We start from the raw sequence: 113,929 nt of genomic DNA on the forward strand, positions 1-113,929 counted from the left end.
ACTCCCCCCTAGCACCGCCCCCGCCCTTTCCCTACAATAAGGGATCTGTTGAGGCATAACGCAAGGAAAGACGGTGTCGAAAGCCAATCCCAATGCCACTATCGTGGATATCGCCCGCCGCGCCAGGGTGACCAATATCACCGTTTCCCGCGCCTTCAATAAGCCCGAGCTGGTCAAGCCGGAAACCCGCGAGCGCATTCACGCCATCGCCAAAGAGCTGAACTATGTGCCCAACGCGTTCGCGCAGGGGCTGAAAAGCAGCAGCAGCCAGATTATCGGCATCGTCACCAGCAGCATGTACAACCCGTTCTATTCCGGCCTGATCAAGACCGTGTCGCGCATTGCGCGTCAGCAGGGCTACCAGATCATGCTGTTCGACACCGACGGCAGCGAAGAGGCGGAAATGCGCGCCATTCAGGCGCTGTTCGGCTACAAGGCGCGCGGCATCCTGCTGTCGGCGGTGCGCGACGACAAGCGCTACCGCCCCGCCTATCTCGAGCTGGCCGAGGTGTACGGCGTGCCGCTGATCCTGATCGACCGCGATCTTTACGATCAGCAGCTGAGCGGCGTGTTCCTCGATAACCGCGAGATTGGCGTGCTGGCCGGGCGCTATCTGGCGGAGCAGCCGGAGAAGAAACTTTTGATCATCGGCGGCCCGGCGGATTCGGAAATTACCTTAACGCGCACCGCCGGCATCGTCGCGGCACTGCAGGGCAGCGGGCGTAAGATTCATATCATCAACGGCGACTACGATTTCACCTCACAGGAAAGCGAGGTGCGCGCCTATCTGGCGCAGCCGGAGAACCGCCCGGATTACATCATCGGCCTGAACGGCATCATCACGCTGGGCGCCATCGCCATCTGCCACGAGATGGGGCTTTATGAGCAGGTGAAGTTCTTCTCGATAGACGAACCGCCGCGCGCCGGCGCTTACGGCCTGCACATTCCGGGGGTGTATCACGATACGCAAAAGCTGGGGGAGATCGCCGCGGAGCTGCTGTTCAGCGCCATTAACAGCCCGCGCGGCGAGTTGCCGGTGCGCAGAGAGTTCTTCACCGGCTCGCTGTTGAATCGCTGACGGGCGCTATTGCCCGTAGTAGGCGTGTTTGCCGTGCTTGCGCAGGAAATGTTTGTCCAATAGCTCCGGCTGCATCGGGGCGATGGCCGGCGCCAGCTGGCGCGTCGCCATCGCCATGATCGCCACCTCTTCCAGCACCACCGCGTTGTGCACCGCATCCGCCGCGTCCTTGCCCCAGGCAAACGGGCCGTGGGAATAGACCAGCACTCCCGGCACCTGCTGCGGATCGCGCCCCGCCTGATTGAAGGTCTCGATAATCACCTTGCCGGTTTCCCCCTCGTAATCGCCGGCGATCTCCGCCTCGCTCATCGGCCGGGTACAGGGAATGTCGCCGTAAAAGTAGTCGGCGTGGGTGGTGCCCAGCGCCGGGATTGGCTGCCCGGCCTGCGCCCAGATGGTGGCGTTGCGGCTGTGGGTGTGCACCACGCCGCCGATATCGGCGAAGGCGCGGTACAGCGCCAGGTGAGTGGCGGTGTCGGATGAGGGTTTGCGGTGCCCTTCGCGCACCTTGCCCTCCAGATCCACCACCACCAAATCCTCCAGCGTCATCGCCTCGTAGGCGATGCCCGAAGGCTTGATCACCACCAGCCCGCTCTGGCGGTCGATCGCCGAGACGTTGCCCCAGGTAAAGGTCACCAGCCCGTATGCCGGCAGGCTGAGGTTGGCGGCCAGCACCTGCCTTTTGAGTTCGTTCAGCATGCGATGCCTCCCTCAATCATCTGTTGTTCGATCCAGGCCTTGGCCTGGGCGATGCGTTGCTTATCCTGCCCGTCTTCGCGCGCCCACATCTCCAGCAGGTAGGGGCCGCGATAGCCGAGCGAGTTGAGCACGGAAAAGGCGTGGGCGAAATCCACGCAGCCCTCGCCGAACGGCACGTCGCGGAACTGCCCGGCGCTGCCCGGCCCCACCGCGACGGTGTCTTTGAGGTGCACGGCGGTGATGCTGCCGATGCCCAGCGCCAGCTCGGCGTCGACGTCATTGCCCCAGGCGCTGAGGTTGCCGAGATCGGGATACACCGTGAACCACGGGCTGTTGACGTGGCGGGCGATGTCGCGCCATTTGCTGATGCTGTTGATGAACGGCGTGTCCATCACCTCCACCGACAGCATCACCTGCGCCCTGGCGGCCTGCGCCGCCGCCCACTGCATGCCCTCGATAAAGCGCTCGCGGCTGTGGCGATCGGCCGGTTCGTAATAGACGTCGTAGCCCGCCAGCTGGATGTTGCGGATGCCGAGATCCGTCGCCAGTTCCAGCGCCTTGCTCATCAGCACCCGCGCCCTTTCGCGGGTGGCGGCGTCGGCGCTGCCGAACGGATCGCGCCGGTGCGCCGACAGGCACAGGCTCGGCACCGTCACCCCGCTGTCGAGCCGCGCCTGGATAAACGCCAGCCGCTGGCGGCGATCCCAGTCCAGCCGCTGCTGGCGCGCCGGCTGTTCGTCGATCGACATCTCCACAAATTCAAAGCCCAGCTCGGCGGCGGTGGCCAGCCGCTGCGGCCAGCTCAGTTCAGCGGGCAGCGCCTTTTCATACAGCCCCAGACAGGCGGCGTTAGTCGTTTGCATCAGTCACCTCACTCAAAGCCTGGGCGACCGCCAGATAGCGTGCCTGCTGGGCGCGCAGGCGCCGGTGGGTGGCGGTCGCGGGATAATAACAACGCAGCTTGGGCGGCGCGGCGGCGATCGCTTCGGCGAACCCGGCGTACTCCCCGGCGCCGACGGCGGCGCACAGGGCGGCGGCGCGGCAGCCGCTCTGGCGCGTTTCCACCACCTCGAGCGGCAGGTTGCCGGCGTCGGCGTACATCTGCATCCACACCTCGGACTGCGTCGGCCCGCCGGTCATGCGCACCCGCTCGATGCGCGGGTTCAGCTGCACCATGCGCTCCTGATGGATCAGGTGCGAGAACACGATGCCCTGGTAGATCGCCTGCACCACGTCCGCCATCTCGTGGTGGGCGCTCAGGCCGATCAGCCCGCCCGGCGTGTTGCCGCCGAGGTTGGAGCCGTACAGATAAGGCAGGAACAGCAGCCCGCTGGGCTGCTCGCGGCGCTCGGCCACCCAGGCGTTGAACTGGGCGTAGCGCTGCCGATCGTCGGCGCAGAACTGGCGCAGGAACCAGGCCAGGTTACCGGCCGAGGTCGGGCTGCCTTCGTGCACGAAATAGCGGCCGTCGATGCAGTAGCGCCCCCAGGCGTAGGGGTAGTCGGCGGGAATGATGCGCTCGGTCACGCAGGTGGCGATCGACCAGGTGCCCGCCACCGCGCTGAGCGTGCGATCGTCGGCCACGCCGGAGCTGAGCGCCGCGCCCACCACGTCGAACAGGCCGCCGTACACCGCGGTGCCAACGCGCAGGCCGCATTGCGCCGCCGCCGCCGCCGTCACCCGCCCGGCCAGCTGCGCGGAGCCGATCACCGGCGCGGTCTTCTCCTGCGCCTCTTCGATGCCGAAGGCCGCCAGCAGCGCCGGATCGTAAGCGCCGCTGTGCTGGTTAAACAGGTTGCTGCCGGAGATGTTGGTCACTTCGGCCACCGCCTCGCCGGTGAGGCGAAAGCGCAGGTAGTCGTGCGCCATCAGGATGCGATCGACGGCGGCGTACTGCGCCGGTTGCTGCTGCTTCAGCCAGCGCAGCAGCAGCGCCGGGTGGCTGGGCCACAGCGGCTGCAGGCTGCGCGGGTAGGTCTGCGCATCCATGCCGGCGCGGCGCAGCTCAGCCGCCGTGGCCGCCGCCCGGTTGTCCGAAGAGAGAATGCCGTTGCCGACCGGTTTGCCGTGGCGATCGATGGCGTACAGCCCTTTGCCGTGCGCCGAAAAGCTGACGCCGCGCACCTGCCCGGCCTCCAACCCCGCCGCGTGCAGCGTCTGGCGGATCGCCGCGCAAACGTCATCCCACAGCGCGTCCATATTGCGTTCGCTGAAGCCCGGCTGGGCGGCAATTGCCGCGCCGTCGCGCTCGGCGATCGCCAGCTCTTCGCCGCTTGCCCGATACAGCCCGGCCTTGATCACCGTGCCGCCGACGTCTATGCCAAGAAAGACTGACATCGCGCCTCCTATTTGCGCCGCACAGAGCTGAGGTAGATGGCGGCCAGAATGATGCCGCCCTTCACCACGTTCTGGATATATGGCGACACGTTCATCAGATTGAGGCCGTTGTTGAGTACCCCGAGCATCATCGCCCCCACCAGCGTGCCAATGATGGCGCCGCGCCCGCCGGAGATCGCCGCCCCGCCCAGCACTACGGCGGCGATGGCGTCCAGCTCGAAGCCTTCGCCGGCGTTGGGCTGCCCGCTCATCAGGCGCGAGGTCAGCACCAGCCCGGCCAGCGCGGCGGTCAAGCCGCTGATCACGTACACCAGCATCTTGTAGCGCGGCACGCGGATGCCGCTCAGGCGCGCCGCCTCTTCGTTGCCACCCATCGCGTAGACGTAGCGGCCGAACGGCAGCTGGTTGAGCATCAGCCAGGCCAGCAGGTACACGCCGAGCATGATCAGGATCGGCACCTGAATGCCCAGCACCGTGCCGCGGCCAAAGAACGCGAAGACGTCGGGCAGGCCGGAGATTGGGTAGCCGCCGGTATAGAGCAGCGCCAGGCCGCGGGCGATGCCCATCGACGCCAGGGTGACGATGATCGGCGGCATGCGCAGGTAGGCGATGCAGGCGCCGTTGGCCAGGCCGAACAGCGCGCCGACCGCCAGCGCCGCCACCATCGCCAGCGGGATCGGCACCGCCGCCAGCATCAGCCCGGCGGCGACCGAGCCGGCCAGCGCCATCACCGGCCCCACCGAGAGATCGATACCGCCGGTCAGGATGGCGCAGGTCATGCCCACCGCGATGATGGCATTGATCGACACCTGGCGCGCCACGTTGGTCAGGTTGTTGACGCTGAGGAAGCTGTCGTTCAACAGGCTCATCAGCACGAACAGGACAGCGAAGCCGATAAACGGCAAGACCGCCGGGTGATGCAGCAGTTTTTCCCAGCGCTTGCCGAGGCTGGGGCCGGCGGCGCGGCGCGCCACGGCGGGTTGGTCAATTCCGATCATAAGGCACTCCCGGTCGCGTGAAGCATGATGTAGTTGGATTCGATGTCGTCGCCGGTCAGCTCGGCAACGATGTGGCCGCCGCGAAACACCAGCACGCGGTCGCACACGCCGATGATCTCCGGCAGTTCGGAGGAAATCATGATGATGGAGATGCCCTGCTGGGTCAGTTGCTGCATCAGCTGGTAGATCTCGGCCTTGGCGCCCACGTCGATGCCGCGCGTCGGTTCGTCGAAGATCAGGATGTTGCAGTCGTTGTTGAGCCAGCGGGCGATCACCACCTTCTGCTGGTTGCCGCCGCTCAGGGTGCTGACGGCGGTCTCGGCGTCCGGGGTTTTCACCCCCACGGCGCGGATCAGCCGCTGCACCACGTCGCGATCCTTGCGGGCGCTGACGAAGATCTTGCCGCGCCGGTGGTGCCGGTTGAGGGTGATGTTCTGCGCCACCGAGAACGGCAGCACCAGGCCCTCGGTTTTGCGGCTCTCCGGCAGCAGGCCGATGCCCTGCGCCAGCGCCTGCGCCGGGGAGCGCAGCGCCGCCGGTTGGCCGCCGAGGCTGACGCGTTTGCGGTGGCAGCGGCTGGCGCCGATCAGCGCCGAGACGGTCTCGGTGCGCCCGGAGCCCACCAGCCCGGCGAAGCCGAGGATCTCGCCCTTGTGCAGGTGGAAGCGGTCGGTCGCGCCGTGCTTCTCGCGCTGGATCTCCGCCTCCAGCAGCACCGTGGCGGTATCGACCGGGTGCTGTTTCACCGGGAAGGCGTTCTCGATTTTGCGCCCGACCATCAGCCGCACCAGCTCTTCCACGTTGGTGTCGCCGGTGGCCAGCGTTTCGATGTAGGCGCCGTCGCGCAGCACGGTGATGCGATCGCAGATGGTGAAGATCTCGTCCAGGTGGTGCGAGATAAACACCATGCCGACGCCCAGCAGCCGCAGATCGTTCATCACGCTGAACAGGTGCTCGGCCTCGCCCGGCGTCAGCGTGGCGGTCGGTTCGTCCAGCACCAGCACCCGCGCCTCCAGCGACAGCGCCTTGGCGATCTCAACGAACTGCTGCTGCGCCACGCTCAGCTGCTCCACCGGGCAATCGAGATCGATAGCCACCGTCAGCCGCTTGAAAATGGCCTCGGCCTTGCGCCGCATCGCCCGCCGATCCAGCAGGCCCCAGCGGTTCTTGATCTCCCGGTTGAGGAAGATGTTGTCAATGGCGCTCATGTAGGGAATCAACGAGAATTCCTGAAAAATAATGCCGACGCCGGCCTCGATCGCCTGGCGATAGTTGTTAAAGCGGCGCTGCTCGCCGTCGATAAAAATATCGCCCTCGTCCGGCTGATAGATGCCGCACATGATTTTCACCAGCGTCGATTTGCCGGCGCCGTTTTCGCCCAGCAGGGCGTGCACTTCGCCGCGTTGAATGGCCAGATCGATGCCGTCCAGCGCCTTCACGCCGGGAAAACTCTTCTTTATTCGCTTCAGTTCCAGTAAAGGTGTCACCGCATTACCCTCCGCGCCGAACGCCCCGCCGCAGCGGGGCGAACCTGGCCGCTGTTACCAGCTAAAGCCGGCCGCATTGCTGCGGTCGATCAGCTTCACTTTGACCGGCACGGTTTTCGGCACCGTGGCGCCCCAGTAGCGGGCCAGCGCAATGCCGAGCGCGATGCGCAGCTGGTCGCGCGGGAACTGCGCCGAGGTGGCGATAAACGGCGAGTTCGGCTTGAGGATCTCTTTGATGGCTTCCGGCTGGCCGTCGACGCTCACCAGCTTGACCTTGGCGCCGTTGCTTTCGATCGCCGCCAGGGCGCCGAGCGCGCCGACGTCGTTGACGCTGAAGATGCCCGCCAGATCCGGCGCCGACTGCAGCATGTTTTCGGTCACGGTCAGCGCGGTGTCACGCTCCTGCTTGCCGTTTTGCTTGGTGACGATCTTGATGTCGGGGTATTTCTTCATCGCTGCTTCAAAGCCGCGCACGCGCTCCAGGATCGGCACCACCGGGATGCCGTCGAGGATCGCCACCTTGCCTTTGCCGCCCAGCGCTTTCGCCAGGTACTCGCCCGCCTGGAAGCCGGCGTCGTAGTTTTCCGAGCCGACGAACGAATCCAGCGGCCCTTCCGCCTGCGCGTCGATCGCCACCACCACCGCGCCAGCCTTATGGGCGGAGATCACCGCCGACTGTACCCCCACCGAATCGGTCGGGTTGATCAGCAGGATGTCCACCTTCTTCTGCAGCATGTCTTCCACGTCGCCGATCTGTTTGGCGACGTCATGGCGCGCATCGGCCACGTACACCTTGGCGCCGATATCCGCCGCCGCCTGATCCAGCGCCTGCTTCATGGTGACGAAGTAGTCGTTGTTCATTTCCTGGAACGACATACCGATAGTGATTTGCTTGGCCAGCGCCCCATGGCTGGCCGCCAACATTCCACCGGCGACGATAAAAGGCAGGGTCTTTTTGAATAATGAAAACATAGCCAATTCTCCTGTAGGGAAGCTTCTTGTTGTGGTTATCAGAGCAACAGCATGTCTTTACGTTTGGCCGACCGGCCGGCCCCCCATTGCGAGCGGGCCGGCGGTCGTGACGGCAACAGCGGTACAGCGGTACAGCGGGAGGGTCAGGGAACCAGGATCACCTTGATGGAGTCGGTCGAGTCCGCCAGGGCGAAGGCTTCGTCCCAGTCGTTCAATGAATAGCTGTGGGTCACCACGCCATTGGAGGTCACCAGCCCGCGCTCGAACAGATCGATGGCGATTTCGTAGCTGTAGGGCGCCAGGTGCGCGCCGCGAATGTCCAGCTCTTTGCGATCGCCGATGATCGACCAATCGACGGTGGTTTCCTTGCCGAACACGCTGAACTCCACGAAGCGGCCCAGCTTGCGGATCATCTGCAGCCCCTGGGTGACGCCGATCGGCGCGCCGGTGGCCTCGATGTAGACGTCGCAGCCGTAGCCGCCGGTCAGCGATTTGACGATCTGGTCGGCGTCTTCCTTCAGCGGGTTGATCACCACGTCGGCGCCGAACTCTTTCGCCAGCGCCAGCCGCTCGTCGATGGCGTCGATCACGATCAGTTTCTTCGGCGTCTTCAGGCGCGCCACCTGCACCATACACAGCCCGAGCGGCCCGGCGCCGGCCAGCACCACCACGTCGTCCAGCTGGATGTCGCCGCGCGCCACGGTGTGGATGGCGCAGGCCATCGGTTCAATCAATACCGCGTCTTCATGGCTCAGGCTTTCCGGGATCTTGTGCACGATGGCGTTCTCGGAAAAGCGCATGTACTCCGCCATGCCGCCCTCCGCCACGTCTTTTTGGAAACCGTAAATGTTATGCGTCTCACACATCCAGTAACTGCCGGATTTGCAGTAGCGGCACTCCCAGCACGGCACGATCTGCTCGGCGATCACCCGCTCGCCGAGCTGGTATTTGCCTTCCGCGCCCTCGCCCAGCGCGGCGATGCGGCCGTAGAACTCGTGCCCCGGCACCACCGGCGGTTTGACCCACGGGTTTTCCCCCCAAAACATCTGCGCGCCGTTCTTGCACTTGCAGTCGCCGGCGCAGATGCCGCAGCCTTCCACCTTGATCACCAGCTCGCGCGCCTTCGGCAACGGCGTGGGTACCTGTTCGAAACGATAGTCCTGCGGGCCGTGGCAAACGACCGCACGCATTTTTTCCGGCAACTGGCTCATTTCTTCCTCCAATACACTCATTAAACGCTTGAATTTTCTTAATGTTGACGTTGTCATTTTTATCCAGCAAAAAACAACAAACGCTATAAAGTGATAAATTTCAATAAATTAATCATCAAACATCCAGGAAAACCAAAAATGACAACGTGAACATAGAGCAACATATAACCAAAGCTGCAAAAATAATTATTTGAGCGAAATCACATATCGTTAACATTGCGGCTAAAAATGCTACAAATGCGGATCGCGATCCCATTTACTGGATCGGCGATCCGGGGTGATCCGCTAAATCAGCAGGCGCACGCGATCGTAGATCTGGCGATCTTCCGGCCGCGACGATCGCGCCTGCTGGCGCAGGGTGCGCACCAGCGTGTCGATAAACGCATGGGCGGCGGCGCTTAGAATGCTGTTGCGCCGAGTGACGATATTCAGCTGCACCGGCCGGCAGCTCTCCCGCAGCGCCAGCGGCTGCAGGCGAGAGGCGAACTGCGGCAGCGCGGCAATCGGCTGCGGACAGCAGGTACACATTTCGGCGAACTCCACCAGCGCCTGCAGCATGCCGAACGAATGCGCCTGGATAATGCGCTGGCGCGGCAGGCGCACGCCGTGGCGGAGAAACACCTCGTCGAACAGCGCATCGAAACTTTCCGGGGTATAGCTCATCACCCAATCCTGTTCCAGCAGCTGATGCAGCGAGGTGCTGTGCGCCAGCGGGTGGCCGAGCCGCACCATGTACGCCGTTTCATACTCCAGCAGCGGCTCGCAGTGGAACTCCTGCGGCGCCGACGACGCCGGCAGCGGCGTGATGGCGAAATCCATCGTGCCCTCGCGCAGCTGCGACTGGGCGTTGGCCATCAGGCTTTCCGACAGCTCCAGCCGCACCGCCGGCATCTTGCTGCGAAACGCCATCACCGCCGACGGCAGCACCGTCAGCATCAGCCAGGGGGTGAACGCCGCCTTGACCAGATCCGCCGTGCGCCCGCGCAGCGCCGCCATTTCGCCCTGCGCCTGCTCCAGCTGGTTCAGCACCAGCCGGGCGTGCGCCAGCAAGGTTTTGCCGTAGGGGGTAAAGCCCAGCCCGGTCGGGGTGCGGATCAGCAGCGGCAGCGCCTGTTCCTGCTCCAGTTCGCGCAGCGCGCGGGTCACCGCCGCCTGCGACAGCCCCAGATGCCGCGCCGCCGCGCGAATGCTGCCGCTGTCGGCGCTGGCCACCAGCGCCTGCAGTTGGTGCAGTTTCATGTTCACCTCCTGACAATCATCGGTTGTCAGCATAACCGAACGGCGGCTACCCGGCAAAAACGGAGTTTGCTAGTCTCGATGCCTACCCCTCTGCCCCATTCCCCGCCCGTTGGCCGGGACCCTTTGCCGGAGACCGTGATGAGCCCTTCACTCGTACTGCCTGAGATCGCCGCCGTTCATGATGAGATGGTCGCGCTTCGCCGCCACATACACGCCCACCCGGAGCTGGGATTTAAGGAGTTCGCGACGTCGGATCTGGTGGCGCAGCGTCTGGAGGAGTGGGGTTACCGCGTCACGCGCGGCGTAGGACAAACCGGTGTTGTCGCCACATTGCAGCGCGGGCCGGGAAAATCGCTCGGCATCCGCGCCGACATGGACGCCCTGCCGATCGCCGAAACGACCGGCTTGCCGCATGCCAGCACCCATGCCGGGGTGATGCACGCCTGCGGCCACGACGGGCACACCGCCATGCTGCTGGCGGCGGCGCGCTGTCTGGCGCGGCAGCCGAACTTCAGCGGCACGCTGCACCTGATCTTTCAGCCGGCGGAAGAAGGCGGCGGCGGCGCCAGAGTGATGATTGAAGACGGCCTGTTTGAGCGCTTCCCCTGCGACGCGGTGTTCGCCATGCACAACGTGCCCGGCTTCCCCACCGGCCACCTGGGCTTCGCCAGCGGCCCCTTGATGTGCTCGGCCGATACGGTGCACATCACCCTGCACGGCCACGGCGGCCACGGCGCAGTGCCGCAGAGCACCGTCGATCCGGTGGTGGCCTGCGCGGCCATCGTCATGAGCCTGCAAACCATCGTGGCGCGCAATATCGATCCGCAGGAAACGGCGATCGTCACCGTGGGAGCGATGCAGGCCGGCCAGGCCGCCAACGTAATCCCGGCGACCGCCACCCTGACGCTCAGCGTGCGCGCGCTGACGGCGGTGGTGCGCGCGCGGCTGGAACAGCGCATCACCGAGCTGGTCACGGCGCAGGCCGCCAGCTTCGGCGCCCGCGCGGAGATCGACTACCGGCACGGCTACCCGGTGCTGGTGAACCACCCGGCAGAAACCGAGCTGGCGCGCGCGGTGGCGCTGGACTGGGCCGGAGAGAGCCAGGTTATCCCCACGCTGCGGCCGTTTACCGCCAGCGAAGATTTCGCCTTTATGCTGGAGAAGTGCCCAGGCAGCTACATCTCGATCGGCAACGGCCCCGCAACGCCGGGCAATTCCCTGCACAACCCCGGCTACGACTTCAATGACGACAACCTGTCGGTAGGCGCCACCTACTGGGTCAAATTGGTCGAGCGCTTTTTGGCTCGCCCCACTGTTTAATCGCCAACGCTGAGGAAATGACATGAAAACCATCAAAGGGCTGTTGTTGTTGCTGCCGCTGGCCGTGAGCTTTCCCGCGCTGAGCGGCGAATTCAGCGGCAAGGTGATCAAGCTGGGCATCGATCCCACCTTTCCGCCGCTGGAATATAAAAACCCGCAGGGCAAGCTGACCGGCTTCGGCGTCGACATCGCCCAGGCGCTGTGCGATCAGATGCAGGCCAAATGCGTGTGGGTGGAAAGCAGCTGGGACGGCATGATCCCCGGCCTGCAGGCGAAGAAATTCGACGCCATCGCCTCGTCGATGACCATCACGCCGCAGCGCCAGCAGCAGATCGCCTTCTCCAGCAAAGTCTCCAACGCCCCGGCGCGGCTGGTGGCGCATAAGGGCAGCAACCTGCAGCCTACCGCCGCCTCGCTGAAGGGCAAATCGGTCGGCGTGCAGCAAGGCTCCAGCCAGGAAGCCTATGCCAACGCGCTGTGGCGCCCGGCCGGCGTTAACGTGGTCGCCTACCAAAGCCAGCAGGAGGTGAACGAAGATCTGGCCAACGGTCGTCTGGATGCGTCGCTGCTGGCCAGCGTCAGCGCCAGCGAGTTCTTCAAAACGCCCGGCGGCAAAGATTTCGCCTTTATCGGGGCCGAGCTGAGCGACAGCAAATACTTCGGCGTCGGCGACGGCATTGGGGTGCGCAAAGAGGATACCGCGCTGCTGAACGCCTTCAACACCGCGCTGCAGGCGATCCGCGCCAACGGCACTTACAAGAAAATCAACGACAAGTATTTCGACTTCGACATGTACGGATCGGAGCAGTAACCAGCGTTCCCCGGCGGTCACCTGCAGATCCTGCAGGATGGGGAGGCGCCTTCGGCCGCCGGGGAACGCCCCAACGGAAACGGCAGCGTCGGCAAGAACGGAAAATCAGGCGGGATAAGGATGCGGGCCAGGCAGGACGCCCGGCCCGCTAAAGCGGGTTACTTCACTTCACCCATCGCTTTCAGCTTTTTGGACAGCTCGCGGCGTTCTTTGGACAGATCGGCATTTTTGATGATGTAGTCATCAACGCGATCTTCGTAGTCGCTGCGCATGTTGGCGATGATGCCCTGAATGTCTTCAATGCTCATGCCGGGCTTGATGTACTCACTCAGGTTGTCGAGCAGCAGCACGCGCTTCTGGTTATCACGAATTTTCTTTTCGTTGTCGACGATCTCGCGTTGCAATTTGTTTTTGCGGCGGAACATACGCACAAACTCCAGCACGTCCTGGAAACTCGGCTTATTTGCATTATCCATCTTTATACCCTTGCTTTAGTAATACACAGATTCATTTGCTTACGGCCACATGGCACCAAGATACAGGTTTGTGGCGGTCCGGCACAACAGTGATTGCCTTATCTTACCCACTTTGCCCCGGCGGCCAAAACCCAAAGCGCCGCCTTCATGATCTGACCCCTTATTCGCGCCCGGCGGCGGTGCAGACCAGGAGCAGATCCCCCAGCTCTTCCAACTGCTGCGCCAGCTCCATGCTGAGCCAGACATAGCCGTAAATCGGCGCTTCGCCGTGCTGGCCGAGGCTGACCTCCTGCATCAGCGTTTTCAGCTCGCCGGCGATCTCCGCCAGCTGCCCCGCCGCCGCCTGCCGCTGTTCCTGCGGCCCTTCGCGCATCAGCACCGCCAGCGATTCCAGCGAACTCAGCGTCAGCAGCTGGGTGCTGCGCAGCGTGCGGGCGTTCAACATGATGAAGTGCGTTTCACGCGAGGCCCAGTAGGCGTCGGCCATCAGCTCCAGCGTGCATACCAGATTGCGGCTGAGGGTTTGCACCGCCTCGAACACCGCTTTGGGGATGCGGGTTTCCTTACTGGCGGGCACGATCAGGCTGCGCAGCTTCACCACCTGATTCAACAGATCCTTGAGCTGCGGCTCCAGCCGCGGCCGCTCAATGACGTTCGGCGAAAAATAGGCGCCATAGAGGCGGGCGGCGGTTTGCAGGCAGTCCGCCATTTGCATGCGCCACAGAATATAGGCGCGCTGTGGGTAGATGCTGGTGAACAGCAGCGCCAGCAGCGAGCCGAAGATCACGTCGCCGCTGCGCCACAGCGCGGTGTGCATGTCGCCGGCGCCCGCGCCGCACACCACCGCCAGCGTGATCCCCACCAGCAGCGCCATATACGGCCGCTTGCCGAGCGTCAGGTAACCGCAGACGAACATCACCACGCCGCACCAGGCCAGCATCAGCGGCAGCGAATAGAGTTCCAGATACAGGGCAATCAGGCCGGAAGCGGCGCCGAACACCGTGCCGGCAATGCGTTGCAGCGCCCGCTGCAGCACGTTGCCCCAAAACGAGATCGGCCCCATCACCACCACCAGGGTGATCAGCGGCCAGGTGCCTTCAGGCACCGCCAGCAAGCGGATCAGCAGAAAGGTCAGGATAAACGCCAACCCAATGCGCACGCCGTGAACGATGCGATAGTGTCGATAGGTCAGCAATTCAAGGGAAGAGATTTTTCGATCGAGGCGCACGATGCCTCCGATAAAGACCAGCCAGGCCGCTATTTTAGCGGAGGAAACCCGGCAAGGAAAAGGCGAATGAGGCGTCCCCCATTCGCGGTCAGGCTCAGGCGGCGTACTTGTCGACCAGCGCGCGCAGAACGGCGGCGGTTTCGACATCCATCACGCCGTCATACTTCTGCTGGCGGAAGTGCAGCTGGAACGCGCGCACCAGCTGACGATAGCCTTCTGCGGTGTTCGCCGCCGAGGTATCGTAGCCGTATTGGGCGAACAGTTTCAGCAGCTCGGCCTGCGCCGGCAGGCCCTGGCGGCAGTATTCCTGCTGGCGCTGCTGCTTGGTCGCCTCGTCATACCAGGCGCCGACGCCGGCCTGATACAGCTGCTGCCACGGGAACTGCGGGCCCGGATCGCTCTTGCGGCCCGGCGCGATGTCGGAGTGCGCCACCACGTTCACCGGCGAGATGTCCGGGTAACGCTGCAGGATGTTCTGCGCCAGCTGGGTGACCGCCTCGATCTGCTGCGGGTTGAACGGCGGGAAGGTGATGTTTCCACCGTCGCCGCTCGCCAGGTTGACGATCTCGATGCCGATCGAGGTGTCGTTGATATTGCTGCGGGTGCCCCACTGGCTGGCGCCGGCATGCCAGGCGCGCTCGTTTTCGTCCACCAGGTTGAAAATGCGCACGCCGCTGAAGCCGGCGGCCTGATAGGTGGCTTCGGTCGGATCCGGCACCAGATAGTGTGCGCTGACCGATTTTCCGGTCAACGACTTCACCGAGTCGGCGAAGTTTTGCGCCGTGTAGTGCAGCACCAGAAAACGCACGCGGTGGCCGAAGCTGGCGACCGATCGGTAGCTATTGTAATCAATCTTGTACATCGTAAAGTCCCTCTCTCGCTTGATTTCACTGAGCGGCCCCTCATCATGACAGGCCACCCCGCACAGGTGAACCTTTGGCTCACCCTTTTTGTTTTAGCTAATTGCTAAATTATGCGCAAGCGTTTTTTAGCAAAACCGTTATTTACCTTTTTGCTAAAGAGTGCGATCATGGCACGATGGAAACTAAAGAAATCAGGCGCAACAATCTGCGCGAATTGATGGCCCGCTACGCCCGGCAAGGCGTCAACCAGAATGAATTCGCCACGCTGGTTGAGTCTTCCGCGCCGACGCTGAGCCAAATCATCGGGGAAAAATCCTCCCGCAATCTTGGCGACAATCTGGCCAGGCGGATCGAGGCCCGGCTGAATTTGCCCAAGGGCTGGTTCGACGTGTTTCACGAAAAGCAGCTGGTACGCCCGTTTGACAACGTGGCAGCGGAGTCGGACTTCCAGCCCGCCCGTTTGAAACCGGTGGTATGGGAAGATACCGAACAAGACAAGGAAGAGTTTGTGGAGATCCCGCTGCTGGATATCGATTTTTCCGCCGGCGACGGCTGCTACGAAATCGTCGATCGCGAGGAGTTTTCGCTGATCTTCCGCCGTTACTATCTGCACAAGATGGGGGTGGCGGTCAACGCCGCGCGCATTATCCGCATCTCCGGCTCCAGCATGGAACCGCGTCTGCAGGACGGCGACGTGGTCGGCATCAACACCGACGACACGCGCATCCGCGAAGGCAAGACCTACGCCATCCGCCACGGCAATTTGCTGCGGGTGAAGGTGCTGATCGAGCAGCCGGACGGCGGCGTCGTCATCCGCTCCCTCAACCGGGAAGAGTACCAGGACGAGCATCTCAGCTATCAGCAGCGCAAGGAGCAACTGGTGGTGCTCGGCCGCGTCTTCTGGTCCTCTTCGTCCTGGTAGCGGAGCAACCTCGGGCGCCCGGTGCGCCCGGCGGTTATTTGAAGTCCACCACCATCTGCTGCTGGATAGACAGCCCGCGGGTCGACTGCACGCAGCCGGCGATATAGTCGGTAAAGCGCGGCGGCTTCGGCATGCCCAGCTTGAGGATCTTTTCGTTGCTGAAACGCACGTTGAGCATGGCGAACGATCCGTACAGGCGCATCGCCTTGAGCATCAGCCGCTCGTTGCACGGGCCGAAAATGTCTTTCAGCTGGCGGCGCATTTTCACCAGCGCGTCATAGGTCACCTGCGCATACTCATCGCCCACCGGCGCCTTTTCCAGCGCCGCCGCCATGGCGCGGTCGATTTCGGCAAAGCTGACGCTGCTCTCCTCACCGGCGGAGATGTGATAAACGTCGTTCTCCAGCGTTTCGCTGTTCATCAGCATCACCAGCGCATCCGCGCAGTAGTCCGCCGGGATCACATCGATATTGTCCTGCAGCGAGCACATGAATTTGCGCAGCATCAGCGCCATGCCGAACACCCAGAAAATGCTGCTGGAAGGCTGGCAGCCCAGGCGGGTGTGGCCCACCACGATCGACGGACGAGCGATGGTCAGCGGCAGTTGCGGGCAACGCTGGCGCATCAGCTGTTCGATGGTGGATTTGGAACGGGTGTATTCCACCAGATGCTCGGCATCTTCCTCAAACTCGCCGCTCTCCGCCACCAGCGAACCCGGCTCCGGCGAACAGGACATGGCGGTACCGACGTGCAGGAAACGTTTTAATCCCGGCACCTGCGCCATTCTTTCGGCAAAGGCCAGAGTGCCTTCTACGTTTACCTTCCAAATGAGCGGGTTATTACCAAATGAAGCAACGGCCGCGCAGTTAATAACGTGCGTGACTTTGTTAATACGTGCGTCAGTTAAAAAGTCGGCCGGCTCGGAAAGGTCGCCCAACAATATATTTTCTATCGTAATTTTAGACAGCAGGTTCGCGTCGATATTAAACTTTTCCATATTCGCGCGAATACGGGCCAGCCCTTGTTGTGCATCGTCGGCGCGCACCAGCAAAAGATAATTAACAGACTGATTTTCAATCAATAATTTCTCGAGAACCGCACCACCCAAAAAGCCGGTAGCGCCGGTCAACAGTAGCGTTTTCATAATTGTCATCCACATTGGTATTGAATGTGGGAGATTGTATCTGCGGGTATTTAAACAAATATTAAATAGAATTACGGCGCCAGAAATCACTTCTCTTAATATTATCTTAAGGAATCTTTTGATACATCCAACGTGGATTTAGTAACAAAAGAATCTCATCTATTTTATGATTAATCTCTGCCGTTTAAATACCATTGATGTAGCACCTGATTTAATTTATCGGTCAATGTTATTTCTCTTATCGTCCGTGGAGGACTTATGACCTATAACCAAAAAATCTGGTTGGGGGTTTTGCTGCTGTGCGCCCTGTTTTGGGGGGCGGTGATAAGCGGCGCCTGTTCGCTGTATAACCGGGCGGATCGCTTCCAGGCTCACCACCCGGAGAGCGAGCTCGCCGCTCGCCACAGCCAGCCCCCTTGCACGCAACCCAGCTCACAGGCATCAAGCGCCCCCCGGAATGGGTAGGGACAAGACCCGCTAACGATCCTATTATGCCCTAAGGTTAACAGGGAGATAACGATGGCTCGAAAGCTGGATAGCTTACCGCAGGCACAACGCGAGAAAATAGAAACCGATTTGCTGGCCATCAGCGTGATCTACAATGAGCGCTACGGCATCGCCTCGACCCAGGCGGAAACGGAACGACAGATCCCCGACCACCTGCTCCCCTACTTTCATCAACGGCTGGATTACTATCGCCGTGCGTAATTGCGCGCATTTCGCTAACCGTCACTTGGCATCGCTCCCTACGCCGTTACAATAGGAGCATATTGTATCCGCCACTGAAGAGACGCGATTTTGAGCAGCAAGGCAACGGCCACATTTTATATTCACGATTACGAAACCTTCGGCAAAAGCCCGTCGCTGGACCGCCCGGCGCAGTTTGCCGGCGTGCGCACCGATATGGATTTCAACATTATCGAAGAGCCGCTGGTCATCTACTGCGCCCCGGCCGACGACTACCTGCCGGAACCCGAGGCGGTGATGATCACCGGCATCACGCCGCAGGTGGCGCGCGCCAAAGGCGTTAACGAAGCCGAATTCACCCGCCAAATCCACCAGGCCTTCAGCGTGGCCGGCACCTGCATTCTCGGTTACAACAACATCCGTTTCGATGACGAAGTGAGCCGCAATATCTTCTATCGCAACTTCTACGATCCCTATGCCTACAGTTGGCAAAACGGCAACTCGCGCTGGGATCTGCTGGATGTGATGCGCGCCTGCTACGCCCTGCGCCCGGACGGCATCGTCTGGCCGGAAAACGAAGACGGCTTCCCCAGCTTCCGCCTGGAGCATCTCACGCGCGCCAACGGCGTCGAGCACACGCAGGCTCACGACGCAATGTCGGACGTTTACGCCACCATCGCCATGGCCAAGCTGGTCAAGCAGGCGCAGCCGCGGCTGTTCGATTTCCTGTTGCAGCACCGCAACAAGCACAAGCTGAACGCCCTGATCGACGTCGCCGAAATGACGCCGCTGGTGCACGTCTCCGGCATGTTTGGCGCGGCGCGCGGCAACACCAGCTGGGTGTCGCCGTTGGCCTGGCACCCGGACAACAAAAACGCGGTGATCATGTGCGATCTCGCCGGCGATATGACGCCGCTGCTGACGCTGAGCGCTGAGCAGCTGCGGGAACGGCTGTACACCCGCCGCGACGACCTGGCGCCGGATCAGGCGCCGGTGCCGATCAAGCTGGTGCACATCAACAAATGCCCGGTGCTGGCGCCGGCCAAAACCCTGCTGCCGGAGAACGCCGAGCGGCTGGGCATCGATCGCCAGGCCTGCCTGCAAAACCTGCAGCTGCTGAAACAGCACCCGGAAGTGCGTGAGAAAGTGGTGGCGCTGTTCGCCGAAGCCGAGCCGTTCAAAGGCTCCGACGACGTCGACGCCCGGCTGTATGACGGCTTCTTCAGCGACGCCGACAAGGCGGCGATGAGGATTATCCAGCAGACCAAGCCGCAGAACCTGCCGGCGCTGGATCTGGCCTTCAGCGACGGCCGCATGAAAGAGCTGCTGTTCCGCTTCCGCGCGCGCAACTACCCGAATACGCTGGACGATGCCGAACAGCGCCGCTGGCTGCAGCACCGCCAGGAAGCGCTGAGCGCGGAGCGCGTGCAGAGTTACCTGCTGCAGCTCGAATCGCTGTATAACCTGCACGAAGGCGACAAAGAGAAAACCGCCCTGTTGAAAGCGCTGTTCGATTACGGCAAAGAGTTGGTGGGGTAAACCCGCAGCAAGCAGAAAAGGAAAAGGCCGCGAATGCGGCCTTTTTTGTGGCTGAGGAGACGGCTCGCGCTTAGGCGGCGTCTTCGCTCGCTTGCGGCACCGGCAGACGGAAGCTGCGGGTGACGAAGGTCAGGTAGATCAGACCGATGGCCGCCCAGACCAGGCCCAGCGTCATCGAGCTGGCTTCCAGGTTGATCCACAGCGCGCCGACGGTCAATGCGCCCAGCACCGGCAGGATCAGGTAGTTGAACGTGTCTTTCACGGTGCGGTTCATCTTGTCGCGAATATAGAACTGCGAAATCACCGACAGGTTAACGAAGGTGAAGGCCACCAGCGCACCAAAGTTGATCAGCGCGGTCGCGGTCACCAGGTCAAACGACACGGCGGACAGCGCGATGGCGCCAACCAGCAGCACGTTCAGCGCCGGGGTACGCCACTTCGGATGTACATAGCCGAAGAAACGAGTCGGGAACACACCGTCGCGGCCCATCACGTACATCAGACGCGAAACGCCCGCGTGCGCCGCCATGCCTGACGCCAATACCGTCACGCAGGAGAACACCAGGATCACCGACTGGAAGAATTTGCCCGCCACGTACAGCATGATTTCAGGCTGCGACGCGTCAGGATCCTTGAAGCGCGAGATGTCCGGGAAGTACAGCTGCACGAAGTAAGACACCACGATAAAGATGATGCCGCCGATCAGCGCCGTCAGGAAGATGGCTTTCGGGATCACTTTTTCCGCGTCTTTGGTCTCTTCAGACAGCGAGCTGATGCCGTCGAAGCCCAGGAACGAGAAGCACAGGATGGTCGCGCCGGTAATCATCGGCACCACGTGAGCGTTATCGGACCAGAATGGGCGGCTGCTGACCAGCGTACCGGCGCCTTCGCCGTGGTAAACGCCGTTGATCACCAGGCCGAGGAACACGATCATGATCGCCACCTGCACCACCACGATGATGGAGTTCAGGTTAGCCACCAGCTTGATGCCGCGCAGGTTGAAAATCGTCATCAAGCCGACCAGCACCGCCACGAAAATCCAGGACGGAACGCCCGGGAAGATCGCTTCCAGGTAAATCTTGGCCAGCAAAATGTTGATCATCGGCATGAACAGGTAGTCCAGCAGCGATGACCAGCCCACCATAAAGCCGACGTGCGGGCTGATGGCTTTCTGGGCGTAAGTGTAGGCGGAACCGGCGGAAGGGAACTTCTTCACCAGTTTGCCGTAGCTCAGGGCGGTAAACAGGATCGCCAGCAGAGCGAAGGCGTACGCGGTCGCGACGTGACCATCGGTCAGGCCGGATACGATGCCGAAGGTATCGAAGATGGTCATTGGCTGCAGATAAGCCAGGCCCATCATCACTACCGGAACCAAAGTCAGGGTTTTACGCAGCTGAGTGCGCTGAGCCGGAGCGGCGTTGAGGGTGTTATCGGACATTGTTCAGCCCCCCCTTACCTTGAGCCTTGCGGATGGCGGACACGCCAAGACTTAAGGTTGCGGGGAAACTTCGCAACGAGCGACTTAATTCTAAAAGAAGGGGATTGTAAGCTGGATAACGGGTCGAGGTAACCTCGGCTGCTCCATAGTCGCTGCGGCCACAGCGGAAACCGGCGGGCACCGGTGCTAAAGTGAAAAATTGCCCCATCTTTCTAATCCTCATGAGTCACGACCATAAAGTTTTGTTTGATCGTGCACGAAACTATTTATCTATCCGGATCGGTGTCCGGCCTCGCTTGGTGTATGAAACGCTACGTTGGTAAAACTTAATGCAAAAAAAATAACCGACGCGTTAAAACGTCGGCTATCTGCATTTGAGATATTTTGCACCAGAATGCCTCCGGATGACAAGATCCGGAAGCCCTCAAATACAAATTCTTTTTGTCGATCGAGCGGAAAACCGGCCCGGCAGGCGAATTAATCCACTACCGGCAGGCCGGTCGGCCGCACATACCTCTTACTTTATACGCCCATTCAGGCATTTTTCAACATCCAGTCAATCTCGGTTTCCGTCACTCGCCGCTCGAACTGCAGCAGTTCGTCGGTCTTGCAGGCGTGATAAACCTGGGTGAAACGCTCGCCCAGATAGTGGGTCAGCGCGTGCTGATGCTCAAACTCGTACAGCGCGTCGCTCTGGCGGATCGGCAGCGGCAGCCCCTCCTGCTCCAGCCCGTTGCCGGTCACCGGCTCAGGCAGCGGCAGCGCGTTGTCCAGCCCGTACAGCATGCCGGCCAGGATCGCCGCCATCACCAGATATGGATTGGCGTCGGCGCCGGCCACGCGATACTCCACCCGATGGTTCTCCGGTTCGCCGCAGGGAATGCGCAGCGCCACGGTGCGGTTGTTGTGGCCCCAGGCGGCCTGGATCGGCACATACATCCCAGGCTGGAAACGCCGGTAGGCGTTGACGTTCGGCGCCAGCAGCGCCATCGACGCCGGCATCAGGGTGATCATCCCGGCCAGCGCCTGTTTCAGCAGTGGCGAATCCTCGCCTTCGTCGTCGGCGAACAGGTTGTTGCCCGCGCCGTCCTGCATGCTGACATGCACGTGCATGCCGCTGCCGGCATGATCCTCGTAGGGCTTGGCCATAAAGGTGGCGTGCATGTCGTGGTTCTCGGCCACCAGCCGCACCAGCCGTTTCAGCGCCAGCGCGTGGTCGCAGGCCAGCAAGATATCGTCGGTATGACGCAGGTTGACCTCGAACTGCCCCGGCGACGCCTCCGCCACCGCGCCGTCCGCCGGCAGCCCCTGCAGCTTCGCCAGCGCGTCGATGTCGTTCAGCACCTCGGCGAAATGGTTCAGGTTATCGACGGAGTACACCTGGCTTTGGGTGTTGCGCTCCTGGGTGCCGGGCGCGCACGGCGGCTGCAGATCGCCCTCCGCGTCGCGCTGCCGATCGATGAGATAAAACTCCAGCTCTACCGCTGCCACCGGGAACAAGCCGCGCTGTCGCAGCGCCTGCCACACGCGGTTCAACACATTGCGGGGTTCAACGTCAAAGGGAGTGCCATCTTCATCCAGCATGGTCAGCAGCACCTGGCCGATATGCTGCGGATCGGCGGCCGACGGCGTCAGCGAGCCGGGTACCGGCAGGCAAATGCGGTCCGGCTCGCCGAGCTCTTGCCCAAGGCCGGTCTCCTCCACCACGTTGCCGAGGATGTCCATGGCGAACACCGACGCGGGGAAGTAGCTGCCTTTTTCCAGTTTTTTCAACCCTGAGACGGGTATGCGTTTGCCGCGGAAGGAACCATTGAGATCGGTGAGAAGGATATCGACATACTGCGTGGCGGGATGGCGTTCCAAATAATGAGCAACCTCATTTTGGAACGCGCTACTTCGCCTCTCTTCATGATGCTGTGCAAAATGTTCAACTGCTGCGCTATTGGTTTGCATACGTCACCCGCCATTATGCTCTTAAGGCGCGTTGGCGCCCGTCCGCCGTTCGATTCAACACATGATTGGATTTCTCGCCAGGCTGCGCCGCTGCCGGGCGCTCAAAATAACATCCACACCATGAAACATAGTCTTAACAGAATAGGTTTGCAAATGTTACAATCCTGTTTGATTATTCGCCGCCGGCTGCTAAATTGATAAAATATTGACCGAAAAGGCCTTGCCGCCATTTTTACGTCAACTATTTCGTCCAACGCACCGAGAGTGAACATGGGCAATATATTTTCCAAACCTGCCCTAACTACCGATATCATGCAACATCGTTATCGCCCAGACAGGCGCCCGATAGCGATATTCATGTCTGCCTGTCGCCCCTACCAGAAGGAAGTACCGCTATGAGCGAAGCCAGCTTGGCACCGGGCAAACGCCTGTCGCAGATCCGTCAGCAATTGGGTTTGTCGCAGCGCCGGGTCGCCGAACTGTCCGGGTTAACCCACAGTGCGATCAGCACCATCGAACAGGACAAGGTCAGCCCGGCCATCAGCACGCTGCAAAAGCTGCTGAAGGTGTATGGCCTGTCGCTGTCTGAATTCTTTGCCGAACCGGAAGCCGTCGACGAGCCGCGCGTAGTGATCGACGCCGAGGATCTAATTGAGATCGGCAGCCAGGGGGTGTCGATGAAGCTGGTGCACAACGGCAGCCCGACGCGTAACCTGGCGATGATGCTGGAAACCTACCAGCCCGGCACCACCACCGGTGAAAAGATCAAGCACCAGGGCGAAGAGATCGGCACCCTGCTGGAGGGCGAGATCGTGCTGACCATCAACGGCCAGAGCTACTGCCTGACCGCCGGACAAAGTTACGCCATCAACACCGGCATTCCGCACAGCTTCAGCAATACCTCGGCGCGCATCTGCCGCATCGTCAGCGCACACACCCCCACCACCTTCTGACCGCTTATCGCTCCGGCGTAGCCTGACGCAGGCTGCGCCCCTACCCGCCAACGCGTTTTCCACCGCCGTTATGCCATTTTGTTGGTTGCCAACGGCGTAATCTGTGTTACAACAGAGCATAACAGCCATCTAAACATCTAAACGGCCTTAATACCCTATGTCAACCGCACCGCCTTCGCGCCTCGAGATGCGCAATATCTCGATCGCCTTCGCCGGCTTCAATGCACTGCAGGACGTGGACTTCACGCTGCAGGGCGGCTCAATCCACGCGCTGGTCGGCGCCAACGGCGCGGGCAAGTCGACGCTGATGGCGATCCTTTCCGGCGCCCACGATCATTATCGCGGCGAGATCCTGATCGACGGCCAGGCGGTGACGATCCACTCCCCGCTGCAGGCGCGCCGCCACGGTATTCACGTGGTGCAGCAAGAGGTCGACGTCGCGCTGATCCCCACGCTGTCGGTGGCGGAAAACATCATGCTGGACTGGCTGAACGAACCGGGCCACTGGCTGAACTGGACGGAGCTGCACCGCCGCGCCGCGCAGCTGCTGCAGCAATGGGCGCTGCCGCTCAACCCGCGCAGGCGGCTGGCGGACTGCACGCTGGCGGAAAAACAGCAGGTGCTGCTGGCGCGCGCGCTGTCGCACCGCTGCCGTTTTCTGGTGCTCGACGAACCGACCGCGCCGCTCGATCGCACCGAGAGCGAGCGCCTGTTTAACGTGGTGCGCCGCCTGCAATCCGAAGGCATCGGCATCGTATTTATTTCCCACCGCATCCACGAACTGAGCGACATTTGCGATCGGCTGACGGTGCTGCGCGACGGCCGGCGCGTCAGCGAGGACGCCATGCGCGGGCTGAGCGGCGAACAGATCGTCGAGAAGATGCTCGGCCATCGGCTGGACGATATTTTCCCGCCGCCGCGCCCGCCGCACGCCGAGCGAACGCTGCTGCAGGTGCAAGGCTTGCGCGATCGCCACAAGCTGCGCGACGTTTCGCTGCGGCTGCATGAGGGCGAAATTCTCGGCATCGCCGGGCTGGCGGGAGCCGGCAAAACCGAGCTGTGCAAAGCGCTGTTCGGCGCCAGCACCGTGCAGCTCGAGCGCGGCGAACTGCGCGGGCAGCCCTGGGCGCCGCGCGCGCCGCACCTCTCGGTCGAACAAGGATTGGCGCTGGTACCGGAGGAACGCCGCAAAGAAGGCATTTTCATCGATGAGGCGATCCCGATGAACCTGAGCGTCAGCGCCGACGACAGCTTCTCGCGCTGGAGCCTGTTCAGCCGGCGACAAGAGCTGCGCTGGGCGCGCGAGATCATGCAACGCCTGAACATTCGCGCCTCGGGCCCGCAACAGCGGCTGGCGCGCCTGTCCGGCGGCAATCAACAAAAAGTGGCGATCGGCAAATGGCTGCGCGGCGACGCCGAGGTGCTGATCTTCGATGAACCGACCAAGGGCGTGGACATCAAGGCCAAGCAAGAGCTGTTTGGCCTGATCGACGGCCTGGCGCGCGCCGGCAAGGGCGTGGTTTACGCCTCCGGCGAGTTCGCCGAACTGGTTGGCCTGTGCGATCGCATCTGCGTGCTGTGGGACGGCCGCATCGTGGCGGAGTTGAACGCCGCCGACATCGACGAAGAAACCTTATTGCTCTATTCCACCGGAGGAACCCCTGCGTGAGTAAAGAATTAGCCCTGCGGCCTGCGCTGCCCTGGCGCCAACAGCTGTTCGATTTCCTCTACAAATGGGGCATGCTGCTGACCGTGGCGGCGCTGATCGCCCTGTTCGGCCTGGCGTCGGACAACTTCCTCGATGCCAACAACATCATCAATATCCTGCGTTCGATCGCCATCGTGACGGTGATCGCCATCGGCGTCTCTATCTCGCTGTCGGTCGGCGGTTTCGATCTGTCGGTCGGCTCGACCGCCTCGCTGGCCAACGCGCTGGTAATTTCGCTGTTCGTCTGGCACGGGTTCGGCACCACCGGCGCCATCGTGGTGACGCTGCTGCTGTGCACGCTGGTCGGCCTGTTCAACGCCCTACTGATCGTGGTGTTCAGAATTCCCGATATGCTGGCGACGCTGGCCAGCCTGTTCGTGATCCAGGGCGTGGCGATGACCTACAGCTACGGCGGATCCATCACCCAAAACATGGTGCTGCCGAATGGCGACATGGCGGAAGGCCTGATCCCGGAGGTATTTTCCGCCCTCGGCCAGGTGCCGGTGATCGTGCTAATCATGCTGGCGGTCACCGTCGCGGTGCAGCTGTTCCTGTCGTTGACCAAGCATGGCCGCCGCATGTATGCCATCGGCGGCAACCCCGAGGCGGCGCGCCTTTCGGGCATCCGCACCGTGCGTTACAGGGTTGCCGCTTATGTCATTTCCTCTTGGCTGGCGGCGCTTGGCGGCATCTTGCTGGCGTCACGTATCGGCTCTTCGCAGGTCAACGCCGGCGGCGGCTATCTGATGGACGCGGTGGCGGCGGCCTATATCGGCTTCTCGCTGGCCGGGGCCGGCAAACCCAATGCGCTCGGCACTCTGATCGGCGCGGTGATCCTCGGCGTGCTGCAAAACGGGCTGGTGATGCTGTCGGTGCCCTACTACGCCATGGACATTATCAAAGGCCTGGTGCTGGCGCTGGCGCTGGCCATCACCTACATCCAAAAACGCTGATCCTCCCCGGCGCACGCCCGCTGCGCCGCTTTTCCCTTTAATTCATCCGGTTACCCTTTCCCGTCAGCAGAACAAGCATACAAATGATATGAATTATCATTAGCGTTTACATTCAGTAAAAAATCCTTACAATACCCTCACGCAACGCTGACGAAGCGAAGTATTTCTCAGCGAACGATGAATAATTTCATTAGAAATTCAATTGGTTAATTACTTTCACTTCAATCCAGGAAAGGTTTACCTCATGGAAACGCCACGTTACAGCAAGCTCGCCGCTCTGGTGATCGCCTCACTCAGCGCCACCGCCGCGCTGGCCGCGCCGCAGGACGACACCCAGGACACCATGGTCGTCACCGCCTCCGGCTTCCAGCAAAAAATTCAGGACTCCGCCGCTTCCATCTCGGTGATCCCGCGCCAGCAAATTGAAGACAAGGCCTATCGCGACGTGACCGACGCGCTGAAAGACGTGCCGGGCGTGGTGATCACCGGCGGCGCCAGCAGCAGTGACATCAGCATCCGCGGCATGTCCTCCAAGTACACCCTGATCCTGGTGGACGGCAAGCGCGTCGACACCCGCGGCACCCGTCCGAACAGCGACAACGCCGGCATCGAACAGGGCTGGCTGCCGCCGATGGAAGCCATCGAGCGCATCGAAGTGGTGCGCGGGCCGATGTCTTCGCTGTACGGCTCCGACGCCATGGGCGGCGTGATCAACGTCATCACTCGCAAGACCTCCCGCACCGAGTGGAAAGGCTCGCTGCACGGCGACGCCACCCTTCAGGAAAACCGCGATTCCGGCGATCTGTTCCAGACCAACGCCTACGCCTCCGGCCCGCTGGTTGAAGGGCTGCTCGGCCTGCGGGTCAACGGCCTGCTGTCGCGCCGCGCGGAAGATAAAATCGCCAACGGTTACAACGAACAGCGCATGCGCAGCGGCACCGCGGTGTTCACCCTGACGCCGGACGAGAAAAACGAATTCGACTTCGAAATCGGCCGTTCGCTGCAAGATCGCAACAGCACGCCGGGCAAATCGGTGGTGGCGGAGCGCTGCAGCAAAGGTAAATGCTCGCCGACGTCCCGCAGCGAAAGCCTGTATACGCGCACCAACTACGCGCTGACCCACAACGGCTATTATGACTTCGGCAACTCCACCAGCTACGTGCAGCGGGAAGAGACCAATAACCCAGGCCGTAACATGAAGATGTACAACACCATCTTCAACACCCAGAACCAGTTCGAACTGGGTTCCCACATGCTGAACCTCGGCGGCCAATACCGCTATGAAAAACTGGGCGACGGCGGTAACCAGCTTGAATCGGCTCAAGGTCTCAGCAAGCTGACGCGCTGGAGCTGGGCATTGTTCGCTGAAGACGAATGGGCGCTGACCAACGACTTCAGTCTGACAACCGGCATCCGCATGGATCAGGACGAAAACTTCGGCAGCCACTGGACGCCGCGCATGTATGGCGTCTGGCACCTGACCGAACAGTGGACGCTGAAAGGCGGCGTCTCCGCCGGTTACAAATCGCCTGACCTGCGCCAATCCTCTCCTAACTGGGGCCAGGTCACCGGCGGCGGCGTGCGTAAAGGCATCATCGTCGGCAACCCGGATCTGCAGCCGGAGAAGAGCCTGAGCGAAGAGATCGGCCTGATGTGGGATAGCCTGAAAGGCATCAACGCCGGCGTGACCGTCTTCAACACCGACTTCAAGAACAAGATCACCGAAGTACGCCGCTGCGAAGACACGCCGGATTGCACCATCGGCGGCACGTCCTACGACTTTATCAGCGATCGCGTCAACGTCGACAAAGCCAACATGCGCGGCGTGGAAGCCACCTTCGGCTGGCAGATCAACAAAGACTGGAAGTGGAACACCAACTACACCTATACCTCTTCCGAACAGAAGAGCGGCGAGTTCCAGGGCAAGGCGCTCAACCAGATGCCGAAGCACATGGTTAACACCGTGCTGGATTGGCGCGCCACGCAGGACCTCAGCCTGTGGTCGCGCGTCAATTTCCGCAGCAAAACGTCTGAGTATCTGAGCCGTACCTCAATGGCCAAGAGCACGCCGTCCTACACCTTCGTCGATGCGGGCCTGAGCTACCAGGCGGCGAAAAACCTGCAGCTGACCGGCGGGGTCTACAACATCCTCGACAAAACAGTGGATTACGACCACTACAACACCACGCTGGACGGCCGCCGTTACACCGTCGGCATGACCTACAACTTCTGATGCCCCTGGGCGCGCGCTGCGCGCCCTTTTCATTCCATCACCGTGAGGAAGCTCCATGAGATTACGCCGCTCCCCCCTGATGATCGCCGTGCTGGCCGCGATGGCGCTGGCGGGTTGCCACAGCAAAACTGCTACGCCGGTAGCCGCAACCCCGGCCACCGTCAACGTCCAGCACCTGAACGGCAGCACCGAGGTAAACAAGCACCCGCAGCGCATCGTGGTGCTGGATTACGCCTCGCTGGAAACGCTGCAGCTGCTGGGCGTCGAGCCGCTGGCGCTGCCCGGCAACCGCAAAAACTTGCCGGATAGCCTGAAGCGCTTTCAGGACGACAAATACCTCAATGCCGGCACCCTGTTCGAGCCGGATATGGCCGTGCTGCGCGCCGCCAAGCCGGATCTGATCCTGATTGCCGGCCGGGCGTCCAAAGCCTATGACGAGCTGAACACGCTGGCGCCGACACTGAACATGTCCGTCGATTCGCAGGATCAGCTGGGCAGCCTGAAACAGCGCACGCTGCAGCTGGGCGAGCTGTTCGATAAGCAGCAACAGGCACAGGCGGCGGTCGATAAGCTGGATGCGCAGATCGCGGCGGTCAAACCGCAGGCCGCTCAGGCCGGGCGCGGGCTGGTGGTGCTGTTCTCCGGCGGCAAGATCAGCGCCTACGCCCCCAAGAGCCGTTTCAGCTTCGTCTATGACGCCCTCGGCTTCGCGTCTGCGCTGCAGTCCGACGAAAAAGACGTGCGCGGCAACAAGCTGACGCCTGAGCAGGTGGCCAAACTGAATCCGGACTGGCTGTTCGTCATCGACAGAGACGCCGCGACCGGGCGGCCGAACGCGGTGGCGCCGCAGAAGATCCTCACCGGCACCGCGCTGAAGAAAACCACGGCGGTGAAAAAAGGCCAGGTGGTTTACCTGCCGGCGGCCGAGGTGTATCTGTCCGGCGGCATCGTCACCGCCCAGCACGTCGTCGAACGCGTGAGCGAGGCGCTGAACCACGCAGCACGATAAAGAAAGCCCGGCGATGCCGGGCTTTTTCTTGGATTAAATCGTCGGCTGGTTCACCAGACCGTCTATCAGCACCTGCGGCGTGCCCTGCGAGCAGCGCTCGATGCGCCCGCGCACGCCGTAGACCCGCGCCAGGCTCTGCGGCGTAATCACCTGCTCCGGCGCGCCGTCGGCGATCAGATCGCCATCCTGCAGCATCAGCACGTGGTCGCCGTGGCGCAGCGCGATGTTGATGTCGTGCACCACCACCACCGTCACGATGTTGCGCTTGCGGGTTTCGCGGCGCACCAAATCCATCACGTGGAATTGATAGTTGAGATCGAGCGCGCTCAGCGGCTCATCCAGCAGCAGCAGCGAGGGCTGACGGATCAGCGACTGCGCCAACCCCACCAGCTGTTTCTGGCCGCCGGACAGCTGATCAAGATAGCTCAGCGCCAGGTGGGCGATGCCCAGTTGTTCCAGCAAAGCCATCACCTCCGCTTCGCTGCCGGCGTTGCTGCGGCCGCCCGAGGCGCGCTGCGCCACGATGATCGACTCCAGCACGTGCAGATGCACCCCGGCGGGCAGCGACTGCGGCAAATACACCACTTTCTCCGCCCGACGGGCGAACGGCATCTGCATCAGATCGCCGTCGTCCAGCCACAGCTTGCCCTGCGCCGGGTTCAACCCGGCCAGCGAGCGCAGCAGCGTCGATTTGCCGCTGCCGTTCGGCCCCAGCAGCACGGTGATTTGCCCGCGCGGCAGCATCGGCACCGAGAGATCGTCGATCACCTGGCGCTTCGGGTAGCCCGCCGAGAAGTGTTCTATTCGCAGGCCCTGGCTCATACGTTCCCCCGGTGGCGCAGAATAATGCTCAGGAAGAACGGCACCCCGACCAGCGACGTGACGATGCCCACCGGAATGATCACGCCAGGCACCAGATTTTTCGACGCCACCGAGGCCATCGACAGCACCAGCGCGCCAATCAGCGCGCTGGCCGGCAGATAGAAACGGTGATCTTCGCCGAAGATCATACGGGCGATGTGCGGCGCCACCAGGCCGATAAAGCCGATCGGCCCGACGAACGCCACCGCCAGCGCCGAAAGGATGCTGATGCGCAGCAGCGTGGTCAGCCGCAGACGGCGCACGTCGATGCCGAAGCTCACCGCCCGGTCTTCACCCAGGCGCAGCGCGGTCAGTTTCCACGAGCTCATCATCGACAGCGGCAGCAGCACGGCGAACACGCCGAACAGAATGCCCAGCTTGTCCCACGAGGCGCGCGCCAGGCTGCCCATGGTCCAGAACACCAGCCCCTGCAGCGTGTCCTCGCTGGCGATGAACTGCATCATCGACACCAGCGCGTTGAAGGTAAACACCAGCGCGATGCCGAACAGCACCACGCCGGAGGTGGCGACCCGCGTCCAGCGCGTGATGCCGTCGAGCATCAGCGCGGCGAACAGCGCGAAGATAAAGGCGTTGGCGGAGATGAACCACTGATCGGGAATGCCCGGAATGCCGATGCCGAGCACGATCGCCAGCGCGGCGCCAAAGGCCGCGGCGGAAGACACGCCGAGGGTAAAGGGGCTGGCCAGCGGGTTATTCAGGATGGTCTGCATTTCCGCCCCGGCCAGGCCGAGCGCAAACCCCACCACCACCGCCATCAGCGCGTAAGGCAAGCGGATGTCCCAGACGATCACCCGCGTGCCGGCATCGGCCGCCGCGGGGTCAAGCAGCGTTTGCCATAAGGACGACAGCGACAGCCCGGACGGCCCCATGGTGAAATCCAGCAGCAGCGAGCCCAGGATCGCCAGTGCCAACACGCCCATCATCAACAGGCGATGGCGAAGAATATGCTGATAACGCCCCATCACGCCGGCGTTGGGTTGCCCCTTGGCGTCAGTCATGGGATCGGTGGATACGCTCATTCGTTAAGATACCTGTTACAACCATCATGACAGCGGCGCGAAAGCGTCCGCCGTAAACCGGAAAGCGCGCGGCGACAGCCTGCGCGCAGCCGTCAACAATAAAGCAAACGATAATACTTATCAATCATATCAATAGGTGAAAACGGCGTTATCGAAATGTAATAAATTGTTTTTCCACGCCATTCTTCAATCCATCGCGTTTACCCCCGCTGCGGCCAGCAGGTTCATTATTCTGAAAGTTATTCCTGATCCGACCAGACTCTGACAAATAACGAAAAAACCACATAGAATCCAAAATCACAGCACCGAGCGTGCAAAAAACTTCAGGCCGCCGCAAGAGCGGCCTTATTGACGAGGCTGTAATGAGAAGTCCATCTCCGGCGGTAACGCCCAAACGCCCGGCGCTGCTGAACTGGCTGTTGCACAGCCCGCTGCACGCCGATGACGAGCCGTTTAAACGCCAGCTGCGGCTCACGCTGACGCCCTCTCCTCTCACTCCCTGGCTGAATGCCGTGGGGCCGGCGGCGCTGTTGGTGGGATACGCCTGGCTGAACCAGCGGCTGGTCGGTATCGTTCTGCTGCTGCTGTTGCTGCTGCTGACCGCCGGGCGCGCCTGGCTGGCGCAGAGGCGCCAACCCGCCTGGCCGGACGCCATGCTGGTGACGGTGTTGCTGTGGATGCTGCTGGTCGGCGCCAGCGCCGCGCTGGCGATGCTGTCGGGCCGCTTTGTGCTGATCCTGTTCGCCGGTCTGACGATCACCGCTCTGGCCTGCTGGCTGATGCAGCGCCATGCCGCCGCGCCGCGTTTCGCGCTGCTTGAGGTGATCGCGCTGACGCTGCCCTACCTGCTGGCGGCGCCGCTGTCGCGCGTGCAAAACCTGTTCGTCCTGGCGGATCTCACGCCGCTGTGGCTGGTGCTGGCCCATGGCATGATCGCGCGCTACCACCGCCAGCGGGTACAGCACGTCACGCTGGCGTGGGAGAAGCAGCAGGCGTCCCACCGCGATCGCCTGACCGGCTTCCTCAACCGCGCGGGCGGCGAGGCGGTGATGCGCAACATCTGCCGCCCCGCAACGGCGCAGACGATCTCCCACCTGTTCATTCTTGAATTCGGCCCGCTGGCGGCGCTTTACCAAAGCCACGGCGTGCAGATCGGCGACGACGTGCTGCGCACCGTCGGCGAGCGCCTCAAGACGCTGATCCGCCCCAGCGACTACGTCTGCCGCTACACCGGCGGCCTGTTTTTGATTCTGGTGCACGATCTGCCTTATGGCGCGGAAAGCGAGTTCCTGGCGCGCATTGTGCCGCCGCTGGAAGCGCCCTACGATTTTGGCGCGTTCGGCGAGGTGAACATGCAGCTCAACGCCGGCATTTTGGCGCTGACGCAGGATTATGCGACGGTGGAGGATTTGATGAGTTCGGCGCAGCAGGCGCTGGCGGAAGCCAAAGGCGGGAAAAAGTAAAACCACACGCGGCGGGAGCCCCCGCCGCGTGTCACTCACCGAAGATTACTTCACGTCCATCTTCGGGAATTCCATTTCGCTGTACTTCACGACGCGGGTGCCGCGCGACAGCTTGTAACCGAACCAAATCAGCAGGAACAGCGGAATGCCGATGTAGGTGGCGGTCACGCCGTACCAGTCGATCTTGTCTTGCAGGAAGGCCTGGTAGTTCTGGCCCAGGGTAATGATCAGGCACAGCACGAAGGCGAAGATCGGCCCCAGCGGGAAGAACCCGGAACGGTATGGCAAGTCGTTCAGATCGCGCCCCTGCAGCATGTAACCGCGACGGAAACGGTAGTGGCTGATGGCGATGCCCAACCAGGCGATGAAACCGGTCATGCCCGAGGTATTCAGCAGCCACAGGTAAACCGACTGGTTGCCGAACATCGAGGTCAGGAAGCACAGCCCGGCCACCACGCAGGTCGCATACAGCGCGTTGCGCGGCACGCCGCCTTTCGACAGCTTGGCGAAGATGCGCGGCGCCTTGCCTTCCGACGCCAGGGTGTACAGCATGCGTGTAGAGGCGTACATGCCCGAGTTACCGGCGGACAGCACCGCCGTCAGGATCACCGCGTTCATCACCGCCGCCGCCGACAGTAGGCCGGCATGCTGGAACACCAGGGTGAACGGGCTGACGCTGATGTCTTTCACGTCATTGCGCAGCAGGCTCGGATCGGTGTACGGAATGATCAGGCTGATGATCAGAATGGCGAAGATATAGAACAGCAGAATACGCCAGAACACCTGACGCACCGCGCGCGGGATGTTTTTACCCGGGTTCTCCGATTCGCCGGCCGCGATGCCGATGAGCTCGGTGCCCTGGAACGAGAAGCCGACGATCATCGCCACGCCAATCATCGCCGAGAAGCCGCCGGCGAACGGCGCGTCCCCTATCGTCCAGTTCTGCCAGCCGGCGTGCTCGCCGCCTTTCAGAATGCCGACGATCATCAGCACGCCGACGGCGATGAAGATAATCACGGTGCTGACCTTGATCAGCGCGAACCAGTATTCCGCCTCGCCGAACCCTTTCACCGAAATGTAGTTCAGCAGGAACATCAGGCCGAGGAACAGCGCGCTCCAGATCCAGCCGGGGGTGTCCGGGAACCAGTAGCTCATCACCAATTGCGAAGCCACCAGGTCAACGGCGATGGTCACCGCCCAGTTGTACCAGTAGTTCCAGCCCAGCGCGAAGCCGAAGCCTTCTTCCACGTATTTGGCGCCGTAGGTGGAGAATGAACCGGAAACCGGCATAAAGGCCGCCAGTTCGCCCAGGCTGGTCATCAGGAAGTACACCATCAAACCGATCAGAGCGTAAGACAACAGCGCCCCGCCGGGGCCAGCCTGAGAAACCGTGGCGCCCGAGGCGACAAACAGGCCGGTGCCGATGGAGCCGCCGATGGCGATCATGGTCAAATGCCGGGCTTTCAGCTCGCGGCGCAATCCGGGTGCTTGCTGCCCCGATGTTTTTATATCCTGCTGAGCCATTCGTACCCTATCTGCTCTTTGAAAAAATGAGGGCGGATTGTAACAAATACCCGCCGGTGAACTAGCAACATTGCACTGATATAAGATAGCTTCATAATTCAGAGGCAATTATTAGCCGCGGCCCTTATGGCCTTACTTACTCTCATTAATGTGAGCGCGCGCAGGTTTTTATGCTTTCTTCGGCCTGCGCGGCAGCAGAGGGCGTGACGCGCTGTCGATTACAGCGCGCAATAGCTGAGAAAACGCTGCAAGGCGTTGGAAATGTGCTTTTGCCGATGGCGGATCAGGTACAGGGTGCGCCGCAGCGGCGGCAGCGGCACCGGCAGTTCCACCAGCGCGCCGCTGGCCAGCTGTTCCGCCACCACCCGCCGCGACAGGCAACTGATGCCGATGCCGTGCCGCACCGCGTGCTTGATCGCCTCCGAGTTGCCGAGCTCCATCACCAGCTGGAAATGCGGCAGGTGCGCCAACAGCAGATGATCCAGCACCTCACGGGTGCCCGAACCGCGCTCGCGCAGGATCCAAGGGGCATTGGCCAGCGCCTCCAGCGTTGGCGGCTGACGGGTCAGCGGGTTGTCCGGCGCGGCGAACACCACCAGCTCGTCCTCCAGCCACGGCTGAGTCACCAGCTCCGGCATATGGCAAGGCCCTTCGATCAACCCCAGATCGACGCGGAAATCCGCCACCGCCACGATCACGTCCTGGCTGTTGCCGACGTTCAGCTCGAGCGGCGTGGCCGGAAAGTCCCGGCGGTAACGGGCGATCATCTCCGGCAGCATGTAGTTGCCGATGGTGCTGCTGGCGGCGATGCGCAGCGCCCCGCCGTCATGGCGAAACAGCTGCTCGATCTCCCCCGCCTGCTCCAGCAACGCCAGCGCCTTGGGATACAGCAACCGGCCGTGCTCGTTGATCACCAGCCGTTTGCCGACGCGATCGAACAGCTGCACGCCCAGCTGCCCCTCCAGATCCGCCAGCGCCGCGCTGACCGCCGACTGCGACAGCGCCAGCACCACCGAGGCCTGAGTGGTCGAACCGCTTTTCAGCACTTCGGTGAAGACTTCCAGTTGACGCAACGTGATATGCATAGCCGTCCCGGTAATGAAAAAGGGTTCTGCCAGAGAACCGCAAAATGATGTCAACATGCTGTGGGGAGCCCGGCGAGGCAGCCCCGTTTGCGGCCAATTCGGCGCGCTACTTGCCCAAGGCGATCAGCTGCGCCGCCGCGGCCAGCGCCGCCTCGCGCGGCGCGCCGGCTTCGTCCCGCTGTATCAATTGCAGCATCGCCACGAGATGGTCGCGGTCGATTGCCTTGTTTTCTTCAATCAACCGCCGCACCGCGCGCCCCACTTCCCGGTCTATCTGCTCTCTGCGTTGATCGTCGGTATCCATCGCCTGCTCCTGTTCAGTTGGAAAGTTGACGGCGATTCGCCGCTCCTCCTCACCCTAGCCGCAATGCGGCTGTATGCCAATGCCTGACGCCATACCACTTATTCAGATAGGTTATAAATATATAATCAATTTCTCTTTTATTCAGCCCAAACGTACTCTTGGCAGCAAGAAACAGACTGAAGGACTGACTTTTATGGCGACTGATACCACTCACACTTACCCCGAGCGACGCTTTCCGCTGTTCGGCCTGCCGCGGCTGGTGCCGGGGCTGGCGCTGACCGGTGCGCTCACCGCGCTGGCCGTCTGGGCCGGCGACATTCCCTGGGTGGCGGAGCTGGGCCTGGGGGCGCTGACGCTGGCGATCCTGTTCGGCATTCTGGTGGGCAACACGCTGTATCCCCGCTGGCAAACCGTTTGTCACGGCGGCGTACAGCTGGCCAAACAACGCCTGCTGCGTCTGGGCATTATCCTGTACGGCTTCCGCCTGACCTTTCAGCAGATCGCCGACGTAGGCGCCAGCGGCATCATCATCGATGCGCTGACCCTGACCACCACCTTCCTGCTGGCCTGCTGGCTCGGCAAGAAAGTGTTCGGCATCGACAGCCAGACCGCGATGCTGATCGGCGCCGGCAGCAGCATTTGCGGCGCGGCGGCGGTGATGGCCACCGAGCCGGTGCTGAAGGCCGACTCCAGCAAAGTGGCGGTGGCGGTCTCAACCGTGGTGGTGTTCGGCACCCTGGCGATCTTCGCCTACCCGTGGCTGTATCAGTTGAACGAGCACTTCCAGTGGCTGCCGTTCAGCCAGGAAACCTTCGGCATCTACGCCGGCTCCACCATCCACGAAGTGGCTCAGGTGGTCGCCGCCGGGCACGCCATCGGGCCGGACGCCGAAAATGCGGCGGTGATCGCCAAGATGATCCGCGTGATGATGCTGGCGCCGTTCCTGCTGCTGCTGTCGGGCTACATCAGCCGCGGCGGCGCAGGCAAGGCGGAAAAATCCGCCATTACCATTCCGTGGTTCGCCGTGCTGTTTATCGCCGTCGCCGGGCTGAACTCCTTCAACCTGCTGCCGGCCACGCTGGTGCAGCACCTGATCACCGCCGACACCTGGATGCTGGCGATGGCGATGGCGGCGCTGGGATTGACCACCCACATCAGCGCCGTGCGCCAGGCCGGGATGAAACCGATTCTGTTGGCCACGCTGCTGTTTATCTGGCTGCTGGTCGGCGGCGGCGCGATAAACCAACTGGTGCAACACTGGCTCTAATCATTCCCTTCTGCCCCTTCTGCGGCTCGCTTCGGCGGGCCGCATTTATTCCGCCCGCCATCAATGCCATAATGTCACCGATAACACAGGAGAATGAAGATGAAGTTTGTCGGTGCACATGTCAGCGCGTCAGGCGGCGTGGATCAGGCGGTTATCCGCGCGCACGAATTGGAGGCGACCGCGTTCGCCCTGTTCACCAAAAATCAGCGTCAATGGAAGGCCGCGCCGCTGGCCGCCGACGTGATCGATAAGTTCAAGAGCGCCTGCGCCCAGTACGGCTTCGGGCCGGGGCAGATCCTGCCGCACGACAGCTACCTGATCAACCTGGGCCACCCGGTGGCCGACGCGTTGGAAAAATCGCGCGAGGCGTTCATCGACGAGCTGCAGCGCTGCGAACAGCTGGGGCTGACGCTGCTGAACTTCCACCCTGGCAGCCACCTGCTGCAAATCGATGAAGACAAGTGCCTGGCGCGCATCGCCGAATCGATCAACATCGCGCTGGATAAAACCGCCGGCGTGACGGCCGTGATCGAAAACACCGCCGGCCAGGGCAGCAACCTGGGCTTCAAATTCGAGCACCTGGCGGCGATCATCGACGGCGTGGAAGACAAAAGCCGCGTCGGCGTTTGCATCGACACCTGCCACGCCTTCGCCGCCGGGTACGATCTGCGCACCGAAGAAGACTGCGAACACACCTTCAAACAGCTCGGCGACATCGTCGGCTTCAACTACCTGCGCGGCATGCACCTGAACGACGCCAAGAGCGAGTTCAACAGCCGCGTCGACCGCCACCACAGCCTGGGGGAAGGCAACATCGGCAAAACGGTGTTCAGCTACATCATGCGCGATCCGCGCTTCGACAATATCCCGCTGATTCTGGAAACGGTAAACCCGGATATCTGGGCGGAAGAGATCGCCTGGCTGAAAGCGCAGCAGTAACACGGCGCCAAAACGACAAAACCGGAGCCTGGGCTCCGGTTTTTTTATGGCTGGACGCCGTTACGCCACGCTGGCCGCCGGCACTTCAGCACGTTTCAGCAGGGCGTAAGCCACGCCCGCCAGCAGCGTACCGGCGGCGATCGCCACCAGGTACAGCAACACCGGCGAAATCGCGCCCGGGATCAGCAGCACGAACAGCCCGCCGTGCGGTGCCATCAACTTGGCGCCGAACGCCATCGACAGCGCGCCGGTCAGCGCCCCGCCGGCAATGCAGCACGGCAGCACGCGCATCGGGTCGCGGGCGGCGAACGGAATCGCCCCTTCGGTGATGAAGCACAGCCCCAGCACCAGCGCTGCCTTGCCGCCTTCCTGTTCGGATTTCGGGAACTTGCGGCGCGCCAGCAGCGTCGCCAGCCCCATCGCCAGCGGCGGCACCATGCCCGCCGCCATGATCGCCGCCATCGGCGCATACACCGAGGAGCTGAGCAGCGCCACGCCGAAGGCGTAGGCCGCTTTGTTCACCGGGCCGCCCATGTCGGTACACATCATGCCGCCGAGGATCGCCCCCAGCAGCACGGCGTTGGCGGTGCCCAACGATTGCAGCCAATGAGTCAGGCCTTCCATGATTTTCGCCACCGGCGTGCCGACCACGTAAATCATGATAAGACCGGTGATCAGACTGGCCACCAGCGGAATGATCAAGATGGGCTTCAGCGCTTCCATACTCTGCGGCAGGCGCAGCTTGCTGCTGATCGCCTTGGCGACGTAACCCGCCAGGAAACCGGCGATGATGCCGCCGAGGAACCCGGCGCCGGTGCTCACCGCCAGCATGCCGCCGATCAGGCCCGGCGTCAGGCCAGGGCGATCCGCGATGGAGAAGGCGATGAAACCGGCCAATACCGGCACCATCAGCGCAAAGGCGGAGCCGCCGCCGATCTGCATCAGCGCCGCCGCCAACGTGCCTTTGACTTCAAACGCCTTTATGCCGAACACGAACGACAGCGCGATGCACAGGCCGCCGGCCACCACCATCGGCAGCATGTAGGACACGCCTGTCAGCAGGTGGCGATACGGGCCGTTGCCCTCTTTCTTTTTACCCGCCGGCGCCGCGCTACCGCGCTGCTGCGGCTGGAACACCTCGGCCTCGGCCAGCGCCTTGTCCAGCTCCTGGGCGGTTTTCTTCAGCGCCAGGCCGGTGGAAGTGCGGTACATCGGCTTACCGGCGAATTTATCCAGGTCCACCTCAATATCCGCCGCGACGATCACCAGATCCGCCGCCGCCACCTCTTCCGGGGTGATGGCGTTGCCGGCGCCGACGGAGCCGCGCGTTTCCACCTTCACCCACCAGCCGCGTTTCTTCGCTTCGCTTTCAATGGCTTCGGCCGCCATAAAGGTATGCGCCACGCCGGTTGGGCAAGCGGTGATCGCCACGATGCGTTTTTGCCCACCGGCTTTCACCGGCGCCGCAGCCTGCGGCGCCTGATAGGTTTCAGCTTCGGCCTTGGCGCGCGCCAGAAAAGCGTCCGGCTCCCGCACCGCCTGTTCTACGTCGCCCACATACACCAATTTGCCGTTCAGCCTGGCGTCAGCCGGGGCCGACTGCCCCGCCACCGCCACCAGTTCGGCGTCCTGCAGCGACTCGACCAGCGTCAGGCCGGTTTTGGCCGCGGCGGCCTCCAGCATGCGTTTCGCCAGGTGGCCACGGGCCTGCCCCAGCGAACTGTCTACCATCAGCAGCGTTTTCATTCTGCCTCCTGCTATTGATTGAAAGGTTTCAGATCGACGCGCGCCATCATCGCGGCCAACTGGGGACGATCGGTCACGCCGACGTTGCTCTGGCTGACCGCCAGCGCCGCTACCGCCGTGGCCAGACGCAAGGTGTGTTCGCTGGATTCGCGCATCAGCAGGCCGTAAATCAGGCCGCCGACCATCGAATCACCGGCGCCCACGGTGCTGACCACCTCACAGGACGGCGGTTTGGCGATCCAGGCGCCGGAGGCGTTAACCCACAGCGCGCCTTCAGCGCCGAGGGAGATCACCACGTGGGCGATGCCCTGCTCGCGCAGCGCATGCGCGGCCTCGACCACGTCCGCCAGCGCCGGCAGCGGGCGGCCGGCCCAGATCTCCAGCTCGCGGCGGTTCGGCTTCACCAGCCACGGCGAGGCCTTCAACCCGGCGACCAGCGCTTCGCGGCTGCTGTCGAAAATGATGCACGGGCATTTGGCGCGCAGCTGGGTCATCCAGTCGGTAAAGGCATCGGGATCGACGCCGGCCGGCAGGCTGCCGCTCACCGCCACCATGTCAAACTGGCCCAGCCAGCTCAGCGAGTCGCTGACGAAGCGATCCCAGTCCTGCGGCGTCACTTCAAAACCGGAGAAATTGAAATCGGTGACTTCGCCGTCTTTTTCCGTCAGCTTGACGTTGATGCGGGTGCGGCCCGGCACTACCTGGAAGCGGTTGGCGATCCCCAGATCGCTGAACAGCAGCTGGAAACCGTCCTGATTGTCTTTGCCCAGGAAGCCGCCGACGGTGACGTCGATGCCCAAATCCTTCAACACCTTGGCGACGTTGATGCCCTTACCGGCGGCGTGCAGGCCGGCGGTTTTTACCCGGTTGACTTCCCCGCGTTCGATCTGCGGGCAAAACCCCACCAGATCGTACGCCGGGTTCAGGGTGATCGTTGCTACTCTTCTGCTCATGCTGCGCCCTCGCCCAGTCCTTCATTAATCGCTTCGCCGATCGCCTTCAGCGCGGCTTCAGCATCTTCTCCATTGGCGGTAAAGCGCAGGTGATGCCCTTTTTTCACGCCCAGCGCCACCACCTTCATCAGGCTGCGCCCGTTGGCCGGCTTGCCGCTGCCGTCCAGGTTGGTGACGGTGATGTCACTGTTGAAACTTTTGATCACGTTGACCAGCGCCGTGCCCGGCCGTGCGTGCAGGCCGTGCTCGTTGCGGATCACGAACTCGGCGCTCAGTACGCTGCTCTCCTCGGCCACTTCGCTGGTCAGCAGCGCCAGCACCCCGGCGGCATCCGCCTTCAGCAGGCGTTCAGCTTTGTTGGCCAGCAGCAGGTCGCTGAGGTAGTTGAGCACCGCCAGCGGCTGCGCGTCGGCGACTGACACCGTCAGCAGCAGCGCCACCGGCTCGCCGTCTTCCACGAAAGCCTGCGCCGGGCGGCTGACAGTGGCCGCGCTGGCCAGGTTGCCTTCAACGCTGTCGCTCAGCCAGATGCCCTGCCCCAGGTTCAGCGGCTTGCGGGTAATGGCATCGCTGACGAACTGCGCGTTGACCGCGCCGGCCTTTTGCAGCCGGCCGGCGTTCAGCGCCTGCAGCGTCATCAGGCTGTCGGCCGCGACGTCGAGCGCAATCAGCGAAACGTCGAACTGGAATTCGGCACTCTGCTGCTCGCCCATCAGCAGGCCGCGCAGCTCTTCCGCGGAGGTGGTTTTCGCCAGCCGCTCCGCCACGCCGTCATCGCTCAGCACGTGAGTAAGCTGGCGCAGCAGCGCCAAATGCTCGTCGGAACGGGCGGCGATGCCGATCGCCACATAGGCGGTCTGGCCTTCGCCCCAGGCGATGCCCTGCGGGAACTGGAACACCTGCACGCCGGTTTTCAGCACCAGATCGCGGGTATCGGTGGTGCCGTGCGGAATGGCGATGCCGTTGCCCAGATAGGTGGACGTCTGCAGTTCGCGCTGCAGCATGCCGTCCACGTAACCGGCGCTGACGCAGCCGGCTTCGGTCAGGGCGGCGGCCACCTGGCGGATGGCCTCCTGCTTATCGGCGGCAGCGGCGCCCAGATGAATGTCTTGCGGTGACAACTGGAACATGATTCTCCTCTCCTGCTGAATTGAATCGTTTCAGCTTCATTGAGAAAAAGGAGCGTTACCCGCTCGCCACAAGCGGCCGGATAACGCTGAAACGTTTCAAGGAGTGTGTGAGCAGCGCAAGGCGAAAGCAAGCTTTCTCCCTTTTGCCATTGCAGATTTTTGAGCTTACGCACACTTTCGCCGGCGCATTGGTCAGCGCCGGGGCAAAATGACATACTGTGCTGAAACTTTGCTGACGGAGAAAAGCATGAACGTAGTGACCGGCGTCGGGGTGATCATCGTCAACCCGCAGGGCGAGATTTTGTTGGGCAAGCGCTGCGGTTCCCACGCGCCCTTTTGGTCGATCCCCGGTGGGCATCTGGAGGCCGGTGAAACCTTCGAGCAGTGCGCCCGGCGCGAAATCGCCGAAGAGACCGGGCTGCTCATCGATCCGCCGCGCTTCGTGGGCGTCAGCAACAATCTGCAAACCTGGCGCGCCGAAGGCAAACACACGGTGTCTGTCTGCCTGCAGGTGGATCACCCCGGCGGCAGCGCCGAGTTGAAAGAACCCGAAAAGTGCGCCGAGTGGCGCTGGTGCGCGCCCAACGCCCTGCCGGAACCGCATTTCGAAGCCAGCCGCACCGCCATCCGGCTATGGCTGAGCGGCCAGCCCTATTTGCCCACGGCCTGAGCCATCGCGAACGCGTCCTGCGTTCGCTTCCCCTGCCGCTCGATCCCATCGCTATATACACCAGAATATAACGCTATTTTTTGCGATATATGCCCTTTTTTTGACTACGGATAACCCTATGGGGTTAACCCTCTTCTATATTACCCCTGCAATCGACGTGGCATTCTGACCTCCGGTCGGCGGCCTTTTGGCAAGATTTTATTTTAAATTCATAATTATAAGCGGGTTTACCATGAGCAAAAAACTGACTGGCTTTGAAAAAAAGCGCCGGTGGGGATGGCTATGGCTTTTGCTGCTGGGGATTATCCTCGGCGCGGCGCTGTTGGCCGGGACCGCCACCGTATTCCATAAAACCAGCGATACCGCCTTCTGCGTTTCCTGCCACACCATGCAACAGCCGCTGGCCGAATATCAGGGCAGCGTTCACTTCCAGAACACCAAGGGCATCCGCGCCGAGTGCGCCGACTGCCACGTGCCGCACCAGCCGATCGATTACCTGTGGACCAAAATCCGCGCGGTGAAAGACATTTACGGCGAAATGGTCGGCACCATCGATACGCCGGAAAAATACGAAGCGCACAAGCTGGCGATGGCGCAGTCGGTCTGGAAGACGCTAAAAGAGAACGACTCAGCCACCTGCCGTTCCTGCCACAGCTACGACGCCATGGACATCACCGCCCAGCGCCCTGAGGCGCGCCTGCAGCACCCGGTGGCGATCAAACAGGGCGAGACCTGCATCGATTGCCATAAGGGCGTGGCCCACATCCTGCCGGACATGAGCGGCGAAACCCAGGCCGGCGCCGCCGAGCTGGCGAAGGCCGCGGCGCTGACCGCACCGGACGCCACCACCCTCTACACCATCGCCACCGAACCGTTCTTCCTCAGCGCGGACGACAGCCATAACGCCGGCAACCTGATGCCTTCCACCGAAGTGCAGGTGGTGAAGCAGGATGGCGACAAGGTGCTGGCCACCGTGAGCGGCTGGCAGCAGGACGGCGTCAGCGAAGTGTTCTACGCCGCGCAGGGCAAACGCATCCTCAGCGTGCTGCTGGGTGAAGACGCACGCCAACAGCTGAAGACCGCCTCCACCCAGACCGATGCGGAAACCGGCCTGGTCTGGCATCAGGTCTCTTTGCAGGTGTGGCTGCCGCGTAAACAGTTGATTGACGATCAGCAAAAAATCTGGCGCTACGCCGCGGACATGATGTCGGCCAACTGCACCGGCTGCCACGGGCTGACCGCGCTCGATCGCTTCAACGCCAACCAATGGATTGGCGTCATCAAAGGCATGGCGCCGCGCACCTCGCTGACGCAGGAACAGCTGCGCGTGCTGACGCAATACGTACAAAAACACGCCAGCGACATGCCACCTGCCGCACCGGCCAAGCTTTAAGGGAGAAGCGCAATGAGCAACCAACAACCGTTAACCATGAGCCGCCGCCGCTTCCTGACCGGAGCCGCCGCGCTGGCCGCCGCCCCTCTGCTGGCGGGCTTATGGCCCAAAGCGGCGCTGGCGCAGGCCATCAGCGAAGCGCTGCCGCAGTTCATCGCCTTGCGTCAGGCGCAGAAAGGCATTCTGACCGGCGCCCACTGGGGCGCGTTCGAGGCCATCGTGCAAGACGGCAAGATGGTGGGCGTGCAGCCGGTGCAGGACGATCCGTACCCCAATGAGCTGATCGCCATGGCGCCTTATCAGGTGCACGCCGAGAACCGCATCAAATACCCGATGGTGCGTAAAAGCTGGCTGGAGGGCGGCCCCGGCAGCCGCACCGAGCTGCGCGGCCGCGACGAGTGGGTGCGCGTCAGCTGGGACAAAGCGACCGAGCTGGTGTGCAATGAAATCACTCGCCTGCAAAAAGATCACGGGCCGCAGTCGATCTACGCCGGTTCCTACGGCTGGAAAAGCGTCGGCATGCTGCACAACAGCCGCACGCTGCTGCAACGCCTGATGAACCTGACCGGCGGTTTCCTCGGCTACGCCGGCGACTACTCCACCGGCGCGGCGCAGGTGATCATGTCGCACGTGGTCGGTTCGATGGAGGTCTACGAACAGCAGACCGCCTGGCCGAACGTAATTGAGAACAGCGAGCTGGTGATCCTGTGGGGCTGCAACCCGATGGTCACGCTGAAAAACAGCTGGAACGTGCCGGATCACGTCGGCCAGACCGGCTTCGAGGCGCTGAAGAAGAAAGGCACCCGGGTGATCAGCATCGATCCGGTGCACAGCGACAGCGCCAAGTTCGTCAATGCGCAGTGGATCGCCCCGCGCCCTTATACCGACGGCGCCATGCTGATCGGCATCGCCCACACGCTGCTGACCGAGAAGCTGCATAACCCGGACTTCCTGAAAACCTACACCGTCGGCTTCGACAAGTTCCAGGCCTACCTGCTGGGCGAGAGCGACGGCGTAGCGAAAACCGCCGAATGGGCGGCCGACATCAGCGGCGTCGATGCCGACACGCTGCGCCAACTGGCGCGCGAGATGGCGAAACACCGCACCATGATCATGGGCGGCTGGGGCATTCAGCGCCAGCACCACGGCGAACAGCAGCACTGGCTGCTGGTGGCGGTGGCGGCGATGCTCGGCCAAATCGGCCTGCCGGGCGGCGGCTTCGGCTTCAGCTACCACTATTCCTCCGGCGGCAGCCCGACCGCCAAAGGCGGCATCATCGCCGGCATCTCCGCAGGCAACGCGCCGAAGAACTCGCCGGCACCGATCCCGGTGGCGCGCATCGCCGAATGCCTGAGCAACCCGGGCAAAACCATCGACTTCAACGGCGCCAAGGTCACCTACCCCGAGGTGAAAATGGTGTATGTGGCGGGCGGTAACACCTTCCACCAGCATCAGGACACCAATAACCTGGTCAAAGCCTGGCAGCGGCCGGACACCATCGTGGTCAACGAGCCTTACTGGACCGCCACCGCCAAGCATGCCGACATCGTGCTGCCGGCCACCACCAGCTACGAGCGCAACGATCTGGAAATGGGCGGCGACTATTCGCAGCTCTACGTGTTCCCAATGCACCAATGCGTGCCGCCGCAGCACGAGTCGCGCAGCGACTTCGACATCTTCTCGGCGATGGCGGCCAGGCTGGGCGTGCAGGAAGCCTTTACCGAGGGCAAAGACGAAACCCAGTGGCTGAAAGGCATGTACGACGACATGAAGAACCAGGCCCGCGCCGCCCGGGTGGCGCTGCCGCCGTTCGACATGTTCTGGCAATCCAACAACTACGTGCGCTTCCCGGTGCCGGAGGCCAACAAGCAGTGGGTGCGCTTTGCCGATTATCGCGACAACCCGCTGCTGAACCCGCTGGGCACGCCGTCGGGCAAGATCGAGATCTACTCCGACGCCATCGCCAAAATGCATTACGAGGATTGCCCCGGCATCCCGACCTGGATGCCGCCGCACGAGTGGTATCGCGGGCCGGAAGCGGCCAAGTATCCGCTGTCGCTCAATACCGCGCACCCGACCAACCGGCTGCACTCTCAGCTCGACAACACGCCGCTGCGCGAGAAATACGCGGTAGCGGATCGTGAAGCGATCCTGATCCATCCGCAGGACGCGCAGCCGCGCGGCATCATCAGCGGCGATCTGGTGCGGGCGTTCAACGATCGCGGCCAGATCCTGGTGGGCGCGGTGGTCAGCGAAGACGTGCGGCCGGGCGTGGTGCGCATCAGCGAAGGCGCCTGGTTCGATCCGGCCGATCCGGCGCAGCCTGGCTCGCTGTGCAAGAACGGCAACGTCAACTGCCTGACCTTCGACATCGGCTCTTCCAGCCTGGCGCAGGGTAACTGCGGGCAGATGGCGCAGCTGCAGATCGAGAAGTATCGGGGGCCGGTATTGAAAAATACCGCGCACGCGGTGCCGCAAGGCGCCTGATCCCGCGATAACCCGCGATAAACTGGGGTGCGCAACGCGCCCCTTTTTTCTCGTCGCCGCGCGACATATCCGCTTACCCTTCGCCGCAAGGGAGCGGTTTGCGTTTCATTTCAACGGGCGTATGATGCGCGCGACCTCCCTTTTTCGACGAATTATCAACCGCCATGCCGACTTCATCCGCAGTAACGCGACGTGCGCCCGATCTCACTTCGCTGGCCTTTTTGGCGGTGGCGTTCCTGACCGGCATCGCCGGCGCGTTGCAAACCCCGACGCTGAGCCTGTTTCTGGAAACCGAGGTCAAGGTACGGCCGGCGCTGGTCGGGCTGTTCTTTACCGGCAGCGCGGTGATCGGCATTCTGGTCAGCCAGTTTCTCGCCGGCCGTTCGGATAAACAAGGCGACCGCAAATCACTGATCTTCCTCTGCTGCATGCTGGGTGCGCTGGGGTTCACGCTGTTCGCCTGGAGCCGCAACTATTACCTGCTGCTGCTCGTCGGCGTGCTGCTCACCAGCTTCGGCTCCACCGCCAATCCGCAGATGTTTGCACTGGCGCGCGAGCATGCCGATCGCACCGGGCGCGAGGCGGTGATGTTCACCTCCATCATGCGCGCCCAGGTTTCCCTTGCCTGGGTCATTGGCCCGCCGATCGCCTTCGCGCTGGCGCTGGGCTTCGGCTTTAAGGTCATGTATCTGGCGGGCGCGGCGGCCTTTGTGCTGTGCGGCCTGCTGGTGTGGAAGCGGCTGCCTTCGATGCCGAAAACCGCGGCGACGAACGCCCCCCTGGCCGCACCGCGGCAGCATCGCCGCGATTCGCTGCTGCTGTTCGTCGCCTGCACCCTGATGTGGACCGCCAACAGCATGTACCTGATCAACATGCCGCTGTATGTGGTGCACGAGCTGCGGCTGCCGGAGCGGCTGGCCGGGATATTGATGGGCGCCGCCGCCGGGCTGGAGATCCCAATCATGCTGATCGCCGGCATGGTGGCGAAACGCTGCGGCAAGCGTTGTTTGATGCGCGGGGCGGTGGTCGCCGGCGTGCTGTTCTATTGCGGCCTGCTGTTTATCACCGGCAGTTGGCCGCTGATTGCCCTGCAGCTGCTGAATGCGGCGTTTATCGGCGTGCTGGCGGGCATCGGCATGCTCTACTTTCAGGATTTGATGCCCGGTCAGGCCGGCACGGCCACCACGCTGTTCACCAACACCATTCGGGTAGGCTGGGTCATCGCCGGCGCCATCGCCGGTGCGGTGGCGGAAATCTGGAATTACCATGCGGTGTTTTACGCCGCGCTGGCGATGGCGGCAGGCGCGACGCTGTGTCTGTGGCGGTTGAGGGAAGCTTAAGGCGCGGTGTCCGCTTCCAGCCTGGCGAGATAAATCAGCGCCTGATCGCGGTGATCGTGGCACATGTCGCGGCTCGGCTGCAGGCTGCCGCACACCTTCGGCCGCAGCGGCGAATGAAACAGGCCACAGCGCAGCCGTTCATCCAGATGAATGCAGCGGGTATTGGCGGGCTTGCCGTTCGGCATGCCGGGGATCGGGCTGGATATTGACGGCGCGATACAGCAGGCGCCGCAGTCGCTGCGACAGTCCATCAGCGCTACTCCTGGTGGGCTGGGGAAAAGAAGCGCGACAATAGCAGCCGCGCGCGGCGGCCGCCAGCAGAATCCCTGCGCCCCGGCGATCTTTACACTCATCGCCCTGCGCCGGCCGGCTGCATCCTTTGGCGAATAAACGCCCAACAAACCTTGATTTAAAGACAAAAACGCGTGAAACGTGCAATTACCACGCTTTACATGCGCCATGCGCCCATGTACCATTGAGCTAGTACAAAAGAACCCATCCCCCAGGAGCACGCATGTCTACGGACACCATCCAGAAGCTGGCCCGCCCTTCCGTCCTCGGCGGCGCGATGATCATTGCCGGAACCGCCGTTGGCGCCGGCATGTTTTCCATTCCGATCGTCACTTCCGGTGTCTGGTTCAGCGGCTCCGTCGCGCTGCTGGTGTATACCTGGGCCTGCATGTTGCTTTCCGGCCTGATGATCCTCGAAGCCACGCTGCACTACCCGAGCGGCGCCAGCTTCAATACCATGGTCAAGGATCTGCTGGGCAAAGGCTGGAACGCCGTGAACGGCCTGTCGGTGGCGTTCGTGCTGTACATCCTGACCTACGCCTATATCTCCGCCGGCGGCTCGATCATCGCCCACACGCTGGAGGGCATCGTCGGCGTCGGCCAGACCACCGCCGGCCTGGTGTTCGCGCTGGTCGTGGCGTTTATCGTCTGGCTCTCCACCCGCGCGGTCGACCGCCTGAGCACCATTTTGATCGGCGGTATGGTGATCACCTTCGTGATGTCGGTGGGCGACATGTTCACCCACGTACAGCCCGCGGTGCTGTTCAACACCGGCGATGACCAGGCCAGCTATCTGCCTTACGCCCTGGCGGCATTGCCTTACCTGCTGACCTCGTTCGGCTACCACGGCAACATTCCCGGGCTGGTGAAGTATTACCATAAGGACAGCGGCTCCGTGGTACGCAGCCTGGTGTACGGCACCCTGCTGGCATTGGCTATCTACATCCTGTGGCAGTACGTGATCCAGGGCAATATCGCGCGCGACGCCTTTAAGCAAGTGATCGCCGAGGGCGGCAACATCGGCAGCCTGCTCAAGCAAATGGGCAACGTCTCCAGCAGCCAGACCGTCAGCCAACTGCTGAACGCCTTCTCCTATATGGCGCTGGCCAGCTCGTTCCTCGGCGTGTCGCTGGGCCTGTTCGACTACCTGGCAGACTTCTGCAAGTTCAAGGACGACGCCGTCGGACGCAGCAAGACCGCGCTGGTGACCTTTGTGCCGCCGACCCTGGCCGCGCTGCTGTTCCCGAACGGTTTCCTGTACGCCATCGGTTTCGCCGGGCTGGCGGCCACCGTCTGGGCGGTGATCGTGCCGGCGCTGATGGCGCGCGCCAGCCGCCGCCGCCACCCGCAGGCCGGTTACCGCGCACCAGGCGGCAACGGCGTGATCCTGTTCGTCATCCTGTTCGGCCTGATCAACGCCGCTGCGCATATTCTTTCGCTGTTCGGCCTGCTGCCGGTCTTCCGCTAATCCCCGAGGGGAGGGCGAGCGCCCTCCCTTTCCCGCACTGTTTTTACGCCGGGCTATTGCCTGAAATCGGCGGCGCGAGTACCTTGTCGCAACTTCTCTAATACTCTTCATTGCGGATGAATTGAAATGGCAAGAGCTAACGAAATTAAGCGCGGCATGGCGATCAGCTACAACGGCAAGCTGCTGCTGGTAAAAGATATCGACGTGCAGAGCCCGAGCGCCCGCGGCGCCAGCACCCTGTACAAAATGCGCTTCTCCGACGTGCGCACCGGCCTGAAAGTGGAAGAACGCTTCAAGGGCGACGATATCCTGGACACCATTTCCCTGTCGCGCCGCAAGGTGAACTTCTCCTATATCGACGGCGAAGAATACGTGTTCATGGATGACGAAGACTACACCCCGTACATCTTCAAGAAAGACCAGATCGAAGACGAGCTGCTGTTCATTCCGGAAGGCGGCCTGCCGGGTATGCAGGTGCTGACGCTGGAAGGCCAGGTGCTGGCGCTGGAGCTGCCGCAGACCGTGGATATGGAAATCGTCGAGACCGCGCCGGGCATCAAAGGCGCTTCCGCCAGCGCCCGCAACAAACCGGCCACCATGGCGACCGGCCTGGTGATCCACGTGCCGGAATACCTCAGCGCCGGCGACAAGATCCGCATTCATATCGCTGAACGCCGCTACATGAGCCGCGCCGACTAGTCGCGCCAGCGGGGCCGGAACGCGGCCCCGTTTCATTTTCCGCTACGGCAACTCCGGGAAAAAGCGCCGCTTGAGCGCCAGCTCGACGCCGCGCAGCTCCGCCAGCCCTTTCAACCGCCCGATGGCCGAATAGCCCGGATTGGTTTTCTTTTTCAAGTCGTCCAGCATCTGATGCCCGTGATCGGGGCGCATCGGGATCGGCCGCCGATCGCCCGCCCGCTGCCGACGCAGCTCTTCGGTCAGGATCGCTTCGATCACCGCCACCATGTCCACATCGCCCTGCAGATGCGCCCCCTCGTGGAAGCTTTTCGGGTTCTCCTCGCGGCAGGTGGCGCGCAGGTGGGTAAAGTGAATGCGATCGCCAAAGGTTTCAATCATCCGCACCAGATCGTTGTCGGCGCGCACGCCGTAGGAACCGGTGCATAGGGTGAAGCCGTTATAGATGCTGTCGACGGTCTGCTTCAGCCATTGCATGTCTTCAATCGTGGAGACGATGCGCGGCAGGCCGAGGATCGGCCGCGGCGGATCGTCGGGGTGCACCGCCAGCCTGATGCCGACCTCTTCCGCCACCGGCACGATGGCGCGCAGAAAGACCGCCATGTTCTCGCGCAGCCGCGCCTTGTCGATGCCGTCGTATTCCGCCAACCGGCGGCGGAACTGTTCCAGCGTGTAGCCCTCTTCCGCCCCCGGCAGCCCGGCGATGATGTTGCCGGTCAGCCGGTTTTTTTCCTCCTCGCTCATGGCGGCGAAATAGGCCGCCGCCTGACTGCGCTCTTGCGGCGTATAGTCGGCCTCGGCGCCGGCGCGCTGCAGGATATGCAGCTCGAACGCGGCGAAGGCGATCTGATCGAAGCGCAGCGCTTTGGAACCGTCCGGCAGCGGATAGGCCAGATCGGTGCGCGTCCAGTCGAGGATCGGCATGAAGTTGTAGCAGACGGTGTCGATGCCGCAGGCCGCCAGGTTGCGCAGCGACTGTTGATAATTGGCGATGTACCGCCGCCAGTCGCCGCTGTGGGTTTTGATCTCCTCATGCACCGGCACGCTCTCCACCACCGACCACACCAGCCCCTTTTCCGCCAACAGCGCCTGTCGCGCGCGGATCTCATCGATCGGCCAGACGTCGCCGTTCGCGATATGATGCAGCGCCGTCACCACCCCGGTCGCCCCGGCCTGACGCACGTCATCCAAAGAGACCGGATCGTTCGGGCCATACCAACGCCATGTTTGTTCCATGTTTTGTCCTTATGCCTGTCTCGCACCGCGATGCTGTTATACCAGTTTAATTTAGATGTCAGTTACCTTTAACTTACTCTTTCGCCCTGCGCTGTCAAAACCGAACCCCTCATTGGTTGATCCACTTCACGATTCTGGCTTATTTTGGACTGACCAATTCCTTTATCTGGCCGACATCCTTACACTGGTCGCAGTTTTTTTATCGCCGGCGCCACCCGCCCGATGTGGCAGAAAACTGGTCTGCTAACTTGGCGCAACTGGCCCACCAGCTGTCTTACACGCTTTGGAGATGAGATGAAAACGATCGCCAACACCCCATTGCCGGGCGCCGTCCGGCAGCCGGGCTATGACCGCCGGGCTCTGCGCAGCCGCATCGTGCACCTTGGCTTCGGCGCGTTCCACCGCGCGCATCAGGCGCTGCTGACCGATCGGGTGCTGAACGCCCAAGGCGGCGATTGGGGCATTTGCGAAATCAGCCTGTCCGGCGGCGTGCCGCTGTTTGAGGCGCTGCGGCAGCAGGATCATCTGTACAGCGTGCTGGAGAAAGGCGCGGACGGCCATCAGGCTATCGTGATCGGCGCGGTACATGAGAGCCTGCACCGCAAGCTGGAAGGCATCGCCGCGGTGCTGGAGAAACTGGCCGAGCCTCAGGTGGCGATCGTCTCGATGACCATCACCGAAAAAGGCTACTGCATCGAGCCCGGCAGCGGGCGATTGGATCGGCAGCATCCGGGGATCGTCGCCGATCTGGCGACGCCGCATCAGCCGCAGACCGTGCCCGGCATTTTGGTGGAGGCGCTGCGGCTGCGGCGCGAACGCGGCCTGCCCGCCTTCTCCCTGCTCTCCTGCGACAATATTCCGCAGAACGGCCACGTGCTGCGCCGGGCGGTGCTCGATCTGGCGCAGGCGCGGGATCCGTCGCTCGCCGATTGGATCGCCACCGCCGCCACTTTCCCCTGCACCATGGTGGATCGCATCGTGCCGGCCGCCACGCCGGCCACGCTGGATGAGATCGCCGCCGCGCTGGGCGGCGTGCGTGACGACTGCGCCATCGCCTGCGAGCCCTTCATTCAATGGGTGGTGGAAGACAATTTCGCCGCCGGACGCCCGGCGTGGGAGCTGGCCGGCGCCCAGTTGGTCCGCGATGTGCTGCCGTTTGAGCACATGAAACTGCGCATGCTGAACGGCAGCCACTCGTTCCTGGCTTACCTCGGCTACCTGGGCGGCTATCGCTATATCAACGAGTGCATGGCGGATGAACACTACCGCCGCGCCGCCCTGCGGTTGATGCTGGACGAACAGGCGCCCACCCTGAGCGTTACCGGCATCAGTCTGACCGACTACGCCGCACAGCTTATCGCGCGCTTCAGCAACCCGGCGCTGCAACACCTCACCTGGCAGATCGCCATGGACGGTTCGCAGAAGCTGCCGCAGCGCCTGCTGGACGCGGTGCGCTGGCATTTGCGACACGGCGGTGACTATAGCGGGCTGGCGCTGGGCGTGGCGGGCTGGATGCGTTACGTCGGCGGCGTCGATGACGCCGGTCAGCCGATCGACATTCGCGATCCGCTGGCAGACGCGCTGCAACAGACTATTGCCGCTACGCCGGACGATCGGCGGCGCGTAACGGCGCTACTGGCGCTGAAATCGGTGTTCGGCGAAACGCTGGCAACGCATGCGGCGTTTGCCGACGCGGTGACGCAAGCCTATTTGTCGCTGCGCGATCGCGGTGCGCGTGAAACGGTGAAGGAGTGGGTGCTGCGGTGAGAAGCCTGCAGGGCCGAGAATAACCATGCCGGCGTAACGTTACGCCGGCATGGCGGAACGACTTAACGATAAACGACCGTCATAACAGCGAGTTTCTTCTGTTGGTCTACCCACTTCATTTCGGTTGTGCCTAGATTTAGCGGAAGTTCTTTGCGTGTAGTATCAAAACCTGACAACGCTTGCTGGGCCTGATAACGCTGGCCGTTGCGGTAACATTGCGTATTCGCCTTAGAATCTGCAATATTGACCGTGCAAGGACTTTCAACGATAGAACCGACGAAGCGAATTACCCCGCCGGCCACTCCTGCATGACTCACTGCCGTCCATGAAAACAACATTCCTACGATCAAAAATAACCGAAAGGTATTCATGGCAACCTCATTTTTAGTTAAGCCAATTTAACCATAGAGGATCTTGTTAGGAATAATCGCAAGGAAAGGGACGAGATTTGATCGTTAATCGCGTCATTAACAATGTAAAAACAAGCTACTAACAAAAGTTAACCGCATCTAATACAGGGTTTTATCTAAGAATTTTCTTGTTATGAACGGTGGATTTTGTCGGTTGAAAAGCGCATGGTGACGTGCAAAATTTGCGAGATAGAGCACAAATTAAATCGCGGCGGTTTCACCGATAAGGCTGCGTAACTCATTTATTAAGCAGGTTAATTTTTGCTCCAGGAATTATTAATGACCAAAACCAATTTGATTACCGGTTTCCTCGGCAGCGGTAAAACCACCACTATCCGCCATTTGCTGGCTCATAAGCCCGAACATGAGCGCTGGGCGGTATTGGTCAATGAATTCGGCGAGATCGGCATCGACGGCGCGCTGCTGGCAGACAGCGGCGCGGTGCTCAAAGAGATCCCCGGTGGCTGCATGTGCTGCGTCAACGGCCTGCCGATGCAGGTGGGCTTGAATATGCTGTTACAGCAGGCCAAACCGGATCGGCTGCTGATCGAGCCGACCGGGCTCGGGCATCCGAAACAAATTCTGTCGCTGCTGACCCAGGAGAGCTATGCCGGCTGGATCGATCTGCAGGCCACCCTGTGCCTGCTGGATGCCCGCCAGCTCAGCCAGCCCCGCTACCGCGACAACGAAAACTTCCGCGATCAGCTGGCCGCGGCCGACGTTATTTTGGCCAGCAAAAGCGATACCTATCAGCCGGAAGACAGGCGGGCGCTGGAGGCCTGGAGGGCGCAAGATCCGCTGCGGCGGCCCTGTTATGCCATCGCGCAAGGCGATGCGGATGTCGCGCTGTTGTCACTTCCGCGCACGAATCGTACAGAATTGCCGGACGCGCAGCATCATCATGGTCAGGCGAAAACGCAGGGGCTGGCGGCGCTGCGGCTGCCGGAGCACGCCCGCTGGCGGCGAGCGTTGAACGAGGGGCAAGGCTTCACCAGCTGCGGCTGGATTTTTGACGGCGACACCCAATTCGACACCGTCGGCTTTATGGAATGGGTGCGACTCGCGCCGGTAGAACGCGCCAAAGGCGCGGTGCGCATCCCCGAAGGCACATTGCTGATCAATCGTCAGGGACAGGATCTCAACATCGAAACCCGCCCGGTCGCGCCGCTCGACAGCCGAATTGAGCTTATCCACAGCGAAAATGCCGATTGGAACGCCCTGCAATCCGCCTTGTTTAAGATTCGTTTAAGTTAGACCCCGTACCGTTGCCCCCCGGTTGCCGCAGGGCGGCCGGGTTTTATTTCGTTTTCATTTTGCCAACAGGTTATGTCATGACACGCCGCAATTTACCCCTCATTATCCTCTTCAACTTACTGGGCGTTGCGCTGTTCCTGTCCTGGTTCCTGCCGGCCAATCACGGCGGCTGGTTTACCCTGGACTCGGCGATCTTTTTCTTCTTTAACCGCCATCTGGCCACCGACCCGGCGTTTTTGCACCTGGTCGCCATCACCAACAACCGCGCGTTTGACGTGATTTCGCTGCTCGCCATGGGCCTGCTGTATTTGTACTTCTACCTGAAGCAGGACGCCGCCGGCCGCCGACGCCTGGTGATCACCGGCGTGGTGATGCTGCTGACCGCCGTGGTGCTGAACCAGCTTGGCCACCTGCTGCCGGTGAAGCATCCGAGCCCCACCCTGACCTTCGACAATATCTATCGCGTCAGTGAGCTGACCGGCATCCCCACCAAGGACGCCTCCAGCGACAGCTTCCCCGGCGACCACGGCATGATGCTGATTATTTTTTCCTGCTTTATGCTGCGCTATTTCGGCCGCGGCGCCTTCGCCGTTGCCCTGCTGATTACGCTGCTCTTCTCATTGCCACGCGTGATGATTGGCGCCCACTGGTTTACCGATATCGCCGTCGGCTCGCTGTCCGTGGTGCTGGTTGGCGCCAGCTGGGTGCTGATGACGCCTTGCAGCGACTGGATCGTCGATCGGTTGAATCGCCTGTTGCCCGGCAAGCATCGCCCCGGCCAACCATAACTTGCGTCTATGACTCATGCCGGGAGGCGCTCGCCTACCGGCCTTAGTCCCTTCGCTGAGCGCAAAATATCGTCACCGCCCGTTAACGCTTTTGCAACCTGATTTCACGCCAGATTCATACATCGGACAATTGGCGTTTTTTATATGAAGATTTACATTATGTTACATCACAAATTCATATAAAAAAGACGGGAAAAAGGCTCGCAATCCCCTATTTGTTCCGGTAATCTCAGATGCGTTTGTGCCTGGTTTAAGTCGAATCAGTATGGAATCCGATAAAAATGTGCGTTCTCGCACGTTTTCAACGGTAACTGGTTGTCGATGCAACAGGTGCGGACTAGGCTCGTTTCGTTTGGCATTTTTCAGGTAGCGACTTTCGTCGTTAAGGACTTCAAGGGAAAACAACAACAATGGTCAAATCTCAACCGTTTCTGAGATATTTTTTGCGGGTAGTCCCTGCAATTGCCGCTGCGGTTATGCTCTCCGCATGCAGCTCGACTCACACTTCGAACTTGAATAACGCACAAACTGAGATGCGTGCAGTTAATGACAAAGACGGTCTTTTACTGCAAGCCTCTCAGGATGAATTCGAAGCGATGGTTCGCAACGTTGACGTCAAGTCAAAGATTATGGATCAGTACGCGGACTGGAAAGGCGTTCGCTACCGTTTAGGCGGTGACAGCAAGCGCGGCATCGATTGCTCGGCGTTTGTTCAACGCACCTTCCGCGAACAGTTCGGCATGGATTTACCGCGTTCTACCTATGAACAGGAAGATCTCGGCAAGAAAATCCAGCGCACCAAGCTGCGCGTCGGCGATTTGGTGCTGTTCCGCGCCGGTTCCACCGGGCGCCATGTCGGCATCTATTTAGGCAACGATCAGTTCGTTCACGCCTCCACCAGCAGTGGGGTCATGATTTCCAAGCTGACCGATAACTATTGGAATAAACGTTATCGAGAAGCGCGCCGGGTGTTGACCAACGGTTAACGGTGCAATGCCTTGAAGATCCTGAATACCAAACGAGCGATAAGCGCCGCCTACGGGCGGCGTTTTTTTTGGTTGTCTAACAGATATCATCAAGATTGCTCCCTGCCTTATCGCCATCTTTCTCCGCTTAACGCTGCCGCACGCCATTATTTTGATAAACTGTTGGCAGGAAATCGCGCCATCGAGGAAAAACTCGCCTATTATCGTCAGATGACGGCAACGGCGCCCCGGCGTTATTTAAAACGTTTCCGCTTAAAATAGGCGCATTATATTTCTGTCGGCGACGCCGCATATTTAAACAACGCCGCCGGTTGGTACGGGATAAAAAGGCAAAAATGAAAAAAAAGCCGTTGGCACAATCCATTAAATGGCTGCGCGACACCCCTGACGCCCTGTTGCAGAGGACTCGGTTATGGGCTTGAAAAGAGCTTTTGCCCGCAGCGTGTCTCACCGACAGCGCAGCCTGGCTAAAAGCGGCGTCGCCGCCCTGGTATTTTTTACGCTCTTCACCGCGGTCACGCTTTCTTTGATTAACCACCAGCGCACGCAATATCAACATAAGGTCGAAGCGCGCACGCAAAAGTTCACGCTGGGTTATATCTCGCACCTGAAGACGGTGATGCAGCAAATGATGCCGCTGCTGGCCAAGCCTTGCCTCTCAAGCCAGTCGGATATTACCTACCAGGCGGCCTTTACCAGCGGCGTGCGCACCTTCCTGTTGGTGAAAGACGGCTACGCCTATTGCTCTTCCGCCACCGGCGACATGATGTTGCCGATGAAAAATCTCTACCAGGATATCGACTGGAATCTGCCCCTGGATCTCAAGCTGCAGCAGGGCACGCCGATCGTGCCGAACAAACCGGCGGTTGCAGTTTGGCTGCGGCATCCCGACGAAAAGGCCACCGGCATCCTCGCTACGCTGGACATCGATCTGATGCCCTATCTGCTGTTCACCTCGCACGACGAACAGGCGCCGGGCATCGCCATCGTGATGGGCAACCGCGCGCTGACCACCTTCAGCCCGAACCTGATGCCGGTCGATCAGTTGCCGAAGGGCAAGGCGGATAAACTGACGCTGCCCAATCTGCCGCTGACCATCCTGTTCTACAACGAGAAACTGACCCCCAACGACATTCGCCTGACGCTGCTGGGCAGCCTGGTGCTGTCATTGATGATCGGCGTACTCTGCTATTACATGCTGCTGCTGCGGCAAAGCCCGGAACGCGCGCTGCTGCGCGGCATCAAGCGCAACGAGTTCTTTATCGAATACCAGCCGGTGTTCCATACCGACAGCAACAGCATCGGCGGGCTGGAAGCGCTGATCCGCTGGCAGCATCCGATCGAAGGCCGCATCCCGCCCGACGTCTTTATCCCCTACGCCGAAAGCAACGGGCTGATCGTGCCGCTCACCCGCCACCTGTTCAGGCTGATCGCCGAAGATGCGCCGCAGCTCGCCAAAGCGCTGCCGCGGGGAGGCAAGGTCGGGCTCAACATCTCCCCCGCCCACCTGAGCGCGCCGTCGTTCCACCAGGACGTGTATGAACTGTTGACGCAGTTGCCGGGCGATTACTTTACGCTGGTGTTTGAAATCACCGAGCGCGGCATGGTGGAAGAAGAGAGTGCGCTGGCGGAGTTTGACTGGCTGCACAAACAGGGCATCGAGATCGCGGTGGACGATTTTGGCACCGGGCACAGCGCGTTGATCTATCTTGAGCGCTTCACCATGGATTACCTGAAGATCGATCGTGGCTTCGTCAACACCATCGGCCAGGACACGGTCACCGCGCCGGTGCTGGATGCGGTGATCTCGCTGGCGAAAAAGCTGAAAATGCTGACGGTGGCCGAGGGCGTGGAAACCGCCGAGCAGATGCAGTTCCTGCAAGAACACGGCGTCAACTTCATGCAGGGCTACTACTTCAGCAAGCCGCTGAGCATCGACAATTTCGTCGCTTACTGCAATGCTCATCAGGTCTTTGATTATCAGGCAAATAAATAGTTAGTCTTTAAGCATCTTTACCCTGCGCCCGCCCGAAGAATGTTATGCTGGGCGCAGGTTGTACTTTATTCCACAGCAGGAGCTTACCGTCTGATGTCCGTGCGCATTTTCGCTGCTCTGGTGCTCTCGGCACTGAGTTTCGGTCTGCGGGCCGAAGCCCTCAACGAAAGCTACGCTTTCGCCCTTCTCGGTGAACCGAAATACGCCACCGACTTCAGCCATTTCGACTACGTCAACCCGGCGGCACCCAAAGGCGGCGACGTGCGGCTGGCGGCCATCGGCACCTACGACAACTTCAACCGCTTCGCTACCCGCGGCGTGCCCGGCGAACGTACGATGGAGTTGTACGATACGCTGTTCACCAACTCCGACGACGAACCCGGCAGCTATTATCCGCTGATTGCCGAATCGGCCCGTTTCCCGGCCGACATGCGCTGGATGGAGTTGGATATCAACGCCCGCGCCCGCTTCCAGGACGGCAGTCCGATCACCGCCGCCGACGTGGCCTTCACCTTCAATAAATTCATGACCGAAGGCGTACCGCAGTTTCGTTCCTATTACAAAGGCGTCACGGTCAAGGCCATTTCCCGGCTGACGGTACGCATCGAGCTGCCTAAAGCCAACCGTGAGCAAATCCTCAGCCTGCTCAGCCTGCGCGTATTGCCGGAAAGCTTCTGGAAAAACCATAAGCTCAACGAACCGCTCAGCACCCCGCCGCTCGCCAGCGGCCCGTATAAAATCGCCGATTACCGCCTCGGCCAATACATCACCTACCAGCGAGTGCGCGACTACTGGGCCGCCAACCTGCCGGTGAACCGCGGCCGCTACAACTTCGACAGCATTCGCTACGATTATTACCTGGACGATAAAGTATCGCTGGAAGCCTTCAAGGCCGGCGCTTACGATTTCCGCATCGAGCCGTCACCCAAAAGCTGGGCCACCCAGTATCAGGGCGGCAACTTCGCGCGCAACTACATCATCAAGCAGGATGAGACCAATCAGGCGGCGCAGAATACCCGCTGGCTGGCGTTCAACCTGCAAAAACCGCTGTTCGCCGATCGTCGGGTACGGGAAGCGATCGGCCTGGCTTTCGACTTCAACTGGATGAACAAGGCGCTGTATTACAACGCCTATCAGCGCGCCGACAGCTATTTCCAAAACACCGCCTACGCCGCCCGCGGCTACCCGGACGCCGCCGAACTGGCCTTGCTGGCGCCGCTCAAAGGCCAGATACCGCCGGAGGTGTTTACCAGCATCTACCAGCCGCCCTCCTCCGACGGCAGCGGCAACGATCGGCAAAACCTGCTGAAGGCGACCCAATTGCTGAAAGAAGCCGGTTGGGTGGTCAAAAATCAAAAGCTGGTCAACGCCAAAACCGGCCAGCCGTTCACCTTCGAACTGATGCTGCTGAGCGGCAGCAACTTCCAGTACGTATTACCCTTCCGCCACAACCTGCAGCGGCTGGGCATCGATATGCAAATTCGCGAAATTGACGCCTCGCAGTACACCCGTCGCATGCGTGAACGCGATTTCGACATGATGTCGACCGTATATATGGCGATGCCGTTCCCCAGCGCCGATCTGCAAATCCTGTGGGATTCGCAGTACATCGATTCCAGCTACAACACGGCCGGCGTCAAAGATCCGGCGGTCGACAGCCTGGTGAGGCAAATCGCCGCCCATCAGGGCGACGAAAAGGCCCTGTTGCCGCTCGGCCGCGCGCTGGATCGGGTGCTGACCTGGAACAACTACATGCTGCCGATGTGGTACTCCAACCACGATCGTTACGCCTATTGGGACAAGTTCTCCACGCCGTCGATCCGCCCGGCCTATGCGATCGGCTTCGATAACTGGTGGTACGACGTCAACAAGGCGGCGCGTTTACCGGCTCAACGGCAATAAGGAGTCGGAATGGCGGCCTATCTGATACGCAGACTGTTACTGGTGATCCCCACGCTGTGGGCGATCATCACCATCAACTTTTTTATCGTGCAAATTGCCCCCGGCGGCCCGGTCGATCAGGCCATCGCCGCCATTGAGCTGGGGCACGGCAGCGGTTTTGGCAGCGGCGGCGTCAGCGAAGGCCTGGGCCATGCCCGAGCGGGCATCGCGGCAGGCGACAGCCAATACCGCGGTTCGCGCGGTCTGGATCCGGAGGTGATCGCCGAGATCACCCAACGTTACGGCTTCGATAAACCGCTGCACGAGCGCTACTTCACCATGCTGTGGAACTATATGCGCTTCGACTTCGGCGACAGCCTGTTTCGCGGCGCCTCGGTGATGCAGCTGATCGGCCAGAGCCTGCCGGTCTCCATCACGCTGGGCCTTTGGAGCACGCTGATCATCTACCTGGTGTCGATCCCGCTCGGCATCCGCAAGGCCGTCCACAACGGCAGCGCGTTCGATACCTGGAGCAGCACGCTGATCATCATCGGCTACGCCATTCCGGCTTTCCTGTTCGCCATCCTGATGATTGTGCTGTTCGCCGGCGGCAGCTACCTGGACTGGTTCCCGCTGCGCGGCCTGGTCTCCAGCAACTTCGACACCCTCTCGTGGCCGGCGAAGATCGCCGACTACCTGTGGCACATCACGTTGCCGGTGCTGGCGACGGTGATCGGCGGCTTCGCCACCCTGACCATGCTGACCAAAAACTCGTTCCTCGACGAGATCCGCAAGCAGTACGTCACCACCGCCCGCGCCAAGGGGCTGGATGAGAAAAAGATCCTGTACCGCCACGTATTCCGCAACGCCATGCTGCTGGTGATCGCCGGTTTTCCGGCCACCTTTATCAGCATGTTCTTCACCGGCTCGCTGCTGATTGAGGTGATGTTCTCGCTCAACGGCCTGGGGCTGCTGGGCTACGACGCCACGCTGCAGCGCGACTACCCGGTGATGTTCGGCACGCTGTATATCTTCACCCTGATCGGCCTGCTGTTGAATATCCTCAGCGATATCACCTACACCCTGGTCGATCCGCGCATTGACTTCGAGGCCCGCCAATGAGCCGCCTTAGCCCGATCAACCAGGCGCGCTGGGCGCGCTTTCGCCGCAACCGCCGCGGCTACTGGTCGCTGTGGATCTTTTTGGTGCTGTTCACCCTGAGCCTGGCCGCCGATCTGATCGCCAATGACAAACCGCTGTTGGTGCGTTATGAAGGCCGGCTATACCTGCCGTTTATGATTAGCTACAGCGAAACCGCCTTCGGCGGCGAACTGAATACCGAAGCCGACTATCAGGATCCGTTCGTGCAGCGGCAGATCGAACGGCACGGCTGGGCGGTGTGGGCGCCGATCCGCTTCAGCTACGACACCATCAACTTCGCCACCGAAGTGCCCTTCCCCTCGCCGCCTTCCCGCCAAAACCTGCTGGGCACCGACAGCAACGGCGGCGACGTGCTGGCCCGGGTGCTGTACGGTTTTCGCATCTCGATGCTGTTCGGCCTGGCGCTGACGCTGTTTTCCAGCCTGATCGGCGTGTGCGTCGGCGCGACGCAAGGGTATTACGGCGGGCGTTTCGATCTGTGGGGGCAACGCTTTATCGAAGTGTGGTCGGGCATGCCGACGCTGTTTCTGATCATTCTGCTGTCGAGCATCGTCCAGCCCAATTTCTGGTGGCTGCTCGGCATCACCATCCTGTTCGGCTGGATGAGCCTGGTGGGTGTGGTGCGCGCCGAATTCCTGCGCACCCGCAATTTTGACTACATCCGCGCCGCGCGCGCCATGGGCGTGCCGGATCGCGTTATCATGTCCCGCCATATGCTGCCCAACGCCATGGTGGCGACGCTGACCTTCCTGCCGTTTATCCTGTGCGGCTCGATCACCACCCTGACGTCGCTCGATTTCCTCGGTTTCGGTCTGCCGATCGGTTCGCCGTCGCTCGGTGAGTTGCTGCTGCAAGGCAAAAACAATCTGCAGGCGCCATGGCTCGGCATCACCGCCTTCCTGGTCTTGGCGGTGCTGCTGTCGTTATTAATCTTTATCGGCGAAGCGGTGCGCGACGCCTTTGACCCCAGCAAGGCGCATTGATATGGCCACTCCTTTGCTCGCTATTCAGGATCTCAGCATCGCCTTCCGCCAGGGCGACACCGTCACGCCGGTGGTCAGCGAACTCTCGCTGCAAATCGCGCCGGCGGAAACGCTGGCGCTGGTAGGGGAATCCGGCTCCGGCAAAAGCGTCACCGCCCTGTCGATACTGCGCCTGCTGCCCGCGCCGCCGGTGGTTTACCCTGCCGGCGACATTCTGTTCAACGGCGATTCGTTGCTGCATGCGCCGGAAGCGGCGCTGCGCAAGGTGCGCGGCAATCAGATCGCGATGATCTTTCAGGAACCGATGGTGTCGCTTAACCCGCTGCACACCATCGAGAAACAGCTGGCGGAAGTGTTGATGCTGCACCGCGGCCTGCGGCGCGATGCCGCGCGCGCGGAGATCGTCGAGTGCCTGGAGCGCGTCGGCATCCGCCAGGCCAAAAGCCGGCTGCAGGACTATCCGCATCAGCTGTCCGGCGGCGAACGCCAGCGGGTAATGATCACCATGGCGGTGTTGACCCGCCCGAAACTGCTGATCGCCGACGAACCCACCACCGCGCTCGACGTCACTATCCAGGCGCAGATCCTGACGCTGCTGCAAGAATTGAAACGAGAGATGGACATGGGGCTGCTGTTCATCACCCATAATCTGAATATCGTGCGCCGCCTGGCGGACAACGTGGCGGTGATGCGTCAGGGGCGCTGCGTGGAGCAAAACGCCCGCGCGCGGCTGTTCAGCCGGCCGCAGCATTCTTACACGCAGCAGCTGCTGGCCGCCGAAGACGTCGGTGAACCGCTGCCGTTGCCTGCCGCGGCCAACGGGCACCCCGGCGACGAGCGGCCGCTGCTCAAGGTGGAGAACCTGCAGGTGCGCTTCCCCATTCGCCGCGGCCTGCTGCGCCGCACGGTGGATTATCACTATGCATTGAAATCATTGAGTTTCGAGCTGCGGGCCGGGGAAAGCGTGGGGCTGGTGGGGGAATCCGGCTCGGGCAAAAGCACCACCGGGCTGGCGCTGCTGCGCCTGTTGGCCTCGCAGGGCACCATCTGGTTCGACGGCGAACCGCTGCATCCGCTCACAATGAAGCAGATGCTGCCCTACCGCAGCCGGATGCAAATCGTCTTCCAGGATCCCTATTCCGCCCTGAACCCGCGCCTGAACGTGCAGCAGATCATCGCCGAGGGGCTGGAAGTGCACCAGCGGCTTAGCGCCGAGCAGCGGGAACAGCGCGTGATCGAGGTGTTGCAGGAGGTCGGCCTGGATCCGCAGCTGCGCCACCGCTATCCCACCGAGTTTTCCGGCGGCCAGCGCCAGCGCATCGCCATCGCGCGCGCGCTGATCCTGCAGCCGCAGCTGCTGATCCTCGACGAGCCGACCTCTTCGCTGGATAAATCGGTGCAGGCGCAGATCCTGACGCTGCTGAAATCGCTGCAGCAACGTCACCGGCTGGCTTATCTGTTCATCAGCCATGACCTGCAGGTGGTGCGTTCGCTATGCCACCAGGTCATCGTGCTGCGACAGGGAGAAGTGGTTGAACAGGGAGACTGCCGGGCGATTTTCGCGGCGCCCGCCGCCGACTATACCCGTCAACTGCTGCAGTTGGCGGATTAGCGGCAAATTCAGAAGGGGTACTGCGCGCTGAGCGGTTCGGCGATCGCGGCGCCGACGTTTTTCAGGCGGCACATGGTGGCGCTCTCGTCGCTGCGCTGCACGAACAGGCAAGGCTCTCCTTCCCATTCGACAATCGCGCAGTCGACCTGAATCTCCTGCAGCGACAGATTGAGCTGTTGCATTACCTGCCAGGCCTCGGCCCCTTCATGGCTGAGCAACTTCAGCCCAATCAGGTTGTTATCTTCGTCTATTCCGTTAAACGGAATCGGTTCGACCTTCACGCCGGTGAAACCGGATAGCCAACGATAACTTTGCGGCAAGCGATGCACTACCGAAAGTTGGATACTCTCCACATGAAATCCCTAGTTTGAAAAGGTGAAACACTTTTACCTGACAGGGTTACTAAGTTATAGCCGTTGACTCCCGACTCTGCCGCGCACAAATGTTATTTAAATGTAAATTTTGCCGCAAGCCATTAACCTGACCCCGTGCTTGCCGATGCCGCGCCATTTTTTGGCGCGCCGTGCGGTGTTATTTCACGGCATTTTGCGACTCAGCTCGCATTTTTGCGTTATATGTAACCCTTTCCCGCAGCGATCTCAACTCTTTTTTCTTGCAATGCGACTACTTTTCCGTCGCCATATTTTTACATTGAAGAAACATTTCACCCGCCACGTTAGCGCAGCCTCTCCTGCTAATGCCTTGATTTACATCAATCCTAATACAAACCACTCGCGCGGCGCAGCCGACAGAACGCCGCGCCTCCCGGGGAATATCGGGCGGCACGATGGCGGAGTTTTTTAACAAAAAGCACACAGATGGGAAAATGACCAATTAATTAGCAGACATATATTTAGCAACAAATTATTCATTGCCGGTTGCACCCTGAAATGGCAGGGCGCAACCCCATGACGCTGCGGGGCGAAACGCCCCGAGTCGGGAGAACGTCAGGCTGCGCGATCGCGCGGCCGGCTGGCGTAAACGTAGAACAGCACCGCCACGATGCTGCACAGCGCCATCGAGGTGACCATTGGCCAGGCGCTTTTGCCCGGCGCCATCGACAGCACCGCCCCCACCAGCGCGCCGATGCTAAAGCGCAACGTGCCGGCCAGGGAAGACGCGGTGCCCGCCATATGCGGAAAATCATCCAGGATCACCGCCATGGCGTTGGAGGAAATCATCGCGATGCACCCCAGGTAGACCGCTACGCCGATCACCAGCGCCCAGAAGCCCAGGCCGACGGCGCTTACCGCCAGCAGCCACAGCCCCATCGCCAGCTGCACCAGCAGCCCCAGCTTGAACATCTTGACCGCGCCGAACCGCCGCACGTTGCGGCTGTTGATCAGCGTCGTCAGGAACAGGAAGACGATGTTCAGCGCAAAATAGTAGCCGAAGTGCTGCGGCGAAACGTGGTTCAGTTCGATGTAGACGAACGGCCCGGCGCTGAGGAACGAGAACATGCCCGCAAACGAGAAGGCGCTGGCCAACATGTAGCTCAGCACCCGCTTGTGGCGGAACAGCGAACCGAAGTTGCCCAGCGTGGTACGCAGGTGGAACCGCTGACGCCGCTCTTTCGGCAGCGTCTCCTTGATGAACAAGGCCACCAGCAGTGAACCGATCAGCGCCGCGGCACCCATGGTCCAGAAGATGGCGTGCCAGCTGAACCACAGCAGCAGCGCACCGCCGATCATCGGCGCCAGCAGCGGCGCGATGGTCATCACCAGAATGACGAACGACATCATGCGCGAGAACTCATCCTTGGTGAACATGTCGCGCATCAGGGCGTTAATCACCACGCTGGCGGCGGCGGCGGCCAGACCGTGCAGGAAACGCAGCCCGATCAGCTGATCGATAGACTGCGCCATGGCGCAGGCGCAGCCGGCGATGGCAAAGATCAGCGTTCCCCACAGGATCACCGGCTTGCGGCCGATGCTGTCCGACATGGGCCCATAGAACAGCTGCCCGAAGGCAAAGCCGAGCATATAGGCGCTGAGCGTCATCTGCACGCTGCCGGACTCGACGCCAAACTGGGCGGCGATCACCGGCATACTGGGCAGGTACATGTCGATCGCCAACGGCATCAACATGGACAACAGGCCCAGAATGAAAATCAAACCGAGATGAGAGGTTCGGTTCTGTTGCACGTTCCACGACTCCTTAATCGGCCGCAATCAATGATCGGTTATCAGTCCTGCAGGTGCGGCGCGCCCACGCTGGCGATCTCTTCTTCGGTCAGTGGGCGGTATTCGCCCGGCGCCAGATCGTCATCCAGCACGATGGCGCCGATGCGCTCACGGTGCAACTCGATCACCCGGTTGCCGACGGCGGCGAACATCCGCTTCACCTGGTGGTAGCGCCCTTCGCTGATGGTCAGGCGCACCACGCGCTCGTCAACCTGCTCCAACGTCGCCGGCCGCGTCAGATCTTTCTCGTTGTGCAGTTGCACCCCTTCGGCGAAACGCTGCGCGGTGTCTTCCGCCAACGGGTGCTCCAGCGTGACCAAATAGGTTTTCTCGCAGTGGTGGCGCGGCGACGTGACGCGGTGCGACCACTGGCCGTCGTCGGTCATCAGCACCAGCCCGGTGGTGTCGATATCCAACCGCCCGGCGGCGTGCAGCTTGTACGCGACCGGCTCATCGAGGAAATACAGCACCGTCGGATGATCGGGATCGTCGGTGGAGCAGACGTAGCCCTGCGGTTTGTTGAGCATGAAATAGCGCGGGCCGTTCTGCTGCTGCAGCGGATTGCCGTCGAACGTCACTTCTTGCTCCGGGGTCAGTTTGATCGCCCCGCTCTTCACCACCTCACCGTCAACGGTGACGCGTTTAGCCCGAAGTTCGCGCGCGACCAGCGCACGGCTGATGCCTAACTGCTGAGATAAAAACTTGTCCAATCGCATGGGATCTGCTTTGCCTGTCGTTGTTATGATCGCATTGATCGTATTGCCAAAATATGACGCCCGCCGTTGCACCGGGTGCAAATGGCAGGTTCAGGGGGGAAATCGCGTGGGGGAACAGCGATTGCTGTCTCACGAGTATAGCGGCACAACGCGTTGCCCGACAGGGGTAATTTTCACGCTTCTCGCACCGCGCGCGCGCAGAAGGCATAATAATGGAAATTTTTCGGCCGCCCGGGGCGTAAAATGTCACGCTTTCTGTGGGAACAGAGGTGACAAAACCGCTTCCCGGCGGCCCATTCCAACCTACGGCGTTCACTTATGGCCTTTACCCTACGCCCCTACCAACTGGAAGCGGTCGAAGCCACCATCAATCATTTCCGGCGGCACCCCGAACCGGCGCTGATCGTGCTGCCGACCGGCGCCGGCAAAAGCCTGGTGATCGCCGAACTGGCGAAGCGCGCCCGCGGGCGGGTGCTGGTGCTGGCGCACGTCAAGGAACTGGTGGCGCAAAACCACGCCAAATACTGCGCCTACGGCCTGGAAGCGGACATCTTCGCCGCCGGCCTGCAACAAAAAGAGAGCGCCGGCAAGGTGGTGTTCGGCAGCGTGCAGTCGGTGGCGCGCAACCTGCCGCTGTTCGACGGCGCCTTTTCGCTGCTGATCGTCGATGAATGCCACCGCATCAGCGACGACGACGACAGCCAGTACCAGCAAATCATCCAGCATTTGCAGAAAACCAACCCGCAGCTGCGGCTGCTGGGGCTGACCGCCACGCCCTATCGCCTGGGCAAGGGCTGGATTTACCAGTATCACTACCACGGCTTCACCCGCGGCGACGGCGCCAGCCTGTTTCGCGACTGCATCTACGAGCTGCCGCTGCGCTACATGATTAAGAACGGCTTCCTGGTGCCGCCTGAGCGGCTGGACATGCCGATCGTGCAGTACGATTTCAGCCGGCTGGAGGCCAGAAGCAACGGCCTGTTCAGCGAAGCGGATCTGAACCGTGAGCTGAAGCGGCAAAACCGCGTCACGCCGCATATCATCAGCCAGATTGTAGAGTACGCCCAAGATCGTAAAGGGGTGATGATCTTCGCCGCCACCGTCGAGCACGCCCGCGAGATCCACGGCCTGTTGCCGAACGGCGAGGCCGCGCTGGTCAGCGCCGAAACGCCGCCCGCCGAGCGCGATGCGCTGATCGAGGCGTTCAAACAGCAGCAGCTGCGCTATCTGGTCAACGTAGCGGTATTGACCACCGGCTTCGACGCGCCGCACGTCGATCTGATCGCTATTCTGCGCCCGACCGAGTCCGTCAGCCTGTATCAGCAGATCGTCGGCCGCGGTCTGCGGCTGGCGCCCGGCAAGGAGGATTGCCTGATCCTCGACTACGCCGGCAACCCGCACGATCTGTTCACGCCGGAGGTCGGCGTCAGCAAGCCGCACGGCGACAGCCAGCCGGTGCAGGTGTTCTGCCCGGCCTGCGGCTTCGCCAACCTGTTCTGGGGCAAGTGCACCGAGAATGGCGACATCATCGAGCACTACGGCCGCCGCTGTCAGGGCTGGCTGGAAGACGACGACGGCCACCGCGAACAGTGCGATTACCGCTTCCGGTTCAAGAGCTGCCCGCACTGCGGCGCGGAGAACGACATCGCCGCGCGCCGCTGCCATCAGTGCCAGGAGGTGCTGGTCGATCCCGATGACATGCTGAAGGCGGCGCTGAAGCTGAAAGACGCGCTGGTGCTACGCTGCGGCGGCATGGAATTGCAGAGCGGCCGCGACGACAAGGGCGAATGGCTGAAGGCCACCTATTACGACGAGGACGGCACCAGCACCAGCGAGCGCTTCCGCCTGCAGACGCCGGCGCAGCGCAAAGCGTTCGAAATGCTGTTCCTGCGCCCGCACCAGCGCGCGCCGGGCGTGCCGTTCGCCTGGCACACCGCCGCCGACGTGCTGGCGCAACAGCAGGCGCTGCGCCATCCGGATTTCGTGGTGGCGCGCAAACGCGGGCAGTTTTGGCAGGTGCGCGAGAAAGTGTTCGATTATCAAGGCCGTTTCCGCCGCGCCAATCAGTTGGCCTGAGCGAACGGCCCTCAATCTGGGCAGGTTTTCGTTGCCCTGCAGGCGGCTTTCCGTTAAAATGCCGCGCGCTTTACCTGGGCCTGCCCAGCGTTAAAGCGGAATTCCGAACTTGCTACTTGGGTCGCCTGTAGCAGGGTAAATTTTCTTTTAAGAGAAAAAACAATGTTCACTATCAATGCAGAAGTACGTAAAGACCAGGGTAAAGGTGCGAGCCGCCGCCTGCGTGCAGCAAACAAATTCCCAGCTATCGTTTACGGTGGCAAAGAAGCTGCAGTTTCCATCGAATTGGACCATGATTCTGTCAAGAACATGGAAGCTAAACCAGAATTCTACAGCGAAGCAGTAACTCTGGTTATCGACGGTAAAGAAACCAAAGTTAAGGTTCAGGCTGTACAGCGTCACCCGTTCAAGCCAAAACTGGCTCACATCGACTTCGTTCGCGTTTAATCGCTACGTTTTCGAACCTTTCGGGACGCCGAAATAAAGAACGCCGCAATTGCGGCGTTTTTTATTGTCTGCGATTCGGCGCGCTTACTTGCCGCTGCCGGTCCGGCGCTGCAGCTGATCGCGCAGATTCGGCGGCGTGCCTCTGATGGTCAGGGTGTCGGTGGCCGCATCCCAGAAAATGCGCTCGCCCAGCAGCATGGCGTCGAAGTTCAGGCTGATGCCGCCGCCGCTGCCGGCGAATTTGGTTAGTTGGCGCAGCGTGCCGCGATCCGCCGGGAAGCTTTCTTCCAGCTCATACCCTTGCTCGCTTGAGAACTGCATGAAGTCTTTCTCGCCGACCGGCGACAGCTCCTGCGACAGCGCCTGCAGCTCAATCTCTTCGCCCGCCTGCAGCTGTTCGTTGCAGTAGCTGTACACCTGCTGGCGCACCGACTGGCGCTCGTTCTTGTCCAGCTGCGCATCGGCGCAGTAGTCGTCCACCGCCTGCAGCAGCCCACGGTTTTGCGCCTTGGCGTCCAACCCTTCGGACGCCGCCAGGAAATCCATGAAGAAGTCGGCGACCTTGCGGCCCACGCGCCCGCGCAGGAAGGTCAGGTAGCGGGTCGATTCCGGGTTGGTTTCCCATTCGGTCAGATCGATGCGCGCGACGATATCGGCGTTGTTGATGTCCAGATAGTGCGTGGTGTTGATATCCAGCTCTTCGTTGACGCGCATGCTGTTACGGCTGTTCAACACCGCGATCAGCAGATACTCCACCGCCAGATAACGGTATTGGCCAAACAGCACCACGCCGCCTTCGGCGAACGGATACTTCGCCAGTTCGTCGCGCAGGCGGCCAGTCGCCGCGCGGCTGAAGGCCAGAAAGTCCTTATCGTCCTTGCGGCAGGTGCGCAGCGCTTCCGCCAGCTCGCTGCCTTCGTTGAACAGGCCCAAGGCCTTGCTCTTGGCGCTATAGACGCGATGCAGTTCCGTCATCATTTCTTCCACCGCCGCGTTGGTGGGAAGCAAGGAATCGCGCAGCACCACGTCCAGCGTTTGCTCGTCGCGTTTCACCAACTGGTGCAGAGCGATCTGGTCGATATCCAGACTCATGGTAAATCCTCCTGTTCTTTAGGCGCGTATTCAAACACTGAAGGCCCCGCCCTGCAATACTAAAAACCGCGGCAAACCGGAAAGGCGCTGCGAGGGGCAGCCCCGGCGCGGGCGAACAATTTCCCGAATGACAGGAAGTGATAAAAGAGCGGAAAATCACTGCCCTATACGGTAAGATAGGGCACTTTGCAGATTACTAAGCGCAATTTTATGCCACAATCATCCCGTTACAGTGACGAACACGTTGAACAACTGCTCTCAGAGCTGGTCAATGTTCTGGAAAAACACCATACCCCCACCGATCTTTCCCTGATGGTGCTGGGCAATATGGTCACTAATTTGATCAACACCAGCGTTGCCCCCGCGCAGCGGAAAACCCTGGCGAGATCGTTCGCGGAAGCCCTGCAGGCTTCTGTCCGTGAAGATAAAGCACATTAATATTGACTTATGGTGACAAACCGTCAGCGTTATCGTGAAAAAGTCTCCCAGATGATCAGCTGGGGGCACTGGTTCGCCTTATTCAACATTTTGCTCGCCCTTGGGCTGGGCAGCCGTTACCTGTTTGTCACCGACTGGCCCGCATCCCTGCTGGGCCGGGTTTATGCCTTTGTCAGCCTGCTGGGGCATTTCAGCTTTATCGTGTTCGCCGGCTATTTGCTGGTGATCTTCCCGCTCACCTTCGTGGTGATGTCGCAGCGGCTGCTGCGATTTATTTCCGCCGCGCTGGCCACCATCGGGCTCACGCTGTTGCTGGTCGACAGCGAAGTGTTCTCCCATTTCCACCTGCACCTCAATCCGGTGGTGTGGGATCTGGTGGTCAACCCGGACCAAAGCGAGCTTTCGCGCGACTGGCAACTGATGTTCATCTGCGTGCCGGCGATCTTCCTGGTGGAGATGCTGTTCGCCACCTGGAGCTGGCAGAAGCTGCGCAGCCTGAACCGCCGCCGCTTCGGCAAACCGCTGGCGGCGCTGTTTATCAGCGCCTTTTTCGCTTCGCACCTGATTTACATCTGGGCCGACGCCAACTTCTATCGCCCGATCACCATGCAGCGAGCCAACCTGCCGCTCTCGTACCCGATGACCGCGCGCAAGTTCCTCGAAAAACACGGCCTGCTCGACCAGCAAGAGTATGAGCGCCGCCTGATGCAACAGGGCAATCCGGAAGCGGTGGCAGTAGAGTATCCGCTCAGCGATCTCAGCTACGGCGATAAAGGCAGCGGCTATAACCTGCTGATGATCGTGGTGGACGGCATTCGCGCCAAAGACGTGGCGCAGGACATGCCGGCGCTGACGCGCTTCGCCCAGGAAAACGTGCGTTTCAGCGATCATTACAGTTCGGGCAACCATGCCGATACCGGGCTGTTCGGCCTGTTCTACGGCATTTCCCCGACCTATCTGGACAGCGTGCTCGCCGGCCGCAAGCCGTCGGCGCTGATCGCTGCGCTCGGCGATCGGGGCTACCAGCTGGGGCTGTTCTCCTCCGATGGCTTCAACGCCAGCCTGTACCGTCAGGCGCTGTTGACCGATTTCTCGCTGCCGACGCCGGCGCCGCAAAGCGACGCGCAAACCACGCAGCAATGGCAGCGTTGGCTGGCGGATCAGGGTAGCAAAGAGCCGTGGTTCTCCTATATCAGCTTCAGCGGCGCCGAGGCTGTCGAAGGCGACAAAACCCCGGCTCCGGCCGACTTTATTCGGCGCTATCGCACCGGCGCGCAAGACGTGGACGCCCAGATAGCCCAGGTGCTGGACACCCTGAAACAGCGCGGCCTGCTGGATAAAACCGTGGTGGTGATCACCGCCGAGCACGGCGTCGAGTTCAACGACAGCGGCAAAGGCCAATGGGGCGCCGGCACCGGTTTCAACCAGGCGCAGCTGCAGGTGCCGTTGGTGATCCACTGGCCGGGCACCCCGGCGCAGACCATCAGCAAGCTGACCGGCCATAACGACGTGATGCGCACCCTGATGCAACGATTGCTGCACGTGAAGACCGCGCCGAAAGACTATTCGCAGGGCGAAGATCTGTTCACCGCCCAGCGCCGCAACGACTGGATCGCTACCGGCGATGGCAATCAGCTGGTGATCATCACGCCGACGCAGACGCTGATGCTGGACAACAGCGGCAACTATCGCGTCTACGATCAGAACGGCGATGAAATAAAAGACGAGAAACCGCAGCTTGCTCTGCTGTTGCAGGTGCTGACCGATGTAAAACGCTTTATCGCCAACTAACTGCTTAAAACTAAAGCAATCAAGTGGCGAGGCGCTTGCATTAACATCGGGAATCGGTAGTATGATTTTTCATAGCGTCGGCATGTAGCGCAGCCTGGTAGCGCACCGTCATGGGGTGTCGGGGGTCGGAGGTTCGAATCCTCTCATGCCGACCAAATTTAATAAAACCTGCTGTTACAGCAGGTTTTTTTTCGTCTGCCGTTTACGCGGAAAGTTTGACGATCGCCGCTGGAATCCCCTGTCGCACCGCCGCACCGGTCACCCAGTCCAGCCAGGTGTTCGGCACTTCGCGCGTCGGATCGGCAAACCCCAGATCGTTGAGATTGATGCCGGCGGCAATGCGCTTATCCATCGCCAGCGGCTCGCCGTCCAGGTAGTGCTGGCTGGCGCCCATCTCCCGGTGGCCGTAGCCGTGTTCCACCGCGATCACGCCGGGCATCACCCCCGCCAGCAGACTGATCTGCGCCTCCCGGCTGCCGCCCGGGGTGCTGATGCTCACCCAATCACCGTGTTGAATGCCGAAACGCGCCCCGTCCGCCGGGTTCAGCGCCACCAGGTTCACCGGTTTCACGTCGTGCAGGCGCCGGATCACCGCGGTGGAACTGCTCATCACATTGGATTTGAAGGACATCAGCCGCAGCGGCCACTGCCGCTCAGGGTAGAGTTCTTCCACCGCACGGCCGTCAGACAAACGCGCCGGGTAGCAGGTTGGGCAGCCGCTGAAACGCTCGCCGGTAATCGCATGCCGGTGCTTCGCCACTTCCGCATTCCAGATCTGCAGCGGCTTCTCCCAGCGGTTGCCCACGCTGCCGTCGCGGCGGCCGCTGTCATGACCGGCGAAGCGGCCACCGCGGCTGTAGATAAACGCCACGCGGCCGATCTCATCGGCGCGCAGCGTCTGCGCAAGCTGCGGCAACAAGCGATCGACGCCGCTCAGCGCCAGCTCTTCCTCCCTCACGGCCGGCACCGGCGCCTTGCCGGCAAACGCCACGTTGGCGGCGGCGCGCAGATAATAATCCTCGGCGCGGTTGAGCGGCAGCAGCCCGCCCCGGCCGTCGCCGATAGCGCGATCGCCGAACCCCGGCAGCGCCAGGCGTTTGGCGACGGCGATGCAAAACGCCTCCATGGAGATCGGCTGCCCTTGCGCCGTTTTCGCGGTCGCCGGCGTCACTATCGGCCAGCGCGCAGTGGTGGCCTTGCTGGCGACGCCGCCCCAGGGGGCGCTGAATCCCCAGCTCTCAAAGTTATGGGTGTCCGGGACGATATAGTCGGCCAATGCCGTCGTTTCGTTGATAAACGCATCGATGGCGATAAACAGCGGCAAACGCGCCGGATCTTTCAGCCGCTCTTCCGCCACGCCGCGCAACCCGGCGATACCGTACAGGGGGTTGGTCATGTTCGAGATCCAGGCTTTCAGCCCGTACGGATATCCCGCCAGCGCCGACGTCAGCAGCTCGGTCAACTGCCCGGCGACGAACGGATACCAGGGCGCCCTGGCCGGCCAGGGCGAAACGCCCGCCGCCACTTTTTCGCGGTATTCGTCGGAGGTTTCATAGGCGGCCTTGCTGCGCGCGATATTCAACCCCTTCGGTTTTACCAGGCCGGGAAACTCGACCAGGTTATAGCGCGGCCCCTCGGCGAAACCGTTGAATTTGCCGCCGCCGACGAACACCCCGCCCGCCAGGCTCAGGTTACCGATCAACACGTTGAGCATCATCACCGACCAGGTATTGTAAAACCCGTTCGCCGCCATCATCCCGCCATGGGCGATCACCGCCGCCTTGCGCCCGTGGGCGGTAAAGGCCTCGGCCAGCGCCGCGATGCGCGCCACCGGTACGCCGCATTCCCGGCTGTAGGCTTCCGGCGACAACTTGTCGGCCGCCTCTTTCAGACACTGAAAGCCGCTCTTCACCGCCACCTGCGCGCCGTCGTGCAGCGTCACCGTGCGGGTTACCCACAGCTCGGCGCTGTCACACGTCTCGGCCGCCACCAGTTCCCCCGCGCCGTTGACCACCAGCGGCGACGCCGACTCGGCGCCGTTCAGATGGGCCAGCGTCAGATGCTGCCCCGCCAACGGGTGCTCGCTCTCGGCGATCACCAGATGCGTGGCGTTGGTCCAGCTCTTCTCGCCGGCGCGTTGCATGGCAGCCTCCGACGGGATGGCGAGATAACCGGCCTGATAACGCCGATTGTCGAGGATCCAACGGATCATCGCCATCGCCAGCGCCGAGTCGGTGCCCGGCAGTATCGGGATCCAATGGCCATGATCGTCCGCCAGCGTGGTGGTCAACGGCAGCGCCGGCGCCACTACCGCGTAGCGGAATTCGCTGCGCAATCTGGCGCTGGCCAACTGCCGGGCCTGACGCTTGAACGGGTTGCCGGACTGCGCCGGCGAGGTGCCCATAAACAGCGCGAATTCGACCTGTTCCCAGTCCGGTTTCACGTGCGGATTCTTGTCCAGATCGTTCATCAACGCGCCGGAACCGGCGCGGTAGGCCAGCCCGCAGTAAGCGCCGTGCGCGCCGAAATTTTTGCTGCCGAAGCTGTTCTGGGCGAAGCGCCGCAGGAAGCTGTCGCGCCCGTCATCACCGGCGTTGGTCACCAGCAGCTGGTTGGCTTTCGGCCCCAGCCCCGGCTGTCGGGCATCGATCGGCGTTTCCAGATCGCGGATCGCCCGCAGGCCGTCCACATGCCCCTCGCCGAACAGATCGCCGCCCTCCACCACTTCGGCGATCAACTGCTCGAAGCTGATGCGCTGCCACTTTCCCTCGCCGCGCTTGCCGACGCGCTTCATCGGCTCCAGCACGCGCAGCGGGCTGTAAAGCCCCTCCAGCAGCGTAGCGCCCCGCGCGCAGGCGGTGGAACGCGCGTCGAGGCCGCTCTCCCCGCCCAGCTGCGCCAACGCGTCCTGCAGCGGCAACGCAGAATCGAGGTGCCGCTCCTGAGACAGCGGATGATACGGGTTGCCGGCGATACGCAGTACCCGGTCGGTCTGCCTGTCCACCCGCACCCGCACGCCGCATTGCGTCCAGCAACCGAAGCACTGGGTCATCGAGATGGCCTGCTGCGGATTGCCTTGCCATTCCGGCACCGCCCGCCCTTCGGGCAGCAGAGAGTTGCCGTTGATGCGATCCAGAGTCACGCGCCCTGAGGTGCCGTGAATCAAACCGTCGATCGCCCGTTTGGCGACCTCGCGATAGCTCAGGCCGAAAGCGGACAGCCCGCCGAAGGCCAGGCCCACTTTCAACCACTGACGCCGGGTGAGTTTAGCCATGTTGTTTTCTCCGCAGTAAAAACGCCTGTGCTTCACGCACCATGATCATTAACGCCAGCCACAGCCCGAAGGTGCCGACGATCGCCAGCAAGCCGTCGGTACCAAGCGGCAGACTATAGGGGGAATAAGACGCGTTGTATTTCGGGATGGTTTGCACCTCAATCAACAGCGTCCAGCGCATCAGCCAGCTCAGCCCCAGCGCGCCGGCCACCAGCAGCGGCGCGCCGCCGCGCGGCAAACGTCGATAGGCCGCCCAGGCGGCGCACGCCAGCGCCAACCCCCACAGCGCGATCCAGCCGGCAGCATACTGACGCGCCGTCGCCTGCGTCTGCAGCCAGTGGCGTACCGCCGCGCCGGATAGCGTATCGCCGCACACCCACAGCAGGATCGCCCCGCCGAGCGGCAGCAGCGTCAGCAGCATCCCGCGCGCCAGCGGCGCCTGCAGGCCGGGCCGTTTGCGCATCGCCAACAGCAACAGAGCCAAGAGTGCCTGCAGCGCGCTGAGGAACATCACGATCGGAAATGCGTAGCTGAACCAGATTGGGCGCGCGCGCACGACGGAAACCTCGCGCCCGGTGTACAACAGCAGGCCGATAGCCACCAGCGCGCAGGCGGGCGCGATCCCACGCAGCAGCGCAACCGGTCTGCCCGTCAGTCGCGTAAATTCAATCGCGATAAACCACAGGCCGATCAGCAAGGTAAACAGCGGCAAGAACAGCGCGCCCCACGGCATCCACGACCAGGGCGTCGGGTAGGCGTAAAAATGCCAGAAACGGGCGGTTTGATGCAGATCGGCGGTCAACGCCAGCGGCGCGGTGATGGCGCACGTCAGCCCGATAAACAGCGCCGCGCGCTCCAAATGTGCGGCGTTGTCTCCACCGCGCCAGCGCCACACGCAGGCCAGCAACGCGGCGCAGGCGGCAATGCCGATAAAGAAGAAATATTGCACGGCCCACGGCAGCCAGCTCACCGCCTGCGGCTGGCTCAAAACCTCTGCGATCATCAGTTGGCGGCTCATCGTCCCTCCCCCCATAAAGCGACCTGCGCCCGCCCCGGCAGCGGCGTGACGAAGGCGTCATCCAGCCCCAGATAAAACACGTGGGGCGCGGTTTGGTTCTCCGGCTTGAGGACTTTGATCTCGGCCTCGTGACGCAGCAGCAGCTTGCTCAGCGTGCTGTGCGGATCGCGCATATCGCCGATGATCCGCGCCCCGCCCACGCACGACTCCACGCATGCCGGCAGCAATCCCGCCTCCAGCCGGTGTACGCAGAAGGTGCATTTGTCCGCCGTTTGGGTGGCGTGATTGATAAAACGGGCATCGTACGGGCAGGCCTGCACGCAATAGGCGCAACCCACGCAGCGTTTGTTGTCGACCACCACGATCCCGTCCTCGCGCTGGAAGGTGGCCTGCACCGGGCACACCGGCACGCAGGGCGGGTTATCGCAGTGGTTGCACAGCCTGGGCAGCAGCACGTTGGTCGCCACCGCTTCGCCTGCGAGGCTGACCTGGTACTGGTTTACCGTAGTGCGAAACTCCCCGTGCAGCGTCTGGTTTTCAATGGCGCAACTGACGGTACAGGCCTGGCACCCAACGCAGCGCCGCAGATCGATCAGCATCGCGTAGCGGCGGCTGGCATCCCCCTCGCGCCGCGTCGGCGCTAACGTCAGCCCGGCCTCCGCCACGGGGATCAGCGAAGCCCCCGCCGTCAACACGCCCAGCCGCTGCAAAAACTGCCGTTTACCGAAATCCATGCGCCTCTCCCACGCCCTGGGCATCACCCCGATCACGCTATTGATGCCCGTTAGATGAATAAACAATGTCGATGATTTACAGTGTAAAAATGACATTGGGCTCAGCTCTATTGTGGTTAACCACATACCGAACCCAACGTTGATCTAAAACAAGTGGCGGCAGGCAAATTGCCCATCAGGAGGGGCCGTGAGGGTCGTGTTATTACTGCTGTTCAGTCTCGGCTGGGGGATGGCGGCACAGGCGGGCGAGTGGTCGGTCGGCGTGCTGGCGATGCGCGGCGATGCGGCGACCGAGCGTGACTGGCAGCCGCTGATCGACAGGCTCAACGGCAGCGTCGGCGGTGAGCGCTTCCGCCTGCGGCCGCTCGATCTGGCGCAGATGCGCGAAGCGGTCAATCGGGGCAGCGTGCAGTTCGTGGTCACTAATCCGGCGCAGTTTGTGCAGCTGAACAGCCACTATCATCTGCGCTGGCTGGCGTCGTTGCGCGCCGCCAACGGCGATCGGGCAACGGGCAACATCATCGGCAGCGTGATTCTGGTGCGGCGCGACAGCGGCATTACGACGCCGCAGGCGCTGATGGGAAAAACGGTGGGCGCCATCGACCCGCAGGCCTTCGGCGGCTATCTGACCGGCTATAAGGCGCTCAGCGACGCCGGCATACGGCCCGAGCGCGATTTTCACCTGCGCTTTACCGGTTTCCCTGCCGACGCCCTGCTCTATCTGTTGCGCGAGCGCGCCATTCAGGCCGCCATCGTCCCGGTCTGCCTGCTGGAGAAAATGGGCAAGGAAGGCCTGATCAACCCGGCGGATTTTCGCCCGCTGCTGCAACAGGCCACGTCGGCTCCCTGCGTCACCAGCACGCCGCTTTACCCCAACTGGTCGTTCGCCGCCCTGCCCGGCCTGGATAACTCACTGGTGGATGCGGTGGCGAGAGCCTTGCTGACCGCACCGCCCCAGTCTCCCTTCCTGTGGGGCGCACCGGCCTCGACCAGCGAGGTGGAAGCGCTGCTGCGCGCCGTCAATCAGCACCCGGAACAGCGGCGGCTATGGCTGGATATCAAGAGCTGGCTGATCCAGCATCAGACGGCTGTCGGCCTGTCGCTGGCGCTGCTGGCGCTGTTGATCGTCAACCATATCTGGATCGCGCTGCTGGTACGCCGACGCGGGCGACAGCTGCTCCACGCCGACGAGCAACTGCGGCGGCAGGAGCGGGCGCTGGAAAACGCCAGGCAGCTGAACGTGCTGGGGGAGATGGCCTCCGGCTTCGCGCACGAGCTCAACCAGCCGCTGGCGGCCATTCGCCACTATGCGCAGGGGTGCCTGATCCAACTGCGCAACACGGACGCCGGGCATCCGCTGCTGGGGCCGCTGGAAAATATCGACCGGCAGGCGCAGCGCGGCGGCGAGACGATTCATAACCTGCGCCAGTGGGTGCAGCCCACCGCGGAGGCGATAGACCAAACGCGCTGGCGCCCCACCGCGGTAAGCGAAACCGCCGAGCGGGTGTGGACGCTGCTGCGCCTGACGCAACGCTATCCCGACCTGACGTTGTTCAATAACGTGGCGCCTTCGCTGACGCTAACCCTGCCGCCGGCGCTGCTGGAACAGTTGCTGGCGAACCTGCTGCTGAATGCGGCGCAGGCCGGAGCCAATGCCGTCTGGCTTTCCGCCGCCAAGAGCGAACGGGCGATGGAGTTGCATCTGCAGGACAACGCGGGCGGCATGACAACGGCCGGGCTGGAACAGGCTTTTCGCCCCTTCAACACCACCAAGGCCGGCGGCATGGGGCTGGGGTTAGCCATTTGCCGGCGCCTGGCCCGCTATGGCGGCGGCGAAATCCGCCTGGCTAACCGCCCGGCTCCCGACAGCCGCAACGGGCTGTGCGTAACGCTGCATTTCATATTGGATAACGAGGAAAACCATGTCGCTAATTTATCTGGTGGATGATGACGTCGCCGTCACCGACGCCTGTCATTTTTTGCTGACCAGCCTCGGCCACGGCGTGCAATGCTGGAATGACAGCGCCGATTTTCTGGCGCAGGCCGACCTGTTTCAGACCGGGATCGTCTTGCTGGACATGCGGATGCCGAAGCTCGATGGTCACCAGGTTTACGGGGAGCTGCGCCGCCGCGGCAGCACGCTGGCGGTGGTGTTCCTGTCCGGCCATGGCGACGTGCCGATGGCGGTTGAGCAGATGAAGTACGGCGCGGTGGACTTCCTGCAAAAACCGATCGCCGCTGAACCGCTGATCGCCGCCCTCGAACGGGCGCAGCAGGTCTCCGTCGAGGCCTGGCAACGCCATGAAACTTGCGGCCGCTACCGCACGCTCACGCCGAAAGAACGCGACATTGCGCAGCTGGTGGTGCGGGGCATGATGAACAGGGAAATGGCTGAACGGTTGAATATCGCCCTGCGCACCGTGGAGGTTCACCGGGCAAAAGTGATGGAGAAAATGCAGGCCGCCAGCCTGGCGGAATTGGTGATTCAGCTGCAGGATTTACCACACTCCGTGCAAGAATGAACGCATCATGCAAAATTCCGCGCCCCCTCTTGCCAACCGGCCTTCCTCAGGCCAGAATACTGTACATTAAATCAGTGTTTACAGGTGAGTCATGTTTGTAGAATTGGTGTACGACAAACGCAACGTCGCTGGGTTACCCAACGCCGCCGAGATTATTCGCAACGAGCTGGAAAAACGCGTGCATGCACTGTTCCCGGAAGCTGACGTGCGCGTGAAGCCGATGCAGGCCAACGGCCTGAACTCCGACGCCAGCAAAAGCGATCGTGAGAAGCTGAACCGAATGTTGGAAGAGATGTTCGAAGAAGCGGATCAGTGGCTGGTCACGGATATTTGAACCCTATCTGATAGCCGGTTCGTCCACCGGCTATACTTCTGCCAGAATAAGCCACATCCCCCCCAATCCCTCAGTGATAAATGCCCTAGGTTCCAAGCTCCGTGCGGCTGATAAAACCCCGGCTATAGGTTAATACCTATACTGTTTGTTCCTGCGGAAGTGTAAAGCTCATAACAAAAAGCCCCAGCATCGCTGCTGGGGCCTCTGTCATGGTGCCGGCTACCGGAATCGAACTGGTGACCTACTGATTACAAGTCAGTTGCTCTACCTACTGAGCTAAGCCGGCTGAATTTGGCGGAAGGACAGAGATTCGAACTCTGGGAGCTGTTACACTCGACGGTTTTCAAGACCGTTGCCTTAAACCACTCGGCCATCCTTCCAATGGGCGCTGATATTAGCGATACCGTTATGAAATGTCTATCGTTTTGATGCAAAAAAAATGGCATGGGCGGCGCAGTTGCCTAAACTTCAGGCCTTAAACGCTTAAAAAATGAAAAGCCCCGCGCAAGCGAGGCTTTTTTGGTCGGCCGAAACGCGATTATTTCGGCTGAGAATCGTAGTCTGAACAGGTTTGATAGCCCTTGTTCATGACATGGCCCGTGTCGTTGTAGCTGACAAAGTACGTCTGCACCTTGCCGTCGCGCGGCGCCACCGCATAGGTGTCGCAGGTGCCCTGCGCATGGATCAGCGTGGCGGACGTCGACGGCGGACCGGCGATAGCCCGCACCTGCTGCTTGGTCATCCCTACTTTGACATCGCTGACCACCGGCTCATTGACATAACTGGCTGCGCGATCATAGGTGGTGCAACCGGCAAGAATGGAAAATACCGCCGCGGTGCCGACGGCCAAAACCAACTTCTTCGTCATAGCTTGTCCTCTTGGAGTGCATTTGTTGTTCCCTAAGTCTAGAAGCGGGAAGGCTTTTCTACAAATTCCCCTTTGTCGATCGGTGCGCTTTTGCACTCAAGAGGCCATCGCCGGCGCGCCAGCAGATTCAAAAACCGAAATCGCTCAGCGCTGGAATATCGTCCGGGCGCCGGCCGAGCGGCCAATGAAAACGCCGATCCTGTTCGCGAATCGGCATGTCGTTGATGCAGGCATGGCGGTTGATCATCAGCCCCTCCTGATTGAACTCCCAGTTTTCATTGCCGAAGCTGCGATACCAGTTGCCGGAATCGTCGCGCCATTCATAGGCGAAACGCACCGCGATGCGCGCGCCGTCAAACGCCCACAGCTCCTTAATCAGCCGATACTCCAGTTCTTTCGCCCATTTGCGTTGCAAAAAGCCGACCACCGCCGCGCGGCCGTCGACAAACTCCGCGCGGTTACGCCAGTGGGTATCGAGGGAATACACCTGCGATACGCGTTCGGGATCGCGACTGTTCCAGGCATCCTCCGCCAGCCGCACCTTCTCGATGGCGGATTCGCGGGTAAAAGGCGGCAATGGGGGTTTAATGCTCATGTTCATCTCCTGAGTGAAGGCATGTAGACAACTCTGTCTACACCTTTACGCTAGCGCAAGTAGACAGAGTTGTCTACAATCACTCGAAAATAGCCCCGGAGAAAATGATGACCGCCGATCTCAACGCCTTGCCCGCCCGCCAGCGCATCCTGCTGACGGCGCACGATCTGTTTTATCAAGAAGGGATCCGCGCCACCGGTATCGATCGCATCATCAAGGAATCGGGCGTGACCAAAGTGACCTTCTACCGCCACTTTCCCAGCAAGAACGATTTGATTACGGCGTTTTTGACCTATCGCCATCAGCAGTGGCTCAGCTGGTTCAGCACATCACTGGCCCGCCATGTGGCGCAGACCGGCGGGTTGCTGCCGGCGCTGGTACCCTGCCTGGCGGAATGGTTCGACGATCCGCGCTTTCGCGGCTGCGCGTTTATCAATACTGCGGTGGAGATAGCCGATCTGCTGCCGGAAAGCCTGCACATCGCCGGCCGGCATAAGCGGCAGATGGCGGATGAACTGGCGCGCCACCTGCCCGCCGGGCCGCAGCAGGAACAGCGGGCGGCAATGCTGGCGATGCTGATCGACGGCGCCATCGTCAGAGTGCAGATAGAGCAGCAACCGCAGGCCGCGCTGCAGGTGCTGAATGCCGCGTTGGACATGTTGGCGCAAGGCGGGTTCGATCAGTAATTGGCCCAGATGCCCGGCGTCACCAGTTCCAGCAGGTGGGCGTCGGGATCGCGAAAATAAATGCTCTCCCCGCCGTGTTCCCAGCGCATTCGCCCCTCAATCTCCACGCCGTTGGCCACCAGATGCCGTTCCCAGTGCGGCAGTTGCTCTTTCGCCACCGCCAGCCCGATATGCGCCGGCCCCACGCCATCGTGCGCGGGAATAAACCCGGTCGGATACTGCGCCCCGCGCAGCGAATCGCCCTCGATAAACAGCAACAGTACGCTCCGATCGCCGACGTTATAGGCGCGAAACCGTTCATTGGCGACCATTGCCGGCAGCTTCAGCACCTGCCGGTAAAAAGCGTCCGCGCGTTCAATGTCGCTGACGTACAGCACCGTTTCGATCACCTTATCGATCTTGAGTTCCATATCACCTCCGTTCTGTTTGCTGTACTGACAGCGTAGGCCGAGCGGAGGCGATCCGAAGCGCTTCCCATGCCGACAACGGATCAATCCGTGCTTTTTACCGGCAAAAAAAAACGCGGCCCGAAGGCCGCGCTGTGTCATTCACACGCTGGTGCTTAGAACTGGTAAACCAGGCCCACGGCAACCACGTTGTCGGTGTTGATGCCGGCAGCGTCGGTGAAATCGTTGTTGTCCACCAGGTTGATTTTGTAATCAACATAGGTAGACATGTTTTTGTTGAAGAAGTAGGTCGCACCCAGGTCGACGAATTTGACCAGATCTTGATCGCCGTAGTCCTTGCCGTTGCCGGCGCGGCCCAGGTCTTTACCTTTGGTCTGGTTATAGCCCACGAACGGACGCAGACCGAAGTCGAACTGGTAGTGCGCGTAGGCTTCGAAGCTCTGCGCCTTGTTGGCGTAGCCATAAACGCTGCTGTCGGAACTGCCGAAACGCGCCGCGTTGTAGGACTGGGTGAACATCACCGCCAGGTAAACGTCGTTGGCGTCATATTTCAGACCGCCGGAGTAACCTTCCGCCTTGTCGCCGCGGCCCATAATATTGCGGTACGCGCCGGCGCCGTTCTGCTCGCTGGTGCGGCGAGAGTTGAAGAAGGCGCCCGCGGCGCTGATGCCGTAGCCCATGTCATAGCTCATGGACATACCGTAGCCTTCGCCGTTTTGGCCCAGGACGTCACGACCGTTGTTGGTCTCTTCGCCGTTGCCGTTTTTACCCTGGTACTGCAGGGCGAAGTTCAGGCCGTCAACCAGACCGAAGAAGTCGTTGTTACGGTAGGTCGCCAGGCCGCTGGAACGCTGGAACATGAACTGGTCGGCGCCGTAGGTCATACCGTCGAACTCAGGCTGCAAGTCGGTATACGCCGCGACGTCGTACAGCACGCCGGTGTTACGGCCGTAGTCGAAGGAGCCGTAGTCGCCGAATTTCAGACCGGCGAAGCCGTAACGGGTGAAGTTCTTGTTGTCCTGGTTTTCAGCGTGGTTCAGGTTCGCCTGATATTCCCACTGGCCGTACCCGGTCAGCTGATCGCTGATTTGCGTTTCGCCGCGCAGGCCAAAACGCATATAAGACTGATCGCCGTCCACGCCGTTGTTGCTGGAGAAATAGTGAAGACCGTCGACTTTACCGTACAAATCCAGTTTATTACCGTCTTTGTTGTAGATTTCCGCCGCGCCTGCTGTGCCTGCAACCAGCAGTGCGGGTACCATCAGAGAGAGTACTCGAAGTTTCATCGTTATTATCCTCGTTAATTATGTCGAGCTACGGCCACTGCCCTTTTCGAGCATTATTAGCACGACTGTGCATTACCATTCTGGTAACAAGGGTTATATTAATCCAGAAAGAAAATGATACCAAGTATCCGATAGTGTTTCAGTGTAATTAATAAAGGTTTCAAAATGTAAATACGCGCGAACTTTCACAAAACCTTACAGACAAACAAAATAAAGCACTTAAAGACAAAGAATAGATTAATTGATAAAAAATCATGTAGTTATACATATCTTTAAGAAAAAAAAGCCAACCATACAATTGAGACGGGCAATAAGCACATTGTGCCAAAACGCTCCCCACTCGCAGCCGCTATAATCACTTCGCTATCATCATTATTTTCATTATTACCTTCATTATCGGAAGATAATTTCTGCATTCCTTTTAACCGGCTTCTGGCCGGTTTTTTATTTCCCTCCATACTCCCCTCACAATTTCGACTCGCACAAATAGCAAGCAAATAAATAACCCAATGATATAGTTTCACTAATTTACCGCCGCACTAATTGCTAATCTTTTTCCTTATTTTAGCCTACAAATTGAGCTTGCTTTTCATTTCGTGCTTTATCTTGCCGATTATTTCCCGCCGCAGGCACAATTAGCCGCAGAGTTTCAGTTCTGGTAATCTGAAAAAAGCGCACCTTCAGCGAGTAAAATTCATGATGCCCTTTCAACCCGACGTGCTGTGGCGGCGGCTGCAAAGTTCCCCCTTCCGCGCTCGCTTTCGTTTAAATGCCAAAGACCAGGCTTATCTCGAGGGCAAGGGATTGCCCCTTATCCTCAGCCATGCCCGCGATTTTATCGATCGCCGCCTGGCCGCCGCCCACCCTAAAAACGACGGCAAGCAAACGCCGATGCGTGGCCACCCGGTGTTCGTCGCCCAGCACGCCACCGCCACCTGCTGCCGCGGCTGCCTGGAAAAGTGGCACGGCATACCGCAGGGCGTCGCACTGGACGAGCGGCAAAAGGACTATATTGTCCAGGCTATCTCGCTGTGGCTGGTGCGCAGAGGCGGCGCCAGGGATGTGTCAGGCACGAATATTTTCGACCCGGATCGCGGATTGTGATAAAAACTGTCAGTAACTTTCACCATTCTTTTGACCCAAGATCCTGACGCTTACATGACAGCCACCTTGTGCAATGAACAGCAAACGCCCGGCGTTCCTCAACAGATCGCCACCCGTCTGGCCTTTTTCGTCGCCGGTCTCGGCATGGCCGCCTGGGCGCCGCTGGTCCCCTTCGCCAAAGCGCGCATCGGCATCGACGACGGCTCGCTCGGCCTGTTGCTGCTCTGTATCGGCGCCGGCTCCATGCTGGCGATGCCGCTGACCGGTTTCCTGACCGGCAAATTGGGCTGCCGCGCGGTGATCTTGATGGCGGGGCTGGGATTGTGCATCGATCTGCCGCTGCTGGCGCTGATGGACTCTCTCGGCGGCATGGCCGTGGCGCTGCTGCTGTTCGGTGCGGCGATCGGCATGATCGACGTAGCGATGAACGTTCAGGCGGTGATCGTCGAACGCGCCAGCGGCAAGGCGATGATGTCCGGCTTTCACGGTTTCTTCAGCATCGGCGGCATTGCCGGCGCCGGCGGCGTCAGCGCGCTGCTGTGGCTGGGGCTGACGCCGCTGCAATCCACCCTGCTTACCGTACTGGCGGTGATAGTGCTGCTGGCGTTCGCCAGCCGCCATTTGCTGCGTGAGAGCGGCGCCGACGACGGCGGGCCGATGTTCGTCTTGCCGCGCGGCTGGGTGATGTTCATCGGCATTCTGTGCTTCATCATGTTCCTGGCGGAAGGATCGATGCTCGACTGGAGCGCGCTGTTCCTCACCACATTGCGCGGCGTCGAACACAGCCAGGCCGGTCTGGGCTATGCGCTGTTTTCCATCACCATGACGCTCGGTCGCCTCAATGGCGATCGGGTAGTGAACTCACTGGGCCGCTACCGGGTGTTGCTGCTGGGGAGCCTGTGCGCCGCTCTCGGCCTGAGTCTGGCCATCGCCTTCAATCACGCCACCGTGTCGCTGGTCGGTTTCATGCTGGTCGGCCTGGGGGCCTCGAACGTGGTGCCGATCCTGTTCAGCGCTGCAGGCAACCAGCGCGACATGCCGGCCAATTTGGCGATCGCCTCCGTCACCACCGTCGGCTATGCCGGTATTCTGGCCGGCCCGGCGCTGATCGGCTTCATCGCTCAGTTTTCCAGCCTGACGGTGGCCTTCGCCTGCGTAGCCGCTCTGCTGTTGGCGGTGACCGCCAGCGCCAGGGCCGTCACTCGCTGATTCAGGAATGCGCAGCCACTATGCAAAATAAACAATTGACCATCAGCTCCAGCAACATTACCCGCTGCTTCCTGCTGTTTATCGTGCTGCTGACGATCGGCATCGGCCTGTATGGCTACAACTACACCAATGCCTGGCTGGCGGAAAAGAAGTACGCGCTGAACAGCATTGCCGGTTCGCTGCAAAAGCGCATCGATACCTACCGCTATATGACCTATCAGGTCTATGACAAATTCGGCAATGCGCCGGCGCAGAATGTCGATCCCGGTTTGCAGGAAACCCGCCTGCGGCCCGACGTCTATTATATCGAGAAACCGCACAAGAAAACCGACGCGGTGATCTTCGGCAGCCATGACGAGAGCACGCTGGCGATGATCGCCAACATCTCGGACTACCTGGACACCCGCTGGGGCGCCAAGACCGAAAACTACGCCATGTATTACCTCAATGGTCAGGACAACAGCCTCAGCCTGATCACCACTCAGCCGCTCAAAGAGCTGGCTTCGCGCTTTCGGGAAAGCTACCTGACCACCTCGGCGGACGAACGCCGCGCCGAGATGCTGCAGCAGGCCAATATGCTCGACGAGCGCGAGAGCTTTTCCGATCTGCGCAAGCAGCGCTTCCAGAACGCCTATTCGTTCTCGATTCGCACCACTTTCAATCAGCCAGGGCATCTGGCGACGGTGATCGCCTTCGACTTGCCGATCAACGACATCATTCCGGCCAATCTGGCCCGCGCCAATTTCCTGCTGCAGCCGGACGATGTCGATCTCGACGACAGTACCATCCCGGCGGAAACCGTCCTCGGCACCCATGCGACGATGAGCGGCGGCTGGGTGGAGTTCAGCGCCGCCCTGCCCAATGCGCCGCTGAAGGTGGTGTATCGCGTTTCGGCCATCAATCTGGCCATCGACCTGCTGCGCAACAACATCTGGCTGATCGCGGTCAACTTGCTGCTGCTGGCGCTGTCGATGCTGAGCATCTACTTTATCCGCCGCCAGTACATTCGCCCGAGCGAAAACATGGCGGTGGAACTGGAGGCCGAGCGCGCGCTGAATCAGGAAATCGTCTCCAGCCTGCCTTCCGGCCTGCTGGTCTACAGCTTCGCCAACAATGCGGTGATCGCCAGCAATAAAATCGCCGAGCACCTGTTGCCGCACCTCAGTCTGCAAAAGATCGCCCATATGGCCGAACAGCATCACGGGGTGATCCAGGCGACGGTCAACAACGAGGTGTATGAAATCCGCATCTTCCGCAGCCAGCTGTCGCCGGACACCTACCTGTTCCTGATGCACGATCAGGATAAAGAGGTGATGGTGAACAAGCGGCTGCAGCAGGCACGGCGCGAATACGACAAAAACGTTCAGGCGCGCAAGCTGATGCTGCACAACCTGGGCATTGAGCTGAATCAGCCGGTACGCCAGATGCACGATCTGGTCGATCGTCTGCACGGCCGGCCGGATGAGGAACAGCAGCAGGCGCTGCTGGGCCAGCTGACGGCGGCGTCGGCTTCGGTGCTGGAATTGATCGATAACATCACCCTGCTGACCCGACTGGAAACCCAGGACTGGCAACCCTCGCGCGAGCCGTTTAGCCCGACGGCGATGATCGACGAGTTGCTGTTGGAGGCCCTGCCCGCCCTTAATCAGAAGGGGCTGGCGCTGTTCAAGCATTTCCAGCTGGACGTCGAGCAGAACTATATCGGCGACGCCAACGCGCTGCGCAAGGTGATCTCGCTGCTGGTGCATTACGCCATTATCACCACCGCCTGCGGCAAGATTTCCCTGGTTGTCGACCATGAGCCCGAGCACCCGGATCGCCTGACTTTCCAAATCAACGACACCGGCTCCGGCATCTCCAACGAAGAGATCAGCAACCTCAACTATCCGTTCCTCAGCCAGACGCTGGTGGACCGCTTCAACCACGGTTCCGGCCTCACCTTCTTCCTGTGCAATCAGCTGTGCAAGAAGCTTAACGGCCAGTTGGACATTCGCAGCAAGGTGGATATCGGCACTCGCTACACCATTCGCGTCGCCATGGAGATGGAGAAAAAAGAGCCGCAGGAGCAGGAAAAACTGCTCGACGGCGTCACCGCCCTGCTGGACGTCACGTCGGATGAAGTGCGCGGCATCGTGACCCGTCTGCTGCAGGCCTACGGCGCCGACTGCCTCGTCGCCGACGATCGCGCGGTCAATCGCGATTATGACGTGCTGCTGACCGATAACCCGCAGCGAGCCGATGATTACACCCTGCTGCTGGCGACCGATGAGCCGGGTTGGCAAGCGCTGGATAAACGCTACATTCGGGTGAACTACAACCTGAACGGCGCATTAATCGACGCCGTGCTGATACTGATCGAACAGCAAATGGCCGCGCTGGAACAGGAAGAAAGCCCGCTTTCATTGAGTTCAGAAGATATCCAACTCTATGAAAAACAATTGAAATCAAGTGATTACTATGGGCTGTTTGTCGATACAGTACCCGACGATGTCAAAAAACTGTATACTGAGGCGGGCAGCAGTGATTTCAATGCGCTGTCACAAACCGCACATCGCCTGAAAGGCGTGTTTGCCATGTTAAATCTGCTTCCCGGCAAGCAGCTGTGCGAATCGTTAGAACAGCGCATCGCAGAAGGTGATGCGCCCGAGATCGAGAATAACATCAGTCAGATTGATTTTTTCGTCAGCAGACTGCTGAAGCAAGGTAGCCAACAACATGAATAACCTGAACGTAATTATTGCTGATGACCATCCTATCGTACTGTTTGGCATCCGGAAGTCACTTGAGCAAATTGAATGGGTGAATGTCGTTGGGGAGTTCGAAGACTCAACCGCACTGATCAACAATCTGTCCAAGCTGGACGCCAACGTGCTGATCACCGATCTGTCGATGCCGGGTGACAAGTATGGCGACGGCATCACGCTGATTAAGTACATCAAGCGTCACTATCCGCAGTTGTCGATCATCGTGCTGACCATGAACAACAACCCGGCGATCCTGAGCGCGGTATTGGATCTGGATATCGAAGGCATCGTGCTGAAACAAGGCGCGCCTACCGATCTGCCGAAGGCGCTGGCCGCCCTGCAGAAAGGCAAGAAGTTCACGCCGGAAAGCGTCTCTAAACTGCTGGAGAAGATCAGCGCCAGCGGCTATGGCGACAAACGCCTGTCGCCGAAAGAGAGCGAAGTGCTGCGCCTGTTCGCCGAAGGTTTCCTGGTGACCGAGATCGCCAAGAAGCTCAACCGCAGTATCAAAACCATCAGCAGCCAGAAGAAATCGGCGATGATGAAGCTGGGCGTCGAGAACGACATCGCCCTGCTCAACTACCTCTCCTCCGTCAGCATGACGCCGTTGGACAAAGACTAACGCCTGACTCACGGCAGGTTAACGCCAAACAGGCACGGCATTCGCCGTGCCTGTTTGCTTTTCAAGCCTCGCTGCGGCTGTAGCGCACCTGCTGGCTGTAGTAAGCCAACGTCTGTTCCAGCGTCTCCAGCGTGACCGGTTTCGACAGGCAATTATCCATACCCGCCTCGAGGCAACGCTGCCTCTCTTCCGCCAGCGCGTTCGCCGTCACGCCGATCACCGGCGCGCTGAACTGCATCTGCCGCAGCGCCTGCGTCAGACGATAACCGTCCATATTCGGCATATTGACGTCGGTCAGCACAATATCGACGCGATGCTGTTTCAGCACGCCGAGCGCGTCGACGCCGTCGTTGGCGGTCACCACCTGATATCCCAGCGATCCCAGCTGATCGGACAACAGGCGACGGTTGATCGGATGATCGTCGACCACCAGCAGATGAATATCGCCGTTGTCCGCCGCGCTGGCCTTGGCGGGCACCGGCAGCTGCACCAGCGCCTCTGCCACGCCGCTGCCGACGCCGAACAACCGGTTGAGCAAGGTCAGCGTTTCACGCGGCGTGGAGGTGCTGTGCATCCAATAGCCCGGCCGGGTTTCCTGTGATGGGCCGATATGCTCGGTGGAGAATTGGATCTGAGCCAGCAGCGGCGCATCCAGCATCAGCGGATGATCGCTGAGCAGCACCTCTCCCGCGACGGTCTCCTGCCCGTCATAGCGCTGGATATCGGCGCCGTAGCCGCCCAGGATCGCCATCAGGTAGCTTTCCAGCCGCTGATTGCGGATATCCAGCCACAGCCGACGCCCCTGCCAGGTATCGCTGGCCTGCGGGATCGGGAACTGGGCGTTAAACAATGGAATGCGAATGCTGAACAAGCTGCCCAGGCCCGGCTCGGACTCGACGGAGACGTCGCCGTCCATCAGGTTGACCAATTTCTCGCAGATCGCCAATCCCAGGCCGGTGCCCTGGAAATGACGCTGCACGCCGGTCCCCACCTGGAAGAACGGATCGAACAGGCGCGAAATCTCCTTCTCCGGGATGCCGACGCCGGTATCGCGCACGCTGAACTCCAGGTAGCTGCCGCGGGTGCAGACCTGCAGCACGATACAGCCGGTATCGGTGAACTTGATGGCGTTGTTCACCAGGTTGGAGAGCACCTGCTGCAGCCGCACCGGATCGCCGAAGATGCGCTCCGGCACGTTCTGTTCGATAAAGCAGTACAGCCCCAGACGTTTCTTGACCACCAGCGGCAAATAGTTGCCGGCGATATGGGTGATCACCTCCAGACAGGAGAACTCGCGCGGTTCAATCTTCAACTGCTCGGACTCGATTTTGGAGAAATCGAGGATGTCGCTGATGATTTTCAGCAGCAGGCCGGAAGAGTTGTTCATCGCATTGACCAGCCGATCGACCCCTTGCGGCAACGCCTTGGTTTGCAGCAGATCAAGGTTGCCGATAATGCCGTACAGCGGCGTGCGCAGCTCATGGCTGACGGTGGCCAGGAACATCGATTTCGACTGGCTGGCCTGCTCCGCCGCCGCCGCCATCTCCTGCAGCGACTCTTCCATTTTCACGCGCGCGCTGACGTCCACCAACACGCAAATCGCCACCTCTTCGTTACGGTAGCGCGAATGGACAAAGCTGATCTGCAGGTTATTGTTGTTGCTGGTCATCACATCGACGAAATTCGCCTGCTGTTCGCAAATGATGCGCGTTATGCGATCGCGATCTTCGTGGGTCAACAGGTTGATGTAGTTGTGCGCCAGTTCGTTACTCAGGATGTTGGTGCCGTCGCTGATGCGCAGGATACAGATGCCCACCGGCGCCGAAGCGACGATCTTGCGGTTGAACTGCTCGTGCTCTTCCAGGCGAAACGCGTTGTCCTCCGCCGGCAGGAACATTTTACGCTCAAACAGCCACGCCAGCGTGAACAGCACGATGGCCGACAGCAGGTTCAGCAACAGCGCGTTGAGGATCAGCATTTTGAAGCGTTCCACCACGTTTTTCACCGGCAGCGCATAGACGATGCTCAGCGAAGAAGGCGGCAGCGCTTTCTTCAGGATCAGGTCGCGGTAATTGTCGACATAACCGAAGTAGGCATGCTCTTCGGGGTAGCTGTTGAGCGCAGCGGCATAGCGTTCGCCATCCGCCAGGCGCAGCACCGGCTCGTTGTTCTCATCCAGCAGCGTGACGCCGATCGGCAGGTTGCCGGCGGTAACGAAATCTTCCAGCCGAACGGTTTGCTCGATGCCCAGCAACGCCTCCAGCTTGTTGCCGATATAGAGAGGCGTCAGCACGTACAGGTAACCGACGTCCGGCCGCTGCGCGCTGGGGCTGATCCAATACAGGTTGTTGTCTTTGTCGAGATTCTTGGCGTTGCGGTATTTCAGAATCCGCTCGTGCAGCAACTTCAGCATGTTTTCCCGATTGGCGCTCGCGTTGCCGCCGCCGAACTCCGCCATACACAGGCTGTCGCCACCGATGAAGAACACCCGGTTGAGATCGTAGGCCGCCACGAAGTTCTCTTTCCAATACTGGATCAGGCCGCTCAGCGAATCGAGCGAACTGCGATAGGTGGTGCTCAGCGCGCAGTTGGACTCCGGGTACAGCGGAAAGAATTGCGGCGGGCTGCCCTTGCCGGGGATCACGCCGCTGAACATGTCCAGGCCGCTGACCGAACCGTTGAGGCGATTTTCCGCCATATACTTGATGTCGCGAATGATGTCAGCGGAGTGACGGATGTAGCCCTGCGCCTGGTCGAAGTTGAGGTTGTACTCCTGCCGGATGTCCGATTCTTTCTGATGCAGGATATTCAGAATATAAAAGGTGGTGAGCAGCGCTCCCAACGACCACAGCAAAATCGCCAGTACCCGGAACAGATAGCGGGATATCTTCAGCGTAGTTCGGAAAGAGGCTAAGTATTTCAATCGGATACCATACGAAAGTCAGTGGCGGCGCACGCTGTCGCCGGCGCGGCGGCCGGCGGCTCGGTGCGCCAATTAAACCATATAACTGAAAAAGGGCCTAGCATCGCTGCCAGACCCTTTTGTCTCAGTGCATCATGGTGCCGGCATGCCGACGCCCTTTGCTTTAAACGTTGTCGTCATCCATCGGCTCAGCCGCGTCGTCGCCATCGTCCAGCGGCGTGGTGTCTTCTTCCACCGCTTCCGCGCCCGGCTCCAGGCTGTCCAGCTCTTCGTCTTCCACCGGCTCGGCCACGCGCTGCAGACCGACGACGTTTTCGTCTTCCGCCGTACGGATCAGCGTCACGCCCTGGGTGTTACGGCCCACCACGCTGACTTCCGAAACGCGGGTACGCACCAGCGTGCCGGCATCGGTGATCATCATGATCTGGTCGCTGGTTTCCACCTGCACGGCGCCGACCACCTGGCCATTACGCTCGCTCACCTTGATGGAGATAACCCCCTGGGTGGCGCGTGACTTGGTCGGATATTCGGTCACCGCGGTACGTTTACCGAAGCCGTTTTGCGTGACGGTCAGGATGTCGCCTTCGCCGCGCGGCACAATCAGCGAGATCACGCTGTCGCCTTCGCCGAGGTTGATGCCGCGCACGCCGGTCGCGGTACGGCCCATCGAACGCACCTGCGTTTCCGGGAAGCGCACCACTTTACCGTTGGCGGAGAACAGCATCACTTCGTTGCTGCCGTCGGTCAGATCGACACCGATCAGCTCGTCGCCCTCGTTGAGGTTGACGGCGATGATGCCGGCGCTGCGTGGGCGGCTGAACTCGGTCAGCGCGGTTTTCTTCACGGTACCGCTGGCGGTGGCCATGAACACGTGGCGCCCTTCTTCATACTCGCGCACCGGCAGAATGGCGGTGATACGCTCATCGGCTTCCAGCGGCAGCAGGTTGACGATTGGGCGACCGCGCGCGCCGCGGCTGGCTTCAGGCAGTTGGTACACCTTCATCCAGTACAGGCGGCCACGGCTGGAGAAGCACAGGATCGTATCGTGGGTGTTGGCCACCAGCAGACGATCGATAAAGTCTTCTTCTTTGATACGCGCTGCAGACTTGCCTTTGCCGCCGCGGCGCTGCGCTTCATAGTCGGACAGCGGCTGATACTTCACGTAGCCCTGGTGAGACAGGGTCACCACCACGTCTTCCTGGTTGATCAGGTCTTCGATGTTGATGTCGGAAGTATTGGCGGTGATCTCGGTGCGGCGGCCGTCGTTGTACAGCTCTTTGACTGCCACCAGCTCTTCGCGGATCACTTCCATCAGGCGCTCTGGGCTTTCCAGGATAAAGATCAGCTCGGCGATAAAGTTGAGCAGCTCTTTATATTCGTCCAGCAGCTTCTCGTGCTCCAGGCCGGTCAGTTTCTGCAGGCGCAGATCCAGAATCGCCTGAGCCTGCTGCTCGGTCAGGTAGTATTTGCCGTCGCGGATGCCGAACTCCGGCTCCAGCCACTCAGGGCGGGCGGCGTCGTCACCGGCGCGCTCCAGCATGGCGCTGACGTTGCCCAGATCCCACGGCTGCGCCACCAGCGCGACTTTCGCTTCGGCCGGGGTCGGCGCACGGCGAATCAGCTCGATGATCGGATCGATGTTGGCCAGTGCGATAGCCAGCGCTTCCAGGATATGGGCGCGGTCGCGGGCCTTGCGCAGTTCGAAGATGGTGCGGCGGGTAACCACTTCGCGGCGGTGACGCACGAAGGCTTCGAGGATGTCTTTCAGGTTCAGCAGCTTAGGCTGGCCCTGATGCAGCGCGACCATGTTGATGCCGAAGGTGACCTGCAGTTGCGTCAGCGCATACAGGTTATTCAGCACCACTTCGCCGACCGCGTCGCGTTTGACTTCGATCACGATGCGCATGCCGTCTTTATCGGACTCGTCGCGCAGCGCGCTGATGCCTTCCACACGCTTTTCTTTCACCAGCTCGGCGATCTTCTCGATCAGACGCGCCTTGTTCACCTGATACGGGATCTCGTGAACGATGATGGTTTCGCGCCCGGTCTTGGCGTCGGCTTCCACTTCCGCGCGCGCGCGCAGGTAGACTTTGCCGCGCCCGGTGCGGTAGGCCTCTTCAATGCCGCGACGGCCGTTGATGATCGCCGCCGTCGGGAAGTCCGGCCCCGGGATGTGTTCCATCAGCCCTTCGATGCTGATGTTTTCATCGTCGATATAGGCCAGGCAGCCGTTGACGACTTCCGCCAGGTTGTGCGGCGGGATATTGGTGGCCATGCCCACGGCGATGCCCGACGAGCCGTTGACCAGCAGGTTCGGGATCTTGGTCGGCATGACGGCCGGGATCTGCTCGGTGCCATCATAGTTAGGCACGAAGTCGACGGTTTCTTTTTCCAGATCCGCCAACAGTTCGTGAGCAATCTTGGACATGCGCACTTCGGTATAACGCATCGCCGCGGCGGAGTCGCCGTCGACGGAGCCGAAGTTACCCTGACCGTCCACCAGCATGTAGCGCAGTGAAAACGGCTGAGCCATACGCACGATAGTGTCGTAAACCGCGCTGTCACCGTGCGGGTGATATTTACCGATCACGTCCCCGACGACACGGGCCGATTTCTTGTATGGTTTATTCCAGTCGTTACCCAATACGCTCATCGCGTACAGAACGCGACGGTGAACCGGCTTCAGTCCATCACGAACATCTGGCAGCGCACGTCCGACAATAACGGACATCGCATAGTCCAGATACGAGTTTTTCAACTCGTCTTCGATGTTTACCGGTGTGATTTCTCTGGCAAGGTCGCTCATGGAGCTGCTATCCCTCTACTAATGATTCATCTGCCCGCTGCCATAGTGGCAAAGGTGTAAAACTATATCACAAAGCACGCTTTACGGGAAAATAACCGCCGCTGTTTCACGGAAATTGTGCAGATAAGTGCGCTAAAAACGCATCGGCGCAGACGATGCCGCGCCGGAACATGTATAATCCGCGCAACGAGAACAAGGAGCCAGACAAGCCCATGAACGCAGAATCATCCAGCCGAGTGCAAAACGTTGACCACCAGGAAATCGCCAAGTTCGAGGCCGTCGCCTCCCGCTGGTGGGATCTGGAAGGCGAGTTCAAACCGCTGCACCGCATCAACCCGCTGCGCCTGAACTACATCATGCAGCGCGCCGGCGGCATTTTTGACAAGCAGGTGCTCGACGTGGGCTGCGGCGGCGGCATTCTGGCGGAAAGCATGGCGCGCGAAGGCGCCAAGGTGACCGGGCTGGACATGGGCGCGGAGCCGCTGCAGGTCGCGCGGCTGCACGCGCTGGAAAGCGGCATGGACGTCACCTATGTGCAGGAGACGGTGGAAAGCCACGCTCAGGCCAACCCGCAACGCTACGACGTGGTCACCTGCATGGAGATGCTGGAGCACGTGCCGGATCCGGCCTCGGTGGTGCGCGCCTGCGCCCAGCTGGTGAAACCGGGCGGCCACGTGTTCTTCTCCACCATCAACCGCAACACCAAAGCCTGGCTGATGGCGGTGATCGGCGCGGAGTACGTGCTGAAGATGGTGCCGCAGGGCACCCACGATCATAAGAAGTTCATTCGCCCTTCCGAACTGATCGGCTGGGTCGACGGCACGCCGCTGCGCGAAAAGCACATGATCGGCCTGCATTACAACCCGATCACCGATCATTTCAAGCTTGGGCGCAACGTTGACGTGAATTACATGGTGCACACCCAGCACGAAGGTTAAGCGCTGTAAACCGCGCCGGCCCTGCATTACCGGGGGGCGGCGCCGTTGGCGTATTCGGAAAAATACCTAATTTCCGCGATTTCGCTCAAAATACCCGTTGTAAACAGTTTTTTAGAATATTAAATCAGATCAATATGCCGTTTTTTTCTAACGTTTAATAAAGCGCCAAACGATCGATTTTTTCAGTTTTTCAGTAAAATCTGATCGCGCTTATTGACAAGCTTGTCGCGCCAGTCACGGCGCGCACTGCGAACGGCAAGTTACATTTCACCCCCAAGTTATCCACAAATTAGGCCGGTTTTGTTCACTTGCAAACGCCGTTTTTTCTCACTATCTTGTTACCTCACCGACATACAACCCCTATATATAGTGTTTACATACTGAGCAGAGCGACTACACTTCTGCTTAGGGGCACCATACGGACAGGTAAAACACCACATGAACCAAAGTCTGCTTGTAACTAAACGCGATGGCCGTAAAGAGCGCATCAATCTCGACAAAATCCACCGGGTCATCGATTGGGCCGCAGAGGGATTACACAACGTCTCGGTTTCTCAAGTAGAGTTGCGTTCACACATTCAGTTTTATGACGGCATCAAAACCGCCGACATTCACGAAACCATCATCAAAGCCGCAGCCGATCTGATCTCCCGCGATGCGCCGGACTATCAGTACCTGGCCGCTCGCCTGGCGATCTTCCACCTGCGTAAAAAGGCTTATGGCCAGTTCGAGCCGCCGAAGCTGCACGCTCACGTGACGCGCATGGTCGAGATGGGCAAATACGATAAGCATCTGCTGGAAGACTACAGCGCTGAAGAGTTCGAGCAGATGGATTCCTTTATCGATCACTGGCGCGACATGAACTTCTCTTATGCCGCCGTCAAGCAGCTGGAAGGCAAGTATCTGGTGCAGAACCGCGTCAGCGGCGAGATCTACGAAAGCGCCCAGTTCCTGTACATGCTGGTGTCCGCCTGCCTGTTCTCCAACTACCCGCGTGAAACCCGTCTGGACTACGTCAAACGTTTCTACGACGCGATTTCCACCTTCAAGATTTCGCTGCCTACGCCGATCATGTCCGGCGTGCGCACCCCAACCCGCCAGTTCAGCTCCTGCGTGCTGATCGAGTGCGGCGACAGCCTGGATTCCATCAACGCCACCTCCAGCGCCATTGTGAAATACGTTTCGCAGCGCGCCGGCATCGGCATCAACGCCGGCCGCATCCGCGCGCTGGGCAGCCCGATCCGCGGCGGTGAAGCCTTCCATACCGGCTGTATTCCGTTCTACAAACACTTCCAGACCGCCGTCAAATCCTGCTCGCAGGGCGGCGTGCGCGGTGGCGCGGCAACGCTGTTCTACCCGATGTGGCACCTGGAAGTGGAAAGCCTGCTGGTGTTGAAAAACAACCGTGGCGTTGAAGGCAACCGCGTGCGTCACATGGACTACGGCGTGCAGCTGAACCGCCTGATGTACCAGCGTCTGATCAAGGGCGAAGACATCACCCTGTTCAGCCCGTCCGACGTGCCGGGGCTGTATGACGCGTTCTTCGCCGATCAGGACGAATTCGAACGCCTGTATACCCAGTACGAGAAAGACGACAGCATTCGCCAGAAGCGCGTGAAAGCGGTTGAGCTGTTCTCGCTGATGATGCAAGAGCGCGCCTCTACCGGCCGCATCTACATCCAGAACGTCGACCATTGCAACACCCACAGCCCGTTCGATCCGCAGATCGCGCCGGTGCGTCAGTCCAACCTGTGCCTGGAAATCGCCCTGCCGACCAAGCCGCTGGAAGACGTTAACGACGAAAACGGCGAGATTGCGCTGTGCACCCTGTCCGCCTTCAACCTGGGCGCGATCGACAGCCTGGACGATCTGGAAGAGCTGGCGACCCTGGCGGTGCGCTCGCTCGACGCCCTGCTGGATTACCAGGATTATCCGATCAAGGCCGCGCACCGTGGCGCGATGGGCCGCCGCACCCTGGGCATCGGCGTTATCAACTTCGCCTATTACCTGGCGAAGAACGGCGTGCGCTACTCCGACGGCAGCGCCAACAACCTGACGCACAAAACGTTCGAAGCCATTCAGTACTACCTGCTGAAAGCCTCCAACCGCCTGGCTCAGGAACAAGGCGCTTGCCCGTGGTTCAAAGAGACCACTTATTCGCAGGGTATCCTGCCGATCGACACCTACAAGAAAGACCTGGATGCGGTCTGCAGCGAGCCGCTGCACTACGACTGGGAAACCCTGCGTAAAGAGATCCAGGAAACCGGCCTGCGCAACTCGACCCTGTCTGCGCTGATGCCATCGGAAACCTCTTCGCAGATTTCCAACGCCACCAACGGCATCGAGCCGCCGCGCGGCCACATCAGCATCAAGGCGTCGAAAGACGGCATCCTGCGCCAGGTGGTGCCGGAGTATGAGCGTCTGAAAGACAACTACGAGCTGCTGTGGGAAATGCCAAGCAACGACGGCTATCTGCAGCTGGTGGGGCTGATGCAGAAATTCATCGACCAGTCGATTTCGGCCAACACCAACTACGATCCGACCCGCTTCCCGGGCGGCAAGGTGCCGATGAAGCAGCTGTTGAAAGACCTGCTCACCACCTACAAGTTCGGCGTGAAAACGCTGTACTACCAAAACACCCGCGACGGTGCGGAAGACGCCCAGGAAGATTTGCAGCCTGCCAAGGCCGGCGATGACGACTGCGAAAGCGGCGCCTGCAAGATCTAAAGTTTGACCTAGCGGGCCGGAATTTTCCGGCCCCTTCATTTAGCCACGTTACGATGGATTCAGGCTTATGGCTTACACCACTTTTTCTCAGACCAAAAACGACCAGCTGCAAGAGCCGATGTTCTTCGGCCAGTCGGTAAACGTTGCGCGTTTCGACCAGCAAAAGCATGAAATCTTCGAAAAGCTGATCGAAAAACAGCTCTCCTTCTTCTGGCGCCCGGAAGAAGTTGACGTCTCCCGCGATCGCATCGATTACCAGGCGCTGCCGGAGCACGAGAAGCATATCTTCATCAGCAACCTGAAGTATCAGACGCTGCTGGATTCCATCCAGGGCCGCAGCCCGAACGTCGCTCTGCTGCCGCTGATCTCGATCCCTGAGCTGGAAACCTGGGTGGAAACCTGGTCGTTCTCCGAGACCATCCACTCCCGTTCCTACACTCACATTATCCGCAACATCGTCAACGATCCGGCGCTGGTGTTCGACGACATCGTCACCAACGAAGAGATCAAGAAGCGCGCGAAAGACATCTCCGGCTACTACGACGATCTGATCGAGATGACCAGCTACTATCACCTGCTGGGTGAAGGCACCCACCAGGTGAACGGTAAAACCGTCACCGTCAATCTGCGCGCGCTGAAGAAACAGCTGTACCTGTGCCTGATGAGCGTGAACGCGCTGGAAGCGATCCGCTTCTACGTCAGCTTCGCCTGCTCCTTCGCGTTCGCAGAGCGCGAACTGATGGAAGGCAACGCCAAAATCATCAAGCTGATCGCCCGCGACGAAGCGCTGCACCTGACCGGCACCCAGCACATGCTGAACCTGATGCGTTCTGGCGCCGACGATCCGGAAATGGCGGAGATCGCCGAGGAGTGCCAACAGCAGTGCTACGATCTGTTCGTGCTGGCTGCCCAGCAGGAAAAAGAGTGGGCGGAATACCTGTTCCGCGACGGCTCGATGATCGGCCTGAACAAAGACATTCTGTGCCAGTATGTGGAATACATCACCAATATCCGCATGCAGGCGGTCGGCCTCGGTCTGCCGTTCGAAACCCGCTCCAACCCGATCCCGTGGATCAACGCCTGGTTGGTGTCCGACAACGTGCAGGTGGCGCCGCAGGAAGTAGAAGTGAGCTCCTACCTGGTTGGCCAGATCGACTCGGAGATCAACGCCGACGACCTGAGCGACTTCGAACTGTAAGCGATGGCGACGCCAATCGTAACGCTGCGCGCCGCCGGCACACAGCTCTCCTGCCCCAACAGTGAAAGCTGCCTGCTCGACGTGCTGGAACTGCACGACGTGCAGGTGGAGTACCAATGCCGCTCCGGCTATTGCGGCGCCTGCCGCCTGAAGCTGGTGAAAGGCGAAGTGGCCTACCGCCAACAGCCGCTGGCGTTTATCAACGCCGGCGAGATCCTGCCCTGCTGCTGTATGCCGCTGACGGATATCGAGCTGGAAATGTAAAGTCGGGTGCCGGAAACCGCACCTGGAGACCAGAAGGCGGGGTTGCCCCCGCCCTATGATTACCGCTTCACCTCACACGCCAACCTGATCAGGATAGTGATATTTTCCTGGTAGATTTTCAGCTCGCACAGCGAGTCTCTTATCATCCAGATAAATAACAAAACCGTAATACATACAACGGTTAGCGAGTGAAACACATGCTTTAAGCGCATGCTTGCCTCCTTGCTGTGAAGGGGCTACCATACCGGTGTCTAGGCGGTATGTGCAGCCCCATTCTGATTGAGAGTCAGTCTGGGGCTTTCATCTATCCGCCTTGTCACACAATGCCCAAGACGAACAGTCTCAAGCACCCGCCAAAAGAGTAACAGCATTCCCTCGCCGCGAATATCCCCTATAAGATTATGATTAATCGGGGATATATAACTATCCTCAAAGTATTTCGCTTAACGCCCCTTTCCTGCCGACGCGGAAAAATAACGCGCCGGGGGATCGCCAAAGGCTTTGCGAAACATGGCGATAAAATTGCTCGGCGAGGCATACCCCATCGTTTCCGCGATCTGCAGCACGGTTTCGCCGTGCAGGCGCTAAAGGACTATGGTGCAAGATCTGCAAACGCGGGGCGCGGCGGCGATACGCCTTTCACGCCTGGCGTCCGAACGGCTGCAGCAAAACCGTGGCGCCGGCAACTCGGCGCCATGACCGTCACTCGATAATTTCCACCACCTCCAGCCAGGCGTTTTTACCGCACGCCTGGCCCCCATTCAGCCAGCGGCGCAGCATATCCAGCGCCAGCATCGCCACCGACTCCTGACGCAGCCGCAGGCCGTGGCGCGACGCGCGATAGCGCACGGTCTGGCCAATGCCGCCGCGCGGTGTGTGCAGCGCAATGCTCACCTGCTCGTCGCACATGGCGCTGACCGCCAACGCCAACGGCGCGCCGGTCAATTCCGCCAGCGAGCGGGCGCGCGCCAGCGTGGTTTCCAGCGTTTCGATGCAGTGCGCCGGCAGCAGCTCTCCCCCTGCCAGCGGCGCCCCTTCGCTCTGCAGCTGCAGATTGATCAACCCGCCGCTGAACTGTTCGCTCAACGCCAGCTTCAGCCCTTGCTGATTCAGGCGCTGCGTCAGCGTCGCCGGCAACCCGATAGTGCCTTCAAAAATGCAGTTGTCCCCCGCCACCTCGCGCACACGCCGCCAGGCCTGATCCATTTCCGCACGCCGGCTTTCCGGCCCGGTCAGCTTCAGCTCGATGATCGGGCTGGAGGAACGGTAACCCAGCACCATATCCGGCGGCAGCGGCATACCGTCCAGCTCGGCGGCCAGATCGCTCTCGGAGGTGCCGAAGGTGGTCAGGCGCAGGCACAGCGGCGGCGTCGGCAAGGTGAAGCGCTGGCGCAGACGCGGCACGATCTGCTGTTCGACCATCACTTTGAATTCCGACGGCACGCCGGGGGTGAAGAACATCTGACATCGGTTCAGCTGCAGCGCGAACCCGCAGGCGGTGCCCACCGGGTTATCCAGCATTTCCGCGTTGGCCGGGATCTGCGCCTGCTTGCGATTGGAAGGGGCCATCGGCCGCCCGCGCTCGGCGAAATAGGCTTCCATGCGCGCCAGCCAGTCGGCCCGTTCAACCAGCTCGACGCCGCAGGCTTTGGCGGCGGCCAGCGCGCTGAGATCGTCGCTGGTCGGCCCCAGGCCGCCGTTGACGATCAGCACATCGGCGATATGGCTTCGTTCCTGCAGGATCTCGATCAACGCAGAGAGGCTATCCCCGATCGTTTCCCGCCCGCTCATCGGCACTCCCTGCCGGAACAGGTAGTCCGCCAGCCAGGCGGCGTTGGTATCAATAATTTGCCCGTGCAGCACCTCATCGCCGGTGCTGAGCATCTCCACCCTTAACATTGATCTCTCCCACATTTTTTGGTCATTCCACTATAGAAGCCCGTAAATAACTTTTCACTAGCCGCCTGCGGATAATTTCAGCCATGGGTCCGTTCCTCATGTGCCATGCAGCTCGCCGCAATGTAAACATTACTGTACATCATGCGTAACGTCGGTTTGACACAAATTAGGGCTTCCACTATCCTGCCATCCTCATAAATCGTTACCTATAATTTTCAAAATCTTTCGGCTGGTAGAGAAAAAACGTGAAGAATCGCACTCTTGGCAGTGTTTTTATCGTGGCGGGCACCACCATTGGCGCCGGGATGCTGGCGATGCCGCTGGCGGCGGCCGGCGTCGGCTTCGGCGTCACGCTGGCCTTACTGGTCGGGCTGTGGCTGTTGATGTGTTACACCGCGCTGCTGCTGGTAGAGGTTTACCAGCATGAGCAGGCGGATACCGGTCTGGGCACCCTCGCCAAACGTTATCTCGGCGGCGGCGGCCAGTGGCTGACCAGCTTTAGCATGATGTTCCTGATGTATGCCCTCACCGCCGCCTACATCAGCGGCGCCGGCGAACTGCTCGCCACCAGCATCAGCCAGTGGACGTCGCAGGACTTCCCGGTGTCGCTCGGCGTTCTGCTATTCACCCTGGTAGCCGGCGGCGTGGTGTGCATCGGCACCCACTCGGTCGATTTGTTCAACCGCATCCTGTTCAGCGCCAAAGTGGTATTTCTGGTGGTGATGCTCGGCCTGATGTTGCCGAATATCCATCAAACCAACCTGATGACGCTGCCGCTGGAGCAAGGCCTGGCGCTGTCGGCCATTCCGGTGATCTTCACCTCTTTCGGCTTCCACGGCAGCGTGCCGAGCATCGTCAACTATATGGGCGGCAACATTCGCAAACTGCGCTGGGTGTTTATCATCGGCAGCGCTATCCCGCTGATGGCCTACATCTTCTGGCAGCTGGCAACGCTGGGCAGCATCAGCTCCGACACCTTCGTCGGCATTCTGGCGCAGCAGGCCGGGCTGAACGGCCTGTTGCAGGCGGTGCGCGACGCGGTGGCCTCGCCGCACGTTGAACTGGCGGTGCACCTGTTCGCCGATCTGGCGCTGGCGACCTCGTTCCTCGGCGTCGCGCTCGGGCTGTTCGATTTCCTGGCCGACCTGTTCAAGCGGCAAGACAACGTGCGTGGCCGCCTGCAAACCGGCGCCATCACCTTCTTGCCGCCGCTGGCCTTCGCGCTGTTCTATCCGCGCGGCTTCGTGCTGGCGCTGGGATTCGCCGCCATTGCCTTGTCGGTGTTGGCGCTGCTGTTGCCTTCACTGCTGGTGTGGAAAACGCGCCAAAAACATCAGGCACAGTATCGCGTCTGGGGCGGTACGCCGGCGCTGGCGTTGGTGTTTGTCTGCGGGGTGACGGTAATCGCCATTCAACTGGGCATCGCCAGCGGCATGCTGCCAGCGGTAGGGTAAGCGGAACAGAAAAAACAAAGGGGCCTGAAGGCCCCTTTTTCACAGCGTCAGAAGCTCAGACCCACGCCGACGTAAGGGCCATCGGCCAGCGTGTTGTCGCGACGTCCGTCTTTGCCTTCCATTTGCATGTAACGGTAGCCCACGTCCACGCTCAGCGGACGGAACTTCCAGCGCAGGCCGCCGCTGGCTTCGTTATAGGCTTTCACGCCGCTGGTGAAGGATTCAGGGGCAAAGTACCCTTCGCCGTGCAGGCTGAAGTAACGGTTGATCTCCCACTCCAGGCCGCCGCCCAGCGCCACCGCCCCGCCGCTCTTCCCGTCTTTCGGGCTGAGGTACAGCGCCTTGGCGCCCACGGTCGCCGTCAACGGCCCCAGCGGCACGCCGAAGTTCAGCCCCACGCTGCCGACGTTACCGTCGTGGTCGCTGCGCGCCCAGTTGCCGGTCAGGCCCAGACCAGAAGAGCCGGTGCTCATGCCAACGCCCAGGTTGGTGTAGTGTTGCCCGGCTTCGCCCGACACGCTGATGGCGTTCGCCGCGCCGGTCACCAACAGCAATCCTGCCGCGCACGCGACCCAAGTCTTTTTCATCATCTTTCCCTCTGGTTTGTCATCCGTGCCGAATGATCGAATCAACGCATAATAATAACGTCACGAGTCTATACCAAAGCGCAATGAGTATTTAAGGGATAAAAGCGAAAAAATTCTTCAATAATCAAATAAATGTAAATATTTGCAAACAACATTCTATATTCGTCAAGGCAATGCCAACGATAACCGAGACCTATTTGCCGTCGCTCGGCAATAGGGCTACAACTAGTAGTGGCTTTGACCAAGGTCAGGGGAAGAAGCCCCGCCAAAGGACTATGCTGATGAACGCTTAAACCGCCCGAGTCTTTACTTAACTGCACTACGATAAGGAGCAAGTGATGAGCAAGAAAGGACTGACCACCGCAGCCGGCGCCCCGGTTGTCGATAACAATAACGTGATCACCGCAGGCAAACGCGGCCCGATGCTGTTGCAGGACGTGTGGTTCCTGGAAAAATTGGCCCACTTCGACCGTGAAGTCATCCCCGAGCGCCGCATGCACGCCAAGGGATCCGGCGCTTACGGCACCTTTACCGTCACCCACGACATCACCCGCTACACCCGCGCCAAGATCTTCTCCGAGGTCGGCAAACAGACCGACATGTTCATCCGCTTCTCCACCGTCGCCGGTGAACGCGGCGCCGCCGACGCCGAACGCGACATTCGCGGCTTCGCCATGAAGTTCTATACCGAAGAAGGCAACTGGGATTTGGTGGGTAACGATACGCCGGTGTTCTACCTGCGCGATCCGCTGAAATTCCCCGATCTCAACCACGTGGTGAAACGCGATCCGCATACCAACCTGCGCAACCCGGTCTACAAATGGGACTTCTTCTCCCACCTGCCGGAGTCGCTGCACCAGCTGACCATTGACTTCAGCGATCGCGGCATTCCGAAATCCTATCGCCACATGCACGGCTTCGGCAGCCACACCTTCAGCTTTATCAATGCCGCCAACGAACGTTTCTGGGTGAAATTCCACTTCCGCTGCCAGCAAGGCATTGAAAACCTGATGGATGAAGAAGCGGAAGCGATCATCGCCAAGGATCGCGAAAGCTCACAGCGCGATCTGTTCGACGCGATCAAACGCGGCGACTTCCCGCGCTGGAAGCTGCAAATTCAGATCATGCCGGAACACGAAGCCTCGCAGACGCCATACAACCCGTTCGATCTGACCAAGGTGTGGCCGCACGGCGACTATCCGCTGATCGACGTCGGCTATTTCGAGCTGAACCGCAACCCCGACAACTACTTCTCCGAGGTTGAGCAGGTGGCGATGAACCCCGCCAACGTGGTGCCGGGCATCAGTTTCTCGCCGGATAAAATGCTGCAGGGCCGTCTGTTCTCCTATGGCGATGCGCACCGCTATCGCCTGGGCGTCAACCACCACCAGATCCCGGTGAACGGCGCCAAATGCCCGTTCCACAACTACCATCGCGACGGCGCGATGCGCGTGGACGGCAACAGCGGCAACGGCGCCACCTACGAACCAAACAGCTTCGGCCTGTTCCAGGAGCAGCCGGACTTCAGCGAGCCGCCGCTGAGCATTGAGGGCGCGGCCGACCACTGGAACCATCGTGAAGACGACGATTACTACAGCCAGCCGCGCGCGCTGTTCAACCTGCTGAGCGCCGAAGAGCACCAGCGCATGTTCACCCGCATCGCCGGCGAACTGTCGCAGGTGCCGGAGCAAATCCAGCGCCGTCAGGTCGAGCTGTTCACCAAGGTGCACCCGGACTACGGCGCCGGCGTCGCCAAGGCGCTGGGGCTGAAATAATCCCCTGCCGTCATCCACTCAGCCGCCCTTTCGGGCGGCTTTTTTATGCCTGAGAGAGGCGCTGCGCCACCCATTGCTGCAACTGGCGGCGCGAAATCTTGATGCCGCCGTTTTTCAGCTCGTCAGGCAGCGGGAGCAGCGCCACCGGGCGTTGGAAATTGGCCAGCTTGTCCTGCGACCAGGCGAGCAACGCCGCCAGCGACAGCGACGGATCGCCGTCGATTACCGCCACCGGCCGCTGGCCGAACTCGGCGTCCGCCGCCGGCACCACAAACGCCTGCGAGATCTGCGGGTGCGCCGCCAACACGCGTTCGATATCCTCCGGCTGCACCCCTTCGCCGCCGCTGAAAAACAGGTTGTCCAGCCGGCCCAAAATGCGCAGTTCTCCCTCGGCCATCGCGCCGCGATCGCGGGTCGCGAACCAACCCTGTTCATCCGCCAGCGGCTGCAGCTGGCCATGACGCCAGTAGCCGAGCGCCAGACTGTCGGCGCGGATCCAGACCTCTTCGTCCACCAGTTTTACCTCGCGGCCGCTGAGCGGCAGGCCGACGCCCGGCCGCGCATCGGCTCGCTTGGCGCACACCGTGGAAGCCAGTTCGGTCAGCCCATAGCCGCACCAGCAGCGGATCCCCGCCGCTTCCGCCCGTTCGGTCAGCGCCACCGGGATCATGGCGCCACCGAGCAGCACCTCTTTCAGCGTCATGCCCGTCAGCGGTTGCGCCAGCAGCCGCCAGAGCTGTGTCGGCACCAGCGAGGCGTGCGTGCATCCCGCCAACGCCTCGGCCAGCGGATGCATCTCGCGCACCGCCAGCCGCGCCCCCGCCGCCAGCCAGCGCCAGACGATGCCCTGGCCGGAGACGTGAAACAGCGGCAATGACAGCAGCCAGCAATCCTCGCGCTGAAAATCCATCAGCCGCAACACCCCGGCGGCGCTGGCCAGATGATTGGCGTAGCTGTGCGCCGCCGCTTTCGGCAGGCCGCTGGAGCCCGAGGTCAGCGTCAGCGTCGCCAGACGTTGCGCATCCCACATCGGCAGGTTCGGCCAGCGCGGCTCGGTCGAGGGCGGCGTCAATCGAATCACCTCTTCCGGCAGCGCCGGCAACGGATCCGGGCCGAAGGCAAAGGTGATGTCCAATTCGGGTAACAGCTGTGCCAGCAGCGGCGTCGGCAAGGCAGGATTGAGCGGCAACAGGCGCGCGCCGCATTGCAGCAGCGCCAGATAGGCCAACAGTAGCGGGTAGCTGTTTTTACCGCACAGCGCCACGCCACAGCCCGGCTCCACGCCCTGGTGCTGGAAGTCCGCCGCCAGCTCATCCACCTGGCCTTGCAACGCCAGCCAACTCAGCGGCCGCTCGCCAAGCAGCAGCGCCGTCGCCTGCGGTTGAAGGCTCGCCCAGTGCCGCCATGGCCAATCGCTTAACGGCGCCATAGGCACTCCAGCGCCGAGGCATCCAGCAGCGGCAATGCGCTACCCGGCCAAGGCCGCAGCACCTGCGCCTGCATCAGCCCCAGCGTATCCAGCCCCGGCACGGTGTCCGGCGTCAGCCAGCGGGCGATGCGCGCCAGCTGGGTTAACCCCAGGCTGGACTCGATGCTGGAGCTGATCACCGCCGTCAGCCCCGCCGCGTGCGCCTGCGCCACCAGCGCCTGGCAGCGCGCCAGGCTGCCGACCAGCGTCGGCTTGATCACGATGGCTGCCACGCCCGGCTCGGCCTGGACTACAAAGTCCGCCTCGCGCACGCTCTCATCCCAGGCGATGGCGATGCCGGTCGCCCGGGCGAAATCGCGCGATTCATCACGGGTCTTGCAGGGCTCTTCCAAAAAGGCAATGCGATCGCGCCACGCCGGGTTGACATATTTGGCGAAGCCGTCGGCTTTGGCGCGGGTCCAGCTGCGGTTGGCGTCCAGCCGCAGCCGCAGATCCGGCAGCGCCTCCAGCAGCACGTTGACGATCATGCCGTCGCGCACCGCCTCATACAGCCCCACCTTCACCTTAGCGACTTTCTCGCCCGGCAAGGCGCTCAATATCTCGAACAGCTCGTCCGGATCGCCGGTACACAGCGGCGCCTTGCGGAAATCCGCCTGCGTCGGCAAGCGCTGCTCCAGCTCGGCCTGCGCGCAGCTGAGCCCAAAGGCCACCGAGGGCAGCGCGCTGTCATCCGGTTCGTTGCCCGCCAACCAGGCCTGCAGCCAGTCCAACGCGGCCTGTTCGGCCTGCGCCAGCGTTTCCCGGCTGAATTCCGGCAGCGGCGCGATCTCGCCCCAGCCTTCACGCTCGCCCTGACGCAGCTGCACCACCCATCCGTCACGCGTTTTCAACCGCTGATTGCGCAGCACCACGCCCGCCTCCATCGGCAGGCTGTAACGGTAAAGCGCCGCGCTGCGGTTTACCCCGTTCATTACGGGTTACGCTTGAATTTGCTGAAGTCCGGCTGACGCTTCTCGTTGAACGCGTTGCGCCCTTCCTGCCCTTCGTCGGTCATGTAGAACAGCATGGTGGCGTTGCCCGCCAGCTCCTGCAAACCGGCCTGGCCGTCGCAGTCGGCGTTCAGCGCCGCCTTCAGGCAGCGCAGCGCCATCGGGCTGTTCTGCAGCATTTCGCGGCACCAGCGCACCGTCTCTTTTTCCAGATCGGCCAGCGGCACCACGGTATTGACCAGCCCCATGTCCAGCGCGGCGGCGGCATCGTACTGGCGGCACAGGAACCAGATTTCGCGCGCCTTCTTCTGGCCGACGATGCGCGCCATGTAAGACGCGCCCCAGCCGCCGTCGAACGAGCCCACTTTCGGGCCGGTCTGGCCGAAGATGGCGTTATCCGCCGCGATGGTCAGATCGCACATCATGTGCAGCACGTGACCGCCGCCGATCGAATAACCGGCCACCATCGCCACCACCGGTTTCGGGCAGGTGCGGATCTGGCGCTGGAAGTCCAGCACGTTGAGGTGATGCACGCCGCTGTCGTCGCGATAGCCGCCGTAATCGCCGCGCACTTTCTGATCGCCGCCGGAGCAGAAGGCCTTATCGCCGGCGCCGGTCAGAATAATGACGCCGATGCCGTCGTCGTAACGGGCGTTGGCCAGCGCGTCGATCATCTCTTTAACCGTTTGCGGGCGAAACGCGTTGCGCACCTGCGGCCGGTTAATGGTGATTTTGGCGATGCCGTCGGCGGACTTGTGATACAGAATGTCTTCGAAATCGCCGGTGCAATCCTGCCAGGCGATAGCGGCATACAGCTGTTCTTCATTCGGATAAAGCATGTTCGGTTCCTTTAACCAGGGTTAACGAGAAAGGTCTGCAGCTCGGCGACGAAATCCTGCGGATTGGCCAGGTGCGCGTTGTGCCCGGCCTGCGGCACGATGCGCAACGGCAACCCGGCGTCGCGCGCCAGCCGTTGAAATTTGGGGTCGTTCTCACCGCACAGCACCCGCAGCGGCACGGTCAGTTGGCGCAGCTGCGGCGCCAGATAGGGCTGCCGCCCGAGCGACGTGGCTTCGAGCATGTCGGCGATCGCCGGGCCGCTGTTGACCGAGCGCGCGGCGATCAGCGCCTGGCGGTGCACGTGGCTGAGCTCTTTGAACACCGGTTGCTGATACCAGTCCGCCAGGACCTCGGCGATCGGCTCACTGCGAAAACGCACCGCCCACAGCGCATCCTGTTCGCAGCGCCGGCGGCGCTGTTCTTCGTCCTCCAGCCCCGGATTACCGCCCTCGACGATCACCCCCTGGAGGCCGGCATGGTGGCCGTGGCAGGCGTGATACATGGCGATGCGCCCGCCGAGCGAGTAGCCCACCAGCCAATAGCGTTCGATATTGCGCAGCTGCAGCGCGGCGGCGATCTGCGCGCTGATGTCGTCGAAGCCGTGGCAGCTCACCGCCACGGAATCGCCGTGGCCGGGCAGATCGATGGCCAGCGACGGCCATTCCGGGCTGCGCGCGGCGATCACCCGCCATTCATTGTTGTTGCCAAGCAGGCCATGCAGCCACACCAGCCACGGGCGGCCCGCCTCGCCCTGTTGCAAAATTCGCGTCGCCAGCATCATTGCACCGCCATCTGTTGCACCAGGTATTGCAGGCTTTCGGCCCCCGCGCTCGGTGGCACCTGCAGTTCGACAAGCGTGGCGCCGCCGCGCCGCCAGCCTTGTTCAACCGCCTGTTGCAGCTGGCTCCAGTTCTCCGGCCGCGCGTAACCCAGCTGGAACATCGCCGCCGCGTGGCTGAACTCGACGTTCTGCGGCATGCAGTAAAAGCGCTGACGATCCTCTTCCGGCGTCGGCAGCAGCGAGAAAATTTGGCCGCCGTTGTTGTTGACGACGATCAGCACCGTCGGCGCCGAGCTCTGGCGCAGCAGCGCCAGCGCATTGAGGTCATACAGAGCGGAAAGATCGCCCACCACCGCCAACGTCAGTCTGGCGGTGGCGCGCTGCACGCCGGCAGCGGTGGAGATCAGGCCGTCGATGCCGCTGGCACCGCGGTTGCTGAATACCGGGTAGGCGACGGGCAATGGCGTTAGCGCGTCGATGAGCCGCACTACCAGGCTGTTGCCGAGAAACAGCTGGCCGTTCTCCGGCAGCAGTTCCGGCAGGCGGTGCGCCAGCTGCGCTTCGCCAAAGTTATCGTGCAGATGCGTGGATGCCGCCGTCAGCGCTTTATCCGCCAGCACGGCCAGCCCGGCGGCCCAAGGCTGGCGCGGCTGCGCCGGGTGCTGCGCCAACCACTGAGCCACGCCGGCACGCAGGCGCCGCCCCCGGTGCTGGGCCGGATCGAGCCGCCCCGGCAGCTCGTCGATGATCCAATACTCTTCAGGCCGGCACTGCGCCTGCCACTGCAGCAGGCGTTTGCCGGTCAGGCTGCCGCCGAACTGCACCACCAGCTGCGCATCTTGCAGTACGCGCTGCGCCTGCGAGTGAGCGAGCCACAAATCGGCGCAGGGCAGCGGTTGCCCGGTCTGCGACAGCACGTCGCCGATCAGCGGCCAGCCCAGCGTTGCGGCCCATTCGGCCACCTGCGCGCCCTCTTGCGCGCTCATGCGCCCGGCCAGCACCACGCCGCGCTTTTGCCGCCAGAAGAACCAGTCCGGCTGCGGCAATGGCGCCGCATGCGTCTCGCTTTCCTGCAGCCACGGGCGATCGCTCTGCCACCAGTCGCCCAGCGCGGCGGACCAGTCGGCATAGTGACGTTCGTCGCCGCCGTACAGCGGCTCGGCGAACGGGCAGTTGATGTGCAAAGCGCCGTGCTGCAGGCGCGCCATCGCGCTGTCGACGCTGGAGGCCAGCCACGCGGCCGGAATATCCGGCGTAGGACGCGGCAGATCGATCGCCAGCGTCGGGTGGCTGCTGTAGAGGCCGTTTTGACGGATCGCCTGATTGGCGCCGCAGTCGATCAACTCCGGCGGCCGATCGGCGGTGAGAAACACCAGCCGCTCACCGGTCAGGCCGGCTTCAATCAACGCGGGATAAAGGTTGGCCGCCGCGGTGCCGGACGTGACGATCACCGCCACCGGCTCACGCGCCGCCTTCGCCAGCCCAAGCGCCAGATGGCCGAGCCCGCGCTCGTCAAAATGGGTATGACAGATAAACGATCGGTTAGCCGCGGCGGCCAGCGTCAGCGGCGTGGAGCGCGATCCCGGAGCGATACAAACATGCCGCACCCCATGGCGGGCCAGCGCCTCGAGCAGCACAGCCGCCCACCGGCGATTAAAAACACTTGTCGACATAGTTCGCTCACAAGTCAGTTAACAGAGATCGTCTCCGGCGCAGCCGACGGACGCCGCGCCTGTAGTTACGCTCTGTATTATATGAGGTGTTATTTTCACGGCTTTTGCGCCAGCGCAAGAACGCCGTATATCCCTGGGCGTTTACACCAGATAATTATTTGATTTAGAACAAAAAACAAACAATAAAAACACAAATACTTTACACTTGCGGCGGCGCCGGCTCAATCCGTCCATACAAAAACAAGGGGAATAGAGGCACTCCGACGGCGGCTAGCGGGAAGTATAGGCGGGATAAGGGAAAGCCAGCGGGGAAACGGCGGGATGAACGTACCGCCGCGGAAAACATGGGGCGGCCTGCGCCGCCCCGATGGGTGATTTATTTGCGGGCCAGCAGCAGTCCCAGCACCAGCCCGACGGTGGCGCCGATGCCTACGCTGTGCCAGGGTTTATCCCGCACGTAGTCATCGGTGCGGTGCACCGCTTCTTTGGCGCGCGCGTAGTAGGATTCACCGGTGTTCGCCCAGCGCGCCTTAACCTCACTCAGCGCCTGCTCGGCGTGCGACTTGATGTCGATGTAGGCCTGATCCGCGCGATCGCCGGTATATTGCAGCACTTCTTCCAGCGTCTCGGTCAGCATTCTCAGATCGTCATCCAGCGTAGTTTGCTCAGCATCCGTATGTCTTGCCATAGTGAGATCTCCGTGGTTGAAAAATTAAGCGTTCCTACACTATAGACAAGGATCGCCGCCTGCGGCCATCGGACTTTTACCCTAAAACACCAATTGCACCTTGGCGGCCTGGCGCTTATCGCCGGCAAACTCCAGCGCCTGCGCCAGCTGCCCGCTGGCGAACTCCGCCGACAGCAGCGGCAGCGGATCGACCACGCCGTCGGCCAGCCACGCCACCGCCAGCGCAAACTCCGCCACGAAGCGGAACGATCCGAGCAGATTCAACTCTTTGGCGATCAACAACATCAGCGGGAAATCGGGGAAGCTGCCGCCCATGCCCACCTGCACCACGGTGCCTTTGGCGCGGGTGATCTCCAGGCAGCGCTGCAGCGACTGCGGGTGCCCCGCCACTTCGAAGGCGACGTCGAAATACCCCTTATCCTGCTGATAATCGCTAACATCGTCGTCCGCGGCATGCAGGCACCGATCGGCCCCCATTTGCCTGGCGATCGCCAGGCAGCGCGGGCTGAGATCGGCACAGACAATCTCGGCGGCGCCCAGCGCTTTCAGCGCCGCCACCAGCAGGCAGCCGATCGGGCCGACGCCGGACACGAAGATCTTTTTCCCCGTCACGTCGCCGGGCTGCTTCGCCGCGTGGATCGCCACCGCCAGCGGTTCGGCGAACACCATCACCCTGTCGTCGCGATCGGCGCCGTAAGGAATGCACTGCGCGCTATCCACCACTTTGTATTGGGTAAAGGCCCCGTCAACGTGCGGAAAATACATCGCGCTACCGAAAAAGCGCATCTCGACGCATTGATTGCTTTGCTGCGCCAGACAGTAT

99 protein-coding genes and 3 tRNA genes (1 of these 102 cut by a window edge) are annotated in these 113,929 nt (G+C 61.2%); 50 read left to right on the top strand and 52 right to left on the bottom strand.

Annotated features, from left to right (window positions below; all coding sequences use genetic code 11):
• Positions 1 to 73: 73 nt before the first annotated feature.
• Positions 74 to 1,078, top strand: coding sequence for a LacI family DNA-binding transcriptional regulator (locus tag ACK3CV_RS16875; protein ID WP_164141627.1), 1,005 nt, complete (start codon positions 74 to 76; stop codon positions 1,076 to 1,078).
• 6 nt (positions 1,079 to 1,084) lie between these two features.
• Here ACK3CV_RS16875 and araD read toward each other — a convergent pair whose 3' ends face one another.
• The 8 genes from araD to ACK3CV_RS16915 all read right to left on the bottom strand — a co-directional run bounded on the left by araD (position 1,085) and on the right by ACK3CV_RS16915 (position 10,021).
• Positions 1,085 to 1,777 carry an L-ribulose-5-phosphate 4-epimerase gene (gene araD / locus ACK3CV_RS16880; RefSeq protein ID WP_033632583.1) on the bottom strand — a complete coding sequence of 231 codons (693 nt, stop codon included), beginning with the start codon at positions 1,775 to 1,777 and terminating at the stop codon, positions 1,085 to 1,087.
• Positions 1,771 to 2,640, bottom strand: a complete 870-nt coding sequence (locus ACK3CV_RS16885) for an L-ribulose-5-phosphate 3-epimerase (RefSeq protein WP_164141625.1) — start codon at positions 2,638 to 2,640, stop codon at positions 1,771 to 1,773. Before ACK3CV_RS16885 ends, araD begins: the two co-directional genes overlap by 7 nt.
• Positions 2,627 to 4,114 carry an FGGY-family carbohydrate kinase gene (locus ACK3CV_RS16890; RefSeq protein ID WP_164141623.1) on the bottom strand — a complete coding sequence of 496 codons (1,488 nt, stop codon included), beginning with the start codon at positions 4,112 to 4,114 and terminating at the stop codon, positions 2,627 to 2,629. Before ACK3CV_RS16890 ends, ACK3CV_RS16885 begins: the two co-directional genes overlap by 14 nt.
• 8 nt (positions 4,115 to 4,122) lie before the next feature.
• Complete coding sequence (locus tag ACK3CV_RS16895) at positions 4,123 to 5,112, bottom strand: ABC transporter permease (protein WP_164141621.1); 990 nt, start codon at positions 5,110 to 5,112, stop codon at positions 4,123 to 4,125.
• Positions 5,109 to 6,599 carry a sugar ABC transporter ATP-binding protein gene (locus tag ACK3CV_RS16900; protein WP_164141620.1) on the bottom strand — a complete coding sequence of 497 codons (1,491 nt, stop codon included), beginning with the start codon at positions 6,597 to 6,599 and terminating at the stop codon, positions 5,109 to 5,111. The genes ACK3CV_RS16895 and ACK3CV_RS16900 overlap by 4 nt, the downstream gene beginning before the upstream one ends.
• A 54-nt stretch (positions 6,600 to 6,653) precedes the next feature.
• Complete coding sequence (locus ACK3CV_RS16905; RefSeq protein WP_015378502.1) at positions 6,654 to 7,571, bottom strand: ABC transporter substrate-binding protein; 918 nt, start codon at positions 7,569 to 7,571, stop codon at positions 6,654 to 6,656.
• 143 nt (positions 7,572 to 7,714) lie between these two features.
• Complete coding sequence (locus tag ACK3CV_RS16910) at positions 7,715 to 8,782, bottom strand: erythritol/L-threitol dehydrogenase (protein WP_019453591.1); 1,068 nt, start codon at positions 8,780 to 8,782, stop codon at positions 7,715 to 7,717.
• 285 nt (positions 8,783 to 9,067) lie between these two features.
• Positions 9,068 to 10,021, bottom strand: a complete 954-nt coding sequence (locus tag ACK3CV_RS16915) for a LysR family transcriptional regulator (RefSeq protein ID WP_164141618.1) — start codon at positions 10,019 to 10,021, stop codon at positions 9,068 to 9,070.
• Between the two features lie 138 nt (positions 10,022 to 10,159).
• On the opposite strand from ACK3CV_RS16915, the gene ACK3CV_RS16920 reads away from it, so the two are divergent.
• Positions 10,160 to 11,341 (top strand): M20 aminoacylase family protein, encoded by a 1,182-nt coding sequence (locus ACK3CV_RS16920; protein ID WP_060427727.1) that lies wholly within the window; start codon positions 10,160 to 10,162, stop codon positions 11,339 to 11,341.
• A 22-nt stretch (positions 11,342 to 11,363) separates the two neighbouring features.
• Entirely contained in the window at positions 11,364 to 12,152 is a 789-nt protein-coding gene (locus ACK3CV_RS16925) for an ABC transporter substrate-binding protein (RefSeq protein ID WP_164141616.1), read from the top strand.
• Positions 12,153 to 12,310: 158 nt separating this feature from the next.
• On the opposite strand, the gene tmaR is transcribed toward ACK3CV_RS16925, so the two are convergent.
• The 3 genes from tmaR to ACK3CV_RS16940 all read right to left on the bottom strand — a co-directional run bounded on the left by tmaR (position 12,311) and on the right by ACK3CV_RS16940 (position 14,718).
• Positions 12,311 to 12,628 carry a PTS system regulator TmaR gene (tmaR, locus tag ACK3CV_RS16930; protein ID WP_004935612.1) on the bottom strand — a complete coding sequence of 106 codons (318 nt, stop codon included), beginning with the start codon at positions 12,626 to 12,628 and terminating at the stop codon, positions 12,311 to 12,313.
• A 160-nt stretch (positions 12,629 to 12,788) separates the two neighbouring features.
• Positions 12,789 to 13,856, bottom strand: coding sequence for an FUSC family protein (locus tag ACK3CV_RS16935; protein WP_033647985.1), 1,068 nt, complete (start codon positions 13,854 to 13,856; stop codon positions 12,789 to 12,791).
• Between the two features lie 94 nt (positions 13,857 to 13,950).
• Positions 13,951 to 14,718: an N-acetylmuramoyl-L-alanine amidase gene (locus tag ACK3CV_RS16940; protein ID WP_033635246.1), complete on the bottom strand. Its 768-nt coding sequence runs from the start codon at positions 14,716 to 14,718 to the stop codon at positions 13,951 to 13,953.
• Positions 14,719 to 14,894: 176 nt separating this feature from the next.
• Here ACK3CV_RS16940 and ACK3CV_RS16945 point away from each other — a divergent pair, with 176 nt between their 5' ends.
• Positions 14,895 to 15,641 (top strand): S24 family peptidase, encoded by a 747-nt coding sequence (locus ACK3CV_RS16945; protein WP_004935623.1) that lies wholly within the window; start codon positions 14,895 to 14,897, stop codon positions 15,639 to 15,641.
• 34 nt (positions 15,642 to 15,675) lie between these two features.
• Here the strand turns inward: ACK3CV_RS16945 and ACK3CV_RS16950 are convergent, their stop codons facing one another.
• The gene (locus ACK3CV_RS16950; protein ID WP_048321809.1) at positions 15,676 to 16,785 is read right to left on the bottom strand and encodes an SDR family oxidoreductase; all 1,110 of its coding nucleotides are present in this window, start codon (positions 16,783 to 16,785) and stop codon (positions 15,676 to 15,678) included.
• A 519-nt stretch (positions 16,786 to 17,304) separates the two neighbouring features.
• Between ACK3CV_RS16950 and ACK3CV_RS16955 the strand changes: the two genes are divergently transcribed.
• Together ACK3CV_RS16955 and sbcB are read left to right on the top strand one after the other, a co-directional pair.
• Positions 17,305 to 17,493 (top strand): DNA polymerase III subunit theta, encoded by a 189-nt coding sequence (locus ACK3CV_RS16955; protein ID WP_033635247.1) that lies wholly within the window; start codon positions 17,305 to 17,307, stop codon positions 17,491 to 17,493.
• Between the two features lie 90 nt (positions 17,494 to 17,583).
• Positions 17,584 to 19,011, top strand: coding sequence for an exodeoxyribonuclease I (sbcB, locus tag ACK3CV_RS16960; protein WP_033635248.1), 1,428 nt, complete (start codon positions 17,584 to 17,586; stop codon positions 19,009 to 19,011).
• 70 nt (positions 19,012 to 19,081) lie between these two features.
• Here the strand turns inward: sbcB and ACK3CV_RS16965 are convergent, their stop codons facing one another.
• Both ACK3CV_RS16965 and ACK3CV_RS16970 read right to left on the bottom strand, forming a co-directional pair.
• Positions 19,082 to 20,449, bottom strand: coding sequence for an APC family permease (locus ACK3CV_RS16965; RefSeq protein ID WP_164141614.1), 1,368 nt, complete (start codon positions 20,447 to 20,449; stop codon positions 19,082 to 19,084).
• A 534-nt stretch (positions 20,450 to 20,983) separates the two neighbouring features.
• Positions 20,984 to 22,402: a glutamine synthetase family protein gene (locus ACK3CV_RS16970; RefSeq protein ID WP_060421866.1), complete on the bottom strand. Its 1,419-nt coding sequence runs from the start codon at positions 22,400 to 22,402 to the stop codon at positions 20,984 to 20,986.
• On the opposite strand from ACK3CV_RS16970, the gene ACK3CV_RS16975 reads away from it, so the two are divergent.
• From ACK3CV_RS16975 to ACK3CV_RS17000, 6 genes are all read left to right on the top strand, one after another.
• Complete coding sequence (locus ACK3CV_RS16975) at positions 22,316 to 22,600, top strand: hypothetical protein (protein WP_162057002.1); 285 nt, start codon at positions 22,316 to 22,318, stop codon at positions 22,598 to 22,600. The two genes, ACK3CV_RS16970 and ACK3CV_RS16975, sit on opposite strands and share 87 nt — an antisense overlap.
• A gap of 197 nt (positions 22,601 to 22,797) precedes the next feature.
• A complete protein-coding gene (gene puuR, locus ACK3CV_RS16980) occupies positions 22,798 to 23,355 on the top strand; it encodes an HTH-type transcriptional regulator PuuR (protein ID WP_016927000.1) in 558 nt (185 codons plus the stop codon).
• Between the two features lie 157 nt (positions 23,356 to 23,512).
• Positions 23,513 to 25,024 (top strand): sugar ABC transporter ATP-binding protein, encoded by a 1,512-nt coding sequence (locus tag ACK3CV_RS16985; protein WP_164141612.1) that lies wholly within the window; start codon positions 23,513 to 23,515, stop codon positions 25,022 to 25,024.
• Complete coding sequence (locus ACK3CV_RS16990; RefSeq protein ID WP_033648150.1) at positions 25,021 to 26,016, top strand: ABC transporter permease; 996 nt, start codon at positions 25,021 to 25,023, stop codon at positions 26,014 to 26,016. The genes ACK3CV_RS16985 and ACK3CV_RS16990 overlap by 4 nt, the downstream gene beginning before the upstream one ends.
• A gap of 244 nt (positions 26,017 to 26,260) precedes the next feature.
• Positions 26,261 to 28,249, top strand: coding sequence for a ligand-gated channel protein (locus ACK3CV_RS16995; protein WP_164141610.1), 1,989 nt, complete (start codon positions 26,261 to 26,263; stop codon positions 28,247 to 28,249).
• A gap of 55 nt (positions 28,250 to 28,304) precedes the next feature.
• A complete protein-coding gene (locus ACK3CV_RS17000) occupies positions 28,305 to 29,258 on the top strand; it encodes a siderophore ABC transporter substrate-binding protein (protein ID WP_164141608.1) in 954 nt (317 codons plus the stop codon).
• Positions 29,259 to 29,291: 33 nt separating this feature from the next.
• Here ACK3CV_RS17000 and ACK3CV_RS17005 read toward each other — a convergent pair whose 3' ends face one another.
• The gene (locus ACK3CV_RS17005) at positions 29,292 to 30,080 is read right to left on the bottom strand and encodes an ABC transporter ATP-binding protein (protein ID WP_033635257.1); all 789 of its coding nucleotides are present in this window, start codon (positions 30,078 to 30,080) and stop codon (positions 29,292 to 29,294) included.
• Positions 30,077 to 31,159: a FecCD family ABC transporter permease gene (locus tag ACK3CV_RS17010; protein WP_031300718.1), complete on the bottom strand. Its 1,083-nt coding sequence runs from the start codon at positions 31,157 to 31,159 to the stop codon at positions 30,077 to 30,079. The genes ACK3CV_RS17005 and ACK3CV_RS17010 overlap by 4 nt, the downstream gene beginning before the upstream one ends.
• Positions 31,160 to 31,521: 362 nt before the next feature.
• Between ACK3CV_RS17010 and ACK3CV_RS17015 the strand changes: the two genes are divergently transcribed.
• Complete coding sequence (locus tag ACK3CV_RS17015; protein WP_086580188.1) at positions 31,522 to 32,622, top strand: GGDEF domain-containing protein; 1,101 nt, start codon at positions 31,522 to 31,524, stop codon at positions 32,620 to 32,622.
• Positions 32,623 to 32,667: 45 nt separating this feature from the next.
• On the opposite strand, the gene ACK3CV_RS17020 is transcribed toward ACK3CV_RS17015, so the two are convergent.
• From ACK3CV_RS17020 to ACK3CV_RS17030, 3 genes are all read right to left on the bottom strand, one after another.
• The gene (locus ACK3CV_RS17020; RefSeq protein WP_033635259.1) at positions 32,668 to 34,146 is read right to left on the bottom strand and encodes an amino acid permease; all 1,479 of its coding nucleotides are present in this window, start codon (positions 34,144 to 34,146) and stop codon (positions 32,668 to 32,670) included.
• A 218-nt stretch (positions 34,147 to 34,364) separates the two neighbouring features.
• Entirely contained in the window at positions 34,365 to 35,231 is an 867-nt protein-coding gene (gene yieE / locus ACK3CV_RS17025; protein WP_016926991.1) for a DNA-binding transcriptional regulator YeiE, read from the bottom strand.
• A 106-nt stretch (positions 35,232 to 35,337) separates the two neighbouring features.
• Positions 35,338 to 35,535, bottom strand: coding sequence for a hypothetical protein (locus ACK3CV_RS17030; protein ID WP_033635260.1), 198 nt, complete (start codon positions 35,533 to 35,535; stop codon positions 35,338 to 35,340).
• Between the two features lie 193 nt (positions 35,536 to 35,728).
• On the opposite strand from ACK3CV_RS17030, the gene ACK3CV_RS17035 reads away from it, so the two are divergent.
• Together ACK3CV_RS17035 and nfo are read left to right on the top strand one after the other, a co-directional pair.
• The gene (locus ACK3CV_RS17035) at positions 35,729 to 36,802 is read left to right on the top strand and encodes a YeiH family putative sulfate export transporter (RefSeq protein WP_033635261.1); all 1,074 of its coding nucleotides are present in this window, start codon (positions 35,729 to 35,731) and stop codon (positions 36,800 to 36,802) included.
• Between the two features lie 99 nt (positions 36,803 to 36,901).
• On the top strand, positions 36,902 to 37,741 hold the full coding sequence (nfo, locus tag ACK3CV_RS17040) for a deoxyribonuclease IV (protein ID WP_033635262.1): 840 nt from the start codon (positions 36,902 to 36,904) through the stop codon (positions 37,739 to 37,741).
• Positions 37,742 to 37,801: 60 nt separating this feature from the next.
• Here the strand turns inward: nfo and fruA are convergent, their stop codons facing one another.
• Genes fruA through fruB form a run of 3 tightly spaced genes read right to left on the bottom strand, consistent with a single transcriptional unit; the run spans position 37,802 to position 41,570 of the window.
• On the bottom strand, positions 37,802 to 39,487 hold the full coding sequence (fruA, locus tag ACK3CV_RS17045) for a PTS fructose transporter subunit IIBC (RefSeq protein ID WP_164141606.1): 1,686 nt from the start codon (positions 39,485 to 39,487) through the stop codon (positions 37,802 to 37,804).
• 11 nt (positions 39,488 to 39,498) lie between these two features.
• Positions 39,499 to 40,440 (bottom strand): 1-phosphofructokinase, encoded by a 942-nt coding sequence (fruK, locus tag ACK3CV_RS17050; protein WP_004935702.1) that lies wholly within the window; start codon positions 40,438 to 40,440, stop codon positions 39,499 to 39,501.
• The gene (gene fruB / locus ACK3CV_RS17055; protein ID WP_033635264.1) at positions 40,437 to 41,570 is read right to left on the bottom strand and encodes a fused PTS fructose transporter subunit IIA/HPr protein; all 1,134 of its coding nucleotides are present in this window, start codon (positions 41,568 to 41,570) and stop codon (positions 40,437 to 40,439) included. The genes fruK and fruB overlap by 4 nt, the downstream gene beginning before the upstream one ends.
• A 247-nt stretch (positions 41,571 to 41,817) precedes the next feature.
• On the opposite strand from fruB, the gene ACK3CV_RS17060 reads away from it, so the two are divergent.
• From ACK3CV_RS17060 to ACK3CV_RS17075, 4 genes are all read left to right on the top strand, one after another.
• Positions 41,818 to 42,240: a nucleotide triphosphate diphosphatase NUDT15 gene (locus tag ACK3CV_RS17060; RefSeq protein WP_164141604.1), complete on the top strand. Its 423-nt coding sequence runs from the start codon at positions 41,818 to 41,820 to the stop codon at positions 42,238 to 42,240.
• Positions 42,241 to 42,472: 232 nt separating this feature from the next.
• Positions 42,473 to 43,633: a NapC/NirT family cytochrome c gene (locus ACK3CV_RS17065; RefSeq protein WP_033648001.1), complete on the top strand. Its 1,161-nt coding sequence runs from the start codon at positions 42,473 to 42,475 to the stop codon at positions 43,631 to 43,633.
• A 12-nt stretch (positions 43,634 to 43,645) separates the two neighbouring features.
• Positions 43,646 to 46,120, top strand: coding sequence for a trimethylamine-N-oxide reductase TorA (gene torA / locus ACK3CV_RS17070; protein WP_164039947.1), 2,475 nt, complete (start codon positions 43,646 to 43,648; stop codon positions 46,118 to 46,120).
• Between the two features lie 164 nt (positions 46,121 to 46,284).
• Positions 46,285 to 47,460: a sugar efflux transporter gene (locus tag ACK3CV_RS17075; protein WP_033635269.1), complete on the top strand. Its 1,176-nt coding sequence runs from the start codon at positions 46,285 to 46,287 to the stop codon at positions 47,458 to 47,460.
• On the opposite strand, the gene ACK3CV_RS17080 is transcribed toward ACK3CV_RS17075, so the two are convergent.
• Positions 47,457 to 47,711, bottom strand: coding sequence for a YkgJ family cysteine cluster protein (locus ACK3CV_RS17080; RefSeq protein WP_015378527.1), 255 nt, complete (start codon positions 47,709 to 47,711; stop codon positions 47,457 to 47,459). The genes ACK3CV_RS17075 and ACK3CV_RS17080 overlap by 4 nt on opposite strands.
• 263 nt (positions 47,712 to 47,974) lie before the next feature.
• Here ACK3CV_RS17080 and mtr point away from each other — a divergent pair, with 263 nt between their 5' ends.
• A complete protein-coding gene (gene mtr, locus ACK3CV_RS17085; protein WP_033648004.1) occupies positions 47,975 to 49,219 on the top strand; it encodes a tryptophan permease in 1,245 nt (414 codons plus the stop codon).
• Between the two features lie 126 nt (positions 49,220 to 49,345).
• A complete protein-coding gene (gene yeiP / locus ACK3CV_RS17090; protein ID WP_033635271.1) occupies positions 49,346 to 49,918 on the top strand; it encodes an elongation factor P-like protein YeiP in 573 nt (190 codons plus the stop codon).
• A 42-nt stretch (positions 49,919 to 49,960) separates the two neighbouring features.
• On the opposite strand, the gene uxuA is transcribed toward yeiP, so the two are convergent.
• Positions 49,961 to 51,151: a mannonate dehydratase gene (gene uxuA / locus ACK3CV_RS17095; RefSeq protein WP_033635272.1), complete on the bottom strand. Its 1,191-nt coding sequence runs from the start codon at positions 51,149 to 51,151 to the stop codon at positions 49,961 to 49,963.
• Positions 51,152 to 51,445: 294 nt separating this feature from the next.
• On the opposite strand from uxuA, the gene ACK3CV_RS17100 reads away from it, so the two are divergent.
• Positions 51,446 to 52,918, top strand: a complete 1,473-nt coding sequence (locus ACK3CV_RS17100) for a mannitol dehydrogenase family protein (RefSeq protein ID WP_164039949.1) — start codon at positions 51,446 to 51,448, stop codon at positions 52,916 to 52,918.
• A gap of 62 nt (positions 52,919 to 52,980) precedes the next feature.
• On the opposite strand, the gene ACK3CV_RS17105 is transcribed toward ACK3CV_RS17100, so the two are convergent.
• A complete protein-coding gene (locus ACK3CV_RS17105) occupies positions 52,981 to 53,289 on the bottom strand; it encodes a type 1 fimbrial protein (protein ID WP_033635274.1) in 309 nt (102 codons plus the stop codon).
• Between the two features lie 318 nt (positions 53,290 to 53,607).
• On the opposite strand from ACK3CV_RS17105, the gene ACK3CV_RS17110 reads away from it, so the two are divergent.
• The 9 genes from ACK3CV_RS17110 to yejF all read left to right on the top strand — a co-directional run bounded on the left by ACK3CV_RS17110 (position 53,608) and on the right by yejF (position 63,989).
• Positions 53,608 to 54,582, top strand: a complete 975-nt coding sequence (locus ACK3CV_RS17110; protein ID WP_164039951.1) for a CobW family GTP-binding protein — start codon at positions 53,608 to 53,610, stop codon at positions 54,580 to 54,582.
• Positions 54,583 to 54,659: 77 nt separating this feature from the next.
• Positions 54,660 to 55,370 (top strand): phosphatase PAP2 family protein, encoded by a 711-nt coding sequence (locus ACK3CV_RS17115; RefSeq protein ID WP_103799064.1) that lies wholly within the window; start codon positions 54,660 to 54,662, stop codon positions 55,368 to 55,370.
• A 410-nt stretch (positions 55,371 to 55,780) separates the two neighbouring features.
• On the top strand, positions 55,781 to 56,356 hold the full coding sequence (gene mepS, locus ACK3CV_RS17120) for a bifunctional murein DD-endopeptidase/murein LD-carboxypeptidase (protein WP_033635277.1): 576 nt from the start codon (positions 55,781 to 55,783) through the stop codon (positions 56,354 to 56,356).
• A gap of 12 nt (positions 56,357 to 56,368) precedes the next feature.
• A complete protein-coding gene (locus ACK3CV_RS17125) occupies positions 56,369 to 56,617 on the top strand; it encodes a hypothetical protein (RefSeq protein WP_125460721.1) in 249 nt (82 codons plus the stop codon).
• 151 nt (positions 56,618 to 56,768) lie between these two features.
• The gene (locus tag ACK3CV_RS17130) at positions 56,769 to 58,352 is read left to right on the top strand and encodes a cyclic di-GMP phosphodiesterase (protein WP_039565063.1); all 1,584 of its coding nucleotides are present in this window, start codon (positions 56,769 to 56,771) and stop codon (positions 58,350 to 58,352) included.
• Positions 58,353 to 58,445: 93 nt separating this feature from the next.
• On the top strand, positions 58,446 to 60,254 hold the full coding sequence (locus tag ACK3CV_RS17135; protein ID WP_049195149.1) for an extracellular solute-binding protein: 1,809 nt from the start codon (positions 58,446 to 58,448) through the stop codon (positions 60,252 to 60,254).
• 9 nt (positions 60,255 to 60,263) lie between these two features.
• Positions 60,264 to 61,355 carry a microcin C ABC transporter permease YejB gene (locus tag ACK3CV_RS17140; RefSeq protein WP_048321818.1) on the top strand — a complete coding sequence of 364 codons (1,092 nt, stop codon included), beginning with the start codon at positions 60,264 to 60,266 and terminating at the stop codon, positions 61,353 to 61,355.
• Entirely contained in the window at positions 61,352 to 62,377 is a 1,026-nt protein-coding gene (locus ACK3CV_RS17145) for an ABC transporter permease (RefSeq protein ID WP_043147727.1), read from the top strand. Before ACK3CV_RS17140 ends, ACK3CV_RS17145 begins: the two co-directional genes overlap by 4 nt.
• 1 nt (position 62,378) lies before the next feature.
• Positions 62,379 to 63,989, top strand: a complete 1,611-nt coding sequence (yejF, locus tag ACK3CV_RS17150; protein WP_164141602.1) for a microcin C ABC transporter ATP-binding protein YejF — start codon at positions 62,379 to 62,381, stop codon at positions 63,987 to 63,989.
• Between the two features lie 8 nt (positions 63,990 to 63,997).
• On the opposite strand, the gene ACK3CV_RS17155 is transcribed toward yejF, so the two are convergent.
• From ACK3CV_RS17155 to rsuA, 3 genes are all read right to left on the bottom strand, one after another.
• A complete protein-coding gene (locus ACK3CV_RS17155) occupies positions 63,998 to 64,342 on the bottom strand; it encodes a YejG family protein (RefSeq protein ID WP_004935763.1) in 345 nt (114 codons plus the stop codon).
• 594 nt (positions 64,343 to 64,936) lie between these two features.
• The gene (locus tag ACK3CV_RS17160; RefSeq protein WP_025303559.1) at positions 64,937 to 66,133 is read right to left on the bottom strand and encodes a Bcr/CflA family multidrug efflux MFS transporter; all 1,197 of its coding nucleotides are present in this window, start codon (positions 66,131 to 66,133) and stop codon (positions 64,937 to 64,939) included.
• Positions 66,134 to 66,174: 41 nt separating this feature from the next.
• The gene (gene rsuA / locus ACK3CV_RS17165; protein WP_164039953.1) at positions 66,175 to 66,888 is read right to left on the bottom strand and encodes a 16S rRNA pseudouridine(516) synthase RsuA; all 714 of its coding nucleotides are present in this window, start codon (positions 66,886 to 66,888) and stop codon (positions 66,175 to 66,177) included.
• 318 nt (positions 66,889 to 67,206) lie between these two features.
• Between rsuA and radD the strand changes: the two genes are divergently transcribed.
• Both radD and rplY read left to right on the top strand, forming a co-directional pair.
• Positions 67,207 to 68,964 (top strand): DNA repair helicase RadD, encoded by a 1,758-nt coding sequence (radD, locus tag ACK3CV_RS17170; RefSeq protein WP_033635283.1) that lies wholly within the window; start codon positions 67,207 to 67,209, stop codon positions 68,962 to 68,964.
• Positions 68,965 to 69,126: 162 nt separating this feature from the next.
• Positions 69,127 to 69,411 (top strand): 50S ribosomal protein L25, encoded by a 285-nt coding sequence (gene rplY, locus ACK3CV_RS17175; RefSeq protein WP_004935776.1) that lies wholly within the window; start codon positions 69,127 to 69,129, stop codon positions 69,409 to 69,411.
• An 84-nt stretch (positions 69,412 to 69,495) separates the two neighbouring features.
• Here the strand turns inward: rplY and yejK are convergent, their stop codons facing one another.
• Complete coding sequence (gene yejK, locus ACK3CV_RS17180; protein WP_033635284.1) at positions 69,496 to 70,503, bottom strand: nucleoid-associated protein YejK; 1,008 nt, start codon at positions 70,501 to 70,503, stop codon at positions 69,496 to 69,498.
• Between the two features lie 210 nt (positions 70,504 to 70,713).
• On the opposite strand from yejK, the gene ACK3CV_RS17185 reads away from it, so the two are divergent.
• The 3 genes from ACK3CV_RS17185 (at position 70,714) to ACK3CV_RS17195 (ending at position 72,887) form a co-directional block, all read left to right on the top strand.
• A complete protein-coding gene (locus tag ACK3CV_RS17185) occupies positions 70,714 to 70,941 on the top strand; it encodes a YejL family protein (RefSeq protein ID WP_004935782.1) in 228 nt (75 codons plus the stop codon).
• 9 nt (positions 70,942 to 70,950) lie between these two features.
• Positions 70,951 to 72,732, top strand: a complete 1,782-nt coding sequence (yejM, locus tag ACK3CV_RS17190; RefSeq protein ID WP_033635286.1) for an LPS biosynthesis-modulating metalloenzyme YejM — start codon at positions 70,951 to 70,953, stop codon at positions 72,730 to 72,732.
• Positions 72,733 to 72,810: 78 nt separating this feature from the next.
• Positions 72,811 to 72,887, top strand: a tRNA-Pro gene (locus ACK3CV_RS17195).
• Between the two features lie 47 nt (positions 72,888 to 72,934).
• Here ACK3CV_RS17195 and ttrA read toward each other — a convergent pair.
• From ttrA to ttrB, 3 genes are read right to left on the bottom strand one after another with little or no spacing between them, the layout of a single operon-like run.
• Entirely contained in the window at positions 72,935 to 76,006 is a 3,072-nt protein-coding gene (gene ttrA / locus ACK3CV_RS17200; protein ID WP_164039955.1) for a tetrathionate reductase subunit TtrA, read from the bottom strand.
• On the bottom strand, positions 75,999 to 77,024 hold the full coding sequence (gene ttrC / locus ACK3CV_RS17205; protein WP_033635288.1) for a tetrathionate reductase subunit TtrC: 1,026 nt from the start codon (positions 77,022 to 77,024) through the stop codon (positions 75,999 to 76,001). Before ttrC ends, ttrA begins: the two co-directional genes overlap by 8 nt.
• Complete coding sequence (gene ttrB / locus ACK3CV_RS17210) at positions 77,021 to 77,758, bottom strand: tetrathionate reductase subunit TtrB (RefSeq protein ID WP_164039958.1); 738 nt, start codon at positions 77,756 to 77,758, stop codon at positions 77,021 to 77,023. The genes ttrC and ttrB overlap by 4 nt, the downstream gene beginning before the upstream one ends.
• Before the next feature lie 229 nt (positions 77,759 to 77,987).
• Here ttrB and ttrS point away from each other — a divergent pair, with 229 nt between their 5' ends.
• The 3 genes from ttrS (at position 77,988) to ACK3CV_RS17225 (ending at position 80,614) form a co-directional block, all read left to right on the top strand.
• On the top strand, positions 77,988 to 79,706 hold the full coding sequence (gene ttrS, locus ACK3CV_RS17215) for a tetrathionate respiration histidine kinase TtrS (protein WP_239504660.1): 1,719 nt from the start codon (positions 77,988 to 77,990) through the stop codon (positions 79,704 to 79,706).
• Positions 79,681 to 80,280 carry a tetrathionate respiration response regulator TtrR gene (gene ttrR / locus ACK3CV_RS17220; RefSeq protein WP_164039960.1) on the top strand — a complete coding sequence of 200 codons (600 nt, stop codon included), beginning with the start codon at positions 79,681 to 79,683 and terminating at the stop codon, positions 80,278 to 80,280. Before ttrS ends, ttrR begins: the two co-directional genes overlap by 26 nt.
• A 91-nt stretch (positions 80,281 to 80,371) precedes the next feature.
• Complete coding sequence (locus ACK3CV_RS17225) at positions 80,372 to 80,614, top strand: DinI family protein (protein ID WP_004935803.1); 243 nt, start codon at positions 80,372 to 80,374, stop codon at positions 80,612 to 80,614.
• A gap of 210 nt (positions 80,615 to 80,824) precedes the next feature.
• On the opposite strand, the gene ACK3CV_RS17230 is transcribed toward ACK3CV_RS17225, so the two are convergent.
• The 4 genes from ACK3CV_RS17230 to ACK3CV_RS17245 form a co-directional block, all read right to left on the bottom strand.
• Positions 80,825 to 80,900 (bottom strand) — tRNA-Thr (locus ACK3CV_RS17230).
• 6 nt (positions 80,901 to 80,906) lie between these two features.
• A tRNA-Ser gene (locus tag ACK3CV_RS17235) sits at positions 80,907 to 80,994 on the bottom strand.
• Positions 80,995 to 81,152: 158 nt separating this feature from the next.
• The gene (gene osmE, locus ACK3CV_RS17240) at positions 81,153 to 81,482 is read right to left on the bottom strand and encodes an osmotically-inducible lipoprotein OsmE (protein WP_033635291.1); all 330 of its coding nucleotides are present in this window, start codon (positions 81,480 to 81,482) and stop codon (positions 81,153 to 81,155) included.
• 127 nt (positions 81,483 to 81,609) lie between these two features.
• Positions 81,610 to 82,077 carry a nuclear transport factor 2 family protein gene (locus tag ACK3CV_RS17245; RefSeq protein ID WP_049195938.1) on the bottom strand — a complete coding sequence of 156 codons (468 nt, stop codon included), beginning with the start codon at positions 82,075 to 82,077 and terminating at the stop codon, positions 81,610 to 81,612.
• A gap of 107 nt (positions 82,078 to 82,184) precedes the next feature.
• Here ACK3CV_RS17245 and ACK3CV_RS17250 point away from each other — a divergent pair, with 107 nt between their 5' ends.
• Positions 82,185 to 82,763 (top strand): TetR/AcrR family transcriptional regulator, encoded by a 579-nt coding sequence (locus ACK3CV_RS17250; protein ID WP_039565032.1) that lies wholly within the window; start codon positions 82,185 to 82,187, stop codon positions 82,761 to 82,763.
• Here ACK3CV_RS17250 and ACK3CV_RS17255 read toward each other — a convergent pair.
• The 3 genes from ACK3CV_RS17255 to ACK3CV_RS17265 form a co-directional block, all read right to left on the bottom strand.
• Positions 82,757 to 83,173, bottom strand: coding sequence for a VOC family protein (locus ACK3CV_RS17255; protein WP_033635296.1), 417 nt, complete (start codon positions 83,171 to 83,173; stop codon positions 82,757 to 82,759). The two genes, ACK3CV_RS17250 and ACK3CV_RS17255, sit on opposite strands and share 7 nt — an antisense overlap.
• A gap of 152 nt (positions 83,174 to 83,325) precedes the next feature.
• Positions 83,326 to 84,456: a porin OmpC gene (gene ompC, locus ACK3CV_RS17260; protein WP_033635297.1), complete on the bottom strand. Its 1,131-nt coding sequence runs from the start codon at positions 84,454 to 84,456 to the stop codon at positions 83,326 to 83,328.
• A 272-nt stretch (positions 84,457 to 84,728) separates the two neighbouring features.
• The gene (locus ACK3CV_RS17265; protein ID WP_152903573.1) at positions 84,729 to 84,914 is read right to left on the bottom strand and encodes a hypothetical protein; all 186 of its coding nucleotides are present in this window, start codon (positions 84,912 to 84,914) and stop codon (positions 84,729 to 84,731) included.
• A gap of 238 nt (positions 84,915 to 85,152) precedes the next feature.
• Between ACK3CV_RS17265 and ACK3CV_RS17270 the strand changes: the two genes are divergently transcribed.
• The 4 genes from ACK3CV_RS17270 to rcsB are packed head-to-tail and all read left to right on the top strand — an operon-like array spanning position 85,153 to position 90,135.
• Positions 85,153 to 85,560 (top strand): DUF4186 domain-containing protein, encoded by a 408-nt coding sequence (locus ACK3CV_RS17270; protein WP_152903834.1) that lies wholly within the window; start codon positions 85,153 to 85,155, stop codon positions 85,558 to 85,560.
• 54 nt (positions 85,561 to 85,614) lie between these two features.
• Positions 85,615 to 86,769 (top strand): MFS transporter, encoded by a 1,155-nt coding sequence (locus ACK3CV_RS17275; protein ID WP_033635298.1) that lies wholly within the window; start codon positions 85,615 to 85,617, stop codon positions 86,767 to 86,769.
• 20 nt (positions 86,770 to 86,789) lie between these two features.
• Complete coding sequence (gene rcsD, locus ACK3CV_RS17280) at positions 86,790 to 89,492, top strand: phosphotransferase RcsD (protein ID WP_164039962.1); 2,703 nt, start codon at positions 86,790 to 86,792, stop codon at positions 89,490 to 89,492.
• Positions 89,485 to 90,135, top strand: coding sequence for a response regulator transcription factor RcsB (rcsB, locus tag ACK3CV_RS17285; protein ID WP_004935900.1), 651 nt, complete (start codon positions 89,485 to 89,487; stop codon positions 90,133 to 90,135). The genes rcsD and rcsB overlap by 8 nt, the downstream gene beginning before the upstream one ends.
• 61 nt (positions 90,136 to 90,196) lie before the next feature.
• Here rcsB and rcsC read toward each other — a convergent pair whose 3' ends face one another.
• Positions 90,197 to 93,058 carry a two-component system sensor histidine kinase RcsC gene (gene rcsC, locus ACK3CV_RS17290; protein WP_164039965.1) on the bottom strand — a complete coding sequence of 954 codons (2,862 nt, stop codon included), beginning with the start codon at positions 93,056 to 93,058 and terminating at the stop codon, positions 90,197 to 90,199.
• Positions 93,059 to 93,221: 163 nt separating this feature from the next.
• Positions 93,222 to 95,864, bottom strand: a complete 2,643-nt coding sequence (gyrA, locus tag ACK3CV_RS17295) for a DNA topoisomerase (ATP-hydrolyzing) subunit A (protein ID WP_004935906.1) — start codon at positions 95,862 to 95,864, stop codon at positions 93,222 to 93,224.
• A 212-nt stretch (positions 95,865 to 96,076) separates the two neighbouring features.
• On the opposite strand from gyrA, the gene ubiG reads away from it, so the two are divergent.
• From ubiG to yfaE, 4 genes are all read left to right on the top strand, one after another.
• Positions 96,077 to 96,802, top strand: a complete 726-nt coding sequence (gene ubiG / locus ACK3CV_RS17300; protein ID WP_004935909.1) for a bifunctional 2-polyprenyl-6-hydroxyphenol methylase/3-demethylubiquinol 3-O-methyltransferase UbiG — start codon at positions 96,077 to 96,079, stop codon at positions 96,800 to 96,802.
• 438 nt (positions 96,803 to 97,240) lie between these two features.
• The gene (gene nrdA, locus ACK3CV_RS17305) at positions 97,241 to 99,529 is read left to right on the top strand and encodes a class 1a ribonucleoside-diphosphate reductase subunit alpha (RefSeq protein WP_033635301.1); all 2,289 of its coding nucleotides are present in this window, start codon (positions 97,241 to 97,243) and stop codon (positions 99,527 to 99,529) included.
• A 67-nt stretch (positions 99,530 to 99,596) separates the two neighbouring features.
• Positions 99,597 to 100,727, top strand: coding sequence for a class Ia ribonucleoside-diphosphate reductase subunit beta (gene nrdB, locus ACK3CV_RS17310; protein WP_019453694.1), 1,131 nt, complete (start codon positions 99,597 to 99,599; stop codon positions 100,725 to 100,727).
• 3 nt (positions 100,728 to 100,730) lie between these two features.
• Complete coding sequence (gene yfaE / locus ACK3CV_RS17315) at positions 100,731 to 100,991, top strand: class I ribonucleotide reductase maintenance protein YfaE (RefSeq protein ID WP_033635302.1); 261 nt, start codon at positions 100,731 to 100,733, stop codon at positions 100,989 to 100,991.
• 59 nt (positions 100,992 to 101,050) lie between these two features.
• Here the strand turns inward: yfaE and ACK3CV_RS17320 are convergent, their stop codons facing one another.
• From ACK3CV_RS17320 to ACK3CV_RS17330, 3 genes are all read right to left on the bottom strand, one after another.
• Positions 101,051 to 101,203, bottom strand: coding sequence for a Hok/Gef family protein (locus tag ACK3CV_RS17320; protein WP_033635303.1), 153 nt, complete (start codon positions 101,201 to 101,203; stop codon positions 101,051 to 101,053).
• Between the two features lie 231 nt (positions 101,204 to 101,434).
• Positions 101,435 to 101,557, bottom strand: a complete 123-nt coding sequence (locus ACK3CV_RS17325; protein ID WP_239504659.1) for a helix-turn-helix domain-containing protein — start codon at positions 101,555 to 101,557, stop codon at positions 101,435 to 101,437.
• Between the two features lie 136 nt (positions 101,558 to 101,693).
• Entirely contained in the window at positions 101,694 to 102,890 is a 1,197-nt protein-coding gene (locus ACK3CV_RS17330; protein WP_164141599.1) for a nicotinamide mononucleotide deamidase-related protein YfaY, read from the bottom strand.
• Between the two features lie 245 nt (positions 102,891 to 103,135).
• Between ACK3CV_RS17330 and tyrP the strand changes: the two genes are divergently transcribed.
• Positions 103,136 to 104,344 (top strand): tyrosine transporter TyrP, encoded by a 1,209-nt coding sequence (tyrP, locus tag ACK3CV_RS17335; protein WP_015378562.1) that lies wholly within the window; start codon positions 103,136 to 103,138, stop codon positions 104,342 to 104,344.
• A 47-nt stretch (positions 104,345 to 104,391) separates the two neighbouring features.
• Here the strand turns inward: tyrP and ACK3CV_RS17340 are convergent, their stop codons facing one another.
• Entirely contained in the window at positions 104,392 to 104,931 is a 540-nt protein-coding gene (locus tag ACK3CV_RS17340) for a YfaZ family outer membrane protein (protein WP_004935943.1), read from the bottom strand.
• Positions 104,932 to 105,269: 338 nt separating this feature from the next.
• Here ACK3CV_RS17340 and katA point away from each other — a divergent pair, with 338 nt between their 5' ends.
• Positions 105,270 to 106,706: a catalase KatA gene (gene katA, locus ACK3CV_RS17345; RefSeq protein ID WP_033648032.1), complete on the top strand. Its 1,437-nt coding sequence runs from the start codon at positions 105,270 to 105,272 to the stop codon at positions 106,704 to 106,706.
• 43 nt (positions 106,707 to 106,749) lie between these two features.
• Here the strand turns inward: katA and menE are convergent, their stop codons facing one another.
• The 7 genes from menE to idnD form a co-directional block, all read right to left on the bottom strand.
• The gene (gene menE, locus ACK3CV_RS17350; protein ID WP_103774207.1) at positions 106,750 to 108,135 is read right to left on the bottom strand and encodes an o-succinylbenzoate--CoA ligase; all 1,386 of its coding nucleotides are present in this window, start codon (positions 108,133 to 108,135) and stop codon (positions 106,750 to 106,752) included.
• Positions 108,123 to 109,106: an o-succinylbenzoate synthase gene (gene menC / locus ACK3CV_RS17355; protein WP_033648034.1), complete on the bottom strand. Its 984-nt coding sequence runs from the start codon at positions 109,104 to 109,106 to the stop codon at positions 108,123 to 108,125. Before menC ends, menE begins: the two co-directional genes overlap by 13 nt.
• The gene (gene menB, locus ACK3CV_RS17360) at positions 109,106 to 109,963 is read right to left on the bottom strand and encodes a 1,4-dihydroxy-2-naphthoyl-CoA synthase (protein ID WP_033635308.1); all 858 of its coding nucleotides are present in this window, start codon (positions 109,961 to 109,963) and stop codon (positions 109,106 to 109,108) included. Before menB ends, menC begins: the two co-directional genes overlap by 1 nt.
• An 11-nt stretch (positions 109,964 to 109,974) precedes the next feature.
• Positions 109,975 to 110,745 (bottom strand): 2-succinyl-6-hydroxy-2,4-cyclohexadiene-1-carboxylate synthase, encoded by a 771-nt coding sequence (menH, locus tag ACK3CV_RS17365; RefSeq protein ID WP_060438459.1) that lies wholly within the window; start codon positions 110,743 to 110,745, stop codon positions 109,975 to 109,977.
• Complete coding sequence (menD, locus tag ACK3CV_RS17370; RefSeq protein ID WP_164039971.1) at positions 110,742 to 112,418, bottom strand: 2-succinyl-5-enolpyruvyl-6-hydroxy-3-cyclohexene-1-carboxylic-acid synthase; 1,677 nt, start codon at positions 112,416 to 112,418, stop codon at positions 110,742 to 110,744. Before menD ends, menH begins: the two co-directional genes overlap by 4 nt.
• Positions 112,419 to 112,794: 376 nt before the next feature.
• Complete coding sequence (gene elaB / locus ACK3CV_RS17375) at positions 112,795 to 113,106, bottom strand: stress response protein ElaB (protein WP_025303653.1); 312 nt, start codon at positions 113,104 to 113,106, stop codon at positions 112,795 to 112,797.
• A gap of 81 nt (positions 113,107 to 113,187) precedes the next feature.
• A protein-coding gene (gene idnD, locus ACK3CV_RS17380) for an L-idonate 5-dehydrogenase (protein ID WP_164039973.1) crosses the window boundary here: on the bottom strand, positions 113,188 to 113,929 show its 3' portion. Its footprint extends 290 nt past the window's final position; 742 of the gene's 1,032 nt are visible here — the last part of the coding sequence; the start codon falls outside the window, past its right edge; its stop codon occupies positions 113,188 to 113,190.

This window comes from Serratia sp. TSO36, from assembly GCF_057808395.1.

What these genes read in the sequence shown, in the direction of transcription:
- ACK3CV_RS16925 (WP_164141616.1), top strand. Translation starts at nt 11,364, where the DNA reads ATGAAAACCATCAAAGGGCTGTTGTTGTTGCTGCCGCTGGCCGTGAGC.
- ACK3CV_RS17145 (WP_043147727.1), top strand. Translation starts at nt 61,352, where the DNA reads ATGAGCCGCCTTAGCCCGATCAACCAGGCGCGCTGGGCGCGCTTTCGC.
- ACK3CV_RS16995 (WP_164141610.1), top strand. Translation starts at nt 26,261, where the DNA reads ATGGAAACGCCACGTTACAGCAAGCTCGCCGCTCTGGTGATCGCCTCA.
- ACK3CV_RS16890 (WP_164141623.1), bottom strand. Translation starts at nt 4,114, where the DNA reads ATGTCAGTCTTTCTTGGCATAGACGTCGGCGGCACGGTGATCAAGGCC.
- nfo (WP_033635262.1), top strand. Translation starts at nt 36,902, where the DNA reads ATGAAGTTTGTCGGTGCACATGTCAGCGCGTCAGGCGGCGTGGATCAG.
- torA (WP_164039947.1), top strand. Translation starts at nt 43,646, where the DNA reads ATGAGCAACCAACAACCGTTAACCATGAGCCGCCGCCGCTTCCTGACC.
- ttrR (WP_164039960.1), top strand. Translation starts at nt 79,681, where the DNA reads ATGTCGCTAATTTATCTGGTGGATGATGACGTCGCCGTCACCGACGCC.
- ACK3CV_RS17245 (WP_049195938.1), bottom strand. Translation starts at nt 82,077, where the DNA reads ATGAGCATTAAACCCCCATTGCCGCCTTTTACCCGCGAATCCGCCATC.
- ACK3CV_RS17035 (WP_033635261.1), top strand. Translation starts at nt 35,729, where the DNA reads ATGGCGACTGATACCACTCACACTTACCCCGAGCGACGCTTTCCGCTG.
- rcsB (WP_004935900.1), top strand. Translation starts at nt 89,485, where the DNA reads ATGAATAACCTGAACGTAATTATTGCTGATGACCATCCTATCGTACTG.
- menD (WP_164039971.1), bottom strand. Translation starts at nt 112,418, where the DNA reads ATGTCGACAAGTGTTTTTAATCGCCGGTGGGCGGCTGTGCTGCTCGAG.
- fruA (WP_164141606.1), bottom strand. Translation starts at nt 39,487, where the DNA reads ATGAAAACGCTGCTGATGGTAGACAGTTCGCTGGGGCAGGCCCGTGGC.
- ACK3CV_RS16920 (WP_060427727.1), top strand. Translation starts at nt 10,160, where the DNA reads ATGAGCCCTTCACTCGTACTGCCTGAGATCGCCGCCGTTCATGATGAG.
- menH (WP_060438459.1), bottom strand. Translation starts at nt 110,745, where the DNA reads ATGATGCTGGCGACGCGAATTTTGCAACAGGGCGAGGCGGGCCGCCCG.
- mtr (WP_033648004.1), top strand. Translation starts at nt 47,975, where the DNA reads ATGTCTACGGACACCATCCAGAAGCTGGCCCGCCCTTCCGTCCTCGGC.
- ACK3CV_RS17135 (WP_049195149.1), top strand. Translation starts at nt 58,446, where the DNA reads ATGTCCGTGCGCATTTTCGCTGCTCTGGTGCTCTCGGCACTGAGTTTC.
- rcsD (WP_164039962.1), top strand. Translation starts at nt 86,790, where the DNA reads ATGCAAAATAAACAATTGACCATCAGCTCCAGCAACATTACCCGCTGC.
- nrdB (WP_019453694.1), top strand. Translation starts at nt 99,597, where the DNA reads ATGGCTTACACCACTTTTTCTCAGACCAAAAACGACCAGCTGCAAGAG.
- ompC (WP_033635297.1), bottom strand. Translation starts at nt 84,456, where the DNA reads ATGAAACTTCGAGTACTCTCTCTGATGGTACCCGCACTGCTGGTTGCA.
- yejK (WP_033635284.1), bottom strand. Translation starts at nt 70,503, where the DNA reads ATGAGTCTGGATATCGACCAGATCGCTCTGCACCAGTTGGTGAAACGC.
- ACK3CV_RS17130 (WP_039565063.1), top strand. Translation starts at nt 56,769, where the DNA reads ATGGGCTTGAAAAGAGCTTTTGCCCGCAGCGTGTCTCACCGACAGCGC.
- ACK3CV_RS16950 (WP_048321809.1), bottom strand. Translation starts at nt 16,785, where the DNA reads ATGAAAACGCTACTGTTGACCGGCGCTACCGGCTTTTTGGGTGGTGCG.
- ACK3CV_RS17275 (WP_033635298.1), top strand. Translation starts at nt 85,615, where the DNA reads ATGACAGCCACCTTGTGCAATGAACAGCAAACGCCCGGCGTTCCTCAA.
- ACK3CV_RS17140 (WP_048321818.1), top strand. Translation starts at nt 60,264, where the DNA reads ATGGCGGCCTATCTGATACGCAGACTGTTACTGGTGATCCCCACGCTG.
- tmaR (WP_004935612.1), bottom strand. Translation starts at nt 12,628, where the DNA reads ATGGATAATGCAAATAAGCCGAGTTTCCAGGACGTGCTGGAGTTTGTG.
- ACK3CV_RS16955 (WP_033635247.1), top strand. Translation starts at nt 17,305, where the DNA reads ATGGCTCGAAAGCTGGATAGCTTACCGCAGGCACAACGCGAGAAAATA.
- katA (WP_033648032.1), top strand. Translation starts at nt 105,270, where the DNA reads ATGAGCAAGAAAGGACTGACCACCGCAGCCGGCGCCCCGGTTGTCGAT.
- fruB (WP_033635264.1), bottom strand. Translation starts at nt 41,570, where the DNA reads ATGTTCCAGTTGTCACCGCAAGACATTCATCTGGGCGCCGCTGCCGCC.
- ACK3CV_RS16915 (WP_164141618.1), bottom strand. Translation starts at nt 10,021, where the DNA reads ATGAAACTGCACCAACTGCAGGCGCTGGTGGCCAGCGCCGACAGCGGC.
- ACK3CV_RS16940 (WP_033635246.1), bottom strand. Translation starts at nt 14,718, where the DNA reads ATGTACAAGATTGATTACAATAGCTACCGATCGGTCGCCAGCTTCGGC.
- ACK3CV_RS16895 (WP_164141621.1), bottom strand. Translation starts at nt 5,112, where the DNA reads ATGATCGGAATTGACCAACCCGCCGTGGCGCGCCGCGCCGCCGGCCCC.
- yeiP (WP_033635271.1), top strand. Translation starts at nt 49,346, where the DNA reads ATGGCAAGAGCTAACGAAATTAAGCGCGGCATGGCGATCAGCTACAAC.
- yieE (WP_016926991.1), bottom strand. Translation starts at nt 35,231, where the DNA reads ATGCATATCACGTTGCGTCAACTGGAAGTCTTCACCGAAGTGCTGAAA.
- ACK3CV_RS17250 (WP_039565032.1), top strand. Translation starts at nt 82,185, where the DNA reads ATGACCGCCGATCTCAACGCCTTGCCCGCCCGCCAGCGCATCCTGCTG.
- ACK3CV_RS17030 (WP_033635260.1), bottom strand. Translation starts at nt 35,535, where the DNA reads ATGGATACCGACGATCAACGCAGAGAGCAGATAGACCGGGAAGTGGGG.
- ACK3CV_RS17255 (WP_033635296.1), bottom strand. Translation starts at nt 83,173, where the DNA reads ATGGAACTCAAGATCGATAAGGTGATCGAAACGGTGCTGTACGTCAGC.
- menC (WP_033648034.1), bottom strand. Translation starts at nt 109,106, where the DNA reads ATGAACGGGGTAAACCGCAGCGCGGCGCTTTACCGTTACAGCCTGCCG.
- menE (WP_103774207.1), bottom strand. Translation starts at nt 108,135, where the DNA reads ATGGCGCCGTTAAGCGATTGGCCATGGCGGCACTGGGCGAGCCTTCAA.
- ACK3CV_RS16945 (WP_004935623.1), top strand. Translation starts at nt 14,895, where the DNA reads ATGGAAACTAAAGAAATCAGGCGCAACAATCTGCGCGAATTGATGGCC.
- fruK (WP_004935702.1), bottom strand. Translation starts at nt 40,440, where the DNA reads ATGAGCAGAAGAGTAGCAACGATCACCCTGAACCCGGCGTACGATCTG.
- ACK3CV_RS17015 (WP_086580188.1), top strand. Translation starts at nt 31,522, where the DNA reads ATGAGAAGTCCATCTCCGGCGGTAACGCCCAAACGCCCGGCGCTGCTG.
- ACK3CV_RS17080 (WP_015378527.1), bottom strand. Translation starts at nt 47,711, where the DNA reads ATGGACTGTCGCAGCGACTGCGGCGCCTGCTGTATCGCGCCGTCAATA.
- ACK3CV_RS17075 (WP_033635269.1), top strand. Translation starts at nt 46,285, where the DNA reads ATGCCGACTTCATCCGCAGTAACGCGACGTGCGCCCGATCTCACTTCG.
- ACK3CV_RS17185 (WP_004935782.1), top strand. Translation starts at nt 70,714, where the DNA reads ATGCCACAATCATCCCGTTACAGTGACGAACACGTTGAACAACTGCTC.
- ACK3CV_RS17065 (WP_033648001.1), top strand. Translation starts at nt 42,473, where the DNA reads ATGAGCAAAAAACTGACTGGCTTTGAAAAAAAGCGCCGGTGGGGATGG.
- ACK3CV_RS16965 (WP_164141614.1), bottom strand. Translation starts at nt 20,449, where the DNA reads ATGTCCGATAACACCCTCAACGCCGCTCCGGCTCAGCGCACTCAGCTG.
- ACK3CV_RS17110 (WP_164039951.1), top strand. Translation starts at nt 53,608, where the DNA reads ATGACCAAAACCAATTTGATTACCGGTTTCCTCGGCAGCGGTAAAACC.
- ACK3CV_RS17005 (WP_033635257.1), bottom strand. Translation starts at nt 30,080, where the DNA reads ATGAGCCAGGGCCTGCGAATAGAACACTTCTCGGCGGGCTACCCGAAG.
- ACK3CV_RS17115 (WP_103799064.1), top strand. Translation starts at nt 54,660, where the DNA reads ATGACACGCCGCAATTTACCCCTCATTATCCTCTTCAACTTACTGGGC.
- gyrA (WP_004935906.1), bottom strand. Translation starts at nt 95,864, where the DNA reads ATGAGCGACCTTGCCAGAGAAATCACACCGGTAAACATCGAAGACGAG.
- ACK3CV_RS16970 (WP_060421866.1), bottom strand. Translation starts at nt 22,402, where the DNA reads ATGCAAACCAATAGCGCAGCAGTTGAACATTTTGCACAGCATCATGAA.
- ttrB (WP_164039958.1), bottom strand. Translation starts at nt 77,758, where the DNA reads ATGGATTTCGGTAAACGGCAGTTTTTGCAGCGGCTGGGCGTGTTGACG.
- uxuA (WP_033635272.1), bottom strand. Translation starts at nt 51,151, where the DNA reads ATGGAACAAACATGGCGTTGGTATGGCCCGAACGATCCGGTCTCTTTG.
- ACK3CV_RS16905 (WP_015378502.1), bottom strand. Translation starts at nt 7,571, where the DNA reads ATGTTTTCATTATTCAAAAAGACCCTGCCTTTTATCGTCGCCGGTGGA.
- ACK3CV_RS17100 (WP_164039949.1), top strand. Translation starts at nt 51,446, where the DNA reads ATGAAAACGATCGCCAACACCCCATTGCCGGGCGCCGTCCGGCAGCCG.
- elaB (WP_025303653.1), bottom strand. Translation starts at nt 113,106, where the DNA reads ATGGCAAGACATACGGATGCTGAGCAAACTACGCTGGATGACGATCTG.
- ACK3CV_RS17320 (WP_033635303.1), bottom strand. Translation starts at nt 101,203, where the DNA reads ATGCGCTTAAAGCATGTGTTTCACTCGCTAACCGTTGTATGTATTACG.
- rsuA (WP_164039953.1), bottom strand. Translation starts at nt 66,888, where the DNA reads ATGCGATTGGACAAGTTTTTATCTCAGCAGTTAGGCATCAGCCGTGCG.
- rplY (WP_004935776.1), top strand. Translation starts at nt 69,127, where the DNA reads ATGTTCACTATCAATGCAGAAGTACGTAAAGACCAGGGTAAAGGTGCG.
- ACK3CV_RS17330 (WP_164141599.1), bottom strand. Translation starts at nt 102,890, where the DNA reads ATGTTAAGGGTGGAGATGCTCAGCACCGGCGATGAGGTGCTGCACGGG.
- yejM (WP_033635286.1), top strand. Translation starts at nt 70,951, where the DNA reads ATGGTGACAAACCGTCAGCGTTATCGTGAAAAAGTCTCCCAGATGATC.
- ubiG (WP_004935909.1), top strand. Translation starts at nt 96,077, where the DNA reads ATGAACGCAGAATCATCCAGCCGAGTGCAAAACGTTGACCACCAGGAA.
- ttrC (WP_033635288.1), bottom strand. Translation starts at nt 77,024, where the DNA reads ATGAGCCGCCAACTGATGATCGCAGAGGTTTTGAGCCAGCCGCAGGCG.
- ACK3CV_RS17265 (WP_152903573.1), bottom strand. Translation starts at nt 84,914, where the DNA reads ATGGAGGGAAATAAAAAACCGGCCAGAAGCCGGTTAAAAGGAATGCAG.
- ACK3CV_RS17000 (WP_164141608.1), top strand. Translation starts at nt 28,305, where the DNA reads ATGAGATTACGCCGCTCCCCCCTGATGATCGCCGTGCTGGCCGCGATG.
- ACK3CV_RS17340 (WP_004935943.1), bottom strand. Translation starts at nt 104,931, where the DNA reads ATGAAAAAGACTTGGGTCGCGTGCGCGGCAGGATTGCTGTTGGTGACC.
- ACK3CV_RS17060 (WP_164141604.1), top strand. Translation starts at nt 41,818, where the DNA reads ATGAACGTAGTGACCGGCGTCGGGGTGATCATCGTCAACCCGCAGGGC.
- ttrS (WP_239504660.1), top strand. Translation starts at nt 77,988, where the DNA reads ATGGCGGCACAGGCGGGCGAGTGGTCGGTCGGCGTGCTGGCGATGCGC.
- osmE (WP_033635291.1), bottom strand. Translation starts at nt 81,482, where the DNA reads ATGACGAAGAAGTTGGTTTTGGCCGTCGGCACCGCGGCGGTATTTTCC.
- ACK3CV_RS16910 (WP_019453591.1), bottom strand. Translation starts at nt 8,782, where the DNA reads ATGAGCCAGTTGCCGGAAAAAATGCGTGCGGTCGTTTGCCACGGCCCG.
- radD (WP_033635283.1), top strand. Translation starts at nt 67,207, where the DNA reads ATGGCCTTTACCCTACGCCCCTACCAACTGGAAGCGGTCGAAGCCACC.
- ACK3CV_RS17270 (WP_152903834.1), top strand. Translation starts at nt 85,153, where the DNA reads ATGATGCCCTTTCAACCCGACGTGCTGTGGCGGCGGCTGCAAAGTTCC.
- yfaE (WP_033635302.1), top strand. Translation starts at nt 100,731, where the DNA reads ATGGCGACGCCAATCGTAACGCTGCGCGCCGCCGGCACACAGCTCTCC.
- ttrA (WP_164039955.1), bottom strand. Translation starts at nt 76,006, where the DNA reads ATGGCTAAACTCACCCGGCGTCAGTGGTTGAAAGTGGGCCTGGCCTTC.
- mepS (WP_033635277.1), top strand. Translation starts at nt 55,781, where the DNA reads ATGGTCAAATCTCAACCGTTTCTGAGATATTTTTTGCGGGTAGTCCCT.
- ACK3CV_RS16985 (WP_164141612.1), top strand. Translation starts at nt 23,513, where the DNA reads ATGTCAACCGCACCGCCTTCGCGCCTCGAGATGCGCAATATCTCGATC.
- ACK3CV_RS16885 (WP_164141625.1), bottom strand. Translation starts at nt 2,640, where the DNA reads ATGCAAACGACTAACGCCGCCTGTCTGGGGCTGTATGAAAAGGCGCTG.
- yejF (WP_164141602.1), top strand. Translation starts at nt 62,379, where the DNA reads ATGGCCACTCCTTTGCTCGCTATTCAGGATCTCAGCATCGCCTTCCGC.
- ACK3CV_RS17020 (WP_033635259.1), bottom strand. Translation starts at nt 34,146, where the DNA reads ATGGCTCAGCAGGATATAAAAACATCGGGGCAGCAAGCACCCGGATTG.
- ACK3CV_RS16975 (WP_162057002.1), top strand. Translation starts at nt 22,316, where the DNA reads ATGAGCAACCTCATTTTGGAACGCGCTACTTCGCCTCTCTTCATGATG.
- ACK3CV_RS17225 (WP_004935803.1), top strand. Translation starts at nt 80,372, where the DNA reads ATGTTTGTAGAATTGGTGTACGACAAACGCAACGTCGCTGGGTTACCC.
- nrdA (WP_033635301.1), top strand. Translation starts at nt 97,241, where the DNA reads ATGAACCAAAGTCTGCTTGTAACTAAACGCGATGGCCGTAAAGAGCGC.
- puuR (WP_016927000.1), top strand. Translation starts at nt 22,798, where the DNA reads ATGAGCGAAGCCAGCTTGGCACCGGGCAAACGCCTGTCGCAGATCCGT.
- ACK3CV_RS17105 (WP_033635274.1), bottom strand. Translation starts at nt 53,289, where the DNA reads ATGAATACCTTTCGGTTATTTTTGATCGTAGGAATGTTGTTTTCATGG.
- ACK3CV_RS17010 (WP_031300718.1), bottom strand. Translation starts at nt 31,159, where the DNA reads ATGAGCGTATCCACCGATCCCATGACTGACGCCAAGGGGCAACCCAAC.
- menB (WP_033635308.1), bottom strand. Translation starts at nt 109,963, where the DNA reads ATGCTTTATCCGAATGAAGAACAGCTGTATGCCGCTATCGCCTGGCAG.
- araD (WP_033632583.1), bottom strand. Translation starts at nt 1,777, where the DNA reads ATGCTGAACGAACTCAAAAGGCAGGTGCTGGCCGCCAACCTCAGCCTG.